The organism is Nocardia rhamnosiphila NBRC 108938, from assembly GCF_000720425.1.
Lineage (GTDB): Bacteria > Actinomycetota > Actinomycetes > Mycobacteriales > Mycobacteriaceae > Nocardia > Nocardia rhamnosiphila.
Genome location: NZ_JOAJ01000001.1, coordinates 1 through 113,406, shown reverse-complemented (window position 1 = coordinate 113,406; position 113,406 = coordinate 1). Strand labels below are relative to the sequence as shown.

The following is a 113,406-nucleotide window of genomic DNA, read 5'->3' as shown; positions in this document are numbered from 1 at the left end:
GCCCGGGCATTCCATCGAGACCTTTCCCGTGCAGGCACGCCGGTGTGTCGAGGCGGGACACGAGATCGGCGCCCACGGATACAGCCACGAAAACCCGCGGTCGCTCACCCCCGGGCAGGAACGCGATGTCATGTCCAGATGCGTGGAGCTCATCGGACAACTCAGTGGCCGCCGCCCGCTGGGCTATGTCGCGCCGTGGTGGGAGATGAGCGAGCACACCGCGTCCATCCTCGCCGATTACGGGTTCTCCTACGACCATTCGCAGAACTACAACGATTTCGTTCCCTTCTACGCCCGCGTCGGTGACACCTGGACGCCCATCGACACCTCCGGTCCGGCCGCGCACTGGATGAAACCGCTCGTGCACGGACACGAGATCGACCTGGTCGAGTTCTGCGGCAACTGGTACGTCGACGACCTGCCGCCGATGATGTTCATCAAGGCACATCCCAACTCGCACGGGTTCGTCGCGCCGCGCGCGATCGAGCAGATGTGGAACGACCAGTTCGACTGGGTGTACCGGGAACTGGACTACGCCGTCATCCCGGTCACTCTGCATCCCGACGTATCCGGGCGGCCACAGGTGCTGCTCGTGCTGGAACGCCTGCTGGACCGCTGGGCGGGCTTCGACGGCGTCGAGTTCGTCACGATGGCCGAGGCGGCGGCGGAATTCCGCGCGCGCTATCCGTTCGAGCGCCCGGACCGGCCCGAATGCGTCGGCCGGTGAACACCTCGGCCATGGGTCCGGTCGTCTGGAAGGAGACGGGGAGGCGCCGATCCGGAATTCGGGGCGATGATCGGTCGGGGAGTTCGCCGGCGACCCCCGCGGCCCCGGTGCCCGAGTCGCGGCAGTCCCCGGGCCGGCTCGTCGGCTCGCCGCCGCATCCGAGCGTGCTCGGCGGCCGCGGGCGTAGTACTGCGGGAACTGCGATGATAAAATTCAGCTGAAAATCATTTCTTCTTCCTGTCCGAGGTGACGAGGTGACGAAATGACGACCCACGCGACTGCGCACACCACCGAGGCCGCCGACCCCCGGGTCCGGCCCGAAGTGCTACGGGAGTTCCGCAAACATTCCGGCAGTGTGCTGGCCGGTGCTTTCGCCGGTGCCGCTTTCGACGAGGTGGCGCTGGCTCAGGTCGCCGCCGCGGTGGACCGGACCGGCCGATTCGAGGAGAACTTCACCGATCGCACCGTCCGCGGTGGTGCGTCCGCGATGATCGCGCTGTGGGGTGATTCCGACGACCGCCGGGCCGAATCGGAATGGCTGAAACTGCGGCATCGTGATGTGCGTGGTACCGGTTCGGCGGAATTCGGCGGGGTGGAATACAGTGCGCTGACTCCTCATACCTGGAAATGGGTCGCGGTCAGCGGAATCTTCGTGGTCCTCAATACCTTCACCTATTGCACCGGAACGGAATTGCGGCCGGAGGAGGAGGAAGCCGCTTATCAGCTGCTGCGCGGGACCTTCGTGGATCTCGAGCTGCCCAGCGCGGCCGGCAAGTTCCCCGCGGATCTGGCCGAGGCACGGGAATACTACGACACCATGGCGACCGGGGAACTGGCCGAGAATCCATTTCTGGTCGAGAAATTCGCGGCCCTGACCAAGTTGCCGTTGCCGACCTCGAGGTTGTCGCCGTTGGCCCGGCGGGCGCTGACCCCGCTGTGGCTGGTGATCCGGCCGGTGGTCGGGCATGTGATCCAGGTGTGTTCGTCCAAGGCCATGCATCCGGCGGTGCAGGAGCTGACCGGTTTCGAGCTGAAGCCGCGGCACGATCGGGAATTCGCGATCTGTGTGCGGCTGCTGCGGTGGGCATGGCACCACCTACCCGACCGGGTGCTGCTGCAACCGCTGGCCTACAACCGCTTCCAGTACGAGAAACTCGTGGATACCCTGCGCGGGTTCGGGCTGGATTCGTTCGCGATTCCCGAAGACCGGCGCTGAACGGGCGGGCGAAATCGTGACCACCGGATACCGCTATCGGTTTCCGGTGGACCGCATTCGGTGATGAGGGGGTCAGGCCGGTTCGCGGCCGAGAATCGCCCCCTACGTCGAAGGCCTCCGCCACAACCACGCCCTCTCCACTGCGCTGACCGGCATCACCGCCGCCCTGACCGGACTCCCCCACCTGAGCGCCGCGACCATCCTCGCCCCGGTCGGTATAGAACGCCATTTTCTTTATGCGAGAATGTCATTTTAGGTTTTCGGTAGAGGACGCTCGATGAACGCAGAAGTACTTGCCATACCCCAGGACTGGGACCAGATCACCCCCGCATGGATGACTGCCGCACTCGCGCGGTCCCATCCGGGCGCACAGGTCGAATCGGTGCAGGTACAACTCCGCGACGACGGCACCAACCGGCGTGCGCGGCTGGCGCTGACCTATGCCGCCGGCAGCGTCCCGGCCACGGTGTTCGTCAAAGCCGCCGACCCCGCGCACAAGGAACTGATCCGCTCCGGCGACCTCTGGCAACGCCCGGACATCGCGATCGCGCTGGCTCAACGCTATTCCGCGGCCTACGCCGACCTCGATACCGCCACCGCAATCGAGGCCCTCAACCGATAGCCGCCGGCGACCCGACGCGACGGCCGGGCCCGAACTGCTTCCTGAAGCGAGCAGCAAGACCACAGTCGGCAATGGCGATTCACTCCAGGAAGGTCACAGTCTCGGCGAGGGGGGCTCGGGGCAGGTAGGGGTGCATGACGGCGGGGTGGGCGAAGCCTACGGACATGCCACGGTTGTAGATTGCCGGCCGACGGAGCGCGAGCAGCCGCTGTCAGTACCCTGTCCAGCGCATCGCGCGCCACCGGCCGATCGGTGAATGCGCGAATGGATTGCCTGCTCGTTACCGCCTCGTAGACCTCCACGCCCCGATCGTATGGGGCCATCTCCGGCAGCACTCGCGATCTCTGGTAGTGCAATGGCGGTCGCCGCGAACAGGGGCGCGGGGTGCAGGCGCAGGCGTGGCGAAACGCTTCAGGTCTGTCGCTGCTTAGGATCTCGGCATGTCGTATGCGCTGTATGCCTGGGGGAACTTCATCGACGAGGTCGGCCTGGACCGGGATCCGGGGTGGCTCGCTCCGGCGCTGCTGCGCGGCGAGCGGGATGTGGTGAGCGACTTTCTGATGATCGGGGACACCGACACGTTGCGGGTGAACGGCCCGGGGACGATCTTCGAGGTCGACGGGGAGCTGGTCGACGGGCGCGATCTGATGGGGCGTGATCCGAGCAGCGCCGACTGGCGGGTGAAGCGGATCCTGGTGCGGACAGACGGGACCAGAGAGGACGCGCTGCGGATCATGGCGGTGGTAGAGGAGGACGGTGACTACGCGAGCGACGATGCGCCGGAGGAGAACCCGGTCGGCATCGGCGTGGTCGTGACCACCTGGGCGGACCAGCATGGTCAGTGGGATCTGGCCCTGGTTCGACTCGGCGCCACAGGGTAAGGATTTCCGCCGGCACCACCGCTACGTGGCGGGTGCGCCGGTCGTTTTCCGGAAGTTGGGTGTGTCGCCCCCGGTCTCAGACGGTCTTGCAGAGGCCCGCGTCGACGAGGACCGCCGACCCTGTGGTGCTCGCCGAGCGTGGCGAGGACAGCAGCACGATGGCGTCGGCGACTTCCTGCGGATCGATGAGCCGGCCGGTGGTCAGATGCATTGTCTCGGCCGCCTTCCGGTTCAACACCGTCTCGCGGTCGCTGCCGATCGCGGCGGCAAAGACATCGGCAGCCCCGCCCTCATCGGTCCACCACGGAGTGAGCACCGGCCCCGGCACCACCGTGTTGACTCGGATGCCGCGCGGCCCGAACTCCTCCGACAGCGCTTGGGTGAGGTTGCCTACAGCCGCTTTCGCGGCCCCGTAATCGACGTTGACTCCGCTGGCAACCAGGGCATGGGTCGAGGTGACGTTGACGATGGCGCCGCCGCCACGCTCGAGCAGCAATGGGATAGCGGCGCGTACCGCTCGCACGGCGGACATGAGGTTGAAATCCAGCATCGCGGCCCAGTCCGTGTCGGTGAGCTCGGTGAACGAGAAGCGCGGCAGGACCGCACCGGGCGGCGGACCGCCGACATTGTTGACGACTACATCGAGCCCGCCGAACACCCGCTCCGCCTCCGTGATCGCTTGCCCTGGCCCCTGCGGTGTCGCCAGATCGACGGCGACGTGGACCAGCCGCTCGTCCACCAGTTCGTCGAGCTCTGCGGTGCGGCGACGCGACGCGGCGACCACCAACGCACCCTCTGCTTTCAATGTCCGGGCCGTGGCGAGCCCGATGCCCTTCGATGCTCCGGTGACCACCGCGACCTTGTTCTGTAAACCGAGATCCATGCTCTACAGCCTTCCGTGCGCAGACGCATCAGCGCTGGCGGATTCCGGACGCCGCGTCGGCGGCCACCGGCATCGCGGCCGGCGTGCAGCGGACGCAGCGGCGGTATCGCAGGGTGCGAGAATTCGTGGCGGCTGCCGGCTGATCGACCTGGGTCAGCGACGAATACGACGAAATCGAATACTGTTCGCGTATGTTCCCCACCTGGCGAATCGCTGCTGCCAAAGCGGCATTTCAGCACTGGCCCGGGCGTTCCGCTCTTGGGCTGGTGGGATGGATCGCACTCCTCGGGTTTCCCGCAGCGGTCATCGGCGTCGCGGCAACGGTCGGCTTTATCTCTGCCGCACCAGAAGTCAGGTTCGGTATCTGGCTGCTGCTCGTGGTGGTCACCGTACTCGTCGCGGTGTGGCTCTGGGTGTGGCGCGTCAGCGAACTCGCCGACAAGGAGACCAGTGCACGCTATGACGTGGTGCGGGACATCGAAACCTCGCGGCTCACCCTGCGCCGACCGGCGCCGAAGGACGCAGTCCCGCTCGAGGCCACGATCGACGATGCGATGCTCGCCGGCAATGGTTGGACAGAACGAAATGGCCGGGCACTGATCAAGGCGGTCGGGCGCGGCCACCCGACTCCCGGGCTTCTGATGATCGAGTCGCGAGCAGACACAACCGTGATCGGTGGCGCGACCGTGCACCCCCGCGACGACCAGACGTCATCAGCGTCCATCGGTTGGTGGATCGGCCCCGGTCACCGGCGAGCCGGCTATGCGAGCGAAGCGGTGGCCGCCCTCGTCGACGCGATCCACGATGCCGGATACACCAGCGTAGAGATCGGCACGAACGAGTCGAATCTCGCGGTGCAGCGCATCTGCGACAAGATCGGCGCAACAGAAAAGGACCGGCGACCGCAGCCGTTGCCGGACGGATCGACCGTCCCCGGAATTTGGTATGAACACCACCGCGTGGTCACAGAACCAACGTGATCAAGCGCTCTGCCCGAGATTCCGCCTCGGATCTCGGCGGCCACCCGCTGCGCCTACCACCAGGAAATGCGCGCCGCCCGGACCGCAACCGATATCGGCCAGCGGTGGGCACACCTGGAACGCGCGCACATCCTGTCCCAACCGGACCCGTGGCTGCACACCGGCAACCACATCGCCATGTGCGCGCTCGCCATCGGCCGGCGCGACGGCCGCGAGGCGCTGGGGCAGGTCGTCCGGACCGTGGTCGCCGCTCCCGGATCGCCGGCCGGCCGCTATCCCGAGGCAATACCGGCCGTGCCCGTGTCGGCCTGCTCCAGCCGATGCCGATCCCACCGGACCTGGCACCCCTGCTGACCCCGGCCGCCTGAGCGCGACCGCCGCAGCACGACTACGTCCCCGCTATGCCCAGTTCGGCGAGCAATCCGCGGACTCGGTGCTCGATGTCATCGCGGATCCGGCGTACGGCCGTGATGTCGGCGCCGGCGGGGTCGTCGAGTTGCCAGTCCACATAACGGGTCCCGGGGAAATAGGGGCAGGTGTCCCCGCAGCCCATGGTGATCACCACGTCGGAGTCCTCGACGGTGTCGGCGGCCAGGACGGTCGGGGTTGCCCCGGTGATATCGATCCCGGTCTCGGCCATCGCCTCGATCGCGACGGGGTTGATCGTGTCGGCGGGGGCGGTGCCGGCGGAGCGGACTTGGACCCGGTTCCCGGCGAGATGGGTGAGGAACGCGGCGGCCATCTGGGAGCGTCCGGCGTTGTGGACACACACGAACAGCACGCTCGGAGTAGAGGACATCAGAGCAGGAGACCTTTCAGCCGACCGGCGCCGAGGCCTGGCGCCGGCGCAGAGCGAGGGACAGATAGACCAAGGCGAGCAGGGCCGGGACCTCGATCAGCGGGCCGACCACACCGGCCAAAGCCTGACCGGAAGTGGCGCCGTAGGTGGCGATCGCGACCGCGATAGCGAGCTCGAAATTGTTGCCCGCCGCTGTAAACGCCATCGTCGTGGTCCGCGCATACCCCAGCCGCAGGACCGCGCCGAGGGCGATACCGCCGCCCCACATGAGTGCGAAGTAGATCAGCAGCGGCACCGCGATCCGTACGACATCGAGTGGCCGGTCGGTGATCTGCTCGCCTTGCAGGGCGAACAGGATCACGATGGTGAACAACAGCCCGTAGAGCGCCCACGGCCCGAGCTTGGGGAGCAGCCGGGTTTCGTACCAGTCCCGGCCACGGATTTTCTCTCCGATCCGGCGGGTGAGATATCCGGCGGCCAGCGGGATCCCGAGGAACACCAGCACCGAAACCGCGATATCGACCGGTGAGGCCTCGATCGTGGTCTGCTCCAGCCCCAACCATCCGGGCAGCACGGACAGGTAGAACCAGCCCAGGACCGCGAACATGAGCACCTGGAACACCGAGTTGATCGCGACCAGAACCGCGGCGGCTTCCCGGTCCCCACAGGCGAGGTCGTTCCAGATGATGACCATCGCGATGCAGCGAGCGAGGCCGACGATTATCAGCCCGGTCCGATACTCGGGCAGGTCCGGTAGCAACAGCCAGGCCAGCGCGAACATCAGCGCGGGCCCGATCACCCAGTTCAACGCCAGCGAGCCCGCGAGCAGGCGCCGGTCGCCGGTGACTGCGTGCAGGCGGTCGTAGCGGACCTTGGCCAGCACCGGATACATCATGATCAACAGCCCCGCCGCGATCGGCAGCGATATCCCGTCCACCTCGACCACCGACAGGCCCTCACCCAGGCCGGGCACGAGCCGGCCGAGCGCCAGCCCCGCGGCCATCGCGACACCGATCCAGACCGGCAGCAGCCGGTCCAGCATCGGCAACCGCGGTGCCGGCGCCTCTACTGCCGCGCTCACGCCGGAGTGCAGCAGACGGTCTCGGCGTCACCGCGGCCGTCGGTACCGCAGCATGCCTGCACCGCTTCCTTGTCGGAGACCTCCACGAACTCCGGCGCGGTGCCGAACGACTCCGAATCCGCGAGGACGGTGTAGACCTCCCACCGCTCCTCGCCCGGCCCGGTCACCCACACCTTGTCCTGCGTGGCGAAACAACAGGTCGTCGCGATCTGCTCCTCGGTGAACAATCCGGCCTCCGACAGGCGCGCGATCTCGGAATGGACCTTCTCCGAGGACTCGACCTCGACACCGAGGTGATTGAGGCTGCCCCCATGGCCGGGGTTCTCGATGAGCACCAGCTTCAACGGCGGCTCGGCGACGGCGAAGTTCGCATATCCCGGCTTGCGTTTGGCCGGTTCGGTGCCGAACAGGGTCGAGTAGAACCCGACCGCGGTTTCCAGATCGTCGACGTTGAGGGCGAGCTGTATCCGGGACATCATGACCACCACCTGTGTGACATATATCGAATAACTGACGGCGGCCAGTCTGCCACCTTTTCGACATAAGTCAATATCTGCTGGTAGGATGCGATATATGCCCAAAGCGTTGCCCGTCATCGATATCACCGCCCCCGTCTGCTGCGCCCCCGTGGCCGCCGGCCCGGTCGACGACGAGGCGGCCCTGCACGTCGCCCTGCGACTCAAAGCGCTCGCCGACCCGGTCCGGGTCAAACTCATCTCCTTGCTGCTCGCCGACCCCGATACCGGCCGCACCGGCGGGGACCTCGCCGCGGCCGTCGGACTGTCGGAATCGACTGTCAGCCATCACCTCACCCAGCTGCGCAAGGCCGGGTTCATCGACTCCGAACGCCACGGCATGAGCGTGCTGCATCAGGCCCGCCGCGACGCCCTCACCGCACTCTGCACCGTCCTCGACCCCAACTGCTGCCGCTGACCCAGCGCGCTCCGAACGGATCACCAGGTCAGGGCGCGATTATCGTCTCAAATCCTTGATTGCCTGCTCACCGACCCGAAACGTCACCCGACGCCCGAGAAGGCCAGCGGTCCGGTCACATCCCAGCGCTCCCCGGACATGTCGTCGGCAAAGAAGTGGACCATGGCGCCTGCGTGCCCACTGTCGGCCGACCTGCTCATAGGACACCCCCGGGAATCGAGACGTCTGGATGCCGGTTCATGGTCGAACCGCTCGCCATGTGGTCTGAACCGGATGACCTCGATGTGAGCCGCCGGGGCGACGACATCCTGGTGGGCAGCGGGCGACCGCGCGACGCACTCCGGCACGAAGACGCACCCTGGTTCTGGGAGCTCAGCGCCTGAGGCTCCCGAACACAACGCGAACCAGCCAGAGTATCTGGCCGGTTCTCACGTTCCAGACCCGCACCCTGCGCAGCGGTCCGGTGCGGACCAGGGCGGGCCGCGGACTATTCCTCAGTCAGAGTCACGGTCCGGTTCTCGGCGGTGTCCTTATGGATCTCGACCTGGCTCATGTCCTCGGCGTCAGGCGGCAGGTAGGCGAACGCGGCGGTGATCTCGACCGCCCGGTCATCGTAGTAATACGTCATGAGTTCATTGCCGTCGCCGTCGTGAGCATCTGCGAGATTCGGGCCCTCGCCGTAGTCGAAGCCCAATGGCACCCTGACCTTCGTCTGCCGAGATTCGCTGTCACAGGTCACCTGACCCAGACCCTCGTCTTTCATACGGACGGGTTGGCCTTCTGGGCTTGTGAACCGCTCGGACTCGACCTCGACCCACAGGGCGTTGGCCTGGCCGGGTTCGCAGACGTAGGTGATCTCGGCGACGACCCACCAGCTGTAGTCGCCCTCCGCGTCCGGGAACGCTCTCCCGATCCATATGCTGGTCGTTGCGCTGGCCGGCCCGGCCACATTGACCAGTACAGCGGCGGTCAACGCGAGTATCGAAGCGAAAAGTCTCCCACGAATCACTATGTGTGCCTTTCGGTGTCGGCGGGTGGTGGAACAGATTCGTTGAGCCGACAGCAGCCTAGACCACGCCACACAGCAGTTATGCACAATTCCTATAAGTGAAACCGGAGGGGTTTGCGCGAGTCCCGGGGTAAGCGAACCCCAGGTCGCCGACATGGTGCGGATCGGCCCGGGATCCGCGACGGCGCAGGTCGGCCACGATCGAAATCAGGTCCTGCAGGGACCGGCCGAGGCGATCCAGGGAGGCGACCACGAGGGTGTCGCCAGCACGCACGTAGTCCAGGCACGCGGACAGCTGTTCGCGCTCGGCGTCCTTGCCGGTAAATTACCTGAACAGGTTGTCTCGGTCCGCTGATAGCCTCCCGCTGTCCGGAGCTCGGCCGGTGATGCAGTGACCGATTGAGCCCAAGATCAATTGATGGACAATCGCTGTGAGTGCAGCCCGCCGGGAGCGAGTCCTGTCGCGCCTGTTCGGTAGGCGCACGCGTGGCTGCGTACTGCCTACCGTGGTTTCGGAAGCCGCCGAGCACGGCCGCCTGCGGCAGTCGCCTGGGTCACGGCGCGACGTGGGCGACGGCTCCGATTTCCAGTGCCGTCCACACCGCGCCGTCGGGGCCCATGGTGATGCCATGTGGTTCGGATGCCGGTGTGGGCAGATTGTATTCGGTGATATCGCCCGCGTAGCTGATCCGTCCGAGTCGGTTGGCTCCCCATTCGGTGAACCAGCACTCACCAGCGGCTGTCGCGGTGATGGCGTGTGGTTTCGCCGCGGGGTCGGGTAACGGGAACAGTTTCATCGTGCCATCGGGCTCGAGGCGGCCGATCCGGCCGGCGGCGATATCGACGAACCATACGGCGTCCGGACCACACGTAATCCCTACCGGTGCGCCTGGATCGGGCAGTGGGTACTGGGTGATGTTGCCGTCGAGGTCGATACGTCCGATGGCGCCGGCTTGGTTGAGGGTGAACCACAGTGCGCCGTCGGGCCCGCGGGTGATCATGGACGGGAACCCGCCCCGGACAGGGAGGTCGATGTGGGCGATCTGTCCGTCGGGGGTGATGCGGCCGATGCGGTCGGTGTTCATCTCGGTGAACCACATGGCCTCGTCCGGACCGGCGCAGATCCCGAACGGGCTGCTGCCCGCCGGCAGGCCGAACGCCGTCACGACACCATCGGTGGTGATACGCCCGATGTGGTCGTCACCGGATCGGGTGAACCACAAGGCGTCGTCCACGCCGGCGGCGATGACCGTCGGTCGGGATCCGGCGGCGCCGACCGAATACCGGTCGAGCACACCGTCGACGGTCAGGCGGGCGATTTCGCCGCTCTGCGCCAGCGTGATCCAGAGCGCGCCGTCGGCTCCCGTGGTGATGCCGTATGGGCCCGCCGCGGCGTCGGCCACCGGAAACTCCTGGACGAGTCGACTGTCGGCATTTTGTGTCATCGATGGTCCTTTCTCGGCTCGGTCATTCACTAGCAGCGGCGACCCGGTGTACCAGGTCGACGATGATCGCGGCGAGTTCGGCGGGCCGGGTCATCGGCACGTTGTGTCCGGCGTCGATGCCGACCAACCGTCGATCGTGCCCGGCCCGGACAACTGCGCGAACCTCAGCGGAGCGCGGCGCGTAGAAGCCGTCCGTGGGCAGCACGATCGTCATCGGGCACTCGATCCGCCCGTACACATCCACACTCGGATATACAGCTGCTTCGGGGTCCGGTACCGCGGTCAGCGCGATCTCTTCCACGGTCGGGCGCCGCACATACCCACCGTCCGGGCGGGCAATGAAGCAGCGGCGCATGACCTCTCGCACCAACTCCGGACGGGCGCCGGCGTTGAGCCAATCTGTATCGGTCTCCCGCGCGCACTGCTCGATGTAGTCGAGCATCCGGCGTTCGTCGGCGCGCCACCCGTAACGAAACATCTCCCGCAACCGCTGGGCCGCCTCGGGCTCTCGCCATTGCGCGTTGCCGAGCACCGTTGTCTCACGATCATCGAGCACGAGGCCGTCGACCAGACACAGAGCCCCCGAATCGACAATTCCGGCAGCTGCCGCCGCCGTTACGGCGTACCCACCGGTGGAATGCCCCACCAATACCGGCCGATCCCATCCCAGCGCGACTACCACCTCGCCGAGATCACGCCAGTACTGCTCGGGTGTTCGAGAATCGGCCTCCGTGTGCCCGTGGCCGCGAAGATCGAACGCCACCACACGGCAGTGCGCCACGAGATACGACGCCACCTCCGACCACGCCACACAGTTGTGGCCGCTTCCGTGCACCAACAGCACGCCAGTGCCTTCGCCTCCGAAGTCCACCCCCGACAACACACCACCGGACACACGCACCCTGACTTCGGTACCCAACACAAGCCGACACTGTGCCCAGAGCAGCCGTCACCCCGCAACTCTTTAACAACACAGAGACTCGATCCGTGCCCCCAGAACCGGCCGATTCTCATACCGCGCCGCATGTAAAGCATCGCTGAGCAGCGATGATGAAACACGCGAGCATTCAAGAATGCATCAATTATCGAACATCTGGGCCGAAACGGGCTCCGTGATCGGTGCCCGACGATGAACGCCGTTGCTGCTTCTGCCCGGGATCCTCGTCGGTTCGCGCCTGGATAGGGTGACGTTGGCCGACCGCGCGCATGTAGTGGGTTATGCCAGCCAGGCGCATATGGCGGCGGAAGTGCGGTGCCTCACCGGCCTCACGGCTGTCCGTTTCCTGAAAGACGCCACGCTCACCGCTGCCTGGCCTCCGGTGCATGAGTATCGACCTGGGAGCCGCGCGGCGGTTCCTCGAATCCGGTGCCCGTGTCCTGGAACGCCACCAACTGGCGGTTCTTCTCGACAACGGACCTGCCGAGCCCGTACTGACCGCGCTCGCGGCCTATCAGAACGATGACGGCGGATTCGGTCACGCCTTGGAGCCCGACGTGCGATGCCCCGGTAGCCAGCCGGCCGCCGCACTGGCAGCCCTCGACGTACTCACCGACATCAACGCCACCCACACCCCTATGGTCACCGACGTCGCCGACGGCCAGGAAATCCCCCTCACCCTTGGCCGCCAGGCCCTCCCCGAGTTCGACGTAGCAGGCGCCCTTGCCGGTGAAGCGGGTGTCGGGGCGTCGTAGCCGAGGTAGCGGGCGGCTTGGTGCGCGGCCACCTGCGCTTGGGCTTCGGCGAAGACCGCCGCCTTCGGCAGCGGTTTGCCGTTGGGCAGCAGCAGCGCGGTGCTGTCCCCGACCGCGAACACCCCGTCGGCGCTGGTGGCCAGGGTGGCCGGGTCCACCGGGATCCAGCCCGCCGGCCCCAGCCCGGCCGAGGCGGCCGCGGCGGAGGGTGCGTGCGGGGGGACCACGGCGAGCAGATCGAACACTTCGGTCGATCCGTCAGCGAACGAGACCGTCCGCGCGTGGGGGTCGATGTCGATGGCGGACTTGTTGCCGTGGAACCCGATCCCTGTGGCGCTCATCAACTCCACCAGGGCGTTCCCGACCTCAGGGCCGGCGACCGGCATCGGCAGCGAGTCCGGGGTGAACGCCTCCACCGCCACCGCGCCACCGGTGTGCTTGCCGGCGAGCTGGTCGGCGATGAGGAAGGCGGCCTCGAACGGCGCGGCCGGGCATTCGAACGGGGCCGAGGCCACCAGCACCAGCACCCGACCCGACTCCACCTCACCGATCCGGCGGTGCAGGTCGGCGGCCCCGTCGAGGGTGTAGAACTGGCCGGCCACCCCGGCATCGAGTGCGGCCTGCAATCCCGGCAGCGCGGCGGGGTTCAGTCCGGCGCCCAGGGCGATCACCAGGGCGTCATAGCCGATCCGGCCGGCCGCACCGCAGTCCACCCTCCGCGCCCCGACATCGATACGGGCGATATCACCCGACATCATCTGCACCCCGGGCAGCGCCGCCGCGCCGGGAGCCACCCTGACCTGTTCAGGGGTGCGCCAGCCGCGCAGCACCCACAGCGACGACAACCCGAGGCTGCCGGTGAACGCCCGGTCGATCAGCACCACCCGGTCCTCACCCGCCAGCACGGTGCGTAGTTCGGCCGCAGCGGTCAACCCGCCCACCCCGGCACCGAGCACCACCACGGTCTTGCCCATGATCTCCTCGTTTCTCCCGATCGAGCAGGGTCGGACATTGATGACCTGGTCGGCCCAGGCACTGCATTCGACCGGCTCCACCATCGACGAACCGGTCCCGCGCGTCCATGCACGTCCCGCGGTTACCGCACATCCTGCCCTTGCCGTCCCCTGCCGCCGGTGAGCCGAGCACGCTGGGCGAGCACCGCGTCCAGCGACCAGCGGCCGGGGCCGGCCCACAGCAGGAAGATCAGCCCGAGCAACATCGCGAAATCGGTGCGGGCATCGTGGGCCATGCCCCAGAAACCCTCTTTCCCATCGAACCCGCCGGGGCGCAGCTGCGGCAGTTTGGTGAGCACGATCGCCCCGCTGATGTCGATGAGCAGCGGGATCGCCGCCAGACGGGTGAGCAGACCGATGATGACCAATGTGCCGCAGGCGATTTCGACGACCCCATCGAGGTTGGCGAAAAACGTCGCCGCCGGTATCCCGATCTTCTCGAAACGTCCCGGCCCCAGCGCGTGGGGGTAGAGGAACTTCTGTATCCCCTCGCTGAGAAACACCAACCCCACCGCCACCCGGATGCAGATCACCGCCGCCGGGCCCTCGGAGCCCAGTATCTGCGGCCACGACCACCGCCGCGCTTCCGTCATCAGCACTCGCCTCCCGATCTCGTCGCCCGATCCAACCGCGTTGAAAGTTCATTCTTTCCTGAATACAGATTGCAATGTACTGTCCTGTGTGTGGAAACCGCTGTACACACCGCCGCCCTGGCCCGGTTCGGGCACGCCCTGTCCGACCCGACGCGGACCCGGATTTTGCTGTCCCTGCGCCAAGCGCCCGGCTACCCGTCGGATTTGGCCGAGCAGATCGGGGTTACCCGCCAGATCCTGTCCAACCACTTGGCCTGCCTGCGCGGATGCGGGCTGGTGGTCGCCGTGCCCGAAGGCCGGCGCAGCCGCTATGAACTCGCCGACCCCCGGATCGCCGCGGCACTGCAGGATCTACTCGGGCTGGTGCCGGCGGTGGACCCGGCGTGCTGCCCGGACGCCGAGAGCGAGGGCTGCTGCTGATGGCCTCGCTCGGCATGCCCCCGCTTCCGTCCGCGGTGACCGTCTCCGGACCCGACCCGGATCGGAAAGCATTGCTGGCGCGGCGGATCCGCTGGTTCGTCGCCGCGACCATCACCTACAACGTCATCGAAGCGATCATCGCCCTGTCCGAAGGCGCCCGCGTCTCCTCGACCGCGCTGATCGGGTTCGGCCTGGACTCGGTGATCGAGGTGTCTTCCGCGGCCGCGGTCGCCTGGCAGTTCGCCGGCCGCAACCCCGAGGCCCGGGAAAAGGTCGCACTGCGGATCATCGCCTTCTCCTTTTTCGCCCTGGCCCTCTACGTCACCGTCGACTCGATCCGGGCCCTGTTCGGGCTCGGCGAAGCCCAGCACTCACCCATCGGGATCGGGCTGGCCGCGGTGAGCCTGGCGATCATGCCGATCCTGTCCGCCGCGCAACGCCGGGCCGGGCGCGAGCTGGGATCCGCTTCGGCGGTGGCCGATTCCAAGCAGACGCTGCTGTGCACCTACCTATCAGCGGTGCTGCTGGCCGGGCTGCTGCTCAACAGCCTGTTCGGATGGTCATGGGCCGACCCGATCGCCGCCCTGGTCATCGCCGCGATCGCGGTGAAAGAAGGCCGCAACGCCTGGCGCGGGGAGACCTGCTGCCCGAACCCCGCCGCCCTCCCCCGCGGCGCAGCGGCCGGGCACGACTGCGACTGCTGCGACTGAACCACCACACCCCGGAAGGACCCTCACCGTCACGCTTTTCGGGTTGCACCTCGAGCAGCACCTCGACAGCGACCGGGTCGACCATATCGGCGGGTGCGATGCCGGCGGAGCGGGCCCGGATCCGGTCACCGGCGCAGTGGGTGAGAACGCGGCGGCCGTCCGGGAGCGTCCGGCGTTGCGGACGCACACGAACAACACGCTCGTGCGGAGGGGAGTACGGGTTTGTTCAGGCCGTGGTGTACACGATGCGCACTGGGGCGTCGGTCGAGCGGGCGCGTTCGAAGGCCTCGGCGAGGTCGTGGACGCCGACGGTTTCGCCGATGGGGGGTGGGGTCGACGGTTCCGGCGGTGACGAGGTCGAGGGTTTCGTACCAGTCCTCGACCGTGGGGCCGCCGCCTGGCATGGTCGAGCACAGGCATTCGGTGCGCAGCGGCGAATTCGGCGGCCGTAGCCGGTGCTCGCAGGCAGTGGTGGCGGCGTCGGTGGCGCTCGTCACCGGGGTCATATGGCGGTCGACTCGCAGCCGTATTCGACTGTGCCAGTCGAGTTCATGAGGCAACCGTGCCGGTCGCGCGGAATCGTGCGCATCGCTACGATCCGGGGTGACCATCCGGAGCCGATCCGATGAAGGAACCCGCCGATGATCACTGACCCGACGATCACCCGGATCGGCGAGGCGGTGACGCTGCACCATCACCAGGGGCAGCGCGCGGCCGCGCACGAGATGTTCACGCAGATCTGGGACGATATCGGCGGCGAGCAGGGCGACCCCCTGCACATATGCGTCCTGGCCCACGCGATGGCCGATGTGCAGGACGATGTGCGCCAGGAACTGACCTGGGATCTGCGTGCGCTCGCTGCCGCCGATCTGGTCACCGACGAGCGGGCGGCGGAGGCCGGGGTGACGCTCTCGGTGTCCGGTTTGTATCCGTCGTTGCACCTCAATGTGGGCGAGTGCTACCGCAAGCTGGGCGATCTCGACCGTGCCCGAGAGCATCTCCAGCGGGCGCGGGAGACGATCGGCGCGCTCGGCGACGACGAGTACGGGCAGCTCATCAGGGGTGGCCTGGAGCAACTGGCGCAACAGCTGTCCACCGAGTGATCACGGGGGGGCGGCCGCGCGGTGCCCGGCGCCGGCCGCCTCGTTGCGGGCGGCTCCGATGTCTCCACCGTTGTCCGGCCGGTAGGTGAGTTTATCTGCCGCTGCGGGTATTTCATCTGATACAGGGTGATGAGTTGATGGGCGGCCAGCGAGTTCGTGATCATCTCCGGGCGTCTACGGGAGGGTCACCGGTGGGGCGGGCCGGAAGGTGACCGGTAGGGCGGTCAATGCCCGGTGGAACGGTCCGGGACGCCACCGCAATTCCGTGACCGGACACGCCAGTTCCATATCGGGAAGTGCGTCCAGGAGATGGTCGATCGCGTCTTGGACGATGAGGTAGGCGATCGAACGGGCGGGGCAACTGTGCGGACCCGCGCTCCAGGCCAGGTGGGAGCGGTTTCCGGTACGGTCTCGGCCGGAGACGGCGGGGTCGGTGTTGGCGGCGGCGAGGCTGATCAGCACCGGCCGGTGGGCCGGTAGCCAGGTGTCGGCGACCAGCACGGGGTTGCGGGGATAGGTGGTGCAGAAGTTGGCCATCGGCGGGTCGTCGAACAGTACGTCGTCGAGTGCGTCCCGGGTGGAGAGGCTGCCGCTGATCAGGCCGCCGCCGAAGCGGTCGTCGGTGAGCATGAGCAGGATCGTGTTGGTGATCAGGTTGGATTGGGCTTCGCCGCCGGCTCCGTAGAAGCTCATCAGTTGCGCGAGGACTTCGGCGTCTTCGAGCCGGTGCGGGTGTGTGAGCAGGCGCGAGGTGGCGTCGTCGCCGGGGTGGGCACGCTTGGACCCGATCAGTTCGCTCAGCGCGGCATGTACCAGCCGCATCCCTTCCGCCGCGCCGACGGTATCGAAGCGGGCAGCCATCCCTGCCGTCACGCGCTCCCCTACCTCGGGCGAGCAGCCCATGATCCGGTTCAGGACCGCGAAAACCAGCGGGCGGGCATACTCGGTGACCAGGTCCACGGTCCCGGACCGGCAGAAACCGTTGATCAGCGAGGTCGCCGACCGTGCCACTGCGGTCCGCAATTCGTGGCCGTCGACGGCGTCGATACTGCTTTTCGAGGCTTTTCGGTAGCGGTCGTGCGCGACGCCGGTGCTGTACCGCGCGGCCGGGAGCCAGCGCATCATCGGCAATATCGGTGAGTCGGCGGGCACGGTGTCCTGCCAGGTGCGGGGGTCGGCGGGGAAATGCTCGGAATCGTGCAGGATGCGTACCGCGGCCTCGAATCCGAGCACCAGCGTGGCCGGTACTCCGGGCGCGAGTTCGACCGGCGCCAGGTCACCGAATCGCTGTCGCATGGTGCGGTACGCGTGGTGCGGGTCGGCGGCGAATTCGGGGGCGTACAGAGGCACGCGCGGTCCGGCGGCGTCCGCCGGCGAGGTGTAGGTGACCGGGCGGCGACCTGCCGGTTCTGTGGCGGGGAACGAGATCGAAGGTGGTGATGAAGGCATGGCGGTTTCTTCCAGAGACGAGTGCACCCAGGCGCGGACCCGCTGCCCGGGCACGATGACGACCGGCCCGCGTACCTGTGCACGGGGCCGAGGTGTGTCAGATCAAGCCGAGATCACTCGATAACGAGGCAAGCAAAGCGTCCTGTTCGCTCAACCGGCAGCGTCGGCTGATGTACCCGTCGGGCCGGATCAGGCACAGGGCGTCGCCATCGGGTGCGCCGTAGAGGGCGTGAACCCGGCAGCTGTCAGCGGTGCGGGCACCGTCCGGCGCGGCGGCGTGGTGGCCGGGTGGCGTGATGACAACCGGTTCGATCCGAGTCCTGAACAAGTGGTGCATGCGGGCTATCAGCTTCTCGATATCCGCGGCCGCCGAGGGTTCGCGGTGGAACACCAGCAGAGTGTGTCCGGGATGCTGTAGCAGCTGATGCAACCGCAGGCGTGGGCTGATCTCGATGTCGGGGGCACGGTCGCCGGTGGCCGGACCGTCCAACGGCCGGTGCAGCGATGTCGCGGTGCCGGCCGCGCTCTCGTAGCGGTAGGCGATGCCGGAGACCCGGGCCACCGCGCGTTCGGTGAACCCGGGCTCGCGGGCCAGGGCCAGGCGTTCGGTGATCGAAATGCCGTGGTTCATCAGCACCGAATGCAGCTCGTGAGTGCCCTCGATCACCTGTTCGGCGATCGGTCGCCGCTCCGCCTCATAGGTATCGAGCAGGGTTTCGGCGGCTTCCCCCTTCACCACCGCCGCCAGTTTCCAGCCGAGGTTGAACGCGTCCTGCATCGAGGTGTTCTTGCCCTGCCCACCCGCCGGGGAACGCTCATGACCGGCGTCTCCGCACACCAGGATCCGGCCGGTGCGATACCGGGAAGTGATCCGCCGCCGCGCCCGGAACACCGACGACCACTCCGGCTCCCCTACCTCGATCGCGCCCGCGAAATGCGCCTCGAGGACTTTCCGGAAATCCTCGACAGAGGTGTCGGGGTCGCGACCATCGCTTTTCTCGCTGATCAGGACCCGCCACAGCCCGCCCGGCAGCGCGGTGGTCAGCAGCATGTGGTCGAGCGCGATCCGGTAATCGACACCACCGACCTCGACCGGACAACCCCGCAACGGCACATCCATCATCCGCATCGTCGTGTCCGCGTATTCGGCTCGGCTGACCTCGGCACCCAGCGATGCGGCGACAGTGCTGTGTACGCCGTCGCAGCCGATGAGCCAATCCGGCCACACCGTCTCCGTGGCGCCGGTATCCGTATCCCGCAGGGTCGCTGTCACCTCGCCGTCGTCGTGGACGGTGACCGAGAGCAGTTCGGTGTGCCAGTCGATGACCCCACCCAGCCCGGTGAACCGTCGGCGCAGGATTTCCTCGGTGTCACGCTGGCTGATGCTCCGGTAGTACGGGTAGTGGCTGTCGAGGCCGGTGAAATCCAGCCGCACCTTTTCTTCGGCGCCGGTGAAGTGGTAGTCCATCCACTCCCCGCGCAACCCTCGGTCCTGGAATTCCTCGACCACACCGGCCAGCTCCAGCAGCTCGAGGGTGCGGGCATGGACAGTGAACGAACGCGATGTCGCGGCCGGCGAGGACAGCTTGTCGATGACACGGCAACTCACGCCGCGGCGCAATAGTTCGATACCGAGGGTGAGACCGCTCGGCCCGGCGCCGACGATCAGAACACCGAGATGGGAAGCAGGCGAAATAGGCATGGCTGAACGCCCTCCGATAGATCGAGATGGTGAAGGAATCGCGTGTCCCCCTGCGACACGCATGCGGAATGCTGTCGGCGACTAGCGCAGCGACAGCGGAGAATTGGGTTTGTAGCCGAGCCCGCCCAGCATCAGGGCCTCCGGCGGCCTCGTGTGCACCGCCGGTCCGAAAGGCCACCAGTCATCCAGAGGCACGAGCCCCGGTTCCAGTAATTCCAGCCCACAGAAATAGGCGCGGATCTGCTCCCGAGTCCGATACCGGCCCGAGCCCAGTCCACCCTCGACGAACACTCGCTGCAACCGCACCGCCAGTTCGTGACCCGCCGGGTCTTCTTCGGCGGGATCCCAGAAATGGCTGATCGCCACGTAGGAACCCCGGGGAAGCCGCTCGATGTATTCGCGGATAACGCCCGCCGGGTCGAACTCGTCGTCCAGGTGGTGCAGTAACCCGCACACGATCAGGCCGACCGGCCGATCCGGCTCGAGATAGCCGAGCACCTCTCTATTCTGCAGGAGCGTGCCCTCTTCCAGCAGGTCACCACATACGATATGGGTAAATGCGTTTTGCGCCAATATCGCTCGACCATGCGCGGCGCACAGAGGGTCGTTATCGACATAGACCACCCGAGCCGCCCGATTTCCCAGCTGAGCGACCTCATGGGTGTTGACCACCGCGGGAAGCCCGGCGCCGACATCCAGGAATTGATCGATCCCGGCCTGCCCGGCCAGGTAGCGCACCACTCGATACAGCCAGTCCCGGTTCATCCGTGATACATCGCGCTGTCGGGGTGCGACCGCTAGAACTTGTTCGAAGGCCGCGCGATCGACGTCGTAGTTGTCCTTGCCACCCAGGCTGTAGTCGTAGACCCGGGCAATACTTGCTTTAGTTGTATCCACGCCGAGCGGGGCACGAGTGCCCGTCTCAGGTACGCGGATGGTTCGGGACATGAAGCCTGACCTCCAAAGTGCGACTGGTCGAATGGGGTAGCTGAATCGACGTGGCGTCGCTATCGCCGTTGCTGGTGTGCAGGTGAGCGCCGTAGCCTCAATACAACCGGCGGTAAGGGGTTCCGGACCAGAGCAAGATCGCTGCAATGCTGTCTCGAGGTTGTCGCACGTAGCGTTCTGACCAGCGTATTCATCGTTCGAAGATCACCAGGGGACATGGCATGGGTGTACGACGAAAGCGCCTCGCGCAGCGGCGCAGAGCCGTTGGCTTCAGCCAGGAACGATTCGCTGAACAGCTGCGGGTCGACCGTTCTACTGTCGCCCGCTGGGAGGCCGGCGAGAACGAGCCCCTGCCGTGGTTACGCCCTGAACTCGCCCGTGTGCTTCACGTATCTGTCGACGAGCTCGATGAGCTGCTGTCGGAATCAGAAGAAGATGATGTGCCTGTGGACGGACCGCTGCATTACGCCTTGAAACATCCCGCCGGCGTCGATCTCTATGCTGCCGCGAGTCTGCGCGATCGAGTGCAGACACTCGACCAGCGCTACGACAAGGTTGCCTCGACCACGCTGCTGGCAGACACCGGTCAATGTCTGGGCCAGGCGTCGTTCCTCCGGGCGAATGCTGCCACCAGCCGTGTCCGGCGTGAGCTGTATGCGATCGAGGTAGAAGCGGCGACGCTCATGGGCCAGCTTCTCTGGGACGCTTCCCAACGCCGCGACCACAGCACCGCTTGCATGTACTTCAACCAAGCAATCGCCGTCGCCCGACAACTCCACGACCCTGATGCGGAAGGGCTGGCGTTGCTTCGGATGAGCTTCGTTGCACTGTACGGCGAGAAGAAGGACCCGCTCACCGGACTCGACCTGGCGCTGCGGGCAGCGCAGGTCACCGACCGAACCAGCCACGTACTGGCCGGACTGGCCGTTCTCCACGCCGCCGAGGCCTATGCGATGGTCGGGCAACGACAGGAATGTGAGCGATCCCTGGCCGATGCCGAAACGCATTTCGAGCAGATCAACATGACCGATGCCGCAATGGACCTGTTCTCACCCACTCAGCACGGTCGCCTGGCCGGCTCGTGCTACCTGTTCCTCGAAGACGCCGAACGCGCCCAGCCGATCCTCGAGTCCACCGCCGACAAGCTTCGAGATCAGTCGAAGTCCCAGGCCATCGTTTTGGGCAATCTGGCAACGGCCTACATCCGACAAAAGAAACTCGAGGAGGCGGCCGCCGCGCTGCACGGAGCGATAGACGTCGTGGAAGCCACCCGGGGAGGTGGCGGCATGAACGTCGTTTTCGGCGCCGCACAGAGCCTTCGTCCATGGCGGAACGTCGCCGAAGTACAGGAAGTGTGCGATCGCCTACTCGGGCTGATGGTCTCGGCGTAAAGGATTGAACGATATGGACAACGATGGAGCCAAACACGCTATTCGGGAGCGTGTGTGGGCACTGTTGGAGCAGAAGCAGGCGGCACCGCCGGGTGTACGCGGATACATTCCGAGCTTTTTCGGTGCCGAGGCTGCCGCGGCCCGCTTGGCCGAGTTGCCTGTGTGGAAGGGGGCGCAAGTAGTGAAGGCGGTCCCGGACACGGCGCAACTCCCCGCCCGGGCTCGAGCCCTCGCCGAGGGCAAACTCGTCTACATGGCGGTCCCGAAACTGGCTGAGCCGCTGCCCTTTTACCTCTTGGACCCGAAAAAACTGACAGTGCCTGTGGAGGAAGCTGCGTCAAGCGCAGTAGCCGCCTCGGTCGCCACCAAGATCGGTGTCGAGGACATGCAGCCGGTCGATTTGATCATCTGCGGCAGCGTCGCGGTCAACCGACACGGGGTACGACTCGGAAAAGGTGCGGGTTACTCCGATATCGAGATGGCGCTCCTGCAAGAAGCAAACTTGATCGGCCCGACGACCACCATCGTTACTACAGTGCACCCGCTGCAGGTTGTCGACGAGGATCTCCCCGAAACAGGACACGACTTCAGCGTCGACCTGATTGTCACGGCCGATGAGGTCGTAGAATGCCATCCCCCGCGCCGTCCCCACGGTTTGGTCTGGGATGAGCTGCAGCAGCATCAAATCGCGTCGATTCCTGTCCTGGAGGCGAGACTGAAACAGCGTTCGAATTCCACACGAGGTCCATCGAAACGTTGACGCCTTCCTATCAGCCAGTCAGAGATACGGGAATGAGTTGCGTCCCCGCCGACTTGTTTCGCCGGTCGACAGGCTGCGTTAGCGTTGTACCGCATGATGATTTGCATTCCCGAGACCGCGGTCGAAGTATTGATAACCGAAGAGGTGACCTCGGATGCGCCAGGTTCTCGGCGGTGATCCGTTCGACGAACTCCTGAACGAGGCCGTTTCATCTGCGTTCCACCTCGAAACTGGCGACGACTACCTCGCCGAAACCGAGTCCGAGTCCCTGCGCAGGTGGCGCGAAGACGAGACCTGCGACCCCGGCGGCGAATGGTTCAGGCCGTGGACCGACCAGGTTCGGCGGATGACGGACCGTGGCGTAACCATCCAGCGCGCCCGGGTCGTCAGCGAGCCGCACACCGTCTACACCCGGTACCTGCTCGCTCTTGCCCGGCACAACACCGCGGCCGGTGAGCAGGTGAGCTACCTCGCCCGGCAGGACGCCCACCCGTCCGACGCGGCGATCGAGGATTTCTGGCTACTCGATAACCGCATCGTGTCGTTCAGCCTCTTCGACGACCGCGGATACTGGATCGGCGGATCGGTCACCGAAGATCCAGTACTTGTGAGCCACGCGATTGCCATCCGGGCCCGAGTACTGGCGGCGTCCATCCCGTACGACAGATACCAAGAGCAACATTCCGCGTGAGCGATTCTCTACGGCTCAGGCGCGCTTTGAGCGCGCGTCCGCGCGAATTCCGCGACGATGGCGGGTGCAATTCCCGCACCAGGCAGTACCCGGGTCTGATCTCACAGCCTGAAAAATCGGTGGCTCGGTGGTGGCGGGACGGGTTGACTGCCCAACCATGATTCCCCTCGATACCCGGCCGCTGTTCCGGCGTGAAAGGCAGGCGCTGCTCGAGCTGCTCCGGTCGCTGGACCCGGCCGACTGGGAGAAGCCGACGGTGTGTCCTGGCTGGAGTGTGGCCGATGTGGCCGCGCACATCCTCAACGACTATCTGCGGCGGATCTCGGGCAGCCGGGACGAGCACGGCGGGGCCGTGTTCGCCGACGACGAGACCCTGCCGGCGTACTTGGCGCGCGTGAACGGGGAGTTCGTTCGTGCGATGCGTCAGTGCAGCCCTCAGGTGCTCACCGAGCTGCTCGCCCACCTGGGTCCTGAGCTGGATCGCGTCTGGGCGGCGACAGCGGATCTCGCCGGACCGGCACGGCTGAACGTGTCGTGGGCGGGGCCCGGTACCAGTCCGGTATGGCTCGACATCGCCCGTGAGTACACCGAGTTCTGGGTGCATCAGCAGCAGATCCGCGATGCGGTGGCCCGTTGTGGCGCCGACGATGTCGCACTGGTGCGCCCGGTGCTCGTGACTTTTCTGCACGCGGCGCCGTGGGCGCTCCGTGATCGGGTCCGGCCCGGTGGGACGGCGGTGCGGTTCGAGATCACCGGTCCGGCGGGGGGTTGCTGGTCGGTGGTGTCCGACGGTAAGGGATGGGATCTGACGGCGGCTCGGGCCGAGGAGCCGGCCGCGGTCGTATGCATGGACCAGGACACGGTCTGGCGGCTGGCCAGTCGTGGGATCACCGTTGCGGAGGCGCGTCAACGCTCTGAACTGCGTGGTGACCCGGGACTGACAGAGTCGGCGACGACACTGCTCGCCGTGGTCGCCTGAATCGATAGCCGGCTACAACAAGACCCGGACGGACCGAGCCGTACCGCACTATGCACTGCCGGGCCGACGATTGTCAGCGAAGTCGGTCGGCGAGTCGGGTCAGCAATGGCCGCTGGCCGGTGGTCAGCTTGTCGTGCGCGGTGGTCAGATCGAACCATTCGACCCGATCGACCTCGGGGAAAGCGCGGTACTCGCCCGACCGCGGCGGCCATTCCATCTCGAATGTCCCCGGTACCACCCGCGCCGGATCGAGCTCGCCCTCCACCGCCCACACCGTGACCTGCTTCTTGCTCCGCCCGCTGCCGTAGTGCACTTCTCCCAGCGCGATCCACTCCCCGACGGGCACCGGCACTCCCAATTCCTCGTCGAATTCGCGGCCGGCGGCGGCGCGGGCCTCCTCGGTCTCCGGCTCGTACTCGCCCTTGGGGATCGACCACGCCCCCGAATCCTTACGCGCCCACAGCGGCCCACCCATATGCCCCAGCAGCACGTGAACCTCCGGCTCACGACGAAACAGCAGAACTCCGGCGCTGTATTTCATGGCGTGCAGTCTGCCCCACTCCACCCCCGGCATCGGAACCGCCGAGGACGAGACCGGCCGGGGCCGGGAGCCGCGATCAAGTGTGGGTCTCATTTTTGCCGCGCTCATCCGCCCCGCGCTCATCCTGGATCTGCAGGGCGGCTTCGGCGTCTTCACGCTCGACCGCCTCCGCTTCGTCGAGCACGCGGCTCAGACTGTCGGCGGGTATGGCCACCGCTCCGGCCGCGTCGGCATACACCAGGTCGCCGGGTATGACAGCGACGCCGGCTATCTCGACCGCGATATCGGCCCCGTAGGGCATCACAGTGTCCCCGCCCCAGCGGGTCGCCTCGCCGCGACACCAGGTCGCGAAGTCGTCACCGCGCAGCTGTTCGAAATCGCGCAGCCGGCCGTCGGCGAGTACACCGGCGAGCTGGTGGTGCTCGACTCTGCCCAGCTTGGTACTGCCACCGTGGGATGCGCAGGCGGGGCCACGAGTCGGTGCCGTGCTGCTGTGTGGTCATGGTGTCCCACTCCGCTCGATGGGCTACCGGTGTTCGGGATTGTCGGACTCGGGCCGGCACCCCGCGCCCCACAGGCTGCGCTGATTGCCGTAGGCCGGTATACCGTCGTTGACCTGCAGCATCTTGGCGAGATGAAGCAGGTTGTAGGTCATGAAGGTGGTATTGCGATTCGTAAAGTCGTTTTCCGGCCCGCCCGAACCGGGATCGAGATATGAGGGACCGGGCCCGGCTTCCCCGATCCACCCGGCGTCGGCCTGCGGAGGAATGGTGTAGCCCAAATGTTGCAGGCTGTAGAGCACGTTCATCGCGCAGTGTTTGATGCCGTCCTCGTTGCCGGTGATCAGACATCCACCGACACGGCCGTAGTAGGCGTATTGGCCACGCTCGTTGAGCATGTTCGAACAGCCGTAGAGCCGCTCGATCACTCGTTTCATCACCGAACTGTTGTCGCCGAGCCAGATGGGTCCGCACAGCACCAAGATGTCGGCGTCCAGTACCCGGCCGAACAGTGCCGGCCATTCGTCGCCGGCCCAGCCGTGTTCGGTCATATCCGGCCAGACCCCGGTCGCGATGTCGTGATCGACCGCGCGGACGATGTCGACCTCGACACCGTGCCGCCGCATGATCTGCGAACTGCGCCGAATCAATCCCTCGGTATTGCTCACCTCAGGTGAGCGTTTCAAGGTCGCATTCACGTACAACGCCCGCGAACCGGCCGCCGAGAAGCCCTCGGCCTCACTTCTGTGTTCGGCCCCTGTGCTCATGGCGACGCGCCGCCGGTCCGGCCGGACATCGACGCGCTGCGCCGGTCTCCCGGGCAAAGACACCGCATATCGAATCTCCTTCCGATCGATGGCCGACCGGTATGCCGACCCGAAGATATGACTGCGCGACCAACACCTATATGTCCATCTTCCTTCGAGAAGACGGATCGGCAACCCCCGCCGGACCGCGCCGAACCTTCGGTACGCGCCCCGGTCAGTGCGCTGCCACGGGCCGTTTCAGCGCCGCGAGCAGTTTCGCACGGTCCTCGGGCGAGCCGGTCCATTTCTCGTCGTCCTCGACGAGATCGGCCAGGGCGCGGAACACCACGTCGAGCAACCCCGGGAACCGGGCCTGCAGGTCCGCGGAGCGCAGGCGCATCACCCTGGTGCGTCCGGTGACCGTCGTCCGGGTGATACCTGCTTCGCGCAGGACCCGGTAGTGATGCGAAAGCGTGGACTTGTGCAATTCGATGTTCTGACTGAGTTCGCCGCAGTTCTCGCCCTCGTCGGTGGCCAGGCAGGCCACCAGTTGGAGCCGGATCGGGTCGGACAGCGCGTGCATGACCGCCGCCAGCTCGAGGTCGGCGGTATCCGGGTGTGACAACTCGGCGGGCACGAACGCGCCTCCCTTCAGCTCTTGACAGTTTGAGAATCATACAACAATTATTGTTGGAAATTCTTCAAACAATCTGGAGGCGGTATGTCAGGCGAAGCACGTACACCCGTCGCGGTCCTGGGGCTGGGACTCATGGGGTCGGCGATCGCGAAAACCTTCCTGGCCGCGGGTTATCCGACGGTCGTGTGGAATCGCACCGGGGCGAAGGCCGATGCGCTGGTCGAGCTCGGTGCCGGCCGGGCGGCGTCGGCGGCCGCGGCGGTCGCGGCCGCTCCCCTGGTCGTCGTCTCGCTGCTCGATGACGACGCGGTGGAAGCGGCATTGCGCGACACGGGCCCGCGGCTGCGCGGGCGGGTGCTGGTGAACCTCACCTCCTCGACCCCCGAGCAGTCGAGAAAGCGCGCCGAGTGGGCCGGGCGGCACGGTGCCGAGTACGTGGACGGCGCCGTCATGGCGGTGCCGCAGGGCATCGGCACACCGGACGCGCTGCTGCTGTACTCGGGCTCCGAAAGCGGTTATCGCGCAGCGGAACCGGCATTGAGCGCACTCGCCGAAAAGGGCACCTATCTGGGCGCGGACCACGGACGCGCCGCCGCATTCGACGCCTCGCTGGTATCGGTGTTCTGGCTCTCGTTCTTCGGTGTGTCCCTGGGCATCGCACTCGCCGAGGCCGAAGGGATCAAAGGCAGCGAACTCGTCCCGTTCACACCCGCCGTGGTCTCGCTACTGCCCGATATGGCGGCGCAAACCGCCGCACAGGTCGAAGCCGGGCACTATCCCGGCGACGACACCTCCATTTCCTCGGCTTACACCGCGTTCACCACACTCCGCGAAGTGATCGCGCGCCACGGCATCGACACCGGCGTACTCGATGCCACGGGCGAGGTCTTCCGGCGCGCGCTGGCGGCCGGCCACGGGGCCGAAGGGCTCGCCCGTCTGGTCCCGGTACTCGCCGGCGACCGCTGAGTTCACATCGGCCGCGGCGCCGGACGATGCCCGGAAGCAGGCCGCCACCTCAACCTTCGTGCAGTCGGCCGCCCCGGGCCCGCGGAGCCACCGCCGTTCGCAGGGCCGGGGGGGACCGGCCTCCATCACCGGCCCCGTGCCGGAGCGGGGACGCGGGCCCGAGTATGGATATCGATACTCTGGATCGGCGGCCCGGGCGGGCGGCCGATATCGGAGTCTTCGGCGGTCGGCTGCGGGCTTTCCCGGTCCGCCGCAACCGGGGTGTCGGCGGAGCCGGTCTCGTAGGCGCCGGCGACCAGAGCAGCCCGGAGATACCACAGGTCATCGGCGCTGGCGGGGTCCAGCCCGGTGTACCGGGCGATACGCCGCAACCGGTAGTCCAGGGTATTGGCGTGAATGCCCAGCACGCGGGCGGTGCGCCGGCGATTGCGATCGTTGTCCAGATGCGTGGCCAGGGTCTGTAGCAGGTCGGCATGGGGTAGCAGCGGTTCCAGGGCTGTCGCCAGACGCTTGCGCGCGGGCCCGGGCCGGGTGATCTGGTATTCCACGGCCAGATCGGCCAACCGGTACAGACGGGCGGGACGGCGCAGCCGCTGGGCGAGGTCGAGCAACTCGTGTGCGCGGCGGGTCGCGTCGGGCACCTCGTCGTGCCGCGCGTGGACCACGGTGGCGAGCAACGATCCGCGCACCGCGCTCTGCAGCCGGTCGAACAACCGGGTGACGGCGAGATCATCATGCGCCCGGTCCGGCAGGAGGACCGTGCCACCGGCTTCGCTGAGCCGGGCCAGCGGCATATCGCCGCCGCGGGCGAGTTCGGCGCGCACGCGGCGCAGCCGACGCTGCGCGTGCGCGGGGCCGTACCCGTCATCGCCGGTCTCGCCGGGCGGGCCCGTGAGGTCCAGCGCCAGCACCGCATAGGCGGTCGCCTCCCGGAAACCGCTCTCGCGCGCCGTCCCCGCCGTGCTCGTACCCGAGATCAGCGCGGTGGTCAGCGCCTCGGCACCGGCGTAGCGCGCGATGGTATGGGCCCGGAACTCACGCAGGTATGCCTGGGTGAAGGTGGTGATGACGCGATCGAGTACTTCGCCCAGGCGTTGACCCACGACCACCATCGCCGGACCGTCGGCGGTCCGGGCCCGCCGGGCGAGCAGATCCAGCACGAACCGGAACCCACGGTGGATCGAATGCTGCACCGCCTCCAATGCCACGCCCTCCGCGGCCCAATCCTCGATCTTCCGGTGCAGTGGTGCGGGCACCTCCCCCACGCCGCCGTCCTGTAGCGCCGCGGCCACCAGGTCCAGGCATCCGGTGACCACCTCGGCCGCGTCGCGCCGCCCCACCCCGCACGGCATCAGCGCCGCCGGCTCGGTCCCGCCCCCGTCCGGGGCCAGATGGTCCAGTAATTGCTGGGACAATCGGGGACCGTGGTGCAGATGCCCGACCGCGGGTATCCCGGCGATCTCCAGTTCCCGAGTTGGGTAAGGGCTGCCCGTCAGCACCGACCTCGACCTCCTTTGCCGACGCGTGCCCGGAGCCGACGGTAGCATCCGAGCCCACGTCCATATCAGTAAAAACTGTAACCGACGGTGAGCTGCACCACAACGCGCACCGTGTTCGCCCCGGTGGACGGCGACAGTTCCGAACCAACTGTCGATTCGAATCAGCATCTACTGAGACAGTGTGGTTGAGTTAACCGTAATTCGGCTGGCGGACCGGTGTGCAGGAGGACGATTGACGACTCAGCCCACACAGGAATACCGGGTCGCGGAACTGGCCGAAGCGGCCGGTGTCGCGGTGCGGACGATCCGCTACTACCAGGAGCGGGGCCTGCTCGACGCACCGCGGCGGCAGGGCCGCCACGCCTACTACAACCACGCCCACCTCGAGCGGCTGCGCCTCATCGCCGACCTGCTCGCCCGCGGCCACAGCCTCGAAGGCATCGCCGACCTGCTCGACAGCGCCGAGCGCGGCGGCGGCGTCTCCGAACTGCTCGGGTTCGAAACGGCGGCCGCGGAGGCCTGGGGCGACGAGGAGGTCACCATCGACCTCGAGCAGATGCTGACCCGCTTCGGCGACCAGGCCACCCCGGAGGCCATTTCCGAAGCCATCGCGCTCGGCTACCTGCGGATGGAGGACGACCGCTTCGTCTACTCCAGCGGACGGCTGCTCGAGGCCGCCACCGCGTTCGTGGCCACCGGTATTCCGCTGCGCTCGATACTCGCGCTGAGCTGGGAACTCGAGGCGGCGTTCGACCGGATGGCCTTCGCGTTCGTCCGGGAGTTCCGGACCCACCTGCTCGGCCGGGTGCTGGAGGACCCCTCCCCGGAACGGGTCGACCAACTCGCCGAAGCCCTCGCCCAGCTCCGCCCGCCCGTGCGCCTGGTCGCGGACGAACTGCTGGCACGCGCCATGGACCGCCGTATCCACGCGGACCTGCCCGAGGTATCCCAGCAGCTCAGCGAGGCCGCCGGCGGCGACCTCCCCGCGGATGGGCCCCGCCCGTGATCGAATACGTACTCGCCGCGGCCGTCGTCGCGGAGGCCGCCGCCCTGATCGTGCTGTGGCGGCTGCTGGTGCGCAGCCGCCAGGAACTGGCGGAACTCCAGCGCAGACCCGACACTCGACAGCTGTTGATGAACCACGGGCGGGAAGCGGTGAAGACCGTGTGGCAGACCGCGAGCCTCGTGCGCGCGAAAGGTTTTCGCGCGGCGGTACTCAGCTCGATCGAGGACCTGGCCGGCTGGGCACAGGTCGAACGCCCCGATCTGGCGCGGCTGACCGCCGAGGGCGATGTCGTGATCGCCTTCTCCGATATCGAGGGATCGACCGCGCTCAACGAACGGCTGGGCGACCGGGCCTGGGTCGCGCTGCTCGGCCGCCACGATCGGCTGATCCGCAGATCCGTCGCGGCACGCGGCGGTCATATCGTGAAAAGCCAGGGAGACGGCTTCATGATCGCCTTCGGCGACGCGGAGCAGGCGGTGCGGTGCGGCCTCGAAGTCCAGGCGGCGATCGGCACCATCGCCCGGCCCGCGGGCGGTGTGCGCGTGCGGATCGGTATCCACCTGGGCAGATCGGTGCGGCGCGGCGACGACCTCTTTGGACGGAATGTGGCCATGGCCGCCCGGGTCGCCGGTCAGGCGCACGGCGGCGAGATCCTGGTCAGCGAGGAAGTACGCGACGCCGTGGCCGCTGTCCCGGATATCGCCGTCGCCGCCACCCGCGAAGCCGAACTCAAGGGATTTCGCGGCATCTACCGCCTGTACGCGGTCGCCCCGGCAGACTGAAACCCGGCCGGGCCTGGCACGCGGAGAAGCCGGATCAGGTCGCCGGGGGCTCCGTCGGAAGCGGCAACTGCTGCTCGCAGACCTGCTCGACGAATTCGCCCGTCGTCGCCGCGGGCAGATGCCGCGCGATATCGGCCTCGGTGACGATCCCGATCAGACGGCCCTCCTCGGTCACCGGCAGGCGCCGCAGCTGATACCGCTGCATCGTCGACAGCGCGTCGGCCACGTCGATATCGGCGGCCGTCGTATGCAATTCGTCGGCTTGAGCGAATTCTCCCGCGGTGGAGGTCGCCGGGTTGTGGCCGAGAGCCACACAGTTCACCACGATGTCCCGGTCGGTGACGATCCCGACCGGCCGCCCCTCGCCGTCGCAGATCGGCAGAGCGCCCACATCGCGCTGCCGCATCTGCTGGGCGGCGGTGGCCATGGTGTCCCGCACGCCGATGCTCACCACTGCCGGATGCATGATGTCACGCACTGTGGTCATACTTCCTCCTGGTTTCGAGGTCGTTGCCTGTCGTTCGATCATCACGCTCCGGCGGTGCCGGCTCGGCGCTACCCGATCGACTCCCGGAAGGCCGCGCCCTCCTGGAACGCCTGCGCTACCTCGGCGAGTTCGGCGACCGGGTGGATCTGGTATTCGGCGATCATGCCGAATTTCTCGGGAGCGTCGAGCAGGTTCATCGGGTTGTCGGTCTCTACCACCGCGAATCCGCCGGTGCCGTCGAGCCGGCCTACCATCTGGTGATAGGTCACCCCGTCGGCCGGTTTCCAGCTCCCGAACACTTGCAGGGCACGCTGAATACTCGCCTCGTTCTCCGCTGCGGAGCCGTTCCAACGATACGTCCACGAAACCACGTATTTCATCTGTCCTCCCAGAGATGTTCCGAAGATGTTGTTAGCACGCAGGGCAGCCCGCCCGGAAATGCGGGCCCGGCCGGACTCACCTCCTCTCCCGCGCTTGTTCCGGCCCTTCTCACACCGTCGCCGCGATACCGCTGTGAACGGCCTGCGCGACGGCCGGGTGGGAGAGGTATTCGGTGATGCTGTGTGCCCGTTCCCGGGGATTGTCGACCGGGATCTCGCGCAACTGTCCTGTCCAGGCGTGCCGTAACGGGCATCCGATGGTGATCGGGTCGACCGCCGCCCAGGCATTGAGCCAATCGCCTACCCGGTCGGGGCGGTGTGGGCCGCGGACCAGCAGTTTGCCGTTGACAGCGTCCAGGCCCAGCGGGCTGCCGAGGGTGACGAGCACGGTGACGTCGAGCTCGGGCCGGAGCAGGGTGATCAGGTCCATGGCGACCGCGGTACCCAGGCTGTGGCTCACCAGGGTGAGGTGCCCGGACTCGGGGACTGTGTCGAGGACACAGTCGAGGACGGCGCGCCGGGTCGGTTCGTCGGCGAGATAGGTGGCGACATCCCGGAAGACCTGGGCGATGACGAGGTCGTCCAGATCGCTGCGGGCGGCGAGCCAGCTCAACTGGCGCTGCAATTTGCTGACGAGCACACTGCCGATCGCGCCCAGCCCTTCCGCTTCGGTGGGGTGCGCCGCCTGTTCGTCCTCGGGCAGTCCGGCGTCGGTGGCCGCATCCCGCAGGATCTGTTCGTAGAGGCCGCGGGCCGGGGGGTCGGCCGGCGCCATGGCCAGGGCGTGGTCGACGGCCATGGTCTCGGGTGCGAGTCCCGTCGCTCCGGGCGGTGTCAGCAGCGCGGCCAGCCGGTCCCCGTAGAACGGGAAGTACACATCGGCCGGATCCACCGGACCGGCTCCGGCGAGGGTGAGCCCTTTGTTGAGCCCGGCGGCCCACTCGCGGCGCAGTAGTTCGGGATCGCGACCGTGCTGGCTGCGGCCGTGCAGGAACAGCAGGTGCCGGGTGCCGCCGAAGGCAGCCGGGCGGGCCGGCAGGCCGCGACGGGGTCCCCCGTCCGCCTGCGGCGTGGCAGCCGGGGCCGTGGTGTGCTCCGCGGCAGGCGCGGAGACGGTGACCGGCGCTCCGTCGGCCAGCCCGGAATCGGGGCCGAGTTCGGCGAAGTACTCGCGGTGACGCGCGGACTGCGGTAGCCCGGCCAGATGGGCGAGGATGACGCTGATGCGCACGCCCTCGTTCGCGGTCCAGTCGATCGCGTCGTCACCGTCGTCCTGACTCCAGAGCGTCCCGTCGCGGCGCAGGATCCGCCCCTGTTCGTCGGTGCGCGGCACACCGGAATGATGCAGCGCGACCACTTCCCACTGGTCGTTCAAGACCGGGGACCCGGAGTTGCCCGGTTCGGTATCGGTCGAATAGTGCAGGAAATGCTCGAGCTGCAGATCGAGCTGATTGCTGCGGATCCCGATCTCCTCGAGCCGGCCCATCGGGTGACCGATGATGTTCATCGCCTCCCCGACGACGATCTTCCCCTGGTCCGCGACCAGGGGGTTCCACCAGCCGACGATCTCCGCGGGCAGCCTGCCGTCGGCACCCGGACGGACGGGCACCAGGGTGAAGTCGAGGTACTCGTCGGTGACGAAGAAATCGGGGTCCAGCCCGAATCGCAGCGACAGGCACGGCTCGTTGTCGACCGTCGTCTCGGCACCGAATTCGACGAGCGCCTGGTCCACGGCGTCCCGGTCGGGGAGGACGTGGTTGTTGGTCAGCAGCAGTCTCGGCGAGACCAGGAACCCGGTGCCCAGCGGGATCTCGCGGCCGTTGCTGCGGCGCGAGATCCGCGCGACCGATGCCGCCGTCCGCGCGCCGCGGGCGAGGAAATTGGCCGGTTGGAGTTCATTGCCGGCGCCGATGATCCGTTCGAGGGTGGTGATCCGATCGGCGGGCTCGGTCCGTCCGGCTTCGATCATGGCCCCGACCGGCAGTTCGCCGGTGACCGCGAGCCGCTGCGCCCGGGCGCTGATCTGCTCCGGGGCATCGACAACCGGGCTGTCCTTCTTCTTGCGGCGCCGCTCGACGTCCTCCCGCCGGGTCTCGGTCGCCCCATACCGTGTGGCGGCGGAGCGGATCTGGTCGAGCCACGCCGCACGGATCGGTCCGCGAAGATTCATGGTCCACCCGCCTGAGGATTCGGTCGCGCACATCCGCTGTCACCGAAGTCTGCCCGTGCGGGCGTCACGCTGCCGTCACCGCGGCCGGCCCGGTGGCGCGGGAGACGGGGTCGCGCTCGCCCTCCGCACCTCGTTCGGGCCGGCGTCGAGGCTTCCGGGCACCGGGAAGGTATCGCGGTGGACGGGTGGGCGGTCGGCCACGGCCGATATCGGCGGCCGCGCGAGCAGTCCGGCCAGCTGGGTCGACGGCGGTACGCCGAGTTCGCGCAGGAGCAACCGGTGGAAGGTGGTGTAGGTGTGCCGGGCCTCCCCGATATTGCCCTCGGACAGATGTGCTTCGATCAGTGCCCGCTGGGCGCTCTCGCGGATCGGATCGGCCGCTACCGCGAGCAGCGCCGCCTCGACGCCCTCGGCGCACCGGCCCCGGGCGCACAGCTGCCGGCTGAGGCTCTCCAACGCGTGCAGCACCCGGTGCCGTAAACGCTCGCGTTCGAACAGCGCCCAATCGTCGTACCAGCCCGGCAGCAGATCGAGCGCCGCATCGATACAGGGGTCCAGGACCAGGTCCGCGGCGGCGGCCGAGCCCTGGATCAGCCGGCGCGCCCACGCGCTCACCTCGTCCACATCCACCCCGACCTCGGCCCGCAGCATGAGCGAAACCTGGTCGGCGACCACCAGGTCGAGATCGGCCGCACGCAGCCGCCACAGCGCCGACCGCAGATTTCCCGACGCCCGCCGCTCGCCGACACCGGGCCACAGCAGACCCGCCGCGCAGCAGCGCTCCACCCGGCCCCGGCGCAAGGCCAGCAGCGCCAGGAGCCGTTTGCTGCCCTCGGCGATCTCACGACGCTCCGCGCCGACCGTGACATACGGTCCGCCGAACAAATGCAGATACGAAGCGACACTTTCCGGGCCACTCCGCCGGCTCAGAGTGTCCATGGCCTCGGCTCACTGTCCGATCGTGATAGCAGAAGAGAATAATTCGTGTCCGTCACCGGGTTGTCACAGCGCTCGCGAGCCCGGATACCGATTCGACCACCATCGCCGAGGGCCTCCGCGTACCCGCGCAGTCACCACCGGTCACACCGCAACGCACCGGTGACACCCGGCGCGCGACGCTGGACCGATGAGTTCGCGCCCGTCGCCCTACGGTCTGTGCCTGGTGCGGCTCGAATCGCAGCCGCCGCACACACTGATCTCGGTCGTCACCGACTACTGCGGTGTCCCCGGCCTGGAACAGCGCCGCGATTTCCTCGACGACACAGCCGGCGCCACCGCGGCAGTCCGCGCCTATCTGCTCGCCTTCCTGGCGAAGACGGACGAATGACCCTCCCGCCGAACCCACGGCCGAACTCGTCATCTCCCGAGCGGGCAACGCGTCATGCGGCCGACAGGGACGCCAGGAAACAGGGCAGGGTCGGCGGAAACTGCATGGTGCACACGAGGCCGGCCTGCACGGCGGCGTTCCCCTGCTCGGTCACGCCGGGCTCGAGCGGTAGCGCCGGCGACGAAGTCGCGGTGGCGAGGGGAACCGCCAGGAGAAAAGCGGCGAGAATTCCGCCGCGAACAGCATTGCGCACGATGCGTCCTTTCCGAGTGACATCCCGACCCGCACCCGTTCCAGTGTGCCGGAGACAGACCCGCCAGTGCCGCAGAGCTGCGTCGGCAACGAACCGATTGCGGCTGCGGTTCGGGGGAACCCCTGGACAACCGACTACATCCGAACGAACAGTCCCCGGTGGCCGGCCACACGATCACGTGGCACGACCGGGGCGTCACCCGAACAGCAGGAGGTGTTGCGTTGTCTGTGGACCGGCGCGACGACGAGGCCGTGACAGGCGTCGAACAGCCCGGCGATCCGGCTCGGCCCGGGGCGGCGGCCGAACGGTTCGCCGTCCGGAGCCTCGCGGCATTACTCGCGACAGTAGGCGCCGGTATCGGGTTCGGAGTGCTCACGGCACTGGTCCGGGTGCGGTGGCAACCATTGCAGGCCGCGGATCAAGCGATCGCCGACCGGGTGACCGCAGTCGTCGCCGAACATCCGGTCATGCGCGAGATCCTCTTCGCCGTCACCGATCTCGGCGCGACAATCACGTTGGTCGGAATACTCGCCGTGGGTGTGCTGTGGCTGCTCCTGCGCCGTCTCCCGCGGCTGGCCGTTCTCGTGATGCTCACCGGCGCGGGCGGATTGATCCTCAACCCCGTCGTCAAAGAACTCGTCGCGCGGCTCCGGCCGGTGGTGGAAACTCCGGTCTACCGTACGGACGGATGGAGCTTCCCCAGCGGGCACGCCATGAGTTCCCTGGTGTGTTACGGCATTCTCCTACTCGTTTTCGCCCCCGTCCTGCACACGAGAGCCCGGCGCGTGATCTCCGGATGCGCGGTCCTGCTCGTGGCGGCCGTCGGGCTCAGCCGGATAGCACTGGGCGTGCACTACCTCACCGATGTCCTCGCGGGCTGGCTGCTCGGTTCACTGTGGCTCGCCGCGATCACCGTCGCGTTCCACCGCTGGCGTGGTGACGCCGGACTCGGCGACGCGGGTCCGCTGCCCGGCGATGTAGGACCGGACGAGCGAGACGATCTGCGGCCGGTCCCGGAACGGCACGCCCCCACGATGCCCCACCCCTGGCGTGGGTTCGGCGAGCTCGCGGTCGGGTGGGTCCTGCTCGTGGGGCTGCTCATCGGGCTGGGCAAGCTGGTACGCATCGGCGGAACCGGCAACCCGGTCACCCGTTGGGATCACAGTGTCGTGGCCGCACTGGCCGCGCACCGCGGCCCCACGCTCACCTCCGTGCTCGACGTGTTCGGCGAAATCGGCAACACCACCGCGGTCATCACCGTCGCCTTGGTCATCGCCGTACTCGCGGTGGCGGTCCTGCGCAGCCGGCGACCGGCACTGTTCCTCGGCGTCGCGCTGCTGGGCGAGGTCACGCTGTTTCTCGCCACCTCCGCGATCGTCGACCGCGCACGCCCGCAAGTCACCCCGCTCGACCCCGCCCTGCCGCCGACCTCGAGCTTTCCCTCCGGACACCTCGCCGCGTCCCTGACTCTCTACGCGGGCAGCGCCGCGCTGCTGTGGTGTTCCACCCACCGGAGGCCGTACCGGCTGCTCGCCGCCGCACTGATCCTGATCCCCGCCCTGGTGGCGGCACAGCGGCTGTATGCCGGCGCGCACCACCCCACCGATCTCCTCGGCTCACTCCTGCTGGCATCGATATGGACCACCGTCGCCTGGTGGGTCGTCCGGCCGGTGCCGGCCCGCGCGGCGGCTACCGGCGGAGTTTCAGCAGCAGGTAGGCCGCCATGGACGGGCCGTCGGTGAGCACCCCGGTGCGCAGCATCGCCTCCACCTCCGATTCGGGGAACCACTGCTGGCGCATATCCTGTTCGGTGTGCTCGCGGTCCGGTGTGCCGGGCGTCAGTTCGGTGGCAAGGAATACGTGACAGCCCTCTCCGGTCATCGCGTTCGCGCAGTGCAACCGGCCGAGCCGTTCCAGTCGGCCCGCCGTGAATCCGGTCTCCTCGGCGAGTTCGGCCGCGGCCAGTTCCTCCGGGCTGCCGGTCACGCCCTCGGGGAAGGCCCCGGATGGGAACTCCCACGACCGGGCCCGCACGGGATAGCGGTACTGCTCCACGAGGTGGAAACCGCCGTCCTCCCACGGGATGACAAGCGCGAAATCGGGTTTGTCGATCACCGAGTAGAGCCCGGGCGACCCGTCCGCGTGCTCGATCCGGTCCTCGCGCAGCGACAACCACGGATTCCGGTAGACGACCCTGGACGACAGCGTTTTGATGGACACTTCCCCAGTGTCCCGCCTCGTCTGTGCCGCCGGCCCGTACCGCGCCATTTCCCGGCGATGATTCATGCCGGTCACTCGCGCCACTCGAACATAGCCGTCGTTCCGGACCGACACGTTCCCACTACTCCCCCGGAATCGGCAACCTGTTGCGGCGCAATCGTTTCGGGCCGGATCAGGTTCCTGAATTCCCCGGCCGCCCGGTCACCGGCCTCGACGACCTTCGTGATTCCGGCGCGCGGCGGCTCCGCGCCGGCGCAGCTCTGCTCCCTCCAGCCAGGTGTAGACCGCGTCGTACCCGGCGATGCCGAGCCCGATCAACCCGATGAGGCCGGTGATCACCGTGGCCGGGATCAGGCCCAGCATTCTGCAGAGCACGGCCGCGACCACGAGCCCGATACCGACGACGAGGCTCCACTTCCCGATGCTGCTCATGCCTCCACCGTTTCTCCGGGCGGCATAGGCCCCTGGTCCGAACCGCTCTCCAGAAACTTGTACCGCATCACTCGTCGTTCGTCGAAGCCGTTCAGCACAATCCACAAGGCGGGCCGGAACTATTGTCCCCTGCGCACGAATCTGCGCCCCCGCCGGAAGCGGCCGGCTCCGGAAGGCTACGGCCGGTGCCGGTCCGGCGGGACCCTGCGGTCGGAGATCTCCGGAACCGGGAAGGGATTTTCTTCGTTGACACGGTGTCCCACCGAGCGTGGCCGAGTCCACGCGGCGTCAAGGCCCACGATATGGGGGGTGGGCGCGGACGTCGGCCATGGTGTAAACCTCGGCCTCCGTTGGCAACACAACCATAAATAGTGTTGCCGTGTTACATTCGAAAGCGCCCCTGGAGGGCGACCGTTCGGTATGTGATGGAGGCGCGATGACGATCGATACCGCCCTCTCGCTCGGTGGCCGGCCGGTCGGCGCGGACACCGACCGGCCCAGCATCCCCCGCGCCTACGACTACAGCCTGGGTGGCAAGGACAACTACGAGGTGGACCGTTCGGCCTTCGAGCGGATCCGGCGAATAGCACCCCGGCAAGGCGATGTGCACGTCACGAACCGGCGCTGGCTGACCCGTGCCGTGCGATCGCTGGCCGAGGGTGCCGGGGTCCGGCAGTTCCTGGATCTCGGCGCCGGACTGCCCACCCGCGATCCCCTCCATGTCGTCGCACAGGAATGCGGGCGCGGCGACGTGGCGTTCGTGTACGTCGACCACGACCCACTCTGCGTCGCCCACGGCCGGGCGATGCTGGAGCGCAACGAGAACACCCGTTACCTCCCCGGCGACCTCACCGATCCCGCGGCGACAGTGGAGAAGGCGGGCCGCCACCTGGACCTGCGGCAGCCGGTCGCGGTCCTGCTGGGCGCGGTCCTGCACCACCTCGCCGACGACGACGATCCGGCGGGCATCGTGGCCCGGTACATCGATCTGCTCCCGGCCGGTTCGTACGTGGCGATCACGCATTACTGCGATCCCGGTCCGGGTCGTCCCGAACTCCACGAACTGGCCCGGAAACTCGAACGGGCGCATGTGCAGGAGGAATTCGGCTCGGGACGGTACCGGAGCCCGGAGCACATCCGCGCGCTCTTCGGCTCGCTGGACCTGGTGGAGCCGGGACTGACCCCGCTGGACGAATGGTGGCCGCAAGGGCCGCCGGTCCGCGCCGCGGCACCCGAAGAGCACCTCATCCTGGGCGGACTCGGGCACAAGCCGGGGCGCCACCTCGAACCCCTCCGGCTCGTCCGCCGATGAGATCCCCGGCGCCCGGGCCTCAGCCCACGTAGCGGCGAGCCGGGGAGCGGCGTTGCGACTCCTCCAGCCGGACCAGGCCTTCCTCCACACCCGGCGGCACGACCTTGCGCTCCCGCAGCACCCAGGGCAGTCCGCGCAATGTCTCCAGCACGGCCGCGGCGGTCGCCCGGTCGGCCGGAGCGGAACCGAGCACCACCGCGGTCCGGCGGGCCGCACTGCGCACCGGGCGGCGCAACCACAACGTCCACAGGGTGTTCCGGATCCCGAGACCGCGGCGACGCGTCGAATCCCTTTTCCCGGATGGGGCGTGGTGGATCACCATGTCCGGGATCCAGCACATCCACCAGCCGTGTGCCGCGAGATCCAGTGCGAGCAGCTCCTCCTCCCCGCCGAACCACAGCCGCGGCGAGAAACCACCGACCTCGGTGAACGCGCTGACGCGAAAGGCGGACAGACCCGCCATGATGCCGAGCAGCGCCGGTCCCGGAAGCCAGTCCGGGCCGGCGACCGGGGAATCACGCAGTTCCGGTGTGATCGGGTCCTCGCGCAGGTCGGGCGCGACGAGACAGCGCCCGGTCACCGAGCCCAGCCCCGGGTATGCGTCGAGCAGGTCCGCGGCGCGGGTCAGCGCGCCCGGCTGCCACTGCGTATCGTCGTCGCAGAACGCCACGTAAGGTGTGCGCGCCCGCCGGACCGCGATATTGCGGGCCACCGCGCCGAGATTCTCGGACGCGCGGACGAGTTCCACCGAGGGGAACCGGTCGGCCACGGCGTCCGCGGTGCCGTCGGAGGACGCGTTGTCGACCAGGACGATCGGCGCCGCATCGGGCAGTGTCGTCATATGCGCCAGCGTTTCCAGCAGCTGGGTACGCCGGTCGCGGGTGATGATGACGACCGTCATCCGATCGGTGGCCATCGGCTCATTTCCTTCCGTCGGCGAGTTCGAGGATTCTGGCCCGGCTCTCCACATCCGGCGGTAGCCGGCGCCGCTGCGCCAGCGCCCGCGGCAGCCGGCGGATCACTCCCGCGACCGCGAGCAACGCCCCGGGTTCATAGGCGGTCCGGCCGAGCAGCCGGACGGTTTCGGCCGCGCACTGCCGGATCGGACGCCGCATCCAGGTGATCAACGCGTTGTTGCGCTGTTCGGCCCGGCGGCGCCACGCCGGTGGGGGACGGTGCGTGGAGGGGTGGTGGTGGGCTCGCACCGCGGGCACGTAGCAGAGATGCCAGCCGTGTGTCGCCAGATCCAATGCCAGCAAACGCTCTTCGGCGCCGAAATGCAGCAGCGCATTGAAGCCGGCCGCCTCCCGGTACGCGTCCCGCCGCACGATCGCGGCGCAGGCCAGGAAGCCGAGCACCGAGGGGCCGGGCAGTTCGGCGGCATGTCCCAGCGGACTCGCCGCCATCCGCTCGTTCACCGGATCGTCGCGGTGGTCGCCACCCACCAGCGTGCGTCCCGCGACGAGACCGAGTCGCGGGCAGCGGTCGAGGACCCGTTCGGCTTCGGTGAGCGCGTCACCGGCCCACCACGAATCGTCGTCGCTGAAAGCGATATACGGGGTGCGGGCGACGGCGACGCCGAGATTGCGTGCCGCCGCTCCGAGATTGCGGTGCAACCGGATGACCTTCACCCCCGGAAAGCTCCGGGCTCGTCCGGTGGTGTCGTCGTCGGAGGCGTTGTCCAGCACCACGATCGGCGGTTGCGGCCGCAGCGCACACAATTCGGTCAGGGTACGGGTCAGCTCCCCGGCCCGATTGCGGGTCGCGATCACCACCGTGGTCTTCGGGGTGCCGCCGGGCGCGTTCACGCCGGCCCTTCGCCGCGCAGCTCACCGAGCAGCTCGCCGGTCAGCGCATCGGCCGCGGGCAGATTCTGCCGGCGCGCCCGCTCCCGCCCGGACGGCGACAGACACCACGTCCACCAGTGGTCCAGCGTAGCCGGGTCCGCGACCCGTTCCGCGGCCACGAGCGCGGGCCAGCCCAGCGCCGCCGCCTGGGCCGTGACCTTCCCGCCGCCCGCGACGGGATCCACCGCCAGCACCGGGGTCCCGGCGCGCAGCGCGAACACCAGACCGTGCAGCCGGGTCGTGACGACGGCGTCGAGGCGGGCGAAAACCGAGGCGAGCTGGTCGGGGGTGGCGCAGTGATGCCAGTCGTCGGTGGCCAGCCGGGTATCGAGTGGTACCCGGGCGCAGTCGAGGCCGCCCAGCCAGCGCCCGAGCGCCTCGTGCACCGGGCGATGCCGGCGCGCGGCACCGTATTCGGTCTGTCCGGGCGCGAGCACCACACCCGCCACCGCGACACAGGCGGTGGTCGCCGACACGGAGAGATCGGGCCGGCTGGTGGTGCGATCGTCGCGGGCCAGCACCCGGTGGAAACCGGTGACCGCCACGTCGGCCGGGTCCACCACGGTGACCCCGACCGCGATACGCCGGCAGTCCGCGTACCGTTCGTGCAACGAGCGGACCTGCTCGCCGTGGATGGGCCCGCAGACGAAGACGAGATGCGAATAGCGTCCGGCGTCGGCGTCGTCGAGGTGTAATCCCTCGGCCCGGAACCGCGGGCTCCACGCCGTATCGTGCGGTATCCCGGCGGCGGTGAGGCTCTCGCTCACATGACGCATGCTCAGCACATCCCCGGCCGTCGCCTCGCCGTGCACGAAACTGGACCAGCCGGTCACCAGTACCCGCGTGGTCGGCGCCCGCTCCGTCCGGCCGGGCGGGGCGGGCGGCGCCGCGGGTATGCCCCGCGCGGCGGCGGCCACCGGATTCACCGGGGCGCGGAGTTCAGGTGGACGACCTTGGTCTGCGTCATCTCGTCCAGCAGTTCGGGTCCGTACCCGTAGCCGGTACCGCTGGCGCCGCGGGGGTGCGCCGCGCCGCCCGGCGCGCCGCCGAATACCGCGTTGATCTTCACCGTACCGACCGGGAGCTCCCGCCAGGCACGCTGGGCATGCGGCAGTGACGACGTCAGCACCGTCGCGGCCAGCCCGTACTCGTCCCGGGCCGCTTCCGCGAGACCCCGGTCGAACGATTCGACCCGGCACACCGGCGCGACCGGACCGAAGGTCTCCTCGCGCATGATGCGCATATCCGGTGTGCAGCCGGCCAGCACAGTGGCCGGGTAGTGCGCCCCGGCGCCGTCGGGCACGGCGCCGCCCGTCGCGCATTCGGCTCCGGCGGCCACTGCCTCGTCCACCTGCGCGTGGACCAGGTCGCGATGGCGCCGGTCGACGAGCGGCGCCAGGGTCCGGGATTCGGCCGCCACCACCAGCGCGGCCAGGAACGGCCGCGCGATCGCCTCGTGGACGAAGATCCGCTCGACCGATACACAGATCTGGCCCGAGTTCGCGAACGCGCCGAGCGCGGCCTGCTCCGCGGCCCAGCCGGGGTCCACCCCGGCGTCGACCACCAGGGCGTCGTTACCGCCGTTCTCCAGCAATGCCTTCGCGCCGGTCACGGCTGTACTGCGCGCGATCGACCGTCCGGTGGCGGTACTGCCGACATGCGCGACGACATCCACATCGGCCCGGGCGGCCAGCGCGGCACCGACGGCGCCGCCGCCCTGCACGGTCTGCAGCACGCCCTCGGGTAGCGCACGGGCGAGGAGCTCGCCCAGCAGCGCGCCGGTATGCGGCGCCCGCTCGCTCGGCTTGTACACCACCGAATTGCCGGTGATCAGGGCGGCGCCGAGCAGACCGCACGACACCGCCACCGGATCGTTCCACGGCGTCAGCGCGACGACGACGCCACGCGGCTCCCAGACCATGAAGTCGGTCGCGTCGATATCGCCCTGCAAGCTCTTTCCGCGATGCACCGGGCCCAGCTCGGCGTACTGCTCCAGGGTCGCGGCGCCGGCCGCGATGCCCTCGGCGCCCTCGGCACGCGGGCGACCGGTTTCGGCCTCGGCGGTCGCGGCGAGTTCGGCGACGTATTCGCGCAGCAGACCGGCGCCCGCCCGTAATACCGCGGCACGTTCGCCGACCGGGGTACCCGCCCATCCGGGTTGGGCCCGGCGGGCCGAGGCGACCCGCCGGTCGAGTTCGGCGGCGCCGGTCACGGACACCGTGCCGACAGCGGCGCCGGTGGCGGGATCGCGGATTTCGATCGTCGCGGTCACCGGCGACCGCGTGGGTTCTGTGACGGTGCTCGATCGGCTCATACCGGCGCGCTTTGCCCGGCACCGGCGGTTCAAACCCGGCTCGGCGAGTCGCCGCGCCGGGCCGCCCGGTAGAGCACCGCTTTACCCGCGCTCGTGTTTGAACCGGCTCGAACAGGTAAGAGCCAGCGCATGGCGGAGACGGCGAACCGGCTCGACATTCTGCTCTGGCACGTGCACGGCTCGTGGACCAGTTCGTTCGTCCGGGGAAGACATCGCTATCTGCTGCCGGTGGTGGCAGGCGGCGGGCCGTGGGGCCGGGGCCGTTGCGGGCGCGAGTGGCCGTCCGCCCGGGAGATTCCGGCCGGGGAGCCGGGGAGGACCGAACCGGACGTCGTGGTGCTACAGCGTCCCGAGGAGATCGGTCTGGTCGAACGCTGGCTCGGCCGTCGCCCGGGTATCGATATCCCGGCGGTGTACGTCGAGCACAACACCCCGCGCCCGCATGCCGCCACCACCCGCCATCCGCTGGCCGACCGAGCCGATATCCCGCTGGTGCACGTCACCCATTTCAACGATCTGATGTGGGACAACGGACGCGCACCCACGCGGGTCGTCCCGCACGGCATCGTCGATCCGGGCGCGCGCTACACCGGCGAGATCCCGCACGGTGTCGCCCTGATCAACGAACCGCTCCGGCGTGGGCGGATTACCGGAACCGATCTGCTGCCCGCCTTCGCCAGGGCCGGTCCGGTCGATCTGTACGGTATCGGCGCCGCCGAATTCACCATGGAAAGCCCCACCGCGCACCCCGTGCGCGGTATCGCCGATCTCGGCCAGGCCGCCCTGCACGAGGAGATGGCGCGGCGGCGTGTGTATCTGCACACCGCGCGGTGGACCTCCCTCGGCCTGTCCCTGCTCGAAGCCATGCAGCTGGGCATGCCGGTGGTCGCGTTGGCGACCACCGAGGCCGTCCGCGCGGTCCCCCCGGAGGCGGGAGCGCTGTCCACCGATATCGCGGTACTCACCGCGCGGTTCCACGAGTTCCTCCACGAACCCGATCTGGCGGTGCTCGCCGGGAAATCGGGACGGCAGTACGCACTGGAGCACTACGGTCTCGAAACCTTCCTGCGCCGCTGGGACGGTCTGCTCGCCGAGATCACCGCATAGGGATCGGAAAGGGGCGCAACCGTGAAGATCGCGATGGTATCCGAACACGCCAGTCCGCTGGCCGCGCTCGGCGGCGTCGACGCCGGTGGCCAGAACGTCCATGTCGCCGAACTCGCCGCGGGGATGTCCCGGCGCGGACACGATGTCACCGTCTACACCCGGCGCGAAGACGCCGCCGCACCCACCACTGTGCGGACCGGACAGGGGTATCGCGTGACCCGGGTGCCGGCCGGCCCGCCGGAGGTACTGCCGAAGGATGAACTGCTCCCGTTCATGGACGAATTCGGGGAGTTCCTCCGGCAGGACTGGCAGCGAGAGGCGCCCGATGTGGCCCATGCCCACTTCTGGATGTCCGGTCTCGCGACGCTCGCGGCCGCACCCGCGCTCGGCATTCCGGTGCTCCAGACCTTTCACGCGCTCGGCGTGGTCAAACGCCGATACCAGGGCGCCGCCGACACCAGTCCACCGGCGCGGGTGGGGCTGGAACAGGGCATCGCCGACCGGGCCGACCGCGTCATCGCCACCTGTACCGACGAAGTGTTCGAACTGGTCCGGATGGGACTGCCGCGGACCCGCACCTCGGTGATCCCGTGCGGCGTGGACCTCGATCGGTTCACCCCGGACGGACCGTGCGCCGCCGGGTCGGCCCGGCATCGGATCGTCAGCGTGGGCAGGCTGGTGCCGCGCAAGGGTTTCGATATCGCGATCGCCGCGGTGGCCCGGCTGCGCGATACCGAACTCGTGCTGGTCGGCGGACCCGACGACGGACGACTCGCCGACGACCCCGAAGCGCAACGGCTCTCGGCGCTGGCCGGCGAACTCGGGGTGGCCGACCGGGTGCATCTGCTGGGCCAGGTACCGCGGACGGAGATGGCGCCGCTGCTGAGGTCGGCGGATGTGGCCGTGTGCACCCCCTGGTACGAACCTTTCGGCATCACCCCGCTGGAAGCGATGGCCTGCGGGGTACCCGTGGTGGCCGCCGCGGTCGGCGGGCTCACCGATACCGTCGTCGACGGTGTCACCGGCAGGCTGGTGACACCGCGGGACACCGGCGAACTGGCCGACGCGGTCGGCGGCCTGCTGAACGCACCGCAGACCAGGGCGAACTTCGGACGCGCCGGGCGCGAACGGGTCCGGGCGCGTTACTCGTGGGAGCGGATCACCGCGGAGACCCTGCGGGCGTATCGCCGGGTGGCCGCCGCGGCCGTACGCACCGAAACCGGCCGGGAGGAGGCGCGGTGACGACGCACGCGCCGGATCCGGTACCCGCCCCGGACGGGTGGGCGAGCGACCACCGGGCCGGGCACCCCCGGCGGGTGCTGGTGACCGGCGGCGCCGGTTTCGTCGGCTCGCACCTGTGCGAACAGCTGCTCGACGCGGGCGCGTCCGTGGTCGCGCTCGACAACTTCGCCACCTCCACCCCGGACACTATCGCCGGACTGGTGGACCGGCCCGCCTTCGCGATCATGCCGCACGATGTGACCGAATCGTTCTCCGGCCTGGGCTGGTTCGATGTGGTCTTCCATCTCGCGTCGGCCGCCTCGCCGCCCGACTATCTGCGGCTTCCGATCGAAACGTTACGAGCGGGTTCGCTCGGTACCGCGAATGCTCTCGATCTCGCCGAACGCACCGGCGCCCGGTTCGTCCTCGCGTCCACCAGCGAGGTGTACGGCGATCCGGGGATCCACCCGCAGCCCGAGGGCTATTGGGGCCATGTCAACCCGGTCGGGCCACGCAGTGTCTACGACGAGGCCAAACGATATGCCGAGGCATTGACCATGGCGTACCACCGGGAACGCGGCGTGAACACCGCAATCGCCCGGATCTTCAACACCTACGGCCCCCGGATGCGGGCCGACGACGGCCGGATGGTGCCCACCTTCATCGCCCAGGCGCTGGCCGACGCTCCGCTCACCGTGGCCGGCACCGGTGAACAGACCCGGTCGCTGTGTTACGTCGAGGACACGGTGCGTGGCCTGCTGGCGCTGGCGCGCACCGATCATGCGGGACCGGTCAATATCGGCAACCCCTGCGAACTCTCGGTACGGTCGCTGGCCGAGGAGATCCGCGCGGCGGCCGGAAGCAACTCCGCGCTCGAATACGTCGACGGTGCGATCGACGATCCGCAGCGTCGCTGCCCGGATATCGCCCTGGCCCGGCGCGCGCTCGGCTGGCAGCCGTCGGTCGACCGGGCCGAAGGGCTGCGCCGCACGATCGACTGGTTCGCCGGGCGGACGGCACCGGCGGACGAGTCGGATCCGGTAACGAAACGGCAGGCCGGTTTGGCAGTCGATTCGCCGGGTAGCGCGTAGACGTTTCGCGGTACGAGCCCGTATCCCCAGAGGAAAGGCCGCCCCGTGCGCATTCTCGGTGTGAACGCCATATTCCACGATCCCGCTGCCGCCCTCGTCGTGGACGGTGAGATCGTCGCCGCCGCGGAGGAAGAACGGTTCACCCGCCGCAAGCACGGTAAACAACCGGTTCCGTTCGCGGCCTGGGAGATGCCCGAGCAGGCCGCCGCGTGGTGTCTCGAGCGCGCGGGCCTGCGGCCCGACCAGCTCGACGCGGTGGGCTACTCCTACGATCCCGCGCTCGTGGACCATTCACTCGGCGGTCTCGACCCCTCCAGCGAGGCACTCCGTACCGACTACGCGCGCCGGGCGCCCGCGTTCCTGCGTACCGCGCTGCCCGGACTCGACCCTTCGATCGTGCGGTTCGTCAGGCACCATCTCGCCCATGCCGCCTCCGCGGCACTCGCGGCGCCGCTGGGCGATGCCGCGGTGCTGGTCGCCGACGGACGCGGGGAGAGCAGTTCGTATCTCGCCGGGGAGTACCGGGACGGAAAATTCGTCGAGCTGGCCGCCCAGCGGCTACCGCATTCGCTCGGCCTGATGTACGAGGACCTCACGGAGCATTTGGGTTTCGCCCGCTCGAGCGACGAGTACAAGGTGATGGCACTGGCCTCCTACGGCACGCCGCGCTTTCTCGACGAATTCCGGGAACTCCTGTACACCACCGGCGACGGCGGTTTCCGGACCGAACCGGTGGACTGGGCGCAGTACGCCCCGGCGGTGACCGGCGGCGCACTCGGCCCCGACCACGCCGATCTCACCGCCAGCGCGCAGCGGCGGCTCGAGGAGGTACTGCTGGAGCTGACCGGATGGCTGTACCGGCAGACCGGGCAACAGGATCTCACCCTGGCAGGCGGTATCGCCCTCAACTGCGTCGCCAACACCCGGCTGCACGCCGAGGGACCCTTCGAACGGATCTGGGTGCAGCCCGCCTCGGGTGACGCCGGTACCGCGCTGGGCGCCGCACTGCAATTGGCGGCCGAATTCGGGGAACGGGCCGCGCCGATGCACCGCGCCGATCTGGGCCGCGAGTGGACCGACGCGGAACTGGAAGCCGTATTGCGGACAGCCGACCTCCGGTACAGCAGACCGGCGGATGTGGCGGCCGAGGTCGCGGCGGCACTCGCCGCCGATCAGGTGGTCGCCTGGTTCCAGGGCCGGGCCGAATACGGCCCGCGCGCCCTCGGGCACCGCTCGCTGCTCGCACACCCCGGCCGGGCGGCCAACCTGGAACGCCTCAACGATGTGAAGGGCCGGGAACAGTTCCGGCCGGTCGCGCCCATGGTGCGGGCCGACCGGGCGGCCGAGATCTTCGGCCGCGGCCCCCTGCCCAGCCCGTACATGCTGTTCGTCCACGATGTGGCACCGGACTGGCAGGACCGGATCCCGGCGGTGACCCATGTGGACGGCACGGCACGGGTGCAGACCGTCGATCCGGCCGACGATCCCCTGACGGCGCGCATGCTCACCGAATTCGACCGCCGCACCGGGGTGCCGGTGGTCGTCAACACCAGCCTGAACACCGCGGGCCGTCCGATGGTCGATTCCCCGCGCGACGCGCTCGAATGTTTCGGTTCCGCCCCGATCGATGTCCTCGCCATCGGTCCGTTCCTGGTGCGGCGCCGGTGAACCGCCTCGACTACAGCATTGTCGTCCCGACCACGGGCCGCGACAGTCTCCGGCTGCTGCTGGAGGCGCTGGAGGCCGCGACGGGCCCCCGTCCCCGGGAGATCATCGTGGTGGACGACCGGCGGGGCGGCGGCGAACTCCCGCTGCCCGACGGCAGCGCATCCGTACACGTGGTCCGCTCGGGTGGCCGCGGACCGGCCGCCGCCCGCAATGCCGGCTGGCGGCACGCCACGGGAGCCTGGATCGCCTTCCTCGACGACGATGTACTCGTCGCCCCCGATTGGCCGGACCGCCTGGCCGCGGACCTGCTCGGTCTCGCCGCGGACACCGCCGCGTGTACCGCGCGCATCGAGGTCCCGCTGCCGGGGCACCGCCGGCCGACCGATGACGAACGCGGCACCGCCGGGCTGGCGACCGCCCGCTGGATCACCGCCGATATGGCCTACCGCCGGTCCGCGCTGCTCGCGGTGGGCGGGTTCGACGAGCGATTCCCCCGGGCCTACCGCGAGGACGCGGACCTGGCACTACGCGTCTGCCTCGCCGGTTACACCATCGCGTCCGGGCAGCGGGTCACCGTCCACCCGGTCCGCGCCTCCGGGCCGCTGGCCAGTGTGCGGGCCCAGCGCGGCAATGCCGACAACGCGCTGATGCGGCGCAAATACGGCGCGCACTGGCGGCGGCGCATCGGCGAACGGCACGGACTGCTCCCCCGGCACGCGCTCACCACGGCGGCGGGCGCGGCGGGCCTGGCGTTCGGTGTGATAGGCCGGTCCCGTGCGGCGCTCGCCTGCGCCGTGGCGTGGGCGGCGCTCACCGGGGAGTTCGCGCTCCGGCGCATTGCGCCCGGCCCCCGCACCCCGCGCGAGATCGGGCGGATGGCGGTCACCAGCGCGCTCATCCCCCCGGCCGCGTGCGGGCACCGGATACGCGGCGAACTGCGCCACCGCCGCGCCACCCATCCCGCGCCGCACGCACTGCTGTTCGATCGCGACGACACGCTGATCGTCGATATCCCCTACCTCGCCGACCCCGCCGGAGTGCGGCCGGTACCGGGGGCCGCCGACGCCCTGCGCCTGGTGCGGGCGGCCGGAATCCAATTGGGTGTCGTCAGCAATCAGTCCGGTGTCGCGCGCGGACTGATCAGCCCCGGCCAGCTGGCCGCGGTCAACGACCGGGTGGAGGAACTGCTCGGGCCGTTCGGGACCTGGCAGGTCTGTGTCCACGGCGAGGACGAGGGCTGCGTATGCCGCAAACCCGCACCGGGTATGGTGCGTCGCGCCGCGGCCGAACTCGGTGTCGATATCGACCGCTGCGTACTGATCGGCGACACCGGCGCCGACGTGGCCGCCGCACTGTCGGCGGGCGCCCGGGCCGTCCTCGTACCCACGGCGCGGACCCGGCCCGAAGAGATACGCCACGCGCGGATCGCGGCGAGGGTCGCGCCGGATCTCACCAAGGCGGTCCGGATGGCGATGGCGGGTCCGCTGTGACGGGCCGGGTCCTGGTGGCGCGGACGGACAACGTCGGCGATGTCCTGCTGGCGGGTCCCTGCGTGCGCGCGGTCGCGGCCCACGCCGAATCGGTGACGCTGCTGGCCGGGCCGCGGGGTCGCGCGGGCGCCGAACTGCTCCCCGGGGTGGACCGGGTGCTGACCTGGTGCGCGCCCTGGATCGACCCGGAACCGCCGGCGGTGACCGCGCCGGATATCGACGCCTTCGTCGCGGAATTGCGCGGCCTGGAACTGGACCGGGCGCTCGTCCTCACCTCGTTCCATCAGTCGCCGCTGCCCCTCGCGCTGGTGCTGCGGATGGCCGGGGTCCGCTGGATCGGCGCGATCTCCGAGGACTACCCGGGTTCGTTGCTGGATCTGCGGCATCGTGTCCCCGGCGACCCGCCGGAGGCCGAGCGCGCGCTCTCGCTGGCCACCGCGGCCGGGTTCGGGCTACCGCCGGGCGACGACGGCGGATTGGCGGTGCGCGGCCCGCTTCCGGACGTCGGCCATCTCACCGGCGAGCCCGGATATATCGTCGTGCACCCCGCCGCATCGGTTCCGGCCCGCCAGCTTTCCCCGGCACGGTCGGCGGCCGTGGTCGCCGCCCTCACGAGTGCCGGATACCGGGTGATCGTCACCGGCGCCGCCGGCGACCGGCCGCTCACCGGTCTCGTGGCCGGTGGTCGCGCCGTCGACCTCGGCGGCGCGACCACCCTGCCCGAACTCGCCGCGGTATTGCGGGACGCGAGTGTCGTGGTGGCACCCAATACCGGGCCGGCGCATCTGGCCGCGGCCGTCGGAACGCCGGTCGTCTCCCTGTTCGCGCCGGTGGTCCCCGCCGCCCGGTGGGCGCCCTACGGGGTGCCGGTGGCGATATTGGGCGACCAGGACGCATCGTGCCGGGACAGCAGAGCCCGCGAATGCCCGATCGCCGGACATCCGTGCCTCGAGTCGATTTCCCCGGACGACGTCGTCCTGGCGGCGAAAGAACTCAGCGCAGGCGGGTGCGCCGGTCTGCAGACAGGAGGTGTGTCGTGATGGAGGAGCATTTCGCGGCTCTGTGCAAAGCACTGCAGCGCACCAGTTCGCACGCGCCGGAGATCCACGGGTGGGGGCGCGAACTGGCCACGGTGTTCCGCAACGGCGGCCGATTGCTCGCCTGCGGTAACGGTGGCAGCGCGGCCGAGGCCCAGCATCTGACCGGGGAACTGGTCGGCCGTTTCCGCAACGAGCGACGGCCGCTGTCGGCGATCGCGCTGCATGCCGACACCTCCGCGGGGACCGCCATCCTGAACGACTACGGGGGGCACGAACTGTTCGCCCGGCAGGTCCGCGCCCACGGCCGGCCCGGCGATATCCTCGTCCTGCTGTCCACGAGCGGCACCAGTCAGAATGTGGTGGCCGCAGCGAAAGCGGCGCACGATATCGGTGTCACCACCTGGGCCATGACCGGGCCGGCGCCGAATCCGCTGGCGGCCCTGTGCGATCGCGCCGTCGCCGTGGAGGCACCGAGCACCGCCACCGTGCAGGAAGTGCATCTCGCCCTGGTGCACACACTGTGCGCGGCGCTCGACGAGGCGCTGGGAATTCCGGCGTGAAACCGCTGATCGTCCTGGGTGACAGCCTGCTCGACGTCGATATCGAAGGCGACGCGACCCGGCTGTGCCCCGAGGCGCCGGTCCCCGTGGTCGATGTCCGGAGCAGGCGGCTGCGCCCGGGCGGGGCCGGGCTGGCCGCGATCCTGGCGGCCCGGTCGGTGGCCGAGGTCGTGCTCGTCACCGCGACCGCCGACGACGACGGCGGTCGCAGCCTGCGGCGGCTGCTCGACCCGGAGGTCGAGGTGGTGCCGATGGCGCTGCGCGGCGAAACGGTACGCAAGACCCGGGTCCGCGCGGGCGGCCAGTCGCTGGTCCGGCTGGATACCGGCGACGGCACCGCGGAGGCCGGTCCGCTCGGCCCGGCGATCGTGCGCGTCCTGCGCGCGGCGGGGGCGATCCTGGTCGCCGACTACGGGCGCGGCGTGGCCGCACACCCCCGGATCCGGCGGCTGCTGACCGAACTCGCTCCGTCGGTGCCGGTGGTGTGGGATCCGCATCCGCGCGGGCCGGCACCGATTCCGGGTGCCGCGCTCGTCTCGCCGAATATGAGCGAGGCGCGGCAGTTCGCGCCCGGGTACGCCGAGCCCGACGAACTCGCGAAGGTACTCCGAGACGAATGGACCGCGGATTCCGTAGCCGTCACCCTCGGCTCCGCCGGGGCTGTCCTGGCCAACGGGAAGCGGCTGGCAACGGTGCCGGTGCCCGGCGAGATCCGGCTCGGCACCGCCGCCCCCGACACCTGCGGTGCGGGCGATCGGTTCGCCTCGGCCGCGGCGGCGGCCCTGCTGGACGGATCGACGGTGGCCGAGGCGGTGGGCCGGGCCGTGGGCATCGCGGCCGGGTTCGTCGCCGGTGGTGGCGCGGCCGCGCTGTCCCGTAGCGACACATCCGAACCCGCGAGCACCGCCCGCGCCGAGAACTCCGGATCGGCGTTCGAGGTGGCGGCAGGTGTCCGGGCGCGCGGCGGCCGGCTCGTCGCGACCGGTGGCTGTTTCGATCTGCTGCATCCCGGCCATATCAGCCTGCTGCGCCAGGCCCGCGCCATGGGCGACGCGCTGATCGTCTGCCTCAACTCCGACGACTCGGTACGGCGGTTGAAGGGGCCGAGCCGCCCGATCGTCGCCGAACGCGATCGCGCCCGGCTGCTCGGCGAGCTGGCCTCGGTCGACGCCGTCACGATCTTCGACGAATCCTCCCCGGCCGCCCTGCTGGAGCGACTGCGCCCCGATGTCTGGGTCAAGGGCGGCGACTACGCGGAAGCGGATCTGCCCGAGGCCGGCGTCGTCCGCCGGCACGGCGGTGAGATAGCGCTCATACCCACGGTCCGCGGCTACTCGACAACTCAGCTGGTCACCCGGTCCCGCGGCTGACCCGAGAACGAAGGAGTGCGATGCGAAACCCTGGAAATATCCTGATCACCGGCGGTGCTTCCGGTCTCGGCGCCGCGGTCACCGCCGCGGTGCTCGAACACGGGGGCCGCCCCCTCGTGATCGACCGGGACCAGCCCGAGACCACGGTCGATTTCGTCCGGGCCGACCTCGCCGATACCGCCGCCGCCGACAACGCCGTGCGCGAACTCCTCGACACCGCCGACGGCCGGATCGACGGTGTCTTCACCGCCGCCGGAACCGACGCCTGCGGGCCGCTCGACCAGGTGCCCGCCAAGGATTGGGAACGGGTGGTCCAGGTGAACCTGCTGGGTACGGTGGCCGTGGTCCGCGCGGCGCTGCCCGCGCTGCGTCGGCACCGGGGCACGGTGGTCACCTGTGCCTCCACCCTCGGCCTCCGCGCCGCGAGCGACGCGACCGCCTATTGCGCGTCGAAATTCGGGGTCATCGGCTTCACCCGGGCGCTCGCCGCCGAAACCGCGGGGGAGGTCGGGGTCACCCTGCTCGTCCCCGGCGGAATGCACACGGCGTTCTTCGACGGGCGCGCCGAGAAGTACAAGCCGCCGCCGGACGCGAAACTCAACCGGCCGGCGGATGTCGCGAATACGGTGCTGTTCGCGCTGGGCCAGCCGCCCGGCTGCGAGGTCCGCGAGCTCGTGGTCTGCGCCTCGGAAGAGGGGTCGTGGCCCTGAGCGGCACGATTCTCGTATTGCGCGCGCTCGGCCTGGGCGATCTGCTGACCGCGGTGCCCGCACTCCGGGCGCTGCGGGCCGCCTGTCCGGATAACCGCCTGGTGCTGGCCGCGCCGGAACCACTGCGCGGACTGGTCGGCCTCATCGAGGCGGTGGACGAACTGCTGCCGACGCCCGGGCTGGGTGCGCTGCGGCGCCCGCCCGAACCACCACGTCTGGCGGTCAACCTGCACGGCCGCGGCCCGGAGAGCATCCGTGACCTGGTGGCGACCGGACCGGGCACGCTGCTGACCCACTGTCATCCCGATTTCCCGGGCCGGACCGGACCGGCCTGGCGTGCCGACCTGCATGAGGTCGACCGCTGGTGCCGGCTGCTGGAGTACGCGGGCATCCGGGCCGATCCCACCGCACTCGGGCTGCGCCCGCCGCCGATACCCACCCCCGTACCGGACGCGGTCGTGATCCACCCGGGCGCGGCCTATCCCGCCCGGCGCTGGCCACCCGAACGTTTCGCGCGCGTGGCCCGCGAGCTCGCCGCCGACGGACGCCCGGTGGTGGTCACCGGTTCCCCGGAAGAGGTGCCGCTGGCCCGGGCGGTCGCCGGCCGGGCCGGGCTCCCGGACTCCGCGGTGTACGCGGGACGTACCGATCCGGCCGGGCTGGCCGCGATCGTGGCCGGCGCGGCGCTGGTCGTCTGCGGCGATACCGGTGTCGGGCATCTCGCGACCGCGTTCGGTACACCCTCGGTACTGCTGTTCGGTCCCACCTCGCCGGGTACCTGGGGGCCGCCGCCGACTGCCGAGCGTCATATCGCGCTGTGGGCGGGGCGTCTCGGCGATCCGCACGGCAACCGCCCGGATACCGGGTTGCTCATGGTGCGACCCGAACGCGTGCTCGGCGCCGCGGCCGAGGTCATCGGAAAGGGGGCACATCATGGGTAGCCGTGTCGGTGTGGTCGGTGCCGGATATGTGGGACTCACCAGTGCCGCCTGCCTGGCCCACCTGGGTCACCATGTGATCTGTCTCGACAACGACGAGAACAAGATCGAACAACTGCGCGCGGGCCGGGTGTCCATCGTGGAGCCGGGGCTTCCGGAGCTGGTCCGGGCGGGACTCGACGAAGACCGGCTCGTCTTCACCACCGACCCGGAGTCGCTGGCCGAGGCCGAAGTGGTGCTGCTGTGCCTGCCCACCCCCAAGGGTGACGGCGGGGCGGCCGATCTGGGTGTGCTCGACAGCGCTCTCGCCACTTTGTCGGCCGTCCTGCGGCCGGATTGCACTCTCGTCACCAAATCCACTGTCCCGGTGGGGACGGCGGCCCGGCTCGCCGCCCGCCCCGGCTGCGCCGGAGCGGCGGTGGTGAGTAATCCCGAATTTCTCCGGGAAGGCCGTGCGGTACAGGATTTCCTGCGGCCCGACCGCGTGGTCATCGGCGCCGCGGAGCAGGACACGGAATCCGCCGACCGGGTCGAAGAGCTCTACGCCGGCACGGGTGCCGCGGTATTGCGCTGCGATACAGCCGGCGCGGAACTCGCCAAATACGCCAGCAACGCTTTTCTGGCGGTGAAACTGTCGTTCGTGAACACGCTGGCCGAATTGTGCGAACGCGTGGGCGCCGATATCACCGAGGTCACCGGCGCAATGGGGATGGACGACCGGATCGGACCGGATTTTCTCGCGCCCGGCCCCGGCTGGGGCGGCTCCTGCCTGCCCAAGGACACCCACGCACTACTACGCGCCGCGGAATCGGCGGGCGTGGACTTCGCCATCCTGCGCGATGCCGTGCGCGCCAACGACCGGCAGCACGCCATGGTGCTGCGCAAGGTGCGGCGTGCGGTCACCGGCTCGGTCGACGGTTCGCTGGCCGACGCCCGCATCGGCGTACTGGGGCTCGCGTTCAAGGCCGGTACGGGAGATCTACGCGACTCCCCCGCGGTCGCGGTGGCGCGCCAGCTCTGCCGGCACGGCGCCACCGTGACGGCCTACGACCCGTGCGTCCCCGGCAGCACCCCCGGTCTCGGCCCGGTACAGGTGGTGGACGACCCGTACCTGGTCGCGGAGGGCGCGGCAGCGCTGGTGATTCTCACCGAATGGCCCGAATTCCGCGCTCTCGACTGGTCGCGGTTGAAGGCCCGGGCCGACCGGGCGATCATCGTGGACAGCCGCAACCTCTTGGACCGCGCCGCTCTCCACGGCACCGGTTTCGAGGTGGTGGGTATCGGTACCGGTGACCGCTGAGCGCCGGACCACCGGTAGCCGGCCTGCGCACGACCGGTCCGGTAGACCGCCGAGGGCGTCGCCGTCGCGGTCAATCGGTGCGTGTGGCTCGCCGCCGCCGGCGGCGGCACCGTGCGCGTAGGGTGGGGATGAAGCGGGTTCACGTTCGCCTTGAGACTCCAGGGTCGGCCCGGCCACGATGCGTCGTGCATCTCGACTGATCCAGGTCCCCATGAAGCCATTCAGTTTCTCTGCTGTACCTCCTGCCCCCGTTTCGCCGCCGCCGTCCCGATCACCCGGTGACCAGCTGACCTTCCGGACTCTCCGGCGCGGCGAAATCGTCGTCCTCGCCGTCCGCGGCGAAGCGGATGCGTTCACTCTCCCCCTATGGCGGCAGAAGGTGCGCGAGGCGGTCGATACGGCGACCACCGGGTGTGGCGCGCTGATCGTCGATGCCGCCAGGCTCGGTTTCCTGTCGTTGCGCACACTGGAGGCGCTGGCGGTGGACGCGGAACAATACCGCCGCGACGGTGTGGAGATATGCCTTGTCACCGGTGACCCCCGTATCGCGCGTTTCGCCGGCACCGACTCCCGCACCGCGCGTCTGCCCATCCGCTCCACCGTCGTCGCGGCGGTGACCATGCTGCGGCCGCGGCCGGAAACCCCGGCCATCGGGCCGAGCCGGTTTCGAGCCCCGCTCATCACCCGGGACGAGCCGGGAATCGACCGGCCCGCCTATTTCGCCGGCGAGATCGTCGCCGGATCCGCGGCCGGTATCCCGGACGCCGTGATCGGTTCGGCCATGCCACGCCGCCGCTGACTCGCCGGTTGTTCGTCCGGCAGCCCGGTCGGAGACCCGAGGGTCCCCGGCCGGACTGATTCTCGACCCCCGGCGGTGACCCGCCCGCCGGCCGGGCGAGCAGCACCGCTCCGGTACCCCGCGACGTAGGGTGGAAGGCGGGCGTGGACCTCCGGCGAGAGCACGCGGCCACGCCGCCGGCCGGGGACGCGGCCGGCACCTGCTGCGGAAGGCGCTCCCGACCATGGCGACCAGTGCACAGCCCGGCCCCGGCGACGGCACGGCGGCGGAAACCGCCGAGCGGTCCCGGATTCCGGCGGACCTGGCCGAGCGGTTGGGCGATCTGGCCCGGTACCTGGAGGCCCGGGCGGATGTGTCGGCCACCCTGCAGGGCATCGTCGATACCGCGGTGGATACCGTGCCGGGCGCGGCGTACGCGGGAATCTCGGTGATCGCCCGGCGGCGGGTGATGGATACGCCGATCGTTTCGGCGGCTCTCGTCGCAGAGGTCGACCGTGCCCAGATCGAGTTCGAGCAGGGCCCCTGTCTGGACGCACTGTACGAACGGCACACCGTGGCGCTGCCCGATACCGCCGGCGAAGTGCGGTGGCCGCGATTCGCCGCGCGTGCCGCCGAACTCGGTATCGGCAGTATGCTGTCGTTTCAGCTCTACGTGCTCGGCGACGATCTCGGCGCCCTCAATCTGTACGCGCGCGTGCCCCGCGCCTTCGACGCCGATTCCGAACGCGTCGGACGGCTCTTCGCCGCCCACGCCGGCGTGGCGATGGCCACGGCACAGCAGGTTTCGCAGTTGAGGCACGCCATCGACACCCGTGACCTGATCGGTCAGGCCAAGGGCATTCTCATGGAGCGGTACAAGCTGACCGCCGAACAAGCCTTCGCCCTGCTGGTGCGGGCCAGCCAGCACAGCAATACCAAGCTCACCGAGATCGCTTCCTACCTCTGCCGCAGCGGCGAGTTGCCCACCGGCCGGTAGCTCGTGCCGGGGTGTGCGGCGTCGTCCGGACCTACTGTGCACCGGCCCACAATCCTTCAGTCACCCTGAAGGAAGTGTTAGGCTTCAGCGCACCTGAAGGTCGAGAGGGAGCTGTCCATGCACAACCTGCTGCTGTCGGTCCATGTCCTGGCAGCGATTGTTTTCATCGGCGGCTCGGCCGTGGCCACCAGTCTGTTCCCCCGCTACGCGCCGGTATCGGGAACCGTCCCCGCGCCGCCGGAACGTCAGCACGCCGTCGCCGCCGTCCTGCACCGGATCACCGGTACCTACGCCCGGCTCGGCCTGATCGTCCCCGCTGTCGGCATCGTCCTCGCCACGCTCCAGAACCGCATGGGCGAGATCTGGATCACCACGGCGATCGTTCTCACCGCGTGCGCCGCCATAGTCATCATCACCACGATCCACCCGATGCAGCGCCAAGCCCTCGCGGCGCCCGACGACGGACGGCGATTGCGCACCCTCGGCATGCTCAGCGGCGGCTACAACATGCTGTGGCTCATTGTCGTGGTGCTCATGATCGTGCGCCCCGGCGCCGCCTGAACCGGCACGACCGGCGAGAAGATCACCGTGCCCACCCCCCCGACGATATGAGGACGAACTTCCGTGAGCATCCGTCACTACCTGTACCGCGCACCCTCCCTCTCCGCACGAGAGGCGATCGACGCCGTCCGCGCCGGAGCGCTGATCGTGGATGTGCGCCGGCAGTTCGAATGGAATCGCACCCACATTCCCGGTGCGGTCCACCTACCGCTGGAACAGTTGACGACAGAATGCGAACAGTTGCCCGACGATCGGCTTCTGATCACCTTCTGCACCGGCGGTCTGCGGTCCTACGGCGCCGCGAATCTCCTTGTCGAATACGGCTTCGAGGCCAAGAACATGTCGGGCGGCCTGGTCGAATGGCGTGCCGCCGGCGGCGCGCTCGAGGCAGGTGGGCGACCGGGCCGGTGACGGCCATCGGCTCCGGACACCGCAGGGTGTACGGCGTCGAGACCCCGGACACAGTGCCGTGACAACGCCGATTGTCAGCAATCGAACGGCCACCGCTTTCGTACCGCGTACGGGCCGGACCCATTGATATCGGTTCCAGCGCATGTGGATGTGCGCCGCCGAGAATCTCGAATTCCATGCGCCGACCTGCCAACGTTCCGCAAATACCGGAACTGCGCATTCTCTGTCAACGGTGGTTAAGTTCTCTTTGATCGTCTCCTCCCCGGCCCGGAAAGTGATCGAATGTTCTGTACCGGAGGAGAACAGTAATATCGTCCGGGCCCGCGCCCAGGAGGTTGTCACCGTGACCGAGACCAGCGGCGCCACGCTGCGTCCGTCCACACTGGACCGATTGGTCCAGCTCGACGAAAACGAGACACTGTCGGTCGAAGACGTGCGGTCCGCGGCGCGCGAGCTAGGTCTGGCCGAGGGGCAACTACACCAGTGGCTGACCTTCCACAGAGCGCGGCGCACCCCGCTCACCTCCCAGAAGGTACCCGAACCCGCCACTCGCATAATGGGTTACCGCGACGCCGAACCCCGGGACCGGGTCGCCGACGTCGTACTGACCACCGGTGACGACGCACTCCCCCGGATACCGGACAGCGATGTCACCACATTCCGCGCCGACGCCCACCGCGAGCTGACCGCGCCGGAATTCGACCGTCTCGACGCCGTCTACACCGAAGGTATCGAGGCGACGTGCCGCTGGCTCGCCGCGCGCACCGGCCGTCCGTGCGTACACCACCCGGGTGGCACCGCCGCGGCGATACCGTTCGGTGAACCCGGCACCGCCGGATACTTCTGGGATCGTTCGCTGTCGACTCCCCGGCCCGGGCTGCCCGAGGCGAACCACCCCAGCGACCGGCGCGAAATCCTCGGCCTGTACCGGTTTCTCGGCGAACTCGTCTGCGGCAGCCCGGGCCGTGGGCACACCGTGGCCCGGCTGCGCGGGGCGCAGGCGGGTTTCCTGCTGCACGGTATGCGACTGAACCTGCCGCCCGACCTCAACTACTCGGTGGGCCCCGGATTGACCACCGTATACGTCGAGGACGACACCCTCGGCCGGATCCGGGCGCGCACCACGAACCCGGTCGACGCCGCGGCCCTCGCCACGGCGTTGTGTACCGGCGCCACCACGGTGGAACTGGGTTCGGTGCCGTGTACGGGGCTCACCCGCGACGGAGTCGTATTCACCGGGCCGATCGGTTACGCACAGCCCGCCGACCTGTACGTATGGGTTCTACCGGGTTCGGTGCGAGCGCTGTTGCACGAGGCCCGGGCGTACCAGGAAGCTCGCCCGCAGTCCGTGTCGAAATTGTTCGCCGGCGGCATCGGCGGTGCCGGTCGCCGACTGCGCCAGACCGCCGCGCGCTGTGCGGTGACGATGCCGGAACTCCATCACTGGCACCACAGCTGGATCCGCGGGGCCGGGTTGCTGCGGGGGGCCGAATCGCCGGAGCCCGTGCACAACACCGATCTGTTGTTCGCGTTGCGGCTCGCGCCGAATCCCGCGCCGCCGCGGACTCGTTCGGTCTGATACCGCGGCGGGACCCTTCGAGTTCGTCGTCCGGGCGCACGGGGAGTCACCCGGACCACGAACCTTCCGGCACCGGAACGGGGCCGGAGGTGTGCGCGGGTACAGAAGGCACGGTGGGCCCTCCGCGCCCGGGGAGGACCGACGACAGTGCCCCGAGCACATCGGCCGTCTGGTCCGCGGGACCGCCCCGGGTGTGCGCGGCCACCGTGAAACCCGGGCCGAACGACGCCGAGGCGACCTCCTGGGGCGGGGCATCCGCCCAACCCCATTTGGTGCCCTGGACGCCGGGCAGCGCGGCCGTACCCCAGTTCTGTTCGGTGCCGTCGGCGGCACGGGGTGCGGCGGTGGCCATCCAGAACAGGATCGGGGAGGCCGGATCGGTGCGCAGTTTGGCGTCGAGGAAATCGGCCACGTCGGCGGTACTGGTGGTGGAACTGCCCCAGTTCGCGCCCGGCCGGGTTTCCGCCAGCCCGTACTCCGCGGCGACCGACGCGATGGCCCCGGGATATTTCGCCGCCACCGCGTCGGCGGCCGCATCGTCGGAATACCGGATCATCCGCTCACCGTGGGCGAGGTCACCGGCCGAACCGTCACCGTGGCGCAGTGCGTAATCGGTGAGGTAGAGCTTGGCCAGCGACAGCGCGCTGCGCACCTGGTGTTCGTCGGCGGTGCCCCAGCTCAGGCCGGTGAGCGAACGGACCGAGATTGCCGTGCGCGGCGCGGTCTCGCCCGCCGCGGTGGGTGGGACCGGGTCGGGTGCCGGCGCCGCCTGCGCGACAGGCGGTCCGAGAGCGCAACAGGTGGCGAGTGCGGCGAAGGCAAGGGCGCGGTAGTCCATGGCCACTCCCGGCGTCGGTGCGGGCACGGTCGGCCCGCGTCATCGACCACTTTCCCCGGGGCACGGCGCACAAACTCCGGTCACGACTCAGCGCGGTAACAGTCGGTGAACGGTAGGTGCGCCCGGGCCGTCCCCCGGACCGACGGGCCCGGTTTCGTGGCGCCTCCATCGACGCCCCCTCGAAGCCCGGTTTCGTGGCGCCCCCGATCAGGACCGGTCTCCCGGCGACCGCGTGATCAGGCCCGGTTTCCCGGCTCCGGGGTCGGACCCGCCCGGGGCCGCCATCACCGCGGGCGCACCGGCCCGCGGGCGCCGTGCGGCACCGCACAGCAGTGCCGCCACCACACACAACCCCGCGGCCACGAAGAAGGCGAGGTCGTAGGAACCGTGGGCGTCGCGAAGGTATCCCGCGCCGAAAGCGGCCACCGCGGCACCGAGCTGATGCGCGGCGAAGACCCAGCCGAACACCACCGGGGTCGAGGCACCGAACCAGCTGCGGCAGATGGCGATCGTCGGCGGCACGGTGGCCACCCAGTCGAGACCGTAGAAGACGATGAAAACCCAGGTGCTCGGCTCGGCATTCGGGGAGAGCAGCGCCGGCAGCAGGAGCAGTGACGCCCCACGGCCGAGGTAGTAGATCACCAGCAGTATGCGAGGATCCACGCGATCGGTGAGCCAGCCGGAGAAGACCGTGCCCGCGACGTCGAAGATCCCGATGGTGGCCAGCAGCGACGCGGCCACGGTGACCGGCATACCGTGATCGTGCGCGGCGGGTATGAAATGCGTGCCGATCAATCCGTTCGTCGTCATCCCGCAGATGGCGAAGCTGCCCGCCAGCAACCAGAAGGCGGGAACCCGGGCGCCCTGCGCCAGCCCGGCCAGTGCCGCTGTGAAGGTACCGCCCGGCAGTGGCTCGGCGGCGGGCTCGGATTCGCCGCCGTAGGCGGTGAGGCCCATATCGCCGGGACGGTCCCGGATGAACAGCACGACCAGCGGTATCACCGCCAGCGCCGCGAGAGTCACGATGATCGAGGCCCAGCGCCACCCGAACGCCTCGGTGACCCCCGCGACCACGGGCAGGAACACGAGCTGGCCCGTCGCGCTCGCCGCGGTGAGCACCCCGGTGACCAGCCCGCGCCGGGCCACGAACCACCGGGTCGAGACGGTGGCGACGAAACCCATCGAGAGGGACCCGGTACCGAGCCCCACCAGCACACCCCACAGCAGCACCAGCTGCCAGCTCGCGGTCATGACCGTGCCCACACCGGTCCCCGCGGCGATCAGCAGCAGTGCACCGGTGAGGATCGGGCGCACACCGAACCGGTCCATGAGCGCGGCGGCGAACGGCGCGGTGACGCCGAACAGCACCATGTTCACCGACATCGCGGCGCCGATCGTGGCATGCGACCAGCCGAATTCCTGGTGCAGCGGCGTCATCATCACACTCGGCACCGCCCGGAACCCGGCGGCGCCCAGGATGGCCACAAAGCTGACGCCCGCGACGATCCAGGCGAAATGCAGTCGTGGCCGCCGACCGGCGCGCGCGACCGCGGCGCCGGGATCGATCTTCGTCATCACGATGATCAGCTTCCGGTAGCCGCCGCCGCGTCACCAGTGGCAGAATCGACAATATGCGTGAAGATCATGCCACCGATGGTTCGCCCCGGCGCCCGCATACCGTCGCCGTGCTGTTGCTCGATCCGGTGGTCGGTTTCGACGCGACCATCCCGTCCCTGGTGTTCGGCGAGGCCACCGACGAGGCCGGCAACCCGCTCTACCGGGTTGTGACGTGCTCCCTCGACGCCGGGCCCGTACCGGCCACCGCGGGATATTCGATGGTCGCCGCGGCCGGGCCGGAAGCGCTCGCCACCGCCGATACGGTGATCCTGCCGGGGACCAGATACCGCGCCGCCCGCGCCGGCGGCGAACTCGGCCCCGCCCTCGCCGCGGCACTGGCCACGGTGCCCGCCGGGGCCCGGATGGTGTCCATCTGCACGGGCGCATTCGTCCTCGCCGCCGCGGGGGTCTTCGACGGCCGCCGCGCCACCACCCACTGGCGCTACGCCGACGATTTCCGCCGGCTGTTCCCGGCGGTCGAACTCGATGAGACCGTGCTGTTCGTGGACGAGGGCGCGGTGCTCAGTTCGGCGGGCCTGGCGGCCGGAATCGATCTGTGCCTGCACATCATCCGCCGCGACCACGGCGCCACCGTGGCGAACCGGGCCGCTCGATACTGCGTCGTACCGCCCTGGCGCGAGGGCGGCCAGGCCCAGTTCATCGAGCACCAGGTGCCCGGCCCCGACGACCTCAGCACCGCCCCGACCCGAGCGTGGGCGCTGACCCGCCTGGCCGAGCCGCTCGGCGTCGCGACCCTCGCCGCGCACGCGCGGATGAGCCCGCGAACGTTCAGTCGCCGGTTCCGGGCCGAGACCGGACTGTCCCCGGGCGCCTGGCTTCGCGATCGCCGGATCGATCTGGCCCGGGAACTGCTGGAATCGGCGGATATCCCGGTGGACGAGGTCGCGGAGAGGTCCGGGCTCGGATCACCGGACAACCTGCGCCACCATATGCGGCGCGGTCTGGGGATGTCGCCCTCGGCGTACCGGAAAACATTCGCCGGCCCCTGATTCGGCGCCCGCACCGCCCGCGGCGGACCTCGCCCCGTGTCGTTCGGCGAATGCGCGACCGCCGCCGAAGTGGCGGCGGAACCGCACCGCAGGCAATCCGTGAAAGTGGCGCGACAAGCCCCTCACGCCGGATGACCGGGCCGCAGGCCGGCGACATCGTGGAGGCGCAGCACGGCCGGCGCGGAGGCCGGAACGGCGGCGTCCTCGGGCGCCAGCACCAGGCCGACGTGGTCACCGAAATCGTGCCGGGTGAGGATGCGACCGCAGAACCAGGCCACGGCATCGAGCAGGATCGGGACCCCGTGCGGGCCGGAGCGCCAGCGGCACCGGTCGAACTTGTCGATCTCGTCACCGGTCTGCGTACCGAACAACACGGCGAGTTCCGCGTCGTCCGTACCGACCAGGTGCACGGCGGCGAACTCCGCGCCCGGCGCCACCCGGAAGGTGTGATTGGTCTCGGACAGGCAGACCAGGAACCGGGCGGGGTCGACCCCGACCTGGGACGCGAATCCGACCAGGCACCCGGACCGTTCATCGCCCGCAGCCAGGGTGACGATGTACACGGGTGCGTCGGCGGCAGCCACCAGATCGTCGAAGGCGTCGGACTCGGAGTGTGTGTTCGCCGGCATATGCCGTGTATATCAGGGCGGCCCCGGCGGCAGGACCGCTGTCAGTAGTAGACCGGGCCCGGGACGCCGCCGCCCACCGCGACAGCGTCGCCGGTGATGGCGATACTGCGCGGGGACGCCAGGAAGGTCACCACATCGGCCACCTCGCGGGCATCGATGACACGACCCACGGAATTACGGACGAGGTCCCGTTCCAGTTCCGCGACCGGCGTCCCGGATTCCGCGGACCGCTCGCCGAGCCGCTGGGTGAGGCGTTCGGTCCGGGTCAGGCCGGGGTGCACGACCGTCACGTTCACACCGGCGGGGCCGAGTTCGTCGGCGAGGTTCTTGGTCAGCGCGGAAACACTGATATTGCGCACGGTCTGGGCGATCGAATTGGCCTGCCGGGCACCGAGTCCGCTGATATTGATGATCCGGCCCCACCGCTGGGCGACGAGATGCGGCGCGACCGCACGCGCGGTGCGCAGGTAGCCGAGAACTTTGATCTCTACTTCCCGGCGCACGATCTCGTCGGTGGTATCGGCCAGGCCGGCCGGGGCCCCCGCGCTCCACGGGGTGGCGGCGGCGTTCACCAGGATGTCCACTCCGCCGAGTTCGGCGACCGTGCGCCGCACCAGTTCCCGGACCTGATCGTCGTCGCCGGTATCGGTGGGCACGGCGAGCACACGCCGGCCCGTTTCCGCGGCCAAGGCGGCGGCCGCGGCCTCGAGCGGTTCGGCCGAGCGCGCCGCGAGCACCACATCCGCGCCCTCGGTGGCCAGTCCGCGCGCGACGGCCAGCCCGATACCCTTGCTACCGCCGGTGACGATCGCCCGTTTTCCGTTCAGTTCCAGGTCCACGCCGAGCACGGTAGCCGCTCGCGCGGCCACGGTCGCCGATCCCGCTCGGGCCGATCCGAATTCCCGGGCGACGGCAGCCGGTCACCCCTCCGAGGCCCGGATGGGTGACCGGGACGAACGCCGGTGATGCCGGCCCGGCGCAGCCTGCCGCCGATACCGGAACCTACGACCCGGCAGGGCCGGGCCGCCCGCGAGCCCGCGCGGAATCCGGCCCCGGATCAGGCGGCCGTGGTGATCGAATCGGCCTCGCCGGGCTCGGCCATCGCCTGTTCGCGTAGGGTCCGCAGCGTTTTGGCGAGGATCCGCGACACCTGCATCTGCGAGATATCGAGCCGTTCGGCGATCTGCACCTGGGTCATGTTCGCGAAGTACCGCCAGACCAGGATCTGCCGTTCCCGCTGTGGCAGTTCCGCGATCAGCGGGCGCAGCGTCATCGCGTCCTCGAGCAGCCGGTAGCAGGGGTCCTCCCCGCCGAGCCGGGCCAGTACCGCCGGCGGCGAGACCTCGTCGTCCTGGTCGTCGGTGGGGGCGTCGAGGGAGCTGCTGGTGTGCGCGTTACCGGCGATGAGTGCCCGGGTGACGTCGGTGAGATCGGCGTCCAGTTCCGCGGCGATCTCCCGCGCGGTGGGCATCCGGCCCAGCCGCTGGTACAGCGTCTCGGTGGCCGGGCCGATCCGCAGATGCAGTTCCTTGGTGCCGCGCGGCACCCGCACGGCCCAGGTGTGATCGCGGAAGTGGCGGCGCACCTCGCCCATGATGGTCGGGATGGCGAAGGACAGGAACGAGCTGCCCCGCGACCCGTCGAAGCGGTCCACCGCCTGGACCAGGCCCAGGCGTGCGATCTGGAGCAGATCGTCGAACGCTTCGCCGCGGCCGGAGAAACGGCGCGCGATATGTTCAGCCAACGGCAGGCAGCGGTGCACGATCTGCTCGCGTAGCGCGCGCCGGCGCGAATCCTCGGGTGCGAGCGCCGCCAGTTCGGCGAACAGCGGTTCGATGTTGTCGTAGCTGTCCCCGTGGGCGGGCACATGGGCGGTACGTGACGCACGATCTCCGGCGTGCTGGTCGGTCGTGGCTTCGGTCATTTCGTTCACCGGATGCTCCTCGGGCTTTTTCCAAACCTCGTTGGACCGGGGATACCCCCGCGACGCGGTGATCGAAACGTGATCTGAAAATCGCGCGAGTGTGAATCCGCCGACGCCTGTGGCGGGCCGGGATCGGGAGCGGTGTTTCGGACGGCCGAAAACGGTCATGCGCACCATGACGGGCGCCGTAGCCGGCAGACAGTCGTGCGGCGCGATCGCCCAGGCGAGAGAACGGAGGACCGATGACCATTCAGGACACCATCGCTCAGCTGCACCAGGACATCACCACGGCCGAGGACGCGGGTGACGAAGCCACCGCGGCGCGATTGCGCCGGGAACTGGAAACCGCACTGCGTACCGCCGAGGACCCGGACACCGGGCAACAGGGCGCGCAATAGCGCGTCGGAACACGGCGGGGACACCCGGTGTGGGTGTCCCCGCCGGCCGTCAGCGCGCCGGCGGCGCGACAGTGGTCGTGCAAAAGGTCTGGCACTGACCGGGGGTCGGCGTGACCTGCGCCGGTTGCTCCCCGAAATCGGCGGTGCTCACCAGAATCATCACCAGTAGCGCACCCCCGACCACCAGGCCGAAGATGAGCAGTGTGGGCCACAGCCAGGTCCGCATCGGCTGTTCGTCGGCAATCGGTACCACCGGCATCACCGTGCCCGCCGGATTGATCGCGTCCGCGGGGTCCACCGGGTTCGCCGGATTCACCGGGCTCGCCGGGTCGAGCGGGTCCGCCGGATTGAACGGGCTCACCGAGCCGGGCACGCTGCCCTCGTCTTCGGCCTTCACACAACACCTCCAGTGGGTCTCATGTGCCGGATACCCCGAAAACGCCTCCGCTCACGCGGGGTTCGCCGGGCGCCGCCCGAATCAGGACGAGATGTAGATACTCCAGTCGGGGAAGCCCCACCGGCCGTTGTGCTCACCGTGTTCGATACCACCGCCGTAGGTGCCGCGGCAGCCGATGCCGTTCCAGAGTTTGACCTTCCGGTCGGTGAGGTTGCGCACCGACACCCGGCCGACCACCCCGACCGCGCTGAGATCGATACAGCCGCTGGGATTGTCGATGACCTTCTCCACCCGGCTCCCGTCGGCGATCCACCGTAGTGCGACCTGCCCGCTCGCGGCGTGCGCGCTACTGTCCACTGCCGATGTCACCGCTATCGCCATCGCGGCCGAACCCAGAGCCATCACGAAACGACGCATACGAGAACCTTCCTGAACGGGAGGACATCACACACGGAAACCGATCGAGCGCCGACCATTACAGCCGAACGGCCGCCGGTGCCCCCGCCGACGCGCCGGTATCCACTGCGGAAAATGCGGGCCCGCTGGATGTTCGGGCCGCGCGCCGCCGCGACTCCGCCGTCCGGCATACCCTCTGACCAGCCGATACGAACAGGACAGCGGGCCACGCCCACCGTCGCCGCCGCGCGAAGCCCGCCAACGCCCCTTCTCGCCTGGTGACGACCGGAGCGGCACGGGCCGTTGCCCCACCGCGACGCGCTCGACTCCGCCCCCTCGGCGGCCGGATCAGCGCTTGCGCCGCCGGGCCCGTTCCAGTTCGACCGTCGCCGCCCGGACCGCGTCCCGGGCGGCGCGCTCTGCGTTGCGGGCGAATCGGTGCCGGTCTTCCACCGCGGCGAGTTCGTCGCGGAGTTCGGTCAGCCGCGCGGTGGTGGCCTCGAGGTGTTCGGCAGCACGCTGTGCTTCCTTCTCGGCGGCGGTGAGGGCCTCGCGCGCGGCGGTTTCCGCGGCGCGCAGTTCTTCCTGCGCGCGCTGCCGGTCCGCCTCGGCACGCGCGGCGCGCGCGTGTTCGGCCTCGGTGGGTTCGGCGGCCTTTTTCTTCCGCCGGGTCTCGGCACCGGCGGCCTTCGGCTTGTCCCGGACCACCGACAGATCCGGCTCCACCGGGCCGAAGCCCGCATAGCTCTGCGCGGTGGCCAGGGTGCCGGCGCGGACCTGCTCGCCGATATCGGAATCGGCCAGGGCGGCGGTCAGCGTCTCACTCACCTGACGCAGTACCGCCTCGGAAACGGGCCGGCCCTGGTCGGCGGCGACCTCGCCCGCCCGTTCGGCCAAGGCGTCCACCACCTGCCGGCGCTGCCGGGTCAGTTCGCGCAGCCGGGCACCGGACAGTTGCCGCTGCGCCGTCCGCAGGTCGGCGCCGAGCTGGAGCAGGGAGTCCACCTCGCGGGGCGCCGCACGCACGAGTGCGTTCACCGCCCACGCCGCGACCGTGGGTTTGCGCAGGGCCGTGATCGCGGCCGCCAGTTCCCGATCCCCGGATTCCTTCGCCGCACCGGCGCGGGCGTCACGCGCGGCGACGAACTCCGCGGGCGCCAGCCCGTACAGGTCGGCGGCCACCTCGCCCAGGCTCATACCGCCCGAGCCTAGCCGCGCAGGGAGTGCCCGGGCCGGTGGTATACGCGAGCGGGTCAGCGCGGCTCGATCGTGCCGCGGAGGATCCGCAGCAGGCCCTCGGGATCGTCCCGCATCAGGTTGTGCCCACCGTCCAGCGCGTACGTGGTCCACCCGGGGTCACGGCCCAGGCGCGCGTGCACTCCGGTGAACGGTGAGGGTGTTTCCCATCCGGCGGCGTAGACGTAGGTCCGGCTCCGGATGTGGGCGAGGTCGCCCTCCAGCGCCAACGGCTGGAGCACCGACGCCAGCGGATGCGGCGTGGCCCTGGGGTCGAAGAACGGGAGCGGCCGGACGGCGTCGCCGGTGTCCACCACATCCAGGTACCACCGATGCTCCTGCTCCGAAACGAGATCCCAGCAGGAGTCGCCGTGCTCGGGGACCGTGGCGTCCACGTACACCAGTGCCGCGACCCGATCCGGCGCGCGGTCCGCCGCCCCGGTGATCACCATGCCTCCGTAGCTGTGGCCGACGAGTACCGCGTCGCGGACGCTCTCGGCCGCCAGCATCGCGGTGACATCCTCGATATGGGTGTCGAGGTTCACCCCGGCACGGCGCAGGTGGCCGCGTTCACCGACCCCGGTCAGCGTCAACGGCAGTACCCGGTGCCCTTCTTCGCGAAGCCGGTGGGTGATGCCCTCGAAACACCACCCGCCGTGGCACATACCGGGAATCAGGACGAATATCGCCATCAGTGTTCGTTCTCCTTCGGGGTTCGGCCGGGAAGGGGCCGGGCCGCCGCGACGATCGAGCCGAGGCCGCAGAGCAGGACCGTCCACCACACGGGCGCGGTGGCGCCGAGGTGATCGGCGAGCGCGCCGGCCGCCCAGGGGCCCACGGTCTGCCCGGCCGCGAAAACAGCGGTGCAGCAGGCGAGCGTGGGGGTCCAATCCGCAGGCCGGATGTGGTTCTTGACAATGGCGGTGACGACCGCGGGAACGGTCATGAACGTCGCTCCGTAGACCGCCGAGGCGGTGCCGGTGACCGCGGCGTTCGGGGAGATCAGGATGAGCGCCGCGCCGCCGCTCAGCGCGGCCAGTACGCCGGCCAGGACCCGATTACCGGGTCGGCGCGCGATCGGCCGGCGCCACAGCGCGGGTCCGATGATCACCCCGAGTCCCACGGTGACCCATACGCCCACGACCTCGGCGGTCGAGGCCGACCGGCCCAGCAGGTACGCGGACAGGAAAGTGATGTAGGTGATGTACCCGGCCGCGAACAATGCATAGGCCGGCACGGTCGACCGCAGCGCGCGCCACCGCACGCGCCCCCCGCTCGGGGCGATCGGGACCGGCGCACCGCCGGCGGACCAGCTCACCGCGGCGGCCACGGCCGCGGCCACACCGAGGCCGAACCACGCGAACTGCCAGTGGCTCTCCGTCAGCGGAAGGCCGATACCGCTCAGCACGATTCCCAGTCCGGTCCCGGCGAAGTACACCGTGATGGGCGTACTCGAGGCGGTCCGCACCGCGAGGTGGGAGGCGATGACGCCACCACTGATGAATACCGCCGCGCCCGCGGCACCGGCGGCGGCCCGCAGTATGAGCAGGAGCAGGTAGCCGCCGCTACCGGTGGCGGCCAGCGCCGCGGCGGTGAGCACCATACCGCCGCGGAAGACCCATATCGCGCCGAGGCGCCGGGTGAGCAGGGGTGTCGCCAGCGCCCCCAGCAGATAGCCGAGGCCGTTCGCGGTGGCCGGTATCCCGGCGGCCGCCGCGCTCCAGCCCTGCTCGTCGCGCATCACCGGTAGCAGCAGACCGTAGGCGAAACGGGCGAATCCGAGTGCCGATGCGGTGCCGAACGCCAGGCACACCGCCTGCCGCAGCGCCGGGCCCGGCGTGACGGGCACCGGCGATCCGCGGCTGCCGGACGGCGGGATCTCCGCACGCGTCCGGATCCCGCGCGGTGGAACGCCGACGACTTCCGACATGGGACTCCTAGATGGTACCGATCAGTTCCATCGCAGGATAGCAGTACATCGAACCAATCGGTACCATCGAATCTATGCCAGTAGCCAAGGGCTCCACCATCGATCCGGCCCGCACCCGGGCCGCCGTCATCGATGCCGCCGCTCCGCTGCTCTACGACCGCGGAATCGACGGTGTCGGTGTCGCCGAACTGTGCAAGCGCCTGGGAATTTCGAAGGAGACGCTGTACCGGCACTTCGGCACCAAGGACGGGCTCGTGCACGCCGTACTCGAAGCACGCAGCGACCGGGTGATCGCGTGGCTGACCGCGGCGGCCGCGGCGGCGGGCGGCGACCCCGCGGATCGCCTGGCCGCCGTCTTCGGGGCGCTGGGCGAGTGGTACCTCGAACCGGACTTCCGCGGCTGCGCCATGATCAACGCCGCGACCCAGCACTACGAACCCGAGGTCCGGGCGATCACGGCCCGGCATCTGGACCGGTGCCTCGCACTGTTCACCGATATCGCCGCCCGGGCCGGTTCCGCGGCACCGGATGATCTGGGCCGCCGACTGCTCTTCCTGATGGAGGGCGCGACCGCGGTGGCGGCACACCGGGGCCCGGACCACGTCCGCGAACAAGCCTGTACCGCCGCGCTTTCCCTCCTGAACGCGGCCGCTCCCGGATACCACGACTGATCCCGGACGCGACCGGTTGCCCGCATCGCACCCGGCGGCGGCCTACCGGGGCGCGTTCACCCCGCGCTGAGCGGCCCCATGCGGCGGTCTCGATCATGCGTCGTTTCCGCAGGTCGCGACGGCGACTCCGGGTCGGTTGATGAAAACTGTGGGGATGGGTGCGCCCGCCACGGAGGTACCGGCCGCGCAACGGCATCGCAGGCTGCTGCGCAGTGGGGTGTGGTCGGGGTATCTGCTCGCGCTTCTCGTGGTCACCGTGCTCTTCGGCCCGCCGACCCAGCGGATCTATCAGGCACTGTGGATCGTCGTGGGGATCGCGGCCTTCGCACCGGATCGTCCGTGGCGGGATCAGGTACGCATTCTCGTCGACTGGGTTCCGCTGATCGCCGCACTCGTCGTCTACGACCACAGCCGCGGTATCGCCAACACCCTCGGGATGCCGCTGCGGGTCCACGAACCGGTCGTGGTGGAACGCGCCCTGTTCGGCGGGGCCGTGCCCACGGTGTGGTTACAGGAGCAGCTGGACGGTGACGGCGGGCCGCCCTGGTGGACCGTGCTCACCGGCCTCGTCTACACCAGCCATTTCCTGGTGCCCTGGCTGGTCGCCGCGATTTTCTACGTCCTGTCACGGGAGCGCTGGTCGAAATATATGCGCCGGATCCTGCTGCTGTCCTATCTCGGTCTGGTGACCTATGTCCTGCTGCCCGCCGCGCCGCCTTGGTACGCCGCCCGCGCCGGGGTGATCCCGGCCGAGATCCACCGGAGCACAGGTTTCGGGTTCCGGCTGTACTCGGTCGATATCGGCGCGGACTGGCTGGCCGCGCACAGTAATCCCGTCGCCGCGATCCCGTCGCTGCACGCGGGCTTCGCACTGCTGGTCGCGATCGCGCTATGGCCGTGGGCCCGGCACTGGTGGTGGCGGGTCCCGTTGGCCGTCTTCCCCGTGACAATGGGTTTCACCCTGGTCTACGGCGGTGAGCACTATGTGATCGATGTGCTGCTGGGCTGGGTGTACGTCGGGCTGGCGATCGGGCTGGCCACCGCCTGGGAGCGGCGCCGCGCACCGGCCGGACCGGCCCCGGCGCCCACAGTCGCGGCACCGGGCGGGGACCGCGGCGGCTAGCCGGCCGGACCGCGGGATGCCCAGGGTTCCAGCAGCAGAGTGGCGGCCCGGCGCATATCGGCCACCGCCTGTTCCGCACTCAGCTGACCCGCCGTAGCCCAGGTCAGGATGCCGTAGGCGCACTGTTCGGCGAGCCGGGCCAGCTGCTGGTCCGCCTCGTCCGCTGCACCGATACCGGCGGCGGCGAGGATGCGGTCGCGCAGCGTGGTGTCGACCGCCACCGGCCCGGCCGAGCGCACGGCATTCGCCGACACCAGCATGGCGCGGCCGAGCAGCGGGCGCCGGAGCAGCCCGGTCACCGCCGATTCGAGTAGGTCGGCCACGGCACCCACCGGATCGCCCGGTACCGCCTCCGGAACGGGAAGGTCCGCGACGGCCGATTCGAGCACGCCCGAGTAGAGATGATGTTTGGACGGGTAGTAGCGGTACAGCGTCCCCAGCGCCACCCCGGCCGCCGCGGCGATATCGGACATCTGAACGTGTTCGAGGCCCTGTTCGGCACCGAGCCGGGCGGCGGCGCGCAGGATGGCACGCCGGCGTTCGCGCTGGGGCGTGGTGGTCGGCCGGCCCGGCTCCCGGGGTTCGGCAATCCGCGGCACTGGATACCTCCGTTCGGAAAACTAGAATTCACTCTAGTATTTCCGCGCCGCCGGTTGTAGAACTGGGTGTGGTCCGATCCCGAATTCCGAACGGAGACCCAGCTATGACCCCTGTCGATCCCGGGCGCTACGGCCCGTGGGCCGTGATCACCGGCGGTTCCGAAGGCGTGGGCCGGTCGTTCGCCCGGCAGCTCGCGGAATCCGGTATCCACCTGCTGCTGGTGGCCCGGCGGGCCGGTCCGCTCGAAGACACGGCCGCGGAATGCCGGGCCCTGGGCGTGACGGTCCGCACCCTGGCCGCCGACCTCACCCACCCGGACGCCACGGCGGCGGTGCTCGACGCGGTCGCCGATGTCGAGGTCGGGTTGCTGGTCCACAACGCCGGCGCCAACACCCACAGCGCCGAGTTCCTCGACGGTGACCCGGCGGCCTTCCAGCGTGTCGTCGAACTCAACATCACCACCCCGCTGGCGCTGATCGCCGGGTTCGGGGCCGCGATGCGCGACCGGCGGCGCGGCGGGATCCTGCTGGTGGGTTCGCTGGCCGGCTATCTGGGGTCGCGGCGGCACACGGTCTACGGCGGAGTGAAGGCATTCGGCCGGATCTTCGCCGAAGGCCTCTGGCTCGAACTGCGCGAACACGACGTGGACGTCCTCGAACTCGTCCTCGGGGTCACCCGCACCCCGGCGATGCAGCGGGTGGGCCTGGACTTCGACATCCCCGGAATGCCGGTCTCCGAACCCGACGAGGTCGCGACGGAAGGTCTCGCGGCACTGGGCCGGGGCCCGGTCCACGTTATCGGCGCCCATGAGAGGCTCGCGGCCCGGCGCAGCGACCCTGATCGCGCCGCGGCCGTGCTGGGAGCGGACCGGATGATGCGCCGGCTCATCGGCGCGGCCGAAGACCCGCCGCGGTGAGAGTCGGGCTGTCCACCCCGATCGTGGTCCGGACACCCGGTACGGCCTCACCCTGGGAATCCGGGGGCGGCACCGCCGAACTCGTCCGGATCGCCGAACTCGCCGACGAGCTCGGTTTCGATCATCTGACCTGCTCCGAGCACATCGCGGTCCCGGCGGCCGATACCGCGACCCGCGGATCGGCCTACTGGGATCCGCTGGCGACACTGTCTTATCTCGCGGCGCGAACCGGCCGGATCCGCTTGGCGACCTCGGTCGTCGTGCTGGGGTACCACCATCCACTCGCGCTGGCCAAGCGTTACGGCACCCTCGATCGGCTCAGCGGCGGCCGGGTGGTGCTCGGGGTCGGCGTCGGCTCCCTGGAAGCCGAATTCGCCCTGCTCCGGGCCGAATGGCCGGATCGCGGTGCCGCCGCGGACCGCGCTCTCGAGCAATTACGGGCCGCATGGGGGCGCCGGGAGGTCGGCGATTTCGTCGTCGACCCGCCCGCCACTTCGACCACGGCGCCGCTGTGGATCGGCGGCCGCACCCGCCGTTCGCTGCGCCGGGCCGTGACCCTGGGCGTGGGCTGGGTGCCGTTCGGTCTGTCCGCGGACACGCTGGCGGCGCACCTGGCCGCGGTACCCCCGCCGCCCGGTTTCGAGGTGGTACTGAGCCCGGGCCGGGCCCTGGACCCGCTCGCCGATTCCGCCGGCACCCGGCGGCGGCTGACCCGATTGCGCGATATCGGCGCCACCGTGGCCGGCTGCGCTCTGCGGGCCACCGATATCGACCACTACTGCGAGCAGCTCACGGCGCTACACGAGATAGCCGAGCCGCTCTGAACGCGACAGAAAGGACAGCTATGGACGAGGATCGGTTCGCGCGCCTGGAGATACGGGTGCGCCGGCTCGAGGACGAGGTCGAGATCACCCGGCTGCTCGCCTCCTACGGCCCGTTCGTCGATGCCGGGGCCGCCCCGGACGTGGCGAACCTGTGGACCGAGGACGGTGAATACGATGTCGAGGGCTGGTCGATGCGCAGTCGCGCGGATATCCACTCGATGGTCGAATCGGCGGCGCACCACTCCCTGATCGACGCGGGCTGTGCGCATTTCCTCGGACCGGCGCGGGTCGTCGTCGACGGCGATACGGCCACGGCGGTCTGCGAATCGCTGCTGGTGCGCCGGTACGACGACGGTTACCGGGTGTGGCGGGCGGGGGCGAACAGTTTCCGGCTCACCCGCACCCCACACGGCTGGCGGATCACCCGCCGCGTCACCCGGGCGCTCGACGGTGGCCCGCAGGCCCGGGACCTGTTGCGGACGAACAGCTCCGCGACGGCGGACTGAACCGCACGGGACCCGGCCGCACCGGGCCCCGGCGGGCAGTACTCAGCCGGCGACGGTGGACGGGCGCGCGACCGGGGTCAGCGAGGCCGGGCCGAGGCCCAGATGGTCGCGCAGCGTGGTACCGGTGTACTCGGTCCGGAACAGGCCGCGACGCCGCAGTTCGGGTACCACGAAGTCGACGAAATCGTGGAAGGTGCCCGGCGCCTGGGCCGCGGAGAGGATATAGCCGTCGGCCTCGCCCCCGGTGAAACCGGCTTCGATCTGATCGGCGATCTGCTCGGCGGTGCCGACGAACTGCGGCAGCAGCACACCCTGGGCGTACAGCTTGCCGATATCGCGCAGGGTGAGGTTCTCGGTGGCGCCGAGCCGGCGGGCCACCTCGAAAAGCCCCTGCGTACCCGGGACAACCAGATCCTCGATCGGCGCGTCCAGATCGTAGCGGGAGAAATCGTGATCGGTGTGCACCGAGAGCGTGATGAGACCGGAGACCGGGTCGGCGAGTTCGTTGTGGAAAGCCTGCTTCTCCCGGGCGATGGCCTCGGTCTCACCGACGAACGGCACGAACGACGGGAAGATCTTGATGTCGTCGGGATTGCGGCCGAAGTTCACCGCCCGCGATTTCACATCGTCGTAGTAGGCGCGGCGGCCTTCGGGCGTCGGATCGATCTCGAAGATCGCCTCCGCCCAGCGCGCGGCGAAATCCTTGCCCACCGGCGAGGAACCGGCCTGGATGAGCACCGGCCGGCTCTGCGGGGACCGCGGCACGGTCAGCGGGCCGCGGGTCTTGAACCAGGTGCCCTCGTGGTCCACGGTCCGAACCTTGTCGGGATCGGCGAATACACCGGTGCCCTTGTCCTGGACCAGAGCGTCGGTATCCCAGCTGCCCCAGAGTTTGTAGGCGACTTCGAGGAATTCCTGGGCCCGTTCGTACCGCTCGTCGTGCCCGAGATGGTCCTGGGCCCCGAAATTCTGCGCCTCGGCCTGGTTCAGCGAGGTCACCACGTTCCAGCCGGCCCGGCCGCCGGAGAGATGGTCGAGGGTCGCGAAGATCCGGGCCACCTCGTAGGGATGGAAGTACGTGGTGGATTTGGTGATCGCCAGCCCGAGCCGGTCGGTCACATTCGCCAGGCCGGCGGCGACCAGCGACGGATCGAGTGTCGCCGACGCCTGGGTACCGCTGCGCAGCGGTACCCGGATATCGTTGCCGTAGCGGACCGGGGTGGCCAGCAGATCGGCGAAGAACAAGAAATCGAATGTGCCCCGTTCCAGGGTCTGCGCCACCCGCCGGTAGTAGCCGGGACCCAGATAGTCGGTTTCCGAGGCGGGGTGGCGCCACGCCGCGTGCGAATGCGTGACATGCGAGGCGATCAGAAAGCCTGCCAGATGGAGTTCACGAGTCACGGTCGCCTCCTCGGCGGTACGGGCCGCTGCCGGCCGGCAGTGGACGCGCCGGCGCGGTCGCACGCATGCTGCAGGTTTGCTGTCACAGCGACGAGTCTCGGCGGCCGCCGGCCGCGCGTCACCGATTGCGCTCGAGCTGATGTTGGTAAGCGGAACGCCCGGGCGCCACACCGTCGGCCCGCATCAGCCGGGCCAGGATCTCCGTGCGGGGGCCTGCGAACAGGTCCGCGGGCGGGCCGAGTTCAGCGATCCGCGCGCCGTCCAGCACCGCGATGCGATCGCAGCGAACCAGCCGGCCGCGCAGATCGTGGCTGATCGACACCACCGTCGCACCGCTGCGGGCGCGGTAGTCGTCCAACCGGTCCAGGACGCGCCGGGCGGTGGGTTCGTCGAGCGCGGTGGTCACTTCGTCGCACAGCAGCAACCGCGGACCGGCCAACAGCGCCCGTGCCAGTGCGGCACGCTGCAGTTGCCCACCGGAGAGCCCGGCCGGCGGCCGTCCGGCCTGTGCCCCGTCGATCCCGAACTCCGCGAGCAGATCCATGGCGGCGGACCGGGCGGCCGTACCGGTCATCCCGCACAGTCCGGTGCCCGTCGCGGCGACCTGATCGAGGACGCTACGGCGGGTGTCGAAGGAGGCCGCCGACTCCTGCCACACATATTGGATACGGGCGAGTTGCCGGCGCGACCTGCGCCGCAACACCGGTAGCCGTTCCCCCCACGCCACGATCGCCCCGGCGTCCGGACGGGTGAGCCCGGCGATACAGCGGGCCAGCGTCGTCTTACCCGCGCCCGACAACCCGACGAGCCCGAGATGTTCGCCGGGGTGCAGGTCCAGGTCCACGCGGTCGAGAACCGGGCGGCCGCGGCGGCCCACTGTCAGGCCGTGGATTCGCACGGCGGGCTCGGCGGGCGGGCGAGCGGCCGCCGGTGGCGGGGAAACCGGATCCGGTTCGATCGCCCCGTCCGCGGTGAGCCGCCCGTCACGTACGAACAGGACACGGTCACCGAGCCGTTCGACGGCGAACGAATCGTGGGTGATCAGCACCACCGCGGTACCTGCCGCGCGCACACCGCTCAATCCGGTGAGCAGGGCGGCCCGCGCGAGCGCATCCAGTCCGGCCGTCGGCTCGTCGACCACGAGCACATCGGGGCGGCCCGCCAGCACCTGCGCCAGCGCCAGTCGCACTCGCTCGCCGCCGGAGAACTCGAACGGGTACTTCCGTAGCGCCCGGTCGAGTTCGCGGTCGTCGAGGTGGAAGGCCGCGGTGGCCAGGAGCCGGGCGATCCCCGCCCGCCGCTGCGGCCCGCGCAACCGGCCGCCGCCCGCGCGCCGGTGCGTCAACCCGACCAGTTCGCCCAGGGCCGCACCGATCCGGCGCGCCGGGTTGAGTGTGGATGCCGCGTGCTGCGGCAGGTACCCGACCCGGACGCCCGGGGCCCGGTGGACCGCGCCGGCCAGTTCGATCCCGGGGCCCACCGCATCGGCCAGCGCGGTCGCGATGGTCGTCTTCCCCGCGCCCGAGGGCCCGAACAACGCCACGATCTGCCCGGCCCCGATATCGAATCCGATATCGCGCAGGATCACCGCCTCGCCGGCGCGGGCACTCAGCGCGCGCACCGAGATCAGTTGCCGGTCAGCCATGGCCACCCGCCCGGCGTAGACCTTTCGCCGCGACGGCACGCGGATCGGCGAGCAGATCGTCCACCAGGAGATTGGTGCCGACCACCAGCAGCACGATCAACGCACCGGGCAGGACCACCGACCACGGCGCGATCAGCAGCGCGTCCTTGTTCGCCGCCACCGACACCGCCCAATCGGTGGAGGTGGTGTCGAATCCGAGTCCGAGGAAATTGGCGGACGCGAGGAAATAGACGGCCGCGGTGAAGCGGACCCCGAAATCGGCCGCGAGCGGCCGTGAGATCTCCCGCGCCGCATAACTCCCGTACCGGAACGACCGGCTCTGCCCCTGCATGCGCAGCGTGTCCATCACCGGCCCGTGCACCACACCGGCCGCCGCCGCCCGGACGAACCGCGCGATCGGCGCCACCAGCGCCAGCCCGATCGCGCAGGCGATCACCACCGCCGAACCGCGGCCGCGCAGCGCCGCCACCATGATGATCAGCAGCGACGGAATACACAGCAGCACATCGATCGGGCGCATCAGCAGATCGTCGAGCCAGACCCGCGGCGCGGCCGCCGCGGCCATCCCGATCAGGAACCCCACCAGATATGCCCCGAGCACGGTCAGCAGTCCGGTCAGGAGAAAGGTCTGACCGCCGGTGAGCGCGGCCGCCAGGACATCCCGCCCGAGCCGGTCGGTGCCCAGCGGCGACCATTCGGACGGGCCGAACGGTGTCGCGCGTTCGGCCGGCGCGGCGCGGGCGAGCACCGGACCGGCGATCACGAAGACCAGCGGTACCGCGATCAGCGCCGAGTACAACCACCGCCGCATACTCATCCGCGCTGCTCCGCCGCCCTCTGCGGGTTCATCCGGTACCCCGCCATATCGATCAGTGTGTTGACCACCACCGCGAGGGTGCCGGTGACCGCGACGATCGCCAGGATCACCGGATCGTCCCGGTTGCCGATGGCTCCGATCAGTTCCGACGCGATACCCGGCACCGCGAAAACCGCTTCGACGATCAGCACTCCCGACAGCAGCCCGTCGCCGGTGCGGCCGAATTCCTGCATCGCCGGGGCGAGGGCGTTGGGTGCGATATGCCGGGCCAGCAGCGATACCCGTCCCACTCCCAGGCGGCGGGCCGCGGCGATATACGGCCGGTCCAGTACATCGATGACGCCCGCCCGCACCAACCGCACCAGCGGGGCCGCCACCCGGGCCACGGTGACGACCAGCGGCAGCACCAGATATTCGGGCCGGGCCGCCAGCGCGGCCGGATCGACGCCGAGGAAGGTCGCGGGCAGCAGATCGAGTCGGATCGACAGGAAGGTCACCAGCAGGACCGCGAGGACGAAATCGGGAATCGAATCGAATCCGATACTGATCGCGGTGATCACGCGGTCGCGCGCCGAACCGGGACGCGTTCCCGCCGCGAAACCCGCGGTCACCGCGAGGGGCACCAGCAGGACCAACGCCGACCCGGCGAGCAGCGCGGTGACCAGGAACGGGCCCGCGATCACGGTGCCGACCGGTGCGCCACTGGCATAGGAGGTGCCGAAATCCCCGCGCACCGCGGCGCCGAGCCAGTCGAGGAACCGGGTGACCGGTGCGACATCGAGACCGAGCAGCTGCCGGGCGGTTTGCTGCTGCGCCTCGCTCAGGATGGTGTTGTTCTGGATATCGGCGGCATCGCCCGGCAGCAGCAGCGACAGTACGAACACCAGGACCAGCAGCACCAGCAACTGCCCGGCGCCCAACCCGGCCCGGCGCAGCAGCAGGCGCGGCAACGGCCGTGAATTCCCGGCCATCGGGCCGCTACCGGATCCCGACCAGGACGCGGTCGTCGCCGTACTGCCAGACCGTCCCGGCCTCGGCGAATCCGGCGGCGCGCAGAAAAGCGATGTAGTCGCCGGCGGTGGGACGATCGGTGACCGTGTGCTCGAATCCGCCGTCGCGCAGGCGCACCAGCTCGGCGAGTTCGTCGGCCGCTCCCACGGCCGCCCACCACGCCGCCCAGTTCTCCCCCGCGGCCGAACCCACCCGCTCGGCCCGCCGGGCGGTCAGCGCCCGGCCCAGATCGTCCAGTCGCGGACCGTCCGGCCCCTCGTACAGATGGTCACCGTCGACGAAGACTCCGCCCGCCGGGAGCGCCCGCGCGCAGGTCTCGATCAGCGCGCGCAGCGGCGCCCGGTTCATCCAGTGCAGTGCCGTGGTGCTCACGAACGCGTCGGGAGCGCGCCCGAGGTCCAGCGCGGCGAGCCAGCCGGGCTCACGCAGATCGGCGGATACGGTGCGGAACCGCGAGGAGCCGTGGACGGTGTCGGCCAGCGCCAGCAGCAGCGGGTCGGCGTCGACACCGACGACGGTAGCGCCGGGGATGCGGGCGAGCAACCGGTCCGCCAGGGTTCCCGGGCCGACGCCCAGATCGACGATCAGGGGATCCGGCCGGACCAGCAGTTCGGTCAGCACATCACCGATCACCTCGAACCGGGCCTCCCGGTCGGGCATGTAGTACTCCTGCTGGCGATCCCAGCGTTGGACCCAGTACCGTGCCCGCTCCGGATCGAGTCGCGCGGCGGTCATCGGGCCGACACCGCGTCGAAGCGCGCCCAATCGTGCGAATTGGGTACGGCGGCCGGGAGCTGCCGGAACCGGTCACCGGCGGCGCTGTTCCAGTGTGTGGTGCCGAAGAACACGAAGCCCCCTCGATCGTGCAGTATTTCGTGCATGCCGCGGTAGAGCGCCGCCCGGCGGTCCGGATCCGGGGTGGCCTGCGCCGTCGTGTACAGCGCATCGAACTGTGGATCGGACCATTTGGTGCGGTTCTGCGGGGATGTGCCGAGCAGCCGCGAGGCGAAATGGTTGGGGATCGGCAGCGGCCCCGACTGCCCCATCGTGAGATGTCCGGTCCGCAGCGCGTCGGTGTAGTAGCTGTCCTTGGAACCCAGCACCACGTTCACCCGGACTCCGCATTCGGCGGCCTGCTCGGCGAACAGCCGGGCGGCTTCGACGAACCCGTAGGCGACCGGGGCGGTGAACAGATCGAAACTCAGCTCGCGCACCCCGGCCCGGCGCAGCAGCCGGCCGGCCTCGTCGGGGTCGTACTCGTGCTGCGGCAGATCGGCGTAGTACTGGTAGCCCTTACCGAAAACATCGTTGCCGACCTCCCCCTGGCCTTCGAACGCCACCTTCACCAGTTCCGCCCGGTCGACCATCCGCATGACGGCGCGCCGGACATCCGGGTTGTCGAACGGCGGCCGGTCGGTCTTCATGGCGAAGAAATGGATTCCGCTCCCGGGGGTGGACACCAGCGTGACGCCGGGGTGCCCCGCCAGCGTCCGCGCGGCCGAGGGCGTGAGGTTGTCGGCATAGTCGATCTCGCCGCCGCGCACCGCGTTCACCCGAGCGTCCGCCTCCGCGCTCATGATCCGCAACTGTCCGATGGCGGGCGCGCCGTCCCAGTAGTTCTCGTTACGGTGCGCGGTGAACTGCCGGCCGGCCTCGAAGGATTCGAAGACGAAGGGCCCGGTGCCCACCGGGCGGGTGAAATCGGCGGCGCCGTCCTGCACGATCTTGGTGCCGTACACCGACAGTGCGATGAGGAACTCGAACGACGGCCGCTTCAGCACGATCTCGACGGTGCGGTCATCGATCGCGCGACTGCCGGCCAGGTCCACCTGGTCCAGCGAGGACGCGGCGATGAACGGGCGCTGCGGCGCGGGCCCGAGCACCCGGGAGAAGGTGTACAGCACATCGCGTGCGGTGAACTTCTTCCCGTCGTGCCAGGCCGCGTCCCGCAGCGCGATCCGCCACCGGGTGCCGTCGGCATTCGGTTCGGCCGATTCCGCCAGCCGCGGGATCGGTGTCATCGAACCGTCCACCTCGAACAGGCCGTCGTAGACGGCCTTCATCCGGGCTTCGTCGATGAAGAGGGTGTTCACCCCGGGGTCGATCCCCTCCCCCGCGCCGGAGCCCTGGAAGGCGGCGGTGAATGTATCGGTACCTTCGGAGGAGCCGCGGCCGCAGCCGAGGGCCAGCGCTCCCGCGGCCAGCACACTGCCGACCAGAAACGATCGGCGGCTCGACTCCGGTGGTGCACAACGCATATCCGACTCCCGTCGCGTCAGGCAGGGTCACGCGACGAAGACATGCGAAACGGACCGCGCTCGAGCGGCTCGTTCGGCGCATCGACCATACCCACGTGATCATGACCGTTTCTGGTTCATCCGCAGGTATCTGGCTGCGGCCCGCACGCGAGCCACACAGTTGCGGGACAGCGCCGGATTCGCACCGGACTTCCCTACGAACATCGGTCACATTACCCAAGCGCCCCGCGGGTGACCATCGTCTCGCCCGCGCGATACCCGTCCCGGCAGGTGACGGACGGTACGGCCACGCCGGGCGAACGCACAGCGTGTGATCCAGGCCGCCACCGGCCCACGTTTGCCGCCGGGTACCAGGTGGTAGTCATCCAAGGAAATGCTCTCGTCGTGGTCCGTTCCTCGCCAGGACGGTTCGGGAGGGGGCGGCACAACGGGCAACAGGTGGCTAGGAGAGTCGGGTGTCGGTAGTTCTCGTGCTTCAGGCACGCGGTCTCGGTGATCTACTCACCGCTGTTCCGGCATTACGTGCACTGCGCCGGGCCCGCCGCACCGATCATCTCGTGCTGGCCGCGCCGCACCGCCTGCGTCCCATCGTGGATGTGATCGCCTGCGTGGACGAGTTCGTGCCCATCGCCGATCCGCAGGGCCTGCGCTGGGACGGGCCGCCGCCGAAACTGGCGGTGAACCTGCACGGCGCCGGTGCCGCCCCGATCGTGCAGCTCGGCAAGACCGGGGCCGAACGTATCCTCACGTACCGGGATCCGGCGTTCCCGGAGATCCCGGCGCCCGATTGGCAGCCCGCCCATCATCCGATCGACCGCTGGTGTCATCTGCTCGAATTCGACGGGATCGGTGCGGATCGGCGCAATCTGGGCCTGGTGCCGCCTGTGGCCACCACCAGTCACCGCGACAGCGTGGTCGTTCATATCGGCGCGAGCGCGGCCGCCCGGCGCTGGCCCGCGGACCGATTCGCGGCGGTGATCAGGCATCTGCTGGTACTCGGCCACGAGGTCGTGCTGACCGGTGACGAGAGCGACCGGGAGAACGCGCTGGGGATCGCGGCCCGGGCCGGACTGTCCGGCCAGCGGGTGCTGGCCGGTATTCAGAACCTGATCGAATTGTCGGCGACGGTGGCCGAGGCCTCCGTGGTCCTGTGCGGTGACACCGGCGTCGCCCATCTCGCCACCGCCTTCGGCACCCGCACCGTGCAACTGTTCGGTCCCACGGCCCCGGATCAGGGCGGGCCGCCGCGGCACCTGCTGACCCGGCACGAGGTGCTGTGGGCCGGGCGCGTCGGCGACCGTCATGCCACCACCACCGATCCCGGCCTGCTACAGATCGGCTCGACCGAGGTGATCGCGGCTCTCGACCGACAGCTGAGCAAACGCCGCGGCGAAGCGGGCGTGACCGGCAGCACGGCGTACCGCCGGGTCGGCTGAGGGGTCGGCGCTACCGGTCGTCCCGGTTCGCGGCCTCGCTGAGCGCGGCGGCGTAGGCGGCCAGGGCGCTCTGCCAGAACTGGTCGAGGTAGTCGCGGGCATCGCTGAGACCGCGGGGGTCCAGGGAGTAGAGGCGGCGGTTGCCCATCGGCCGCATCATCACCAGCCGCGCATCCCGCAGTACCCGCAGATGCTGCGATACCGCCGAGCTGGTGATCCCGACCTGGGCGGCGAGTTCGCCCACCGAGCGCGGCCCGGCGGGCAACGCCTCGAATATCGCGCGCCTGGTGGGGTCTGCCAGGGCGACCAGCGGCGCAACTCTGTTAGCGACCACTGAAACAGTGTCGATCTTCTGGCACACTTCGGTCAAACTAGATCAATGTCTCACTTGCGCAGCTCGGCGGGCGATATTTCCGGTTCCGTTATCGGACGGTAATACGCGACCTGGGAATATATGATCTCGTGACTGTTGCCACACAATTGCTGACTCGGCGTGTCGGTCCCCTAGCTTGTAACCATGCCCGTGACCCTTCCGTTACCTTTCCGTAAGCTCACGGTGTCGTCGATCGGCCGTCGCCCCATCACGACACAGGTTGTCGCCACCTCGACAGCCCTCTGCGCCGGTTTCGCGCTCTTCGCCGCGGGAGCCGATTCCGATAACGAACAGATCACCCCGGTGGCCGCCGTCTCGGAGGCGCCGGCCGACCCCGCCGACCGCGCGCCCGCCGAGCGGCCCGCGATCTCGCACGACCCCGCCGCGTGGGCCCCGCATCAGGCCGCCGGCGACAATCAGCCCGCCCCGGTGTCCTTCCCGTTCTTCGAGCCGCCGCGCCAAACCACGGTACAACCGGCCGACGGCGTCGTGTCCTCGGGCTTCGGCGCACGCTGGGGCACCAACCACAACGGCATCGACTTCGCCGCGAACATGGGTTCACCCATCCGCTCGGTCACCGACGGTGTCGTGATCGAGGCCGGCCCGGCCACCGGCTTCGGCCTGTGGGTCCGCGTCCAGCAGGACGACGGCAGCGTCGGCGTCTACGGCCATATGCAGGATATTCTCGTCTCGGTCGGCCAGCAGGTACAGGCCGGTGACGTGATCGCCACCGTCGGCAGCCGCGGCCAGTCCACCGGACCGCACCTGCACTACGAGGTCCACCAGCCCGGTATCGGCCCGGTCGACCCGCTGCCCTACCTCGCCGGTCGCGGTCTCGTCCTGAACAACCCCGGCTGACCCTTACCCTCGGCCGAGCCGACGGCCCCCGGCATACCGGGGTACCGGCCGCACACAGTCCCGTAGTGGGACGCGGCGGCCGGACCCCCGTTCCTACCGTCGGTTCATGTCCCTCCCGCTCCCCGGCGTCCCGGCTCCCGGACGCCCCACGACTTCCGATCCATGTCGGGTGATCGGACGCCTGCACCGGCCTTTGCTGCTCAGTTCCGCGGCAATGGCCGGTCTGGTGTTTACCGGCCTGATCGCGATGGTCGTCGACGACCGCGTCCTGCTCGGCGAATCGGTCTGGCTCAAACCGGTCAAATTCGGGCTGGCGTTCGTGCTGTACTCGCTGACCCTGGCCTGGCTGCTGTCGCTACCCCACCGCGGCAGCCGAGTGACCTGGTGGCTGGGAGTCGTGTTCTCCGTCACCGCGGTCGTGGACGTCGGCTTCATCGTGGTCCAGGCCGCGCGGGGCACCTTCAGCCATTTCAACACCGAAACCGACCCGGTCAACGAAATCGGGCAGATGATCTTCGCCTCGGGTGTCCCGGGTCTCTTTTTCGCGAATCTGCTGATCGCCGTGATCGTTTCGATACGTCCCGGCGCGGATCGGCCCACAGTGTGGGCGATTCGCGGCGGGCTGGCGATGGGTGTGGTCTCGATGGCACTGGGATACCTCATGGGTTTCACCGGGACCCAGCTCACCCGCACCGCGGACGGCCGGCTGGTCGAATTGGCCGCCGGGCACACCGTGGTCGACGCCGGAACCCGGCAGGCCGTCGGCGCACCGGACGCGGTGCCGGGTATGCCGATCACCCACTGGAGCACCCTGGGCGGTGACCTGCGCATTCCCCATTTCGTCGGATTGCACGGCATCCAGGTGGTACTGGCCGCGGTGGTGATCCTCGCCTGGTGCGCGAAACGCTACCCCCGGCTCCGCCCGGCGCGGACCCGCAGCAGGTTGATCGGGGTGGTGATCCTGGGATGGGGCGGTGTGCAGGCGATCACCTTCTGGCAGGCGATGCGCGGACAACCGCTGCTGCACCCGGATACCGCCACGCTGCTCGTGCTGCTCGGCCTCGGCGTCGCGGTCATGCTCCTCGCCGCGGTCAGCGTCGGGTCCACCCCGGCGGTCGGCGGCGAGACGATCTCGCCGCCGCGCGCACAGCACGATTCGACGCAGGTCAGCGCAACCTTTCGGCATCCCGGGCGAGTTCGACCAGAACCGCGCTGAGCCGCGCGAGCTCGTCCCGGTCGGCGCCCTCGTCGACCGCCGTCGCCACATCCTCGGCCGCGCAGCGCGCGGCGAACCACCGGTCGGCCAGGGCGGTGGCCTCGGCGGCACTGAGCACCACCGAATCGGCGGGGATCCCAGTGCCCTTCACATTGTTGCGATGCTCATAGGCGCGCTGGCGGCAGGACTGGCGGCAGTAGCGGCGCCGCCGCCCCGCTTCCGAATCCACTATTTCCCGACCACACCACAGGCACGACTCCAACCGGCGCGACATGACCCGACACCCTAATAGGAACTCTCGCAGCGGCACACACCGCACACCGCGCGGGGCCCTTTCGCCGAACCCCGTACAATTACAAGGCTTGGGAACGGAAAGACCCTGACGAACGTTGACATGAACAGGGCGCACGGCCTGGACCGGCACGAATCCCCGATTCGTGGCACAGACAACGGCCCGCGCAGGTGACCCGAACGGTCGGCGGGCGACAACGGCCGGCGAACGCGACCCACAGGTCGCGGTAGCAAGACAACAAGGGGTCGACCCATCGGTTCGCACCCCGGCGCGGGTTCCGGTGCCCCGCAGCGGATACACCCTCGGTGTTTCCGCTCCGGTGTTCCGGAGCCCCGCGGCAGGAACCGCGGACCCGCGCGCGGCAACGCGCCGACAACACAGAGAGGACCTGTACAGATGGCAGATCGCGTACTCCGGGGCAGCCGGCTCGGAGCGGTGAGCTACGAAACCGACCGCGACCATGATCTGGCTCCCCGCCGGATCGCCCGGTACCGGACCGACAATGGTGAAGAGTTCGATGTTCCGTTCGCCGACGACGCCGAGATCCCGCCGACCTGGTTGTGCCGCAACGGCCAGGAGGGTGTGCTGATCGAGGGCACCACGCAGGAGGCGAAGAAGGTGAAGCCGCCCCGCACGCACTGGGACATGCTGCTCGAGCGGCGCAGCAAGGATGAGCTCGAGGAACTGCTCAAGGAGCGGCTGGAACTGCTCAAGACCCGTCGCCGGGGCTGAGCCCGGACGACCAGAAGTGGCACCGCAAGGCCGTGCCCGCCGGATATCCGGCGGGCACGGCCTTTGTCGTGATCAGTGACTGGCCACCCGGCGGTACTGCAACAGCGCCAGCGGCATCGCGATCAGCAGAATGGCCGCCGAGCACAGGACCGCGTACTCGACGCAGTGCTCGGCCGGCCAGCCGGTCGCGGTGGGGAACATCGGGGGCGCGCTGTTCTCGAACAATTTCCGTCCGCTCGCCGCGACCGCGGTGATCGGATTCCATTCGGCGATGGTGGCCAGCGGCTCGGGCAGGGTCTGGGCCGAGATGAATGCCGAGGAGATGAACGACAGCGGGAACAGCCAGATCAGCCCGGCGCTCTGGGCGACCTCGACATTCGGGGCGAGCAGACCGGTGAGCGCGCCGACCCACGACATGGCGAAGGCGAACAGCAGGATCACCGCGTAGGCGAGTACGGCCTCGGCCAGGCTCCCGTTGATGCTCCAGCCGACGATGTAGCCGCACACGGTCATCACCAACAGACTGACCATGCTCACCACCAGATCGGAGAGCGTGCGACCCATCAGCACCGCCAGCCGGGACATGGGCAGCGCGCGCATCCGGTCGATGATGCCCTTCTCCAGGTCGCCGGCCAGTCCCACGGTGGTGAACGCGGCACTGAAGGCGACGGTCTGGGCCATGATCCCGGCGATGAGGAATTCCCGGTACTGGCCACCACCCAGCGAGGCGCCGAACACGTAGGCGAACAGGAAGACGAACATCAGCGGCTGGACCGTGGCGGTGACCAGCAATGTCGGCACCCGCATGATGGTGATCAGGTTGCGATGCGCGACAATCGCGCTGTCGCGGAAGAAACGCATACGCGGTTCGGTGGACTTCGGAATCCGGTGCGAGCCGGGCGCGTGTGACAGTTCCCCCTCCGTCTCATCGGTCGGGCCGGTGGTTTGATCGACCGCCACTTCTGCGGTGCTCACGACATGATCTCCTCGGGGACGTCACTGGTTTCCGGCTCGGATTCCGGCGCTGCCGGGGAGCCGGTGATGGACAGGAAGACGTCGTCGAGGCTGGGCCGGTGCACCCGGGCGTCGACGACGTTCACGTCTGCGTCATCGAGCCGGCGCAGGGCTTGGACCATGGTGCGGGAACCGTCACCGACCACCACCGACACCTCGTCGACGCTCGCCTCGTGTGCGGGTTCGCCGATTCCGACCTCGGCGAGGACCCGCAGTGCGGGCGCCGGATCCTGTCCGGGACTCAGCGTGACGGTGAGCCGGTCCCCGCCGATCGAGGATTTGAGTTCGTCGGCCGAACCGCGGGCGATGACCCGGCCCTTGTCGATCACGGTGATCTGGTCGGCCAGCCGGTCGGCTTCCTCGAGATACTGGGTGGTCAGCAGGACCGTGGTGCCGTCACGGACGAGTTCGCCGATAACCCGCCACATATCGTTGCGGGCCCGCGGATCCAGTCCGGTGGTCGGTTCGTCGAGAACCACCACGGGCGGACGGGCGACCAGGGCACCGGCCAGATCGAGGCGCCGGGTCATCCCGCCGGAATAGGTTCCCGCCCGGCGGTCCGCGGCATCCTCGAGCCCGAATTCCCCGAGCAGTTCCCGGGCCCGCGAGACCGCGCGTTCGCGCGACATCCCGTAGAGCCGCGCGACCATCCGCAGGTTCTCGTAGCCGGTGAGGTTGGCATCCACCGCCGCGTACTGGCCGGACAATCCGATGAGTTTGCGGGCCGCCGCCGGATCGTGCAGGACGTCGACATTCGCGACCCGGACGGATCCGGCGTTCGGGCGCAGCAGGGTGGTGACGATCCGGACAGCGGTGGTCTTACCCGCACCGTTGGGACCGAGCAACCCCAGCACCGTACCTTCGGGGATTTCGATATCGACCTCGTCCAAAACGCGGACGTGGCCGTAGTACTTCACCAGGCCGGTGATCTGTACCGCGGGCTTCACCGAGCGTTCTCCTTCGTTTCGATACCGGGCTGCGATGTCGTGGCCGCCCCGCGCAGGTGTTCCCGGAGCACGGGTCCGAGCACGGCCAGGGATTCCGGGGTCGTCATCTCCGCGTGGGTGCATGCCAGTTCCCAGGCGCGCACGGCACCGGTGACGAAACCCCGCCAGGCCTCCGGGCGACGATCGGGTGCGGCCAGGTTCACCGGGTCGGTGCCGGCGGCGAAGAACAGCAGATCGCCGTCGAACACACCGGGCCGGAAACCATTGGCCTGGACGGTGCCGTCGGCGTAGCCGGCGTACAGCCGTTCCAGATGGTCCACCGTGAGTGCCGCGAACGGGCCGGGCCGCGACCGCAACAATTCGGCGGCCTCGGCCAGGGTCGGTTCCGCGCCGTCGGCGACGAGATCGCCGCCGAATTCGCCGAGGATCTCGGCGACGCCGGGCACGGCTTCGGTGGCCAGATCGTCGGAGAGCCGGTAGCTGTCCAGCATGGTGAGCAGCGCGACCTCCTCGCCGGCCGCCTGGAGTCGCACGGCGATCTCGTGCGCGATCAGACCGCCCAGCGACCAGCCGAGCAGCTGATAGGGCCCGTGCGGTTGCACGGTCCGGATATGGGCGATGTAGCGCTCGGCCGCTTCACCGATCGAACCGAATCCCGGTTCACCGCTCGCCTGTGGTGCCTGCAGACCGTAGACCGGCTGGTCGGCGGGCAGTTCGGCGAGCAGGCCGGCGTAGCACCAGGACAACCCGATCGCCGGATGCACACAGAACAGCGGGGGCCGGCCGGTACCGGTGCCGGGGCGCAACGGCAGCAGTGGAGCCAGCGCCAGTTGCATGGCATCGGCGGCAGTGCCGTCGCCGAGCCGGGCGGCCAGCGCGGCCGGGGTGGACTCGCCGAACAGCAGTTGCATCGGCAGGTCGTACCCGGCCTCGCGGGCCCGGCCGACCACCTTCGTGGCGAGCAGCGAGTTACCGCCCAGTTCGAAGAATCCGTCCCCGGCGCCCACCCGGTCGACCCCGAGGACCTCCGCGAAGATCTCGCACAGCGCGGCCTCCACCGGGTTGGCGGGCGCCCGGTAGCCCTCCGCGGCGGTGAACACCGGTTCGGGCAGGGCGGATCGGTCGAGCTTGCCGACCGGAGTGAGCGGTAGCCGGTCGATCAGCATGATCGACTGCGGAACCATGTAATTGGGCACCAGTTCGGACACATGCGCGGTGAGTTCGGCGGCGGTGGCGCCCGCCGCGGCCTTCACATACGACACCAGAGCGGTTGCGCCCGCTGCCGTGCGATGCCCGGCGGTGTAGGAGAACTCGACCGCCGGATGCCGGCTCAGCGCCGCGTCGATCTCGCCCAGTTCGATCCGGAAACCGCGAATCTTCACCTGATGGTCGGTACGGCCGACGTATTCGATATCGCCGGGGCCGCCGTCGCGCGCCGTGCGGATCCGCACCAGATCGCCGGTGCGGTACATCCGCTCCCCCGGTTTACCGAAGGGATTGGCCACGAAACGCTGGGCGGTGAGCCCGGGCCGGTCGTGGTACCCGCGGGCGAGCGCCCCACCGGCCAGGTACAACTCGCCGGTGACCCCGAGCGGCGCCGGGCGCAGCCGGGCGTCGAGCACCATGGCAGCGACACCGCGGATCGGTTCACCGATCGGGATCGGACCACCCGGTACCAGCGGCGGCGACATGACGGTGACGATGGTGGTTTCGGTCGGACCGTAGACGTTGTGCAGGTTGCGGCCCGGCGCCCAGCGCGCCACCACTTCGGCCGGCAGGGCCTCGCCCCCGACCAGGACGTGCTGGAAATCGGTGACGCCTTCCGGGTCCACCGTCGCCAGGGCCGCTGTGGTGATGAAGGCGTGGGTGATCCGTTCCGCGACCAGTACCCGGGCCAGTTCCGCGCCACCGACCACCCCCGGCGGGGTGAGGACCAGGGTGGCCGCGCCGCCGAGCGCGAACAGCAGGTCCAGCATGGCGGCGTCGAAACTGGGGGTCGCGAAGTGCAGGATGCGGCTGTCCGGCCGGACATCGAAGCGGTGGGCCGTCTCCGCCGCGAAATTGGACAGTCCGCGATGGGTGACCACCACGCCCTTGGGGGTTCCGGTGGAACCGGAGGTGTAGATGACGTAGGCCGGGTTGTCCATCCGCAACGGGGTGATCCGGTCCGCGTCGGTGAGTGGAGCGCTGGACGCCCGCAGCACCTGTTCGCGGACCTCGGCATCGTCGAGGGCCAGCCAGTGGGCCCCCTCGGGCAGCTGCTCCCGGTACTCGGCCAGCGTGAGCCCCAGGGCCGCCCCGGAATCGGAGAGCATATGGGTGATGCGCGCGGCCGGATAGCCCGGATCCACCGGCACGAAGGCGGCACCGGTCTTGGTCACCGCCAGGACGGTGGCCACCGATTCGACGGTCCGCGGAATGCCCAGCGCCACCAGTGTTTCCGGTCCCACCCCGTACCCCACCAGCACCCGGGCCAGCCGGTTGCTCCAGCGGTCGAGCGCGTCGTAGGTGACCTCCACACCCGCACCGGCGAGCGCCACCGCCTGCCGGTCGACGTGCACCGCGGCGGCGAAGACCTCGGCCAGGGTGCACGGCTGGTCCGGATCGGCACGACGCAGCGGCGCCAGCGCCGACCATTCCGCCGGCTCGAGGAGTTCCAGGTCACCGATGACCACGGCGGGGTCGGCGGCGATCGCGCCGAGCAACCGGACCAGGCGGCGGCCGAGCCGGGCCGCGGTCGGTTCGTCGAAAAGATCCCCGCTGTAGTTCACCGCCACGCCGATACCGTCCGGCGACCGGTCGGCGCCGCGGCATTCGGTGAGGGTGAACTGGAGATCGAATTTGGCGATACCGGCGTCGATATCCATCGCCTCGATGCTCAACCCCGGAAGTTCCAGGGCGCGTACCGGTTCGTCGCGCACCGACAGCATCACCTGGAAGAGCGGGTGGTGCGCCTGGGAGCGGACCGGGTTGAGCACCTCGACCAATCGCTCGAACGGCAGTTCCGCGTGCCCGAACGCATCGAGATCGGTATCGCGCACGGTATCGAGCAGATCGGTGAACCGATCGTGGTGGGCCACCGGGGTCCGCAGGACCAGCGTATTGACGAACATGCCGATCATCCGGTCGAGTTCGGGCCGCCCCCGGCCGGCGACCGGGGTGCCGACGGCGATATCACCGACGCCGGTCATCCGGTGCAACAGCACCGCCAGCGCGGCGTGCAGCACCATGAACAGGCTCACATTGTGGCGCGCGGCGAGACCGCGCAACTCCCGGTGCACCCCGGCGTCGACCCGCTCTTCGACGGTGCCGCCGCGATAGGAGGGCACCGGTGGACGCGGGCGGTCGGCGGGGACGGCGAGCAGTTCGGGCAGGCCCTCCAGCCTGGTGCGCCAGTAGTCGAGCTGCCGGCGGATCGGGGAGGCGGGATCGTCCTCGCTGCCGAGCAGTTCCCGTTGCCACAGGGTGTAGTCGACGTACTGGAGTTGTTCGGGGTCGACGTCGGGCCGGGCGCCGAGCCGGATCGCCCGGTAGGCCGTCGCCACATCGGCGGCCAGCGGTTCCAGCGACCAGCCGTCCATCGCGATGTGGTGCACCACCAGCACCAGGATGTGCTCGTCCGGGGCCACCACGAAAAGCGCTGCTCGCAAAGGTATCTCGGTGGACAGGTCGAATCCGGGGGTGATGAACCGTTCGATCGCCGCCCCGTGGCCCGCGTCGCCGGCCACCGGCGCGTGCAGTGTGACCGCGGCATCGGCCGCGTCGAGCACCCGCTGCACCGGCTCCCCGTCGATCTCCGGGAACACCGTCCGCAGGGTCTCGTGCTGTTCCTGCACCCGGTGCAGCGCGCCGCGCAGCGCCGCGTGATCGAGCGGACCGCGCAACCGCAGCACCACCGGGATGTTGTACGCGCCGCCCGCCGTGTCCGAGCCGCCGAACCGGTTGAGGAACCACAACCGCTGCTGGGCCGGGGACAGCGGAATCCGTTCGGGCCGCTCCCGGCGCATCAGGGCGGTCCCGGTGCCGGCGGATTCCCCGTCGAGGCGGGCCGCGAGTTCGGCCACCGTCGGGGCGGCGAATACCGCCCGCACCGGCAGCCGTACTCCGGTGGCCGCGTCCAGGCGACCCACCAGCTGGGTGGCCAGCAGCGAGTTGCCGCCGATATCGAAGAAACTCTCTTCGGCGTCGGTGATCGTCACGCCCACCAGCTCGCCCATGATCGCGGCGACCTGACGTTCGGTATCCGAACCGAGCGTGCGACCGGATGCGGTGGCGGACAGGGCCCTGGGTTCGGGCAGCGCGGCGGTATCCAGTTTGCCCACCGGGGTCAGCGGGATCTCGTCGAGCAGCGTGAACGCGGCCGGGATCATATGCCGGGGCAGGCGGCCGCTCAGATGATCGCGCAATTCCTCGGGTTCGGGACGCCGCGCGGGATCGGCCGGATGAATAAAGGCGACCAAACGGTCCGAATCGCCGAGCCGGCGCACTTCGACATGGGCGAAGTGCACCGCCGGATGCGCGGTGAGCGCGCCGGCGATCTCGCCGAGCTCGATCCGGAAGCCGCGCATCTTCACCTGGTTGTCGCTGCGGCCCAGATAGCGCAACCCGCCGTGGCGGGACCAGCGCACCACATCACCGCTGCGGTAGAGCCGGGCACCGGGCAGGCCGTAGGGGTCCGCGACGAACCGGGCCGCGGTGAGCCCGGAACGTTCGTGATAGCCCCGGGCCAGCCCGGGACCACCCAGATACAGCTCACCGGGGACCCCCGCGGGCACGGGCCGCAGGCGTTCGTCGAGCACCAGGGCGCGGGTGCCGCGGATGAGGTCACCCAGCCCGGCCGGATGCCCGGCGGCGATCGGCGTCACCGAGACCACGACGGTGGTTTCGGTGGGCCCGTAGGCGTTGAACATGCGACGGCCGGGCGCCCAGCGCGACACCAGCTCCGGGCCGACGTTCTCGCCGCCGACCATGAGACCTCGCAGCGCCGGCAGCGGCCAGCGTTCGTGGTCGATGGTGGCGAGCGCCGCGGGGGTGATGAAGGTGTGCGTGATCCCGGTGCGGGTCATGAATTCGCCCAGTTCGTCACCGCCGTACACCTCCGGCGGCACGATGACCATGGCGGCGCCGGCCCCGATCGCGAGCAGCAGGTCCAGGACCGCCGCGTCGAAACTCGGTGACGAGAAATGCATGGTGCGTGCGGCCGGGTTCACCGCCAGCCGGTCCCGGAACTCGTCGGCGAGATCGGCGAGCGCCCCGTGGGTCGCGGTGACGCCCTTGGGTTTACCGGTGGATCCGGAGGTGTAGATGAGATAGGCCGCATCGGTGATCCGTACCGGGCGCAGCCGGTCGCCGTCGGATACCGGGCCCGCGGCCTCACCGCCGATCTCACTGCGGCCCGCGGGGGAATCCAGCAGCAGCCAGTCGATCTCGCCGCCGCCCGCCGCGCGCAACCGTTCGGCGTACCCGCTGCGAGTGATACCGACCGAGCAGCCGGAGTCGGCGAGCATATGCGCGACACGCTCGGCCGGATAGTTCGGATCCACCGGGACGAAGGCGGCCCCGGATTTGGCGACGGCGAGCATGGTCGTCACCGAATCCGCGGACCGGGTGAGCCCGAGGGCGACCTTGTCGCCGGTACCCAGTCCGCGCCGGATCAACGCGCGGGCCAGGCGGTTGGCGCGACGGTCGAGGTCGGCGTAGGTGAGTACCGTCTCGTCCTCGTACAGCGCCGGACGCGGCCCGTGGGCGAGCGCGGTGGCACCGAACAGGGCGCCCAGGGTGCGCGGAATGCCGGGGGCGGGGCCGCGGGCCGGGCACAGGGTGTGGCGTTCGGCATCGGTGCGGGTGTCGATATCGCCGACCGGCACGGTGGGCCGGGCACCGATCGCGGCGAGCACCCGCAGGAAGCGGTCCGCGAGCGTCTCGACGGTGGCCGCGTCGAACAGTTCGTCGGCATAGACGAATTCGAGGTCGCCGTCGGTGAGATCACCGGCGCGCAATTCCAGGTCGAACTTGGCGCGCGCGATATCGAGCGGGGCCGCCCGCACCGCCAGCCCGGGCAGTGCCAGGTCGGGCACCGGGGTGTCCTGCACGGTGAGCGCGACCTGGAACAGCGGGTGGCGCGCGGTGGCGCGCGGATCGTGCCCGAGCGCGGCCACCACCTGTTCGAAGGGGATATCGGCGTGCGCGAGCGCGGCGAGCTCGGTATCCCGGTCCCCGCGCAGGAGATCGGCGAACGAGCGCGCCGGATCGACCGGAGAGCGCAGCACGAGCGTATTGACGAACATCCCGACCAGTTCACCGAGCCGGCTGTCCGTGCGTCCGGCGACCGGGGTACCGATGGCGATATCCCGGCCACCGGTGACCGCCCGCAGCAGTACCGCGAGCGCCGAACGCAGCAGCATGAACGGGCTCACGCCCTCGGCGTGGGCCAGGTCCACCAGGGCGGCGCGCACCGGCTCCGGGATACGGCGGCGGACCGAGGCGGCCGTCTGCTCGGGTTCGGCGGGGCGGGGCCGGTCGTAGGGCAGGGGTAGTTCGTCGGGCAGGCCCGCGAGCTGGTCCCGCCAGTAGCCGAGCTGGCGGGCGGCGAGGCTGTCCGGGTCGGTCTCGCTCCCGAGATGCTCCCGCTGCCAGAGACCGAAATCGGCGTACTGCACCGGCAGCGGTGACCACTGCGGCGCGGCCCCGGCGCGGCGGGCCTGGTAGGCCAGCGCCAGGTCGCGGATCAGCGGCCCCATCGACCAGCCGTCGGCGGCGATGTGGTGGAGCACCACGCCGAGCCGGTAGCGGTCCGTCCCGGTGCGCAGCAGTGTCGCCCGCAGCGGCGTTCCCACGGTGAGATCGAAACCGGTGGTGGCCGTTTCCCGGAGCGCGGCGTCGGCGCCCGCGTGATCGGTCTCCTGGAGTTCCAGGGTGGGTAGTGCCCACGCCGCGGGCAGAATGCGCTGCTGGGCACCGTCTCCGTCGGCGGGGAAGACGGTGCGCAGGACCTCGTGCCGTTCGACGATATCGCCGAGCGCCGCCCGCAGCGCGGGGACGTCCAGCGCGCCGTCGATATCGAGAACGAACGCGATGTTGTAGGCGCTGGACTCGGGAGCGAACCGGTTGAGGAACCACAGCCGCTGCTGCGGCAGCGACAACGGCAGCCGCGCCGGCCGCGGATCGTAGGCGGTCAGCGGGACCCGGGCGGTGGTCGGAGTCCGCAGCAACTCTTCGGTCAGCGCCGCCACGGTGGGGGCCTCGAATACCGTGCGGACCGGCAGGTCCACCCCGAACCGGTCGTAGAGCTCGCCGACCAGCCGGGTCGCCAGCAGCGAGTTGCCACCCAGGTCGAAGAACGGGTCCTCGGCGCCGGTCACCGCGCAGCCCAGCACCTCCGAGAAGACCTCGGCGACCCGGCGCTCGGCCTCGGTGGCGGGGGCGCGCGAGGTGGTCCCCGTGTTCAGGAACACCGGTTCGGGCAGCGCTTTACGGTCCAGCTTGCCCGCGGGCGTCTTCGGGAACTCCGGCAGCACGGTGACCGCGTCGGGGACCATGTACGCGGGCAGCTGCCCGCGTACGGCCGCCCGGACCGCGGCGGGATCCACCGTGCGGTCGGCGACGAGATAGGCCGCCAGCCGCTGCCGGGCGTGCGCGTCGGTGTGCACCACCGTCAGCGCCGACCGCACCCCGGGATGGCCGCGCAGTACATGGTCGATCTCCGACAGTTCGATCCGGAAGCCGCGCAGCTTCACCTGATCGTCGGCGCGGCCGAGGAACCGCAGCCGGCCGGTCCGGTCGGCCACCACCAGATCGCCGGTGCGGTACATCCGTTCGCCGCGCCGGCCGTACGGGCTCGCCACGAAGCGGGCGGCGGTCAGGCCGTGCCGGCCCAGATAGCCGCGGGCCACGCCGGGGCCCGAGACATACAGCTCGCCCGGAGTACCGGGCGGTACCGGACGCAACCGGGAGTCCAACAGGAACAACCGCATACCGCGCACCGGATGGCCCAGCGGCACCGGGCGCCCGGGCCGCATCGGGCCGGACATGGTGGCGGCCACCGTCGCCTCCGACGGGCCGTACATATTGTGCATGCGGTACCGGTCGGCCCAGGCCGCCACCAGTTCGGGACTGCACGCCTCACCGCCGACCATGACACTGCGCAACTGCGCCAACCCGGACGAGTCGACGGTGCCCAGGGCGGCGGGCGTGACGAATGCGTGGGTGACGGCTTCGGCCCGCAGCAGCCCGGCGAGTTCGGCACCGCCGTAGACATCCGGCGGCGCGATCACCACGGTGGCCCCGCAGACGAATCCGAGCAGCAGTTCGAGCACCGAGGCATCGAAACTCGGCGAGGAGAAGTGCAGGGTGCGCGCGGCCGGGGTGACGCCGAACAGATAGCACTGTTCGGCGGCGAAGGAGGCCAGTCCGGCGTGGGTGACGACAACGGCCTTCGGCGTGCCGGTGGAACCGGAGGTGTAGATCAGGTAGGCCGGATGCGCGGTGCGCAACGGCGCGATCCGGTCGGCATCGGTGATCGGCGCCGCGGAGACGGAGGCACAGTCGATCTCGACATCCGGCGAGCCGAGGATCAGCCACGATTCCACGGCGCCGGGCACCTCCGCCAGCGCCGCGACCTGTTCCCGGCCGGTGACCCCGAGCCGGGCGCCGGAATCGGTGAGCATATGGGCGATCCGATCCGCGGGATAGCCCGGATCGACCGGGACATAGGCGGCGCCGGTCTTGGCGACCGCCCAGACCGCGGTGATCGCGTCCAGACCGCGCGGCAGCGCCAGCGCGACCACGGTTTCGGGCCCCGCCCCCTGCTCGATCAGCAGGCGGGCCAGCCGGTTCGCGCGTTCGTCCAGTTCCCGGTAGGTGGTGTCCCGTCCGCGGTAACGGACGGCGACCCCGTCGGGGTCCTTGACAGCCGACCGGCCGAACAGGTCGGCCAGCAGCACCGGTGGTTCGGCGGGTCCACCCGCCAGCGGAACGAGGTTGCCGCGCTCACGCCGCTCCAGCACCTCGATATCGCCGACCGGCCGCCGGGGGTTGCCGACCGCCGCGTCCAGCACGGCGACGAAACGACGCGCGATCGCGGCGACGGTCCGCTCGTCGAACAGATCGGTCGCGTAACCGATCTCGGCGTGCAGTTCACCGCCGGCGTTGTCGTCGTGGATCTCGAGCTGGAGGTCGAATTTCGCGATGGCGCCGTCCAGCGGCAGGATCTCGGTGCGCACCCCCGGCAGCGCCAGCTCGAGTTCCCCGGCGTTGTCGTAGGACAGCATCACCTGGAACAGCGGATGCCGTGCCCCGGAGCGCTCCGGGTTCACCACCTCGACCAGCCGCTCGAACGGAACATCGGCATTGGCGAAGGCGTTCAGATCGGTTTCCCGGACGATATCGAGCATCCGGTCGAAATCGGCGCCGGGATCGACCTCCGTGCGCAGCACCAGGGTGTTGACGAACATCCCCACCAGTTCGTCCAGCGCCGGATCGGTGCGGCCCGCGATGGGGGTCCCGATCACGATATCGGTGCTCCCGCAGATACGGGCCAGCAGGGTGGCCAGCGCGGCGTGCACCACCATGAACATGCTCGCCCCGCGCGCGACCGCCAGTTCCGCGGCCGCGCGGCGGGTTCCGGCCGGGATGGTGAACGAGACCCGCCCGCCTCCGGTGGAGCGGCGGGCGGGACGCGGCCGGTCCAACGGGAGGTCGAGCTGATCGGGCAGCCCGGCCAGCTCGGCCCGCCAGTGGGTGATCTGCCGGCTCAGCGCACTGCCCGGATCGGATTCCTCGCCGAGCAGTTCCCGCTGCCACAGCGCGAAATCCGCGTACTGCACCGGTAGCGGAGTCCACTGCGGCGCCCGGCCGGCGACCCGTGCCTCGACCGCGGTGGTCAGATCCCGGGCCAGCGGCGCGACCGACCAGCCGTCGCCGCAGATGTGGTGCAGCACCAGCACGAGTACATGGCTGTCGTCGTCGAGGGCGTACAGGGCGACCCGGACCGGGAACTCGGTGCGCAGATCGAACGACCGGGACACGAACTCGGCGGCCAGACCGGTGATCCGGGCGCTGTCGGCTTCGATCACCTCGAGCGAGAGCCCGGCGGCGGCGGCCGGATGGATCCGCTGGTAGGGGCCGTCGCCGGATTCGGGGAAGGTGGTCCGCAGGCTTTCGTGCCGCTCCAGCACGTCCAGCAGCGCGGCCTGCAACGCCTCGATATCCAGGATGCCGTCCAGCCGGACCGCGAGCGGCATGTTGTAGGCGGCGGCATGCTCGGCGAAGCGGTTCAGGATCCAGAGCCGCTGCTGGGCCGGTGAGAGCGGGATCCGCTCGGGCCGGACCATCGGAACCAGTTGCGGTGAGGCGAGGTCCGGTTCGCGGACGGAGAATCGGTCGGTCAGTTCGACGATGGTGCCGGCCTCGAACAGATCACGAATGGTCAGCGCGGTACCGAGCGCGGTGTTGATCCGCGCGACCGCGCGGGCGGCCACCAGCGAGTTGCCGCCGAGTTCGAAGAAGCCGTCCTCGATGCCGATCTCGGGCACACCCAGCAGTTCGGCGAATATCGTGGCCAGGACTTCTTCCACCTCGTTACGCGGCGCGGTCCGGGCCCGCTGTTCGGTGGGGCCCGGGGCCGGCAGCGCCGCCCGGTCGATCTTGCCGTTGCTGTTCAGCGGCAGTTCGTCGAGCACGGTGACCGTGGCGGGAACCATGTACCCCGGCAGCGCGCGGGCCAGCTCCGCGCGGACCGCGTCCGGTTCGAGGGCCGCCCCGCCGCGCGCCACCACGTAGGCCGCGAGCCGATCGCCGGCGGGGGTGCGATGGGCGACGCAGACCGCGCGGGCGATCCGCTCGTCGGCCAGCAGCGCGGATTCGATCTCACCGAGTTCGATGCGCAACCCGCGGATCTTGACCTGGAAATCGGTGCGGCCCAGATATTCCAGTACCCCGCGGCGGCTTCCGGCGGACCCGAGTTGCCAGCGGGCCAGATCACCGGTGCGGTACATCCGCGCGCCCGGGGTGAACGGATCGGCCACGAACCGTTCGGCGGTCAGCGGCGCCTGGCCGAGGTAGCCGCGCGCCAGCTGCACACCGGCCAGATACAGCTCCCCCACCGCGCCCGGCGGGACCGGGCGCAGCGCCGCATCGAGGACATAGGTGCGGGTGTTCCACACCGGCGAACCGATCGGGACGGATTCGGGGTCCGGCGGGCAGTGCCAGTAGGTCACGTCGACCGCGGCCTCGGTGGGCCCGTACAGGTTGTGCAGGTCCGGGCCCGGCAACGCGGCGTGGAAATCGCGCACGGTGGCCGGCGGCAGCGCTTCACCGCTGCAGAACACCCGGCGCAGCGACGCACAGTCGCCGACCTCGGTATCGGTGACGAAGACCGAGAGCATCGAAGGGACGAAATGCGCTGTGGTGATGCCCTTCTCGCGGATGACCCCGGCCAGGTAGGCCGGATCGCGGTGTCCGTCCGGACGCGCCACCACCAGCCGGGCGCCGGTCTGCAGCGGCCAGAAGAACTCCCAGACCGAGACATCGAAGGTCGCCGGAGTCTTCTGCAGCACGGCATCGGTGTGGTCGAGCGGGTATTGGTGCTGCATCCAGCGGAGCCGGTTCACGATCGCCGCGTGGGTGATGCCGACTCCCTTCGGGGCGCCGGTGGAACCGGAGGTGTACAGCAGATAGGCCAGATGGTCGCCGCGCAACGGTGAGATCCGGTCGGCATCGGTGACGGGCGCGGGATCGAAACCGGAGAGATCGGCGGTGTCGACCGCGAGCAGTTCGGCATTGCCCGGCAGTTCGAGGCCGTCACGGATGGCGACCAGCAGTGCGACCGGACGGGCCCGGTCCACGATCCCCGCCAGCCGCGCGACCGGATGCTCCGGATCCAGCGGAAGGTAGGCGGCGCCGGCCTTGATCACGGCGTACATCGCGACCACCAGTTCGATACTGCGCCGCAGGCACAGCCCGACAACCTGTTCCGGTCCGGCGCCTGCCGCGATCAGCTTCCGGGCCAGGCGGTTCGCCCGGGCGTCGAGTTCGCGGTAGGTCAGTGCCGCACCCTCGAACTCCACTGCCACGGAATCCGGGCAGTGCCGCACCCGGTCGGCGAAAATCCCCGCGAGCGTGCCGGTGTGGATCTCGGCCGCCGTATCGTTCCAGGTGTGCAGCACCTGGCGCTGTTCGGCGTCGGTGAGCACAGGTAGCTCCCGGACGGGGGTGTCGGCTCCGGTGGTGAGGAAACGGTCGAGGAAGCCCAGGAACCGGCGGTGGTGGGCGGCGACCTCGTCGTCGCTGTAGAGCAGCGGGTTGGCCTCGAAATCGAGATGGACCCGGCCGCCGTCACCGTTGTACAGGTTGACCGAGAGGTCCTCGACCGGCCCGGTTGCCAGCACATGGACGGAGACCTCGCATTCGGCGAAGCGCAGCGGCTTGCTGAACAGCATGATGTTGATCATCGGGCCGAAGAAACCGCGGGTGTCCCGGTCGTATCCGCAGTCGCGGCGGATATCGTCGTGCCGGTAGCGCTGGTGCCGGAGGGCGCCGGTGATCTGGCGTTCCACCACCCGTACGACATCTTCGACGGTGGTCCCGGGCTCGAAGCGGATCCGCAGCGGCACCACATTCGACACCACTCCGGCGGAGCGGCGCAGCGATACGGTGGTGCGCGCGGAGACCGGCAGGCTCAATACCACGTCGTTTTCCCCGGTCATGGACCGGACGTAGCAGGCCATGGCCGCGGCGTACAGGATCGGATCGGTCGCGTTGCGTTGCGTTGCCGCCGCCGCGACGGACGCCTCGGTGGCCTCGCTCAGGACCGCGGTGGCGAGCCGGCGGCCCGCGTCCGCGGTGGCCGGCGGATTGGCCACGGTGGACAGACTGACGACCTCCCCTGCGCCGTCGAGGATTTCGCTCCAGTAGATGCGGTCGTTGGTGAACCGCTGCGTATTCCGGTACTCGCGCTCCCCCGCGTACAGCTCGGCCAGCGGGGCGGCGCGCGACACCGTGGGTTCCCGGGATTCGCAGTAGGCCGTGTAGATCTCCGCGGTGCGGACCAGCGCGTTCATCGCCGCATAACCGTCGATGACGATGTGATGGGCTCGGGAGTACCAGATGTAGTCGCGATCTCCGGTGCGCAGTACGGCATTGAAGACAAGGGAGTCGTGGTCGAAGTCGACCGGAGTGCGCGCGTCGTTCTTCATCCAGGCCAGGGCCGCGGCGTCCGGGTCCGGCTCGGACCGCAGATCCAGTCGCGCCCAGCCCGGTCGCGCCGCCGGATCGACCACCTGATGAGGGACTCCGTCGATCTGGACGATGCGCTGGAGGCCGACCTCGGTCTCCACACCGAAACGCTCGATCGCATACAGCAGCAGACCCGGATCGAGATCACCGTGGAACTTCACGTACTCGACGACGACGAGCGGGATCTCGGGCTGAATCCGCTGGGCATACCACATCGCTGTCTGCGCGGGTGTGAGCGGAAACGGTTCGGCCGAAACTTCCGCCGACGAACTGCTATCGACCCCAGTGGCCGACGATCTCATCAATCACTCCGTTCTACAGCTCGACACTCCCCGAACAGCCCGCAACCGGCCTGTACCGGCCGTGGGGTGTGATTCACGACTGGTTATTCGGAGCATCACGGTGAATGGATTGCAGTCGAAACCGAATGGTTACCTGGCGCCGGAAACAGCTATCGGACCGCGGTGTCCGATTTCCGGCACGCTGATGACGCAGAGACGCGGAAGATCGCTTCACTTCTTGCCCGGCGGGGCCGGGCGCTGCCTAGATACTACGCACAAAGAGCCGACATGTTTACCCCTCGAAACCGAAAAATAAACAAGGTGCAAACCGGAAGAACCGCCGACAGCCCAAGCGTTATCGCAGACTCGCCGGTGGCGACGAGATCCGGGCCGGCGGTCAGCCGGACACAGGCGCCGTGGGGGTCTCGGCCGGTCGGCGAGCGGTTCGCCGCCGCACGATCGAGAGCATCACACCGGCCGCCGTCACGAACACGGCGACCAGCTCCGGCCAGGGCCCCAGCACCGTCGCCGGGGTGTGCGAATCACGCAGCGGCACCTCGGCGACCAGCGCCTCGGGGGTGAACAACGCGCTCTCCTGCCGCACCGTGCCATCCGCGGCGATGATCGCGCTGACCCCCGAGGTGGCGGCCACGACCAGCGAGCGCCCGTGTTCGACAGCCCGCACCCTGGACATCGCCAGTTGCTGGTAAGTCATTTCACTGTCGCCGAAAGTCGCATTGTTCGTAGGGACCGCGAGCAATTGCGCTCCGGAGTGCAACGAATCTCGGAAAGCCCGGTCGAAAGCGACCTCGTAACAGGTTGCCACCCCGATTTCCGTACCTGCGGCCCGAATTGTTCCGTCTCCGTGACCCGGAACGAAGTATCCTGCCCTGTCCGCATAGTCCGAAAAGAGCCGGAAGAATCCGCGCATCGGCAGGTATTCGCCGAAAGGCTGTACTATTTTTTTGTCGTGACGGTCCCCCGGGCCACTTTCCGCGGTCCACACCATCACCGAATTCGTCGTGGTGCCGTCCCCGTTGACCAGCACAGCTCCCACCAGAATCGGCGCCGAGATCCGCCGGGCCGCCGCCGAGATGAGCGCGGACGCGTCCGAATTACGCAATGGGTCGATATCGGAGGAGTTCTCCGGCCACACGACCACATCCGGCGCCGGAAACAGACCGCTCGCCACCTCATCGGCCAGTTGTTCGGTCCGGCGGACATGATTGTCGAGCACGGCCCGACGCTGCGCATTGAAATCGAGGCCGAGACGGGGCACGCTGCCCTGGATGGCGGCCACGGTGATCGTCCGGTCCCCCTCGAGTGGACCGGGCAGTGTCGCCCCGAGCCCGAGCCCGGCGGCGGCCAGCAGCAGACAGGTCGCCGCGGCCGCCGCCGTCGCCACCCGGCCACCCGGCCCCGCGGCGCCGTCGCCGGCCGAATCCGCGCGGCTGCCGGCGTCCCCCTGCTCCACACGGCCCGCCGCGGCGCTCCCGGCACCTCGGGGCCCGGCGCTCGCCGCGGTCCGGCGCGAACCTGCCTGCCGGAGCAGCCCGAGAACCACGGCGGCTCCGCAGGTACCGCTCAGCGCGACGACGAAGCTCACCAGCGGCGCTCCGCCGTAGGCGGCCAGCGGCAGGAACCATCCGTCGGCCTGGCCGAAGGCCAATCGACCCCAGGGGAATCCACCGAATGGGAAACTCGATCGGCCCCATTCGGCCGCCGTCCAGGCCAGGGCGAGCCACAGCGGCCATCCCGGCAGCCGGCCGAGTATCCGGCCGAGCACCCCGAACACGCCCAGGTACACCGCACACGCGGTGGACAGCGCGAGCCACGGCAGCGGGCCCACATAGATCCCGGTCCACGGCAGGAGCGGAAGGAAGAAACCGAGTCCGGCGAGGAAGCCGTAGCCGAAACCGGCCCGCAGGCGGGGCCCGCTGCGCACGACCAGGGTCAACAGCGCGACCCCGGCGGGCGCGAGGAACCACCACGGCCGCGGCGGGAAGCTGCCGAACAGCAGGACACCGGCGAACACCGCGGCCACCGACCGCACCGCCACCGGGTAGCGGGCGAGCCCGCCGGTCCACCGGATCGCCGGCCCGTCACCCTGGTTCACTGCTGCATCCTGTTCCACTCGAGCCGAGATCACGCCTGGAAGATGGGGACACCGTCGCGCACGGTGCGCAGACAGCGCGGCAGGTCGGCGTCCGGGGTCAGCGACGGCAGTCCGGGAACCCGGGAGCGGGGGTCGGTGGACCAGCGCTGGACCGTATCGGTGGGCGCGGCGACCACCAGCTCGCCCGCCTCCCATACCGCGTACGACGCGGGCGCCCCGGGCACCAGGGTTCCGGCGACGCCGTCGCGCACGCCGCCGGCCCGCCACGCGCCGCGGGTGGCGGCGGCGAAGGCGGCCCGCGGGGAGAGACCGTGCCCGGGGGTGCGGTGGTGCACGGCCGCGCGGACCGCCGCCCACGGGTCGAGCGCGGTCACCGGCGCGTCCGAGCCGATGGCCAGCGAGACACCGGCCGCGGCCATGGCGGCGAACGGGTTCAGGGCCGCGGCGCGGGTGGCGCCGAGTCGTTCGGCGTACATTCCGTCGGGTCCGCCCCAGGCCAGGTCGAACCCGGGTTGCACGCTGGCGATCACACCCCAGGCGGCGAGGGCCTCGATCTGTGCGGCGTCGAGCAGTTCCGCGTGCTCCACCCGGTGGCCGCGCGCGGCCACGGCCGGACCACCGAGTTCGGCGACCACCTGCCCGAACCCGGCCACCACCGCGTCGAGCGCCCCGTCGCCGATCGCGTGGAAACCCGCTTGGACGCCCGCCTCGGTACAGGCCCGCACATGGGCGGCGATATCCCCGGCATCCAGGTAGGAGACCCCGGCCCCGGGGTCGTCGGCGTACGGGTCGCGCAGCCGGGCGGTATGCGAGCCGATGGACCCGTCCACGAACAGGTCACCGGCGAGCCCGTGCGCCCCGAGGTCGGACAGCAGGGTGCGCGCCTCGTCCGCGGTGCGCACCGCCTGACCCCAGTAGGCCCGCACCTGCACACCGTGCTCGAAGGCGAGCAGTTCGCGCAGATCGGTTTCTCCTTCTATATCGGGACCCGCGCATTCGTGCACGACCGCCACCCCGTGTGCGGCCGCGGCGTCCAGCGCGGTCCGCCGGGCCGCGTCCCGCTGTTCCCGGGTGAGCCGGGTCCGGGCCGCGGCGCGTACGAGATGGTGTGCCGCCGCCCGCACCGGCTCCCCCGGGGCGAACCCGGCCGCGAAACTCAGTCCCGGCACCTCGTCCAGCAGCGCCGAGGAGGCCACCGCGGAGTGCGCGTCCACCCGCGCCAGATATACCACTTGCCCGGGCCGGGCGGCGGCGTCCACTTCGGCGACCGTCGGCGGCCGGCCCTCCGGCCAGCGGGTTTCGTCCCAGCCGTCGGCGAGAATCGCGCCGTCGGGGTGGCGGGCGGCGTATTCGGCGACCAGTTCCAGGCAGTGGGCGAGCGAACGTGCCGCGGAGAGGTCGAGGCCCGCGAGTTGCAGGCCGAGCGCGGTGGTGTGCAGGTGCGGTTCCACAAATGCGGGGGTCACGAAGGCGCCGTCGAGCTCGACGACCTCGGCGTCCGGATGCAGGGCACGCCCCACATGGTCGGCGCCCAGCCATACGACGACGCCGTCGGTCACCGCCAGGGCGGTGGCATCGGGCGCACTCGAACTGTAGATCCGGCCTCCGACCAGCAGCTGCGTACTCACGGGTGTCCAGTCTGCCGCACCGCCGCCCGGGTCGCGCGGGCCGGTCCGGACCCCGAGCGGGTGGGCAGGCCCGCGGCCGTGCCGGATCACCCGGACCGGGGTGGACACAGCGGTGGTTTCCGGTCCCGGCCGGGGCGATTGCCACCTGGCCCGTGAACAGCTGTGTCAGCTGTTCATGCCGCCGGCGAAGGGCATCCGCTGCCACTGGTCGACAGCCGGCCCGAGGTACTCCATGAGCTCGGGCAGCTGCGGTACCAGCGTCAGGGTGGCGACGACCCGCAGCATGCCCACAGCGTTGACGAAGCCGAGAACCTCCGCGTCCAGTTCTCTCGTGCCGTTGCGCCGCGCCCCGCGGTTGTAGGCGGACTCGTGCTCGGGTCCGAGGGCGGCCAGGTCCCACTCGACGGGCCCCAGCGTGACCAGTTCGAAGTCGGCGTAGCGGTCCCCGTCCACCCCGGAGAAGATGTTCGCGGGCGGGGAGTCGCCGTGGATCGGCTGGATGCCGACACCCGGGAACCGATCCTGGAAGGCCGTGCGCGAGCGCACGAGAGGTTCCAGGATCTGCCACTCGCGGCGGGCGCGGTCCAGCTCGGCCGCACCGATCAGGGTGGGGTGCCGGTCGAGCCGGGCGAGGCCTTCCGCGATGAACTGCGGTTCGGCGGCGGACAGAAACTCCAGGCCGCCCGGATATGGGCGCATCGCCGCGTGCAGGTCGGCGACGCTCTCGGCATTTGCCACATAGTCGGGTTCCTTGTCCCGGTCCTGCGGGACGAACGACCACAACGTCATCGAGAAACCGTCGCGCTGGACGGGTTCGGGCGGCACGAGCGGGCTGGGCACGACCACGGGAATACCCCGGCCGGCGAGCCAACGTGTCACGTCCAACTCGTCCTGCTGGCGGCGCGCGAGGGCGGTGAGGTCCTCCGGGTGCGGCAGGACGGTGGGAATCCGGGCCACGACCGGCGCGGGCGCCAGGTGCACGACGACAGAGAAGACGTCGTGGAGGACTGTGGGTTCGGTGACGGTCAGGCCGAGGTCGCGCCCTGCCGCGACGGCCGCGTCGACGGCGGCGGAGGTGCGACCGGCACGTTGTTGCGGTGTCAGGAAGGTGGTCATGGCTTCATCGTTTCAGCGAGGGATCCGGGCAGCTCCGCCGTATCCACCGCAAGTCGTTGCGGAAAAAGATTTTCATCGGCAGACTCGACCGAGCATGCCGAACACCGATACTGCCTATGACAGCCTCGAGGGTCTGTCCGTGGGTGATGCGCTGGGTGCACAGTTCTTTGTTCCCGGTCGCTCCGTACCCGACCTTCGTGCCGGACGACCGCCGGCGCCTCCGTGGCAATGGACCGACGACACCGAGATGGCCTGTTCGGTGTATTCGGAAGTCCGCGACCGCGGCCATATCGACCGCGAGGCGCTCGCGGCCGTGTTCGCTGATCGATGTGAGCCCTATCGCGGCTACGGCGCGGGCACAGTGGTTGTGCTGCACGAGATTCGCGACGGACGCCCTTGGGCCGACGCGGCAGGTGCTGTTTTCGACGGCCGCGGATCATGGGGGAACGGTGCGGCGATGCGGGTCGCCCCGCTCGGGGCGTATTTCGCCGGAGACCCGGATCGAGCAGCGGCGCAAGCCGCGCTTTCCGCCGAGGTCACCCACCGGCATCCGGAAGCGATCGTCGGCGCGATGGTGGTTGCCGTCGCTGCCGGCTACGCCGCGGCAGCACGAGGAAAAGAGTGTGCACCCGATGAATTACTGGATGCGGTGGAACCGTATCTGGTCGATGGACGGACGGCGGACGGTATCCGTCGCGCGCGGAGGCTGATCGGCCGGTCCGTGGCCGAAGCGGCCTACGAACTCGGCAACGGCGCCCAGGTCAGCGCCCAGGATACGGTGCCGTTCACGCTGTGGGTGGCCGCGAGTTTCCTCGGTGACTATCCGGCTGCCGTCACCGCGTGTGTCGAAGCGGGCGGGGATGCGGACACCACGGCCGCGATTGTCGGTGGGATCGTGGCAGCGCATACGGGGGTCGGCCACTACGGCTCGATACGCGGCATACCGGAGGGGTGGCTGGCGGCGCGCGAGCCACTACCCGCCTGGGTAGCGGATCGACATCCTCGCGGTTCACATTGACACGCCATCGAACTCGCGCACAGACGAGCCCGCCGCGCAGCGCGAGTTCGGCCCGGTGGCGTAATCCGCACCGGGTCGAACACCCGGATCGCCGACAAGTCTCTCGACGATCCCGATCGACCGGTCGATCGGTACCTGCCCGGCCCACCGCGAATTACGCTGACTCCATGACCAACACGCTCGGTGCGGTCGGTACCGCCGACTACGTTCTGCTCACCACCTTCCGCAAGGACGGCACTGCGGTGCCGACACCCCTGTGGGCGGTGGCCGAGGAAGGCAAGCTCTACGTCTGGACCGTCACCGACAGCTGGAAGGTGAAAAGGCTGCGGCGCAACCCGGAGGTGACGCTGCAGCCCTGTGATTACAAGGGCACCCCGCGCGGTGAGGTCGTCCACGGCACCGGCCGGGTCCTCGATGCCGACGGCAGCGCGCGGGTCCGCCGCCTGATCCGCCGCAAGTACCGGCTCACCGGGCCCCTGGTGGTGTTCGGCAGTGTTCTGCGCCGCGGGAAGTCGGGCACCGTCGGTATCGAACTCACGCCGCGGACCGAGCCGGCCACCCCGGAGTAGCGCGCCATCCGGATCCGGGCGCGGCGGGTTCCCCCCGTGCACGAGATGTCGTGCCGCGGCGTGATCGGTCAATCGGCTTGTGGCCGTAGCCATTCCTCGAGGTCGTCTGCCGCGCCGAGCTCGGCGGCGAGTTCCGTCCGTTCGGCCTCGGTCAGTCCGAGCGCCACCAGGTCGGCGCGGCGCTGGGCGGCCTTGTCCGGGATTCCGCGCGCGATCGCGAGCTCGGCCAGCGCCGCCAGGGCGCGCGCCCGGTCCAGCACACCGGCCGCCGCGCCGTGGCGGCGCAGCCCGGACTCGAGCGCTCGTTCGGCGGCCTTGTCGTCGTTCTTGGAATCGCGCAGGATCCGCGCATTGTCGAGCACTCGGGCGAGACCGGTCAGTTTCGCCGAGCCCCCGTACTCGAGTTCCGCCGGCTCCGTTCGCGCGATATAGATCACTCGGTTGCCGTCCGGGTCGATGAGGCTGAACCTGGTCTGGCCGGCGCGGAAACGAGTGATCCGCCCGGGCCCCTGTGTGGGCATCCGCCCGAACCGTTCCCGTAACACAGCGCTGAAGTGGCGATGCCGGTCCGCGACGTCATCGACCATGACCAGACAACCCGCCTCTTCCCTGGCCGCGTGGCCCGCGGGAGCGGAGGTGAAGTGGAGGTCGCAGTCGTGCGCCGAAATCGCGCCGTAGACATAGGGCTTCGTCTGTTCGTACGTGACCGTGTAACCGAGCGCCCGATAGAAGTCGAGCGTGCGGGCCAGATCGCGGGTGGGCAGCACCGGTACCGCGGTATCTCCCATGAGAACCCTCTCAATAGTCAATTTTGACTACCAGAGGTTAGGCCGTTCGACGATCGGAAGTCAAATTTGACTACCGTACTGTTCCGATGACGGAAGGAGCGACGATGGCGGCGGTACGGTTGCTGGTTCTCGGGGTGGCACGGCGACAGCAGCCGACCCACGGTTACGCGGTACGCCGCGAGCTGCTGTCCTGGCGGGCCGATACCTGGACGAATGTGCAGCCCGGCTCCATCTATCACGCCGTGAAACAGCTCACCCAGGAGGGAAAGCTGCGCACCCTGGGCACCGAGGACGGCGGCCGAGGACCGGGCCGGACCCTGTTCGAACTCACCCCCGCCGGCGAAGCGGAGTTCCTGCAGCGGATGGACGAGGCGCTGACCAGCGCGGACATGGAAGAACTCGGCGCCGGCATCGCGTTCATGGACGCCCTGCCGCGCGCCCACGTCATCGCGAAACTACGCGAACAACGCGAGGGCAGCCGCGCGATCCGGGACGACCTGCGGGCTATGGTCGGCGACTATCCGGGCCGCTACGAGCCCCCGCACGCCACCGATCTGCTCGAACTGTGGAGCGGGGTCTTCGACAATCTCACCGGCTGGACCGCCGGTGTGCTGGACCGGTTGGAACGAGGCGAGTACCGGATGGCCGACGATACCTAGATCCGGTGCTGTTCCGCCGGCGGAAGCCGCTTTTCCAGGATAGTGCTCGATGGCGGCCGCTCGTCGGTGTACCACTCGCTCACCACGACACCGTCCACAACATCGGCATCGATCACCGTGGGCCGGTACGGCGCGGCCCCGGCGATCTTCGCCACCCGGCGGGCGGCCAGCGCGGCGAGCATCGGGCGGAACAGCGCGCGGGTCGGCGGGATGAGCATCAGCAACCCCACCACCGAGGTGACCAGGCCCGGCACGAACATCAGCAGGCTGCCCGCGCCCACCAGCGCACCGTCGGCGACCGCGGCACCCGGGGTGATCTCACCGCGCGAGGCGCGGCGGAACTGTTCCCCCACCCGGCGCCACTGCGAACCGAGCAGCAGCATGCCCGCGGCGGAGCTGGCGATGAGCAACAGGATGGCGGGAACGGCGCCGAGCCAGGCGACGGCGGCGGCGAAAACAGCGATCTCGGCGACGAGGTAGACGAGGAAACCGAGGACGGGCATGGGCGAACCTTTCGGTCGGACTACCCGGACAACGAACGAGATGTCCGATTTTCTCCCGATGTCGTGGATTGCCCGGCTTCGGACCCGCAGCCGTGAGCTCGGCTGCGCTCCGGGTCGCGGCCGGCCGCAGCGCCGGTTCAGGGTTCTCGGCCGCACGCCGCTCCGCGTGCCGGGCCGCCCGGGGCCCCGAGCACAGTCGCCTGGGTGGCGTTACTCGCACCCGAGCGGGCCGAAGCAGGTCCCGCTTACTCAGCCGCCCGGACGCACCACGCCGGTTTCATAGGCCAGCACCACCGCCTGCACGCGGTCACGCAGGCCCAGTTTGGTCAAGACCCGGCCGACGTGGGTCTTCACCGTGGCCTCGGACAGGAACAGCTGGCCCGCGATCTCGGCATTGGACCGCCCGGCGGCGATCTGTTCGAGTACTTCGCGTTCGCGGGCGGTCAGTACCTCGAGAATTCCGGGGTCGCGCGAGGGCGTGGGTTCTTCGGCGATCAGCCGGTCGAGGAGACGTTTGGTGACCTTCGGCGACACCACCGCGTCCCCGGCCGCGACGCTGCGGATGGCCGAGATCAGGTCTTCGGGCGGGGTGTCCTTGAGCAGGAACCCGCTCGCGCCGGCGCGCAGCGCGCCCAGGGCGTGCTCGTCCAGGTCGAAGGTCGTCATCACCAGGACCCGGGCGCCGTGGTCGGCCTCGAGGATGCGGCCGGTGGCGGTGACGCCGTCCACGACCGGCATCCGGACATCCATGAGCACCACGTCGGGGGTCAGCTCGGCGGCCCGGGCGACCGCGGTGGCTCCGTTGTCGGCTTCGCCGACCACCTCGATATCGGGGTGTGCGCCGAGCACCATCTTGAGTCCTACGCGCATGAGTTCCTGGTCGTCCACAACGAGCACGGTGATCGGCACGGATTCCAATGTAGTGGCGGCCGCCGCCTATTCCCGATCCGGTGCGGACAGCGGAATACGCGCGTACACCCGCCAGGCGCCGTCGGTCCGGCGCCCGGCCTCGAGACTGCCGCCGAGCACCGCCATCCGTTCGCGCATTCCGGCCAGGCCCAGGCCGCTGCCCTGGATCCGGTCCTCGGGCCGCACCGGGACCCCGCCGGAGTCGACGACCTCCACCTCGATGTGGTCGGCGTGCCGCCGCACCCGCACCCACGCCTTCGGGTGGGCGCCGGCGTGGCGGAGGGTGTTGGTCAGCGCTTCCTGCACGATGCGGTGTGTGCCCAGACTGATCTCGGGTGCGACGCCGTCCAGTTCACCGGCCAGTTCCAGTTCGACCGCCAGGCCCGCGTCCCGCATCAGCTGCACCACTGCCGCGAGCCCCGCCGTCCCGTGCTGGGGGACTTCGTCGGGAGCGTGTTCGGTGCGCAGCAGCGCGACGGTGCGGCGGAGTTCGCGCAGTGCTTCGCGCCCGGTCCCGGCAATGGTGACCAGCGCCTGTTCGGTGGTATCGGGGTCGGTGCGCAGGGCGAAGCGCGCGCCGTCGGCCTGGACGATCATCACGCTCACCGCATGCGCGACCACATCGTGTAGTTCCCGGGCGATCCGGGTGCGCTCGGCCGAGACCGCGTCGTGCGCCCGGCGTTCCCGGTCGGAGTCGGCGACGGCCAGCCGGGCCGCCACCTCGGCGTCGTAGGCGCGGCGGGCGCCGGTGAACTCGCCCAGCGCCCAGCACAGGGCGAAGAACACCGAGACGAACGCGAGGTCCCCGGCCCGGAATCCGCTCAGCAGCGCCATCCCATAGGCGGTATCGGCGACCAGTGCCAGCACATACCAGAGTCCGGCACGCCGGCCGACATAGGCGACCAGCGTGTACAGCATGACCCCGTGGCCGATCAGTGCGGCGTGCCCAGTGGGGTCGCCGACGAGGTAGCCGATGGTGCCGGCGCAGATCGACAGTGCCATGAAGGTCACCGCCATGGCCCGTGGATAGATGCGGCGCAGCACGATCGGGAGTGGGATGAGCACCGAGAACACCAGGAAGGCGGCGAGGTGGGTGCTGTCACGGGCCATGGTGAGGTCGAACACCAGCAGCGCCGCCGCGAGCGCGGAGTCCGCGACGACGGGGTTGTCTCGAAGCCACAGAATGAACCGGCGCACCCGCCCAGCCTAGGTGTACTGCCCAGGCAGGTTGGTCAACCGGCTGATGGGGGCCTTCCTGCCGATGGCGGTGTGTTGCCGGTGGTGATTGTAGGTGTGGAGCCAGG

At 69.6% G+C, this 113,406-nt stretch carries 109 protein-coding genes, 3 pseudogenes and 1 riboswitch (1 of these 113 only partly in view); of the genes and pseudogenes, 51 read left to right on the top strand and 61 right to left on the bottom strand.

Annotated features, from left to right (window positions below; translation table 11 throughout):
- From IG75_RS0100575 to IG75_RS0100565, 3 genes and pseudogenes are all read left to right on the top strand, one after another.
- A protein-coding gene (locus IG75_RS0100575; protein WP_030519132.1) for a polysaccharide deacetylase family protein crosses the window boundary here: on the top strand, positions 1–727 show its 3' portion. The gene continues 182 nt to the left of window position 1, outside the view; 727 of the gene's 909 nt are visible here — the last part of the coding sequence; its start codon lies off the left edge, out of view; its stop codon occupies positions 725–727.
- A gap of 262 nt (positions 728–989) precedes the next feature.
- Entirely contained in the window at positions 990–1,943 is a 954-nt protein-coding gene (locus IG75_RS0100570; protein WP_030519131.1) for an oxygenase MpaB family protein, read from the top strand.
- Between the two features lie 277 nt (positions 1,944–2,220).
- Positions 2,221–2,454, top strand: a pseudogene (locus IG75_RS0100565) (aminoglycoside phosphotransferase); the annotation flags it as partial.
- 62 nt (positions 2,455–2,516) lie between these two features.
- On the opposite strand, the gene IG75_RS40825 reads toward IG75_RS0100565, so the two are convergent.
- Positions 2,517–2,888 (bottom strand): nitroreductase family protein, encoded by a 372-nt coding sequence (locus tag IG75_RS40825; RefSeq protein WP_245713143.1) that lies wholly within the window; start codon positions 2,886–2,888, stop codon positions 2,517–2,519.
- Positions 2,889–3,005: 117 nt separating this feature from the next.
- Between IG75_RS40825 and IG75_RS0100555 the strand changes: the two genes are divergently transcribed.
- Positions 3,006–3,446: a hypothetical protein gene (locus tag IG75_RS0100555; RefSeq protein WP_030519129.1), complete on the top strand. Its 441-nt coding sequence runs from the start codon at positions 3,006–3,008 to the stop codon at positions 3,444–3,446.
- A 76-nt stretch (positions 3,447–3,522) separates the two neighbouring features.
- On the opposite strand, the gene IG75_RS0100550 is transcribed toward IG75_RS0100555, so the two are convergent.
- Positions 3,523–4,329: an SDR family NAD(P)-dependent oxidoreductase gene (locus IG75_RS0100550; RefSeq protein ID WP_030519128.1), complete on the bottom strand. Its 807-nt coding sequence runs from the start codon at positions 4,327–4,329 to the stop codon at positions 3,523–3,525.
- A 191-nt stretch (positions 4,330–4,520) separates the two neighbouring features.
- On the opposite strand from IG75_RS0100550, the gene IG75_RS0100540 reads away from it, so the two are divergent.
- Both IG75_RS0100540 and IG75_RS35890 read left to right on the top strand, forming a co-directional pair.
- Entirely contained in the window at positions 4,521–5,309 is a 789-nt protein-coding gene (locus IG75_RS0100540; RefSeq protein ID WP_081876553.1) for a GNAT family N-acetyltransferase, read from the top strand.
- Positions 5,310–5,375: 66 nt separating this feature from the next.
- Positions 5,376–5,677 (top strand): annotated as a pseudogene (locus tag IG75_RS35890) (DUF3703 domain-containing protein).
- A 20-nt stretch (positions 5,678–5,697) separates the two neighbouring features.
- On the opposite strand, the gene IG75_RS0100530 reads toward IG75_RS35890, so the two are convergent.
- From IG75_RS0100530 to IG75_RS0100520, 3 genes are read right to left on the bottom strand one after another with little or no spacing between them, the layout of a single operon-like run.
- A complete protein-coding gene (locus IG75_RS0100530; protein ID WP_030519126.1) occupies positions 5,698–6,108 on the bottom strand; it encodes an arsenate reductase ArsC in 411 nt (136 codons plus the stop codon).
- Positions 6,109–6,124: 16 nt separating this feature from the next.
- Positions 6,125–7,150, bottom strand: a complete 1,026-nt coding sequence (gene arsB, locus IG75_RS0100525; RefSeq protein WP_174561165.1) for an ACR3 family arsenite efflux transporter — start codon at positions 7,148–7,150, stop codon at positions 6,125–6,127.
- 35 nt (positions 7,151–7,185) lie between these two features.
- Positions 7,186–7,665 (bottom strand): ArsI/CadI family heavy metal resistance metalloenzyme, encoded by a 480-nt coding sequence (locus IG75_RS0100520; RefSeq protein ID WP_030519124.1) that lies wholly within the window; start codon positions 7,663–7,665, stop codon positions 7,186–7,188.
- 97 nt (positions 7,666–7,762) lie between these two features.
- Between IG75_RS0100520 and IG75_RS0100515 the strand changes: the two genes are divergently transcribed.
- Positions 7,763–8,122, top strand: coding sequence for an Rv2640c family ArsR-like transcriptional regulator (locus IG75_RS0100515; RefSeq protein WP_030519123.1), 360 nt, complete (start codon positions 7,763–7,765; stop codon positions 8,120–8,122).
- A gap of 239 nt (positions 8,123–8,361) precedes the next feature.
- Positions 8,362–8,505 carry a hypothetical protein gene (locus tag IG75_RS38825; protein WP_156058537.1) on the top strand — a complete coding sequence of 48 codons (144 nt, stop codon included), beginning with the start codon at positions 8,362–8,364 and terminating at the stop codon, positions 8,503–8,505.
- A 104-nt stretch (positions 8,506–8,609) separates the two neighbouring features.
- Here the strand turns inward: IG75_RS38825 and IG75_RS0100500 are convergent, their stop codons facing one another.
- From IG75_RS0100500 to IG75_RS0100470, 7 genes are all read right to left on the bottom strand, one after another.
- Entirely contained in the window at positions 8,610–9,095 is a 486-nt protein-coding gene (locus IG75_RS0100500) for a hypothetical protein (protein ID WP_030519122.1), read from the bottom strand.
- A gap of 115 nt (positions 9,096–9,210) precedes the next feature.
- Positions 9,211–9,405: a recombinase family protein gene (locus tag IG75_RS40560; RefSeq protein ID WP_281181593.1), complete on the bottom strand. Its 195-nt coding sequence runs from the start codon at positions 9,403–9,405 to the stop codon at positions 9,211–9,213.
- A gap of 280 nt (positions 9,406–9,685) precedes the next feature.
- Positions 9,686–10,576, bottom strand: coding sequence for a Vgb family protein (locus IG75_RS0100490; RefSeq protein ID WP_030519120.1), 891 nt, complete (start codon positions 10,574–10,576; stop codon positions 9,686–9,688).
- A gap of 22 nt (positions 10,577–10,598) precedes the next feature.
- A complete protein-coding gene (locus IG75_RS0100485) occupies positions 10,599–11,420 on the bottom strand; it encodes an alpha/beta fold hydrolase (protein ID WP_210436747.1) in 822 nt (273 codons plus the stop codon).
- 455 nt (positions 11,421–11,875) lie between these two features.
- On the bottom strand, positions 11,876–12,055 hold the full coding sequence (locus tag IG75_RS38815; RefSeq protein ID WP_030519118.1) for a hypothetical protein: 180 nt from the start codon (positions 12,053–12,055) through the stop codon (positions 11,876–11,878).
- Positions 12,052–13,326, bottom strand: a complete 1,275-nt coding sequence (locus tag IG75_RS35885; protein ID WP_051714043.1) for an FAD-dependent oxidoreductase — start codon at positions 13,324–13,326, stop codon at positions 12,052–12,054. The genes IG75_RS38815 and IG75_RS35885 overlap by 4 nt, the downstream gene beginning before the upstream one ends.
- A 38-nt stretch (positions 13,327–13,364) precedes the next feature.
- On the bottom strand, positions 13,365–13,838 hold the full coding sequence (locus IG75_RS0100470) for a DoxX family protein (protein ID WP_051714350.1): 474 nt from the start codon (positions 13,836–13,838) through the stop codon (positions 13,365–13,367).
- A gap of 126 nt (positions 13,839–13,964) precedes the next feature.
- Between IG75_RS0100470 and IG75_RS0100465 the strand changes: the two genes are divergently transcribed.
- A complete protein-coding gene (locus tag IG75_RS0100465) occupies positions 13,965–14,294 on the top strand; it encodes an ArsR/SmtB family transcription factor (RefSeq protein WP_030519116.1) in 330 nt (109 codons plus the stop codon).
- Complete coding sequence (locus tag IG75_RS0100460; protein WP_373863733.1) at positions 14,291–15,004, top strand: cation efflux transmembrane domain-containing protein; 714 nt, start codon at positions 14,291–14,293, stop codon at positions 15,002–15,004. The genes IG75_RS0100465 and IG75_RS0100460 overlap by 4 nt, the downstream gene beginning before the upstream one ends.
- Positions 15,005–15,050: 46 nt before the next feature.
- Here the strand turns inward: IG75_RS0100460 and IG75_RS40015 are convergent.
- A pseudogene (locus IG75_RS40015) lies at positions 15,051–15,202 on the bottom strand (arsenate reductase/protein-tyrosine-phosphatase family protein); the annotation flags it as partial.
- A 443-nt stretch (positions 15,203–15,645) separates the two neighbouring features.
- Between IG75_RS40015 and IG75_RS0100450 the strand changes: the two are divergent.
- Complete coding sequence (locus tag IG75_RS0100450) at positions 15,646–16,107, top strand: tetratricopeptide repeat protein (RefSeq protein WP_030519113.1); 462 nt, start codon at positions 15,646–15,648, stop codon at positions 16,105–16,107.
- Positions 16,108–16,281: 174 nt separating this feature from the next.
- On the opposite strand, the gene IG75_RS0100445 is transcribed toward IG75_RS0100450, so the two are convergent.
- The 3 genes from IG75_RS0100445 to IG75_RS0100435 all read right to left on the bottom strand — a co-directional run bounded on the left by IG75_RS0100445 (position 16,282) and on the right by IG75_RS0100435 (position 20,206).
- Positions 16,282–17,556, bottom strand: coding sequence for a cytochrome P450 family protein (locus IG75_RS0100445; protein WP_030519112.1), 1,275 nt, complete (start codon positions 17,554–17,556; stop codon positions 16,282–16,284).
- A 97-nt stretch (positions 17,557–17,653) separates the two neighbouring features.
- On the bottom strand, positions 17,654–19,258 hold the full coding sequence (locus IG75_RS0100440; RefSeq protein ID WP_051714041.1) for an FAD-dependent monooxygenase: 1,605 nt from the start codon (positions 19,256–19,258) through the stop codon (positions 17,654–17,656).
- 81 nt (positions 19,259–19,339) lie between these two features.
- Positions 19,340–20,206 (bottom strand): SAM-dependent methyltransferase, encoded by an 867-nt coding sequence (locus IG75_RS0100435; protein WP_030519110.1) that lies wholly within the window; start codon positions 20,204–20,206, stop codon positions 19,340–19,342.
- 221 nt (positions 20,207–20,427) lie between these two features.
- Here IG75_RS0100435 and IG75_RS0100430 point away from each other — a divergent pair, with 221 nt between their 5' ends.
- From IG75_RS0100430 to IG75_RS0100415, 4 genes are all read left to right on the top strand, one after another.
- Entirely contained in the window at positions 20,428–21,597 is a 1,170-nt protein-coding gene (locus IG75_RS0100430; RefSeq protein WP_030519109.1) for a helix-turn-helix transcriptional regulator, read from the top strand.
- 13 nt (positions 21,598–21,610) lie between these two features.
- Positions 21,611–22,357, top strand: a complete 747-nt coding sequence (locus tag IG75_RS0100425; protein WP_030519108.1) for a 5-formyltetrahydrofolate cyclo-ligase — start codon at positions 21,611–21,613, stop codon at positions 22,355–22,357.
- Positions 22,358–22,511: 154 nt separating this feature from the next.
- Positions 22,512–23,048, top strand: a complete 537-nt coding sequence (locus tag IG75_RS0100420; RefSeq protein ID WP_030519107.1) for a DUF6879 family protein — start codon at positions 22,512–22,514, stop codon at positions 23,046–23,048.
- Between the two features lie 157 nt (positions 23,049–23,205).
- Positions 23,206–24,027 (top strand): maleylpyruvate isomerase family mycothiol-dependent enzyme, encoded by an 822-nt coding sequence (locus IG75_RS0100415; protein ID WP_030519106.1) that lies wholly within the window; start codon positions 23,206–23,208, stop codon positions 24,025–24,027.
- A 73-nt stretch (positions 24,028–24,100) separates the two neighbouring features.
- Here the strand turns inward: IG75_RS0100415 and IG75_RS0100410 are convergent, their stop codons facing one another.
- From IG75_RS0100410 to IG75_RS37805, 4 genes are all read right to left on the bottom strand, one after another.
- Positions 24,101–24,568 (bottom strand): NUDIX hydrolase, encoded by a 468-nt coding sequence (locus IG75_RS0100410; RefSeq protein ID WP_030519105.1) that lies wholly within the window; start codon positions 24,566–24,568, stop codon positions 24,101–24,103.
- Between the two features lie 76 nt (positions 24,569–24,644).
- Positions 24,645–25,004, bottom strand: coding sequence for an RraA family protein (locus IG75_RS37950; RefSeq protein WP_081876550.1), 360 nt, complete (start codon positions 25,002–25,004; stop codon positions 24,645–24,647).
- A 90-nt stretch (positions 25,005–25,094) separates the two neighbouring features.
- A complete protein-coding gene (locus IG75_RS0100400) occupies positions 25,095–25,835 on the bottom strand; it encodes a flavodoxin family protein (RefSeq protein ID WP_030519103.1) in 741 nt (246 codons plus the stop codon).
- A 214-nt stretch (positions 25,836–26,049) separates the two neighbouring features.
- A complete protein-coding gene (locus tag IG75_RS37805; protein WP_063834077.1) occupies positions 26,050–26,451 on the bottom strand; it encodes an ArsR/SmtB family transcription factor in 402 nt (133 codons plus the stop codon).
- Between the two features lie 84 nt (positions 26,452–26,535).
- On the opposite strand from IG75_RS37805, the gene IG75_RS0100390 reads away from it, so the two are divergent.
- Positions 26,536–27,417, top strand: coding sequence for an NAD(P)-dependent oxidoreductase (locus tag IG75_RS0100390; protein WP_030519101.1), 882 nt, complete (start codon positions 26,536–26,538; stop codon positions 27,415–27,417).
- A 125-nt stretch (positions 27,418–27,542) separates the two neighbouring features.
- On the opposite strand, the gene IG75_RS0100385 is transcribed toward IG75_RS0100390, so the two are convergent.
- On the bottom strand, positions 27,543–28,916 hold the full coding sequence (locus IG75_RS0100385) for a PucR family transcriptional regulator (protein ID WP_051714033.1): 1,374 nt from the start codon (positions 28,914–28,916) through the stop codon (positions 27,543–27,545).
- Positions 28,917–29,148: 232 nt separating this feature from the next.
- Between IG75_RS0100385 and IG75_RS0100380 the strand changes: the two genes are divergently transcribed.
- On the top strand, positions 29,149–29,922 hold the full coding sequence (locus tag IG75_RS0100380) for a MerR family transcriptional regulator (RefSeq protein WP_051714031.1): 774 nt from the start codon (positions 29,149–29,151) through the stop codon (positions 29,920–29,922).
- Entirely contained in the window at positions 29,919–30,704 is a 786-nt protein-coding gene (locus tag IG75_RS0100375; RefSeq protein WP_030519098.1) for an adenylate/guanylate cyclase domain-containing protein, read from the top strand. The genes IG75_RS0100380 and IG75_RS0100375 overlap by 4 nt, the downstream gene beginning before the upstream one ends.
- A 34-nt stretch (positions 30,705–30,738) precedes the next feature.
- Here IG75_RS0100375 and IG75_RS0100370 read toward each other — a convergent pair whose 3' ends face one another.
- From IG75_RS0100370 to IG75_RS0100355, 4 genes are all read right to left on the bottom strand, one after another.
- On the bottom strand, positions 30,739–31,191 hold the full coding sequence (locus tag IG75_RS0100370) for a CBS domain-containing protein (protein ID WP_030519097.1): 453 nt from the start codon (positions 31,189–31,191) through the stop codon (positions 30,739–30,741).
- Positions 31,192–31,259: 68 nt separating this feature from the next.
- Positions 31,260–31,571, bottom strand: a complete 312-nt coding sequence (locus IG75_RS0100365) for a DUF3303 domain-containing protein (protein WP_030519096.1) — start codon at positions 31,569–31,571, stop codon at positions 31,260–31,262.
- A gap of 109 nt (positions 31,572–31,680) precedes the next feature.
- The gene (locus tag IG75_RS0100360) at positions 31,681–33,741 is read right to left on the bottom strand and encodes a trypsin-like serine peptidase (RefSeq protein ID WP_030519095.1); all 2,061 of its coding nucleotides are present in this window, start codon (positions 33,739–33,741) and stop codon (positions 31,681–31,683) included.
- Positions 33,742–33,816: 75 nt separating this feature from the next.
- Positions 33,817–34,680: an AfsR/SARP family transcriptional regulator gene (locus IG75_RS0100355; protein WP_051714029.1), complete on the bottom strand. Its 864-nt coding sequence runs from the start codon at positions 34,678–34,680 to the stop codon at positions 33,817–33,819.
- 187 nt (positions 34,681–34,867) lie between these two features.
- Between IG75_RS0100355 and IG75_RS0100350 the strand changes: the two genes are divergently transcribed.
- Positions 34,868–35,068: a hypothetical protein gene (locus IG75_RS0100350; RefSeq protein WP_030519093.1), complete on the top strand. Its 201-nt coding sequence runs from the start codon at positions 34,868–34,870 to the stop codon at positions 35,066–35,068.
- A gap of 52 nt (positions 35,069–35,120) precedes the next feature.
- Here the strand turns inward: IG75_RS0100350 and IG75_RS0100345 are convergent, their stop codons facing one another.
- Positions 35,121–35,321 (bottom strand): hypothetical protein, encoded by a 201-nt coding sequence (locus IG75_RS0100345; protein WP_030519092.1) that lies wholly within the window; start codon positions 35,319–35,321, stop codon positions 35,121–35,123.
- A gap of 227 nt (positions 35,322–35,548) precedes the next feature.
- Here IG75_RS0100345 and IG75_RS0100340 point away from each other — a divergent pair, with 227 nt between their 5' ends.
- Positions 35,549–37,063, top strand: coding sequence for a phosphatase PAP2 family protein (locus IG75_RS0100340; RefSeq protein WP_051714027.1), 1,515 nt, complete (start codon positions 35,549–35,551; stop codon positions 37,061–37,063).
- Here the strand turns inward: IG75_RS0100340 and IG75_RS0100335 are convergent.
- Positions 37,011–37,589 carry an NUDIX domain-containing protein gene (locus IG75_RS0100335; protein WP_051714348.1) on the bottom strand — a complete coding sequence of 193 codons (579 nt, stop codon included), beginning with the start codon at positions 37,587–37,589 and terminating at the stop codon, positions 37,011–37,013. The two genes, IG75_RS0100340 and IG75_RS0100335, sit on opposite strands and share 53 nt — an antisense overlap.
- A 153-nt stretch (positions 37,590–37,742) precedes the next feature.
- The gene (locus IG75_RS0100330) at positions 37,743–37,973 is read right to left on the bottom strand and encodes a hypothetical protein (RefSeq protein ID WP_030519089.1); all 231 of its coding nucleotides are present in this window, start codon (positions 37,971–37,973) and stop codon (positions 37,743–37,745) included.
- Positions 37,974–38,409: 436 nt separating this feature from the next.
- On the opposite strand from IG75_RS0100330, the gene IG75_RS0100325 reads away from it, so the two are divergent.
- On the top strand, positions 38,410–39,285 hold the full coding sequence (locus IG75_RS0100325) for an SAM-dependent methyltransferase (RefSeq protein WP_051714025.1): 876 nt from the start codon (positions 38,410–38,412) through the stop codon (positions 39,283–39,285).
- A gap of 19 nt (positions 39,286–39,304) precedes the next feature.
- On the opposite strand, the gene IG75_RS0100320 is transcribed toward IG75_RS0100325, so the two are convergent.
- Genes IG75_RS0100320 through IG75_RS0100305 form a run of 4 tightly spaced genes read right to left on the bottom strand, consistent with a single transcriptional unit; the run spans position 39,305 to position 43,404 of the window.
- A complete protein-coding gene (locus IG75_RS0100320) occupies positions 39,305–40,201 on the bottom strand; it encodes a glycosyltransferase family 2 protein (RefSeq protein WP_030519087.1) in 897 nt (298 codons plus the stop codon).
- Positions 40,202–40,205: 4 nt separating this feature from the next.
- The gene (locus IG75_RS0100315) at positions 40,206–41,093 is read right to left on the bottom strand and encodes a glycosyltransferase family 2 protein (protein WP_030519086.1); all 888 of its coding nucleotides are present in this window, start codon (positions 41,091–41,093) and stop codon (positions 40,206–40,208) included.
- Positions 41,090–42,049 carry a polysaccharide pyruvyl transferase family protein gene (locus tag IG75_RS0100310; protein ID WP_245713144.1) on the bottom strand — a complete coding sequence of 320 codons (960 nt, stop codon included), beginning with the start codon at positions 42,047–42,049 and terminating at the stop codon, positions 41,090–41,092. Before IG75_RS0100310 ends, IG75_RS0100315 begins: the two co-directional genes overlap by 4 nt.
- 5 nt (positions 42,050–42,054) lie before the next feature.
- A complete protein-coding gene (locus tag IG75_RS0100305) occupies positions 42,055–43,404 on the bottom strand; it encodes an aldehyde dehydrogenase family protein (protein WP_030519084.1) in 1,350 nt (449 codons plus the stop codon).
- 171 nt (positions 43,405–43,575) lie between these two features.
- Between IG75_RS0100305 and IG75_RS0100300 the strand changes: the two genes are divergently transcribed.
- The 16 genes from IG75_RS0100300 (at position 43,576) to IG75_RS0100225 (ending at position 60,267) form a co-directional block, all read left to right on the top strand.
- The gene (locus tag IG75_RS0100300) at positions 43,576–44,553 is read left to right on the top strand and encodes a glycosyltransferase (RefSeq protein ID WP_030519083.1); all 978 of its coding nucleotides are present in this window, start codon (positions 43,576–43,578) and stop codon (positions 44,551–44,553) included.
- Positions 44,554–44,574: 21 nt separating this feature from the next.
- Positions 44,575–45,795, top strand: coding sequence for a glycosyltransferase (locus IG75_RS0100295; RefSeq protein WP_030519082.1), 1,221 nt, complete (start codon positions 44,575–44,577; stop codon positions 45,793–45,795).
- Positions 45,792–46,865 (top strand): UDP-glucuronic acid decarboxylase family protein, encoded by a 1,074-nt coding sequence (locus IG75_RS0100290; RefSeq protein ID WP_210436746.1) that lies wholly within the window; start codon positions 45,792–45,794, stop codon positions 46,863–46,865. The genes IG75_RS0100295 and IG75_RS0100290 overlap by 4 nt, the downstream gene beginning before the upstream one ends.
- A 45-nt stretch (positions 46,866–46,910) precedes the next feature.
- Positions 46,911–48,533, top strand: coding sequence for a carbamoyltransferase family protein (locus IG75_RS0100285; RefSeq protein ID WP_030519080.1), 1,623 nt, complete (start codon positions 46,911–46,913; stop codon positions 48,531–48,533).
- Positions 48,530–50,023 carry an HAD-IIIA family hydrolase gene (locus IG75_RS0100280; RefSeq protein WP_030519079.1) on the top strand — a complete coding sequence of 498 codons (1,494 nt, stop codon included), beginning with the start codon at positions 48,530–48,532 and terminating at the stop codon, positions 50,021–50,023. The genes IG75_RS0100285 and IG75_RS0100280 overlap by 4 nt, the downstream gene beginning before the upstream one ends.
- Positions 50,020–51,063, top strand: coding sequence for a glycosyltransferase family 9 protein (locus tag IG75_RS0100275; protein WP_030519078.1), 1,044 nt, complete (start codon positions 50,020–50,022; stop codon positions 51,061–51,063). Before IG75_RS0100280 ends, IG75_RS0100275 begins: the two co-directional genes overlap by 4 nt.
- Complete coding sequence (locus tag IG75_RS0100270; RefSeq protein WP_030519077.1) at positions 51,060–51,623, top strand: D-sedoheptulose-7-phosphate isomerase; 564 nt, start codon at positions 51,060–51,062, stop codon at positions 51,621–51,623. The genes IG75_RS0100275 and IG75_RS0100270 overlap by 4 nt, the downstream gene beginning before the upstream one ends.
- Positions 51,620–52,993, top strand: a complete 1,374-nt coding sequence (locus tag IG75_RS0100265; RefSeq protein ID WP_030519076.1) for a PfkB family carbohydrate kinase — start codon at positions 51,620–51,622, stop codon at positions 52,991–52,993. Before IG75_RS0100270 ends, IG75_RS0100265 begins: the two co-directional genes overlap by 4 nt.
- Before the next feature lie 20 nt (positions 52,994–53,013).
- Positions 53,014–53,703, top strand: a complete 690-nt coding sequence (locus IG75_RS0100260; protein WP_030519075.1) for an SDR family oxidoreductase — start codon at positions 53,014–53,016, stop codon at positions 53,701–53,703.
- A complete protein-coding gene (locus tag IG75_RS0100255) occupies positions 53,694–54,644 on the top strand; it encodes a glycosyltransferase family 9 protein (protein ID WP_036512022.1) in 951 nt (316 codons plus the stop codon). Before IG75_RS0100260 ends, IG75_RS0100255 begins: the two co-directional genes overlap by 10 nt.
- The gene (locus IG75_RS0100250) at positions 54,637–55,941 is read left to right on the top strand and encodes a UDP-glucose dehydrogenase family protein (protein WP_030519073.1); all 1,305 of its coding nucleotides are present in this window, start codon (positions 54,637–54,639) and stop codon (positions 55,939–55,941) included. The genes IG75_RS0100255 and IG75_RS0100250 overlap by 8 nt, the downstream gene beginning before the upstream one ends.
- A gap of 211 nt (positions 55,942–56,152) precedes the next feature.
- Complete coding sequence (locus IG75_RS0100245) at positions 56,153–56,740, top strand: STAS domain-containing protein (protein ID WP_063045266.1); 588 nt, start codon at positions 56,153–56,155, stop codon at positions 56,738–56,740.
- A 223-nt stretch (positions 56,741–56,963) separates the two neighbouring features.
- Complete coding sequence (locus tag IG75_RS0100240; protein ID WP_081876547.1) at positions 56,964–57,716, top strand: GAF and ANTAR domain-containing protein; 753 nt, start codon at positions 56,964–56,966, stop codon at positions 57,714–57,716.
- A 117-nt stretch (positions 57,717–57,833) separates the two neighbouring features.
- Positions 57,834–58,277, top strand: a complete 444-nt coding sequence (locus IG75_RS0100235) for a hypothetical protein (protein ID WP_030519070.1) — start codon at positions 57,834–57,836, stop codon at positions 58,275–58,277.
- A 63-nt stretch (positions 58,278–58,340) separates the two neighbouring features.
- A complete protein-coding gene (locus IG75_RS0100230; RefSeq protein WP_030519069.1) occupies positions 58,341–58,688 on the top strand; it encodes a rhodanese-like domain-containing protein in 348 nt (115 codons plus the stop codon).
- A 343-nt stretch (positions 58,689–59,031) separates the two neighbouring features.
- Positions 59,032–60,267: a hypothetical protein gene (locus IG75_RS0100225; protein WP_156058533.1), complete on the top strand. Its 1,236-nt coding sequence runs from the start codon at positions 59,032–59,034 to the stop codon at positions 60,265–60,267.
- A 46-nt stretch (positions 60,268–60,313) separates the two neighbouring features.
- On the opposite strand, the gene IG75_RS0100220 is transcribed toward IG75_RS0100225, so the two are convergent.
- Together IG75_RS0100220 and IG75_RS0100215 are read right to left on the bottom strand one after the other, a co-directional pair.
- Complete coding sequence (locus tag IG75_RS0100220; RefSeq protein WP_211145892.1) at positions 60,314–61,132, bottom strand: hypothetical protein; 819 nt, start codon at positions 61,130–61,132, stop codon at positions 60,314–60,316.
- Between the two features lie 180 nt (positions 61,133–61,312).
- Positions 61,313–62,680: an MFS transporter gene (locus IG75_RS0100215; RefSeq protein ID WP_051714022.1), complete on the bottom strand. Its 1,368-nt coding sequence runs from the start codon at positions 62,678–62,680 to the stop codon at positions 61,313–61,315.
- Positions 62,681–62,736: 56 nt separating this feature from the next.
- Here IG75_RS0100215 and IG75_RS0100210 point away from each other — a divergent pair, with 56 nt between their 5' ends.
- Positions 62,737–63,732, top strand: coding sequence for a GlxA family transcriptional regulator (locus tag IG75_RS0100210; protein ID WP_051714020.1), 996 nt, complete (start codon positions 62,737–62,739; stop codon positions 63,730–63,732).
- Positions 63,733–63,854: 122 nt separating this feature from the next.
- Here the strand turns inward: IG75_RS0100210 and IG75_RS0100205 are convergent, their stop codons facing one another.
- From IG75_RS0100205 to IG75_RS0100195, 3 genes are all read right to left on the bottom strand, one after another.
- Positions 63,855–64,361, bottom strand: a complete 507-nt coding sequence (locus tag IG75_RS0100205; protein WP_030519064.1) for a flavin reductase family protein — start codon at positions 64,359–64,361, stop codon at positions 63,855–63,857.
- Positions 64,362–64,402: 41 nt separating this feature from the next.
- A complete protein-coding gene (locus IG75_RS0100200; RefSeq protein WP_030519063.1) occupies positions 64,403–65,200 on the bottom strand; it encodes an SDR family NAD(P)-dependent oxidoreductase in 798 nt (265 codons plus the stop codon).
- 218 nt (positions 65,201–65,418) lie between these two features.
- Positions 65,419–66,285, bottom strand: coding sequence for an RNA polymerase sigma factor SigF (locus IG75_RS0100195; RefSeq protein WP_081876697.1), 867 nt, complete (start codon positions 66,283–66,285; stop codon positions 65,419–65,421).
- Positions 66,286–66,527: 242 nt separating this feature from the next.
- Here IG75_RS0100195 and IG75_RS38810 point away from each other — a divergent pair, with 242 nt between their 5' ends.
- Entirely contained in the window at positions 66,528–66,683 is a 156-nt protein-coding gene (locus tag IG75_RS38810; RefSeq protein WP_156058531.1) for a hypothetical protein, read from the top strand.
- Positions 66,684–66,732: 49 nt separating this feature from the next.
- On the opposite strand, the gene IG75_RS40010 is transcribed toward IG75_RS38810, so the two are convergent.
- The 5 genes from IG75_RS40010 to IG75_RS39655 form a co-directional block, all read right to left on the bottom strand.
- Positions 66,733–67,080: a hypothetical protein gene (locus tag IG75_RS40010; RefSeq protein WP_036512020.1), complete on the bottom strand. Its 348-nt coding sequence runs from the start codon at positions 67,078–67,080 to the stop codon at positions 66,733–66,735.
- Positions 67,081–67,161: 81 nt separating this feature from the next.
- The gene (locus IG75_RS0100180; RefSeq protein ID WP_030519061.1) at positions 67,162–67,497 is read right to left on the bottom strand and encodes a hypothetical protein; all 336 of its coding nucleotides are present in this window, start codon (positions 67,495–67,497) and stop codon (positions 67,162–67,164) included.
- A gap of 327 nt (positions 67,498–67,824) precedes the next feature.
- Positions 67,825–68,673: a hypothetical protein gene (locus tag IG75_RS0100175; protein ID WP_030519060.1), complete on the bottom strand. Its 849-nt coding sequence runs from the start codon at positions 68,671–68,673 to the stop codon at positions 67,825–67,827.
- 56 nt (positions 68,674–68,729) lie between these two features.
- A complete protein-coding gene (locus IG75_RS39660; protein WP_030519059.1) occupies positions 68,730–69,404 on the bottom strand; it encodes an alpha/beta fold hydrolase in 675 nt (224 codons plus the stop codon).
- A complete protein-coding gene (locus tag IG75_RS39655) occupies positions 69,404–70,642 on the bottom strand; it encodes a YbfB/YjiJ family MFS transporter (protein ID WP_051714018.1) in 1,239 nt (412 codons plus the stop codon). Before IG75_RS39655 ends, IG75_RS39660 begins: the two co-directional genes overlap by 1 nt.
- A 74-nt stretch (positions 70,643–70,716) precedes the next feature.
- Here IG75_RS39655 and IG75_RS0100160 point away from each other — a divergent pair, with 74 nt between their 5' ends.
- On the top strand, positions 70,717–71,313 hold the full coding sequence (locus tag IG75_RS0100160; RefSeq protein WP_030519057.1) for a TetR/AcrR family transcriptional regulator: 597 nt from the start codon (positions 70,717–70,719) through the stop codon (positions 71,311–71,313).
- Positions 71,314–71,452: 139 nt separating this feature from the next.
- The gene (locus IG75_RS0100155) at positions 71,453–72,436 is read left to right on the top strand and encodes a phosphatase PAP2 family protein (RefSeq protein ID WP_373863734.1); all 984 of its coding nucleotides are present in this window, start codon (positions 71,453–71,455) and stop codon (positions 72,434–72,436) included.
- Here IG75_RS0100155 and IG75_RS0100150 read toward each other — a convergent pair.
- Positions 72,433–73,035, bottom strand: a complete 603-nt coding sequence (locus IG75_RS0100150) for a TetR/AcrR family transcriptional regulator (protein WP_030519055.1) — start codon at positions 73,033–73,035, stop codon at positions 72,433–72,435. The genes IG75_RS0100155 and IG75_RS0100150 overlap by 4 nt on opposite strands.
- Positions 73,036–73,139: 104 nt before the next feature.
- On the opposite strand from IG75_RS0100150, the gene IG75_RS0100145 reads away from it, so the two are divergent.
- From IG75_RS0100145 to IG75_RS0100135, 3 genes are read left to right on the top strand one after another with little or no spacing between them, the layout of a single operon-like run.
- A complete protein-coding gene (locus IG75_RS0100145; RefSeq protein WP_030519054.1) occupies positions 73,140–73,952 on the top strand; it encodes an SDR family NAD(P)-dependent oxidoreductase in 813 nt (270 codons plus the stop codon).
- Positions 73,949–74,776: a TIGR03619 family F420-dependent LLM class oxidoreductase gene (locus tag IG75_RS0100140; RefSeq protein WP_030519053.1), complete on the top strand. Its 828-nt coding sequence runs from the start codon at positions 73,949–73,951 to the stop codon at positions 74,774–74,776. Before IG75_RS0100145 ends, IG75_RS0100140 begins: the two co-directional genes overlap by 4 nt.
- 20 nt (positions 74,777–74,796) lie before the next feature.
- On the top strand, positions 74,797–75,282 hold the full coding sequence (locus IG75_RS0100135) for a nuclear transport factor 2 family protein (RefSeq protein WP_030519052.1): 486 nt from the start codon (positions 74,797–74,799) through the stop codon (positions 75,280–75,282).
- Between the two features lie 42 nt (positions 75,283–75,324).
- Here IG75_RS0100135 and IG75_RS0100130 read toward each other — a convergent pair whose 3' ends face one another.
- The 6 genes from IG75_RS0100130 to IG75_RS0100105 all read right to left on the bottom strand — a co-directional run bounded on the left by IG75_RS0100130 (position 75,325) and on the right by IG75_RS0100105 (position 82,414).
- Positions 75,325–76,683 carry an LLM class flavin-dependent oxidoreductase gene (locus IG75_RS0100130; RefSeq protein ID WP_030519051.1) on the bottom strand — a complete coding sequence of 453 codons (1,359 nt, stop codon included), beginning with the start codon at positions 76,681–76,683 and terminating at the stop codon, positions 75,325–75,327.
- 118 nt (positions 76,684–76,801) lie between these two features.
- Positions 76,802–78,328 (bottom strand): ABC transporter ATP-binding protein, encoded by a 1,527-nt coding sequence (locus tag IG75_RS0100125; RefSeq protein ID WP_063834101.1) that lies wholly within the window; start codon positions 78,326–78,328, stop codon positions 76,802–76,804.
- A complete protein-coding gene (locus tag IG75_RS0100120) occupies positions 78,321–79,145 on the bottom strand; it encodes an ABC transporter permease (protein ID WP_030519049.1) in 825 nt (274 codons plus the stop codon). Before IG75_RS0100120 ends, IG75_RS0100125 begins: the two co-directional genes overlap by 8 nt.
- Complete coding sequence (locus tag IG75_RS0100115; protein ID WP_051714014.1) at positions 79,142–80,116, bottom strand: ABC transporter permease; 975 nt, start codon at positions 80,114–80,116, stop codon at positions 79,142–79,144. The genes IG75_RS0100120 and IG75_RS0100115 overlap by 4 nt, the downstream gene beginning before the upstream one ends.
- A gap of 7 nt (positions 80,117–80,123) precedes the next feature.
- On the bottom strand, positions 80,124–80,891 hold the full coding sequence (locus tag IG75_RS0100110) for a class I SAM-dependent methyltransferase (RefSeq protein ID WP_030519047.1): 768 nt from the start codon (positions 80,889–80,891) through the stop codon (positions 80,124–80,126).
- A complete protein-coding gene (locus IG75_RS0100105) occupies positions 80,888–82,414 on the bottom strand; it encodes an ABC transporter substrate-binding protein (protein WP_030519046.1) in 1,527 nt (508 codons plus the stop codon). The genes IG75_RS0100110 and IG75_RS0100105 overlap by 4 nt, the downstream gene beginning before the upstream one ends.
- 104 nt (positions 82,415–82,518) lie before the next feature.
- A riboswitch (cobalamin riboswitch) is annotated at positions 82,519–82,662 on the bottom strand.
- Between the two features lie 207 nt (positions 82,663–82,869).
- Between IG75_RS0100105 and IG75_RS0100100 the strand changes: the two genes are divergently transcribed.
- Positions 82,870–83,850, top strand: coding sequence for a glycosyltransferase family 9 protein (locus IG75_RS0100100; protein ID WP_030519045.1), 981 nt, complete (start codon positions 82,870–82,872; stop codon positions 83,848–83,850).
- Between the two features lie 10 nt (positions 83,851–83,860).
- On the opposite strand, the gene IG75_RS0100095 is transcribed toward IG75_RS0100100, so the two are convergent.
- Entirely contained in the window at positions 83,861–84,184 is a 324-nt protein-coding gene (locus IG75_RS0100095) for an ArsR/SmtB family transcription factor (protein WP_030519044.1), read from the bottom strand.
- Positions 84,185–84,367: 183 nt separating this feature from the next.
- On the opposite strand from IG75_RS0100095, the gene IG75_RS0100090 reads away from it, so the two are divergent.
- Positions 84,368–85,081, top strand: a complete 714-nt coding sequence (locus IG75_RS0100090) for a M23 family metallopeptidase (RefSeq protein ID WP_036512018.1) — start codon at positions 84,368–84,370, stop codon at positions 85,079–85,081.
- A gap of 106 nt (positions 85,082–85,187) precedes the next feature.
- A complete protein-coding gene (locus IG75_RS0100085) occupies positions 85,188–86,297 on the top strand; it encodes a hypothetical protein (RefSeq protein WP_156058527.1) in 1,110 nt (369 codons plus the stop codon).
- Here IG75_RS0100085 and IG75_RS0100080 read toward each other — a convergent pair.
- Positions 86,248–86,571 carry a hypothetical protein gene (locus IG75_RS0100080; protein WP_030519041.1) on the bottom strand — a complete coding sequence of 108 codons (324 nt, stop codon included), beginning with the start codon at positions 86,569–86,571 and terminating at the stop codon, positions 86,248–86,250. The genes IG75_RS0100085 and IG75_RS0100080 overlap by 50 nt on opposite strands.
- Before the next feature lie 414 nt (positions 86,572–86,985).
- Here IG75_RS0100080 and IG75_RS0100075 point away from each other — a divergent pair, with 414 nt between their 5' ends.
- Positions 86,986–87,321 (top strand): RNA polymerase-binding protein RbpA, encoded by a 336-nt coding sequence (locus IG75_RS0100075; protein ID WP_030519040.1) that lies wholly within the window; start codon positions 86,986–86,988, stop codon positions 87,319–87,321.
- A 72-nt stretch (positions 87,322–87,393) separates the two neighbouring features.
- On the opposite strand, the gene IG75_RS0100070 is transcribed toward IG75_RS0100075, so the two are convergent.
- The 6 genes from IG75_RS0100070 to IG75_RS0100045 all read right to left on the bottom strand — a co-directional run bounded on the left by IG75_RS0100070 (position 87,394) and on the right by IG75_RS0100045 (position 107,656).
- On the bottom strand, positions 87,394–88,182 hold the full coding sequence (locus IG75_RS0100070) for an ABC transporter permease (RefSeq protein WP_030519039.1): 789 nt from the start codon (positions 88,180–88,182) through the stop codon (positions 87,394–87,396).
- Positions 88,183–88,292: 110 nt separating this feature from the next.
- Entirely contained in the window at positions 88,293–89,282 is a 990-nt protein-coding gene (locus tag IG75_RS0100065) for a daunorubicin resistance protein DrrA family ABC transporter ATP-binding protein (RefSeq protein WP_030519038.1), read from the bottom strand.
- Positions 89,279–102,817: a non-ribosomal peptide synthetase gene (locus IG75_RS0100060; RefSeq protein ID WP_030519037.1), complete on the bottom strand. Its 13,539-nt coding sequence runs from the start codon at positions 102,815–102,817 to the stop codon at positions 89,279–89,281. Before IG75_RS0100060 ends, IG75_RS0100065 begins: the two co-directional genes overlap by 4 nt.
- 376 nt (positions 102,818–103,193) lie before the next feature.
- Positions 103,194–104,912 (bottom strand): apolipoprotein N-acyltransferase, encoded by a 1,719-nt coding sequence (gene lnt, locus IG75_RS0100055; RefSeq protein ID WP_245713147.1) that lies wholly within the window; start codon positions 104,910–104,912, stop codon positions 103,194–103,196.
- A gap of 29 nt (positions 104,913–104,941) precedes the next feature.
- Entirely contained in the window at positions 104,942–106,540 is a 1,599-nt protein-coding gene (locus IG75_RS0100050) for an amidohydrolase (RefSeq protein ID WP_030519035.1), read from the bottom strand.
- A gap of 165 nt (positions 106,541–106,705) precedes the next feature.
- Positions 106,706–107,656: a phosphotransferase gene (locus IG75_RS0100045; protein ID WP_030519034.1), complete on the bottom strand. Its 951-nt coding sequence runs from the start codon at positions 107,654–107,656 to the stop codon at positions 106,706–106,708.
- 94 nt (positions 107,657–107,750) lie between these two features.
- Between IG75_RS0100045 and IG75_RS0100040 the strand changes: the two genes are divergently transcribed.
- Together IG75_RS0100040 and IG75_RS0100035 are read left to right on the top strand one after the other, a co-directional pair.
- Positions 107,751–108,674, top strand: coding sequence for an ADP-ribosylglycohydrolase family protein (locus IG75_RS0100040; RefSeq protein WP_030519033.1), 924 nt, complete (start codon positions 107,751–107,753; stop codon positions 108,672–108,674).
- A 167-nt stretch (positions 108,675–108,841) separates the two neighbouring features.
- Positions 108,842–109,243 (top strand): PPOX class F420-dependent oxidoreductase, encoded by a 402-nt coding sequence (locus IG75_RS0100035; RefSeq protein ID WP_030519032.1) that lies wholly within the window; start codon positions 108,842–108,844, stop codon positions 109,241–109,243.
- Positions 109,244–109,311: 68 nt separating this feature from the next.
- Here the strand turns inward: IG75_RS0100035 and IG75_RS0100030 are convergent, their stop codons facing one another.
- On the bottom strand, positions 109,312–110,031 hold the full coding sequence (locus IG75_RS0100030) for a VOC family protein (RefSeq protein WP_030519031.1): 720 nt from the start codon (positions 110,029–110,031) through the stop codon (positions 109,312–109,314).
- 104 nt (positions 110,032–110,135) lie between these two features.
- Between IG75_RS0100030 and IG75_RS0100025 the strand changes: the two genes are divergently transcribed.
- Positions 110,136–110,690: a PadR family transcriptional regulator gene (locus IG75_RS0100025; protein ID WP_030519030.1), complete on the top strand. Its 555-nt coding sequence runs from the start codon at positions 110,136–110,138 to the stop codon at positions 110,688–110,690.
- Here the strand turns inward: IG75_RS0100025 and IG75_RS0100020 are convergent.
- The 3 genes from IG75_RS0100020 to IG75_RS0100010 form a co-directional block, all read right to left on the bottom strand.
- Entirely contained in the window at positions 110,687–111,193 is a 507-nt protein-coding gene (locus tag IG75_RS0100020) for an FxsA family protein (protein ID WP_051714010.1), read from the bottom strand. The two genes, IG75_RS0100025 and IG75_RS0100020, sit on opposite strands and share 4 nt — an antisense overlap.
- A gap of 249 nt (positions 111,194–111,442) precedes the next feature.
- Positions 111,443–112,102, bottom strand: a complete 660-nt coding sequence (locus tag IG75_RS0100015; RefSeq protein ID WP_030519028.1) for a response regulator — start codon at positions 112,100–112,102, stop codon at positions 111,443–111,445.
- Positions 112,103–112,129: 27 nt separating this feature from the next.
- Positions 112,130–113,299 (bottom strand): sensor histidine kinase, encoded by a 1,170-nt coding sequence (locus IG75_RS0100010; protein WP_030519027.1) that lies wholly within the window; start codon positions 113,297–113,299, stop codon positions 112,130–112,132.
- Positions 113,300–113,406 lie beyond the last annotated feature (107 nt).

What these genes read in the sequence shown, in the direction of transcription:
- IG75_RS0100570 (WP_030519131.1), top strand. Translation starts at nt 990, where the DNA reads ATGACGACCCACGCGACTGCGCACACCACCGAGGCCGCCGACCCCCGG.
- IG75_RS40825 (WP_245713143.1), bottom strand. Translation starts at nt 2,888, where the DNA reads ATGGCCCCATACGATCGGGGCGTGGAGGTCTACGAGGCGGTAACGAGC.
- IG75_RS0100555 (WP_030519129.1), top strand. Translation starts at nt 3,006, where the DNA reads ATGTCGTATGCGCTGTATGCCTGGGGGAACTTCATCGACGAGGTCGGC.
- IG75_RS0100550 (WP_030519128.1), bottom strand. Translation starts at nt 4,329, where the DNA reads ATGGATCTCGGTTTACAGAACAAGGTCGCGGTGGTCACCGGAGCATCG.
- IG75_RS0100540 (WP_081876553.1), top strand. Translation starts at nt 4,521, where the DNA reads ATGTTCCCCACCTGGCGAATCGCTGCTGCCAAAGCGGCATTTCAGCAC.
- IG75_RS0100530 (WP_030519126.1), bottom strand. Translation starts at nt 6,108, where the DNA reads ATGTCCTCTACTCCGAGCGTGCTGTTCGTGTGTGTCCACAACGCCGGA.
- arsB (WP_174561165.1), bottom strand. Translation starts at nt 7,150, where the DNA reads ATGCTGGACCGGCTGCTGCCGGTCTGGATCGGTGTCGCGATGGCCGCG.
- IG75_RS0100520 (WP_030519124.1), bottom strand. Translation starts at nt 7,665, where the DNA reads ATGTCCCGGATACAGCTCGCCCTCAACGTCGACGATCTGGAAACCGCG.
- IG75_RS0100515 (WP_030519123.1), top strand. Translation starts at nt 7,763, where the DNA reads ATGCCCAAAGCGTTGCCCGTCATCGATATCACCGCCCCCGTCTGCTGC.
- IG75_RS38825 (WP_156058537.1), top strand. Translation starts at nt 8,362, where the DNA reads ATGGTCGAACCGCTCGCCATGTGGTCTGAACCGGATGACCTCGATGTG.
- IG75_RS0100490 (WP_030519120.1), bottom strand. Translation starts at nt 10,576, where the DNA reads ATGACACAAAATGCCGACAGTCGACTCGTCCAGGAGTTTCCGGTGGCC.
- IG75_RS35885 (WP_051714043.1), bottom strand. Translation starts at nt 13,326, where the DNA reads ATGGTGGAGCCGGTCGAATGCAGTGCCTGGGCCGACCAGGTCATCAAT.
- IG75_RS0100450 (WP_030519113.1), top strand. Translation starts at nt 15,646, where the DNA reads ATGATCACTGACCCGACGATCACCCGGATCGGCGAGGCGGTGACGCTG.
- IG75_RS0100445 (WP_030519112.1), bottom strand. Translation starts at nt 17,556, where the DNA reads ATGCCTTCATCACCACCTTCGATCTCGTTCCCCGCCACAGAACCGGCA.
- IG75_RS0100440 (WP_051714041.1), bottom strand. Translation starts at nt 19,258, where the DNA reads ATGCCTATTTCGCCTGCTTCCCATCTCGGTGTTCTGATCGTCGGCGCC.
- IG75_RS0100435 (WP_030519110.1), bottom strand. Translation starts at nt 20,206, where the DNA reads ATGTCCCGAACCATCCGCGTACCTGAGACGGGCACTCGTGCCCCGCTC.
- IG75_RS0100430 (WP_030519109.1), top strand. Translation starts at nt 20,428, where the DNA reads ATGGGTGTACGACGAAAGCGCCTCGCGCAGCGGCGCAGAGCCGTTGGC.
- IG75_RS0100425 (WP_030519108.1), top strand. Translation starts at nt 21,611, where the DNA reads ATGGACAACGATGGAGCCAAACACGCTATTCGGGAGCGTGTGTGGGCA.
- IG75_RS0100420 (WP_030519107.1), top strand. Translation starts at nt 22,512, where the DNA reads ATGCGCCAGGTTCTCGGCGGTGATCCGTTCGACGAACTCCTGAACGAG.
- IG75_RS0100415 (WP_030519106.1), top strand. Translation starts at nt 23,206, where the DNA reads ATGATTCCCCTCGATACCCGGCCGCTGTTCCGGCGTGAAAGGCAGGCG.
- IG75_RS0100410 (WP_030519105.1), bottom strand. Translation starts at nt 24,568, where the DNA reads ATGAAATACAGCGCCGGAGTTCTGCTGTTTCGTCGTGAGCCGGAGGTT.
- IG75_RS0100400 (WP_030519103.1), bottom strand. Translation starts at nt 25,835, where the DNA reads ATGAGCACAGGGGCCGAACACAGAAGTGAGGCCGAGGGCTTCTCGGCG.
- IG75_RS0100390 (WP_030519101.1), top strand. Translation starts at nt 26,536, where the DNA reads ATGTCAGGCGAAGCACGTACACCCGTCGCGGTCCTGGGGCTGGGACTC.
- IG75_RS0100370 (WP_030519097.1), bottom strand. Translation starts at nt 31,191, where the DNA reads ATGACCACAGTGCGTGACATCATGCATCCGGCAGTGGTGAGCATCGGC.
- IG75_RS0100365 (WP_030519096.1), bottom strand. Translation starts at nt 31,571, where the DNA reads ATGAAATACGTGGTTTCGTGGACGTATCGTTGGAACGGCTCCGCAGCG.
- IG75_RS0100360 (WP_030519095.1), bottom strand. Translation starts at nt 33,741, where the DNA reads ATGAATCTTCGCGGACCGATCCGTGCGGCGTGGCTCGACCAGATCCGC.
- IG75_RS0100355 (WP_051714029.1), bottom strand. Translation starts at nt 34,680, where the DNA reads ATGGACACTCTGAGCCGGCGGAGTGGCCCGGAAAGTGTCGCTTCGTAT.
- IG75_RS0100350 (WP_030519093.1), top strand. Translation starts at nt 34,868, where the DNA reads ATGAGTTCGCGCCCGTCGCCCTACGGTCTGTGCCTGGTGCGGCTCGAA.
- IG75_RS0100335 (WP_051714348.1), bottom strand. Translation starts at nt 37,589, where the DNA reads ATGGCGCGGTACGGGCCGGCGGCACAGACGAGGCGGGACACTGGGGAA.
- IG75_RS0100330 (WP_030519089.1), bottom strand. Translation starts at nt 37,973, where the DNA reads ATGAGCAGCATCGGGAAGTGGAGCCTCGTCGTCGGTATCGGGCTCGTG.
- IG75_RS0100325 (WP_051714025.1), top strand. Translation starts at nt 38,410, where the DNA reads ATGACGATCGATACCGCCCTCTCGCTCGGTGGCCGGCCGGTCGGCGCG.
- IG75_RS0100320 (WP_030519087.1), bottom strand. Translation starts at nt 40,201, where the DNA reads ATGGCCACCGATCGGATGACGGTCGTCATCATCACCCGCGACCGGCGT.
- IG75_RS0100300 (WP_030519083.1), top strand. Translation starts at nt 43,576, where the DNA reads ATGGCGGAGACGGCGAACCGGCTCGACATTCTGCTCTGGCACGTGCAC.
- IG75_RS0100260 (WP_030519075.1), top strand. Translation starts at nt 53,014, where the DNA reads ATGCGAAACCCTGGAAATATCCTGATCACCGGCGGTGCTTCCGGTCTC.
- IG75_RS0100250 (WP_030519073.1), top strand. Translation starts at nt 54,637, where the DNA reads ATGGGTAGCCGTGTCGGTGTGGTCGGTGCCGGATATGTGGGACTCACC.
- IG75_RS0100245 (WP_063045266.1), top strand. Translation starts at nt 56,153, where the DNA reads ATGAAGCCATTCAGTTTCTCTGCTGTACCTCCTGCCCCCGTTTCGCCG.
- IG75_RS0100240 (WP_081876547.1), top strand. Translation starts at nt 56,964, where the DNA reads ATGGCGACCAGTGCACAGCCCGGCCCCGGCGACGGCACGGCGGCGGAA.
- IG75_RS0100235 (WP_030519070.1), top strand. Translation starts at nt 57,834, where the DNA reads ATGCACAACCTGCTGCTGTCGGTCCATGTCCTGGCAGCGATTGTTTTC.
- IG75_RS0100215 (WP_051714022.1), bottom strand. Translation starts at nt 62,680, where the DNA reads ATGACGAAGATCGATCCCGGCGCCGCGGTCGCGCGCGCCGGTCGGCGG.
- IG75_RS0100210 (WP_051714020.1), top strand. Translation starts at nt 62,737, where the DNA reads ATGCGTGAAGATCATGCCACCGATGGTTCGCCCCGGCGCCCGCATACC.
- IG75_RS0100205 (WP_030519064.1), bottom strand. Translation starts at nt 64,361, where the DNA reads ATGCCGGCGAACACACACTCCGAGTCCGACGCCTTCGACGATCTGGTG.
- IG75_RS0100195 (WP_081876697.1), bottom strand. Translation starts at nt 66,285, where the DNA reads ATGACCGAAGCCACGACCGACCAGCACGCCGGAGATCGTGCGTCACGT.
- IG75_RS38810 (WP_156058531.1), top strand. Translation starts at nt 66,528, where the DNA reads ATGACCATTCAGGACACCATCGCTCAGCTGCACCAGGACATCACCACG.
- IG75_RS0100180 (WP_030519061.1), bottom strand. Translation starts at nt 67,497, where the DNA reads ATGCGTCGTTTCGTGATGGCTCTGGGTTCGGCCGCGATGGCGATAGCG.
- IG75_RS0100175 (WP_030519060.1), bottom strand. Translation starts at nt 68,673, where the DNA reads ATGAGCCTGGGCGAGGTGGCCGCCGACCTGTACGGGCTGGCGCCCGCG.
- IG75_RS39660 (WP_030519059.1), bottom strand. Translation starts at nt 69,404, where the DNA reads ATGGCGATATTCGTCCTGATTCCCGGTATGTGCCACGGCGGGTGGTGT.
- IG75_RS39655 (WP_051714018.1), bottom strand. Translation starts at nt 70,642, where the DNA reads ATGTCGGAAGTCGTCGGCGTTCCACCGCGCGGGATCCGGACGCGTGCG.
- IG75_RS0100160 (WP_030519057.1), top strand. Translation starts at nt 70,717, where the DNA reads ATGCCAGTAGCCAAGGGCTCCACCATCGATCCGGCCCGCACCCGGGCC.
- IG75_RS0100155 (WP_373863734.1), top strand. Translation starts at nt 71,453, where the DNA reads ATGAAAACTGTGGGGATGGGTGCGCCCGCCACGGAGGTACCGGCCGCG.
- IG75_RS0100145 (WP_030519054.1), top strand. Translation starts at nt 73,140, where the DNA reads ATGACCCCTGTCGATCCCGGGCGCTACGGCCCGTGGGCCGTGATCACC.
- IG75_RS0100135 (WP_030519052.1), top strand. Translation starts at nt 74,797, where the DNA reads ATGGACGAGGATCGGTTCGCGCGCCTGGAGATACGGGTGCGCCGGCTC.
- IG75_RS0100125 (WP_063834101.1), bottom strand. Translation starts at nt 78,328, where the DNA reads ATGGCTGACCGGCAACTGATCTCGGTGCGCGCGCTGAGTGCCCGCGCC.
- IG75_RS0100120 (WP_030519049.1), bottom strand. Translation starts at nt 79,145, where the DNA reads ATGAGTATGCGGCGGTGGTTGTACTCGGCGCTGATCGCGGTACCGCTG.
- IG75_RS0100115 (WP_051714014.1), bottom strand. Translation starts at nt 80,116, where the DNA reads ATGGCCGGGAATTCACGGCCGTTGCCGCGCCTGCTGCTGCGCCGGGCC.
- IG75_RS0100110 (WP_030519047.1), bottom strand. Translation starts at nt 80,891, where the DNA reads ATGACCGCCGCGCGACTCGATCCGGAGCGGGCACGGTACTGGGTCCAA.
- IG75_RS0100105 (WP_030519046.1), bottom strand. Translation starts at nt 82,414, where the DNA reads ATGCGTTGTGCACCACCGGAGTCGAGCCGCCGATCGTTTCTGGTCGGC.
- IG75_RS0100090 (WP_036512018.1), top strand. Translation starts at nt 84,368, where the DNA reads ATGCCCGTGACCCTTCCGTTACCTTTCCGTAAGCTCACGGTGTCGTCG.
- IG75_RS0100085 (WP_156058527.1), top strand. Translation starts at nt 85,188, where the DNA reads ATGTCCCTCCCGCTCCCCGGCGTCCCGGCTCCCGGACGCCCCACGACT.
- IG75_RS0100080 (WP_030519041.1), bottom strand. Translation starts at nt 86,571, where the DNA reads ATGTCGCGCCGGTTGGAGTCGTGCCTGTGGTGTGGTCGGGAAATAGTG.
- IG75_RS0100075 (WP_030519040.1), top strand. Translation starts at nt 86,986, where the DNA reads ATGGCAGATCGCGTACTCCGGGGCAGCCGGCTCGGAGCGGTGAGCTAC.
- IG75_RS0100070 (WP_030519039.1), bottom strand. Translation starts at nt 88,182, where the DNA reads ATGCGTTTCTTCCGCGACAGCGCGATTGTCGCGCATCGCAACCTGATC.
- IG75_RS0100060 (WP_030519037.1), bottom strand. Translation starts at nt 102,817, where the DNA reads ATGAGATCGTCGGCCACTGGGGTCGATAGCAGTTCGTCGGCGGAAGTT.
- IG75_RS0100045 (WP_030519034.1), bottom strand. Translation starts at nt 107,656, where the DNA reads ATGACCACCTTCCTGACACCGCAACAACGTGCCGGTCGCACCTCCGCC.
- IG75_RS0100040 (WP_030519033.1), top strand. Translation starts at nt 107,751, where the DNA reads ATGCCGAACACCGATACTGCCTATGACAGCCTCGAGGGTCTGTCCGTG.
- IG75_RS0100035 (WP_030519032.1), top strand. Translation starts at nt 108,842, where the DNA reads ATGACCAACACGCTCGGTGCGGTCGGTACCGCCGACTACGTTCTGCTC.
- IG75_RS0100030 (WP_030519031.1), bottom strand. Translation starts at nt 110,031, where the DNA reads ATGGGAGATACCGCGGTACCGGTGCTGCCCACCCGCGATCTGGCCCGC.
- IG75_RS0100025 (WP_030519030.1), top strand. Translation starts at nt 110,136, where the DNA reads ATGGCGGCGGTACGGTTGCTGGTTCTCGGGGTGGCACGGCGACAGCAG.
- IG75_RS0100020 (WP_051714010.1), bottom strand. Translation starts at nt 111,193, where the DNA reads ATGCCCGTCCTCGGTTTCCTCGTCTACCTCGTCGCCGAGATCGCTGTT.